109 protein-coding genes and 1 tRNA gene (2 of these 110 cut by a window edge) are annotated in these 113,993 nt (G+C 66.3%); 55 read left to right on the top strand and 55 right to left on the bottom strand.

Going from position 1 to position 113,993, the window contains the following annotated elements; all coding sequences use genetic code 11:
* From fsa to GQY20_RS05490, 3 genes are all read left to right on the top strand, one after another.
* Positions 1–380, top strand: partial view of a fructose-6-phosphate aldolase gene (gene fsa, locus GQY20_RS05500; RefSeq protein WP_157215978.1) — the 3' portion only. It extends 274 nt beyond the left edge of the window; the window shows 380 of its 654 coding nt (coding positions 275–654); the start codon falls outside the window, past its left edge; its stop codon occupies positions 378–380.
* Positions 381–723: 343 nt separating this feature from the next.
* Positions 724–1,251: a DUF484 family protein gene (locus GQY20_RS05495; RefSeq protein WP_232475892.1), complete on the top strand. Its 528-nt coding sequence runs from the start codon at positions 724–726 to the stop codon at positions 1,249–1,251.
* Positions 1,252–1,289: 38 nt separating this feature from the next.
* On the top strand, positions 1,290–2,171 hold the full coding sequence (locus GQY20_RS05490) for a tyrosine recombinase XerC (RefSeq protein ID WP_157216180.1): 882 nt from the start codon (positions 1,290–1,292) through the stop codon (positions 2,169–2,171).
* Positions 2,172–2,267: 96 nt separating this feature from the next.
* Here the strand turns inward: GQY20_RS05490 and GQY20_RS05485 are convergent, their stop codons facing one another.
* A complete protein-coding gene (locus GQY20_RS05485; RefSeq protein WP_157215976.1) occupies positions 2,268–2,642 on the bottom strand; it encodes a c-type cytochrome in 375 nt (124 codons plus the stop codon).
* Positions 2,643–2,925: 283 nt separating this feature from the next.
* Here GQY20_RS05485 and GQY20_RS05480 point away from each other — a divergent pair, with 283 nt between their 5' ends.
* The gene (locus GQY20_RS05480) at positions 2,926–3,204 is read left to right on the top strand and encodes an integration host factor subunit beta (RefSeq protein ID WP_157215975.1); all 279 of its coding nucleotides are present in this window, start codon (positions 2,926–2,928) and stop codon (positions 3,202–3,204) included.
* A gap of 539 nt (positions 3,205–3,743) precedes the next feature.
* Positions 3,744–4,919: an aminotransferase class V-fold PLP-dependent enzyme gene (locus GQY20_RS05475; RefSeq protein WP_157215974.1), complete on the top strand. Its 1,176-nt coding sequence runs from the start codon at positions 3,744–3,746 to the stop codon at positions 4,917–4,919.
* A 45-nt stretch (positions 4,920–4,964) separates the two neighbouring features.
* On the opposite strand, the gene GQY20_RS05470 is transcribed toward GQY20_RS05475, so the two are convergent.
* The 28 genes from GQY20_RS05470 to GQY20_RS05335 form a co-directional block, all read right to left on the bottom strand.
* Positions 4,965–6,143, bottom strand: a complete 1,179-nt coding sequence (locus tag GQY20_RS05470; RefSeq protein ID WP_232475891.1) for a deoxyguanosinetriphosphate triphosphohydrolase — start codon at positions 6,141–6,143, stop codon at positions 4,965–4,967.
* 227 nt (positions 6,144–6,370) lie between these two features.
* Positions 6,371–8,746: an SPOR domain-containing protein gene (locus tag GQY20_RS05465; protein ID WP_157215973.1), complete on the bottom strand. Its 2,376-nt coding sequence runs from the start codon at positions 8,744–8,746 to the stop codon at positions 6,371–6,373.
* A gap of 192 nt (positions 8,747–8,938) precedes the next feature.
* Positions 8,939–10,387, bottom strand: a complete 1,449-nt coding sequence (gene ftsZ / locus GQY20_RS05460; protein ID WP_157215972.1) for a cell division protein FtsZ — start codon at positions 10,385–10,387, stop codon at positions 8,939–8,941.
* A gap of 105 nt (positions 10,388–10,492) precedes the next feature.
* The gene (gene ftsA, locus GQY20_RS05455) at positions 10,493–11,752 is read right to left on the bottom strand and encodes a cell division protein FtsA (RefSeq protein ID WP_157215971.1); all 1,260 of its coding nucleotides are present in this window, start codon (positions 11,750–11,752) and stop codon (positions 10,493–10,495) included.
* A gap of 13 nt (positions 11,753–11,765) precedes the next feature.
* Positions 11,766–12,671 (bottom strand): cell division protein FtsQ/DivIB, encoded by a 906-nt coding sequence (locus GQY20_RS05450; RefSeq protein WP_157215970.1) that lies wholly within the window; start codon positions 12,669–12,671, stop codon positions 11,766–11,768.
* Positions 12,668–13,618: a D-alanine--D-alanine ligase gene (locus GQY20_RS05445; RefSeq protein WP_269769722.1), complete on the bottom strand. Its 951-nt coding sequence runs from the start codon at positions 13,616–13,618 to the stop codon at positions 12,668–12,670. Before GQY20_RS05445 ends, GQY20_RS05450 begins: the two co-directional genes overlap by 4 nt.
* The gene (murB, locus tag GQY20_RS05440) at positions 13,615–14,532 is read right to left on the bottom strand and encodes a UDP-N-acetylmuramate dehydrogenase (protein WP_157216178.1); all 918 of its coding nucleotides are present in this window, start codon (positions 14,530–14,532) and stop codon (positions 13,615–13,617) included. Before murB ends, GQY20_RS05445 begins: the two co-directional genes overlap by 4 nt.
* A 180-nt stretch (positions 14,533–14,712) precedes the next feature.
* Positions 14,713–14,910: a hypothetical protein gene (locus GQY20_RS05435; protein WP_157215968.1), complete on the bottom strand. Its 198-nt coding sequence runs from the start codon at positions 14,908–14,910 to the stop codon at positions 14,713–14,715.
* Entirely contained in the window at positions 14,907–16,319 is a 1,413-nt protein-coding gene (gene murC, locus GQY20_RS05430) for a UDP-N-acetylmuramate--L-alanine ligase (protein WP_157215967.1), read from the bottom strand. The genes GQY20_RS05435 and murC overlap by 4 nt, the downstream gene beginning before the upstream one ends.
* On the bottom strand, positions 16,316–17,485 hold the full coding sequence (gene murG / locus GQY20_RS05425) for an undecaprenyldiphospho-muramoylpentapeptide beta-N-acetylglucosaminyltransferase (RefSeq protein ID WP_157215966.1): 1,170 nt from the start codon (positions 17,483–17,485) through the stop codon (positions 16,316–16,318). Before murG ends, murC begins: the two co-directional genes overlap by 4 nt.
* Complete coding sequence (locus GQY20_RS05420; RefSeq protein ID WP_157215965.1) at positions 17,482–18,687, bottom strand: peptidoglycan glycosyltransferase FtsW; 1,206 nt, start codon at positions 18,685–18,687, stop codon at positions 17,482–17,484. Before GQY20_RS05420 ends, murG begins: the two co-directional genes overlap by 4 nt.
* Complete coding sequence (murD, locus tag GQY20_RS05415; RefSeq protein WP_157215964.1) at positions 18,684–20,126, bottom strand: UDP-N-acetylmuramoyl-L-alanine--D-glutamate ligase; 1,443 nt, start codon at positions 20,124–20,126, stop codon at positions 18,684–18,686. The genes GQY20_RS05420 and murD overlap by 4 nt, the downstream gene beginning before the upstream one ends.
* Positions 20,123–21,193, bottom strand: coding sequence for a phospho-N-acetylmuramoyl-pentapeptide-transferase (mraY, locus tag GQY20_RS05410; protein WP_157215963.1), 1,071 nt, complete (start codon positions 21,191–21,193; stop codon positions 20,123–20,125). The genes murD and mraY overlap by 4 nt, the downstream gene beginning before the upstream one ends.
* Complete coding sequence (locus tag GQY20_RS05405) at positions 21,181–22,641, bottom strand: UDP-N-acetylmuramoyl-tripeptide--D-alanyl-D-alanine ligase (RefSeq protein ID WP_157215962.1); 1,461 nt, start codon at positions 22,639–22,641, stop codon at positions 21,181–21,183. Before GQY20_RS05405 ends, mraY begins: the two co-directional genes overlap by 13 nt.
* A 181-nt stretch (positions 22,642–22,822) precedes the next feature.
* Positions 22,823–24,238 (bottom strand): UDP-N-acetylmuramoyl-L-alanyl-D-glutamate--2,6-diaminopimelate ligase, encoded by a 1,416-nt coding sequence (locus tag GQY20_RS05400; protein ID WP_157215961.1) that lies wholly within the window; start codon positions 24,236–24,238, stop codon positions 22,823–22,825.
* A 2-nt stretch (positions 24,239–24,240) separates the two neighbouring features.
* Positions 24,241–25,956: a peptidoglycan D,D-transpeptidase FtsI family protein gene (locus GQY20_RS05395; RefSeq protein WP_157215960.1), complete on the bottom strand. Its 1,716-nt coding sequence runs from the start codon at positions 25,954–25,956 to the stop codon at positions 24,241–24,243.
* Positions 25,953–26,519 (bottom strand): hypothetical protein, encoded by a 567-nt coding sequence (locus tag GQY20_RS05390; protein ID WP_157215959.1) that lies wholly within the window; start codon positions 26,517–26,519, stop codon positions 25,953–25,955. Before GQY20_RS05390 ends, GQY20_RS05395 begins: the two co-directional genes overlap by 4 nt.
* Entirely contained in the window at positions 26,516–27,487 is a 972-nt protein-coding gene (gene rsmH / locus GQY20_RS05385) for a 16S rRNA (cytosine(1402)-N(4))-methyltransferase RsmH (protein ID WP_269769721.1), read from the bottom strand. The genes GQY20_RS05390 and rsmH overlap by 4 nt, the downstream gene beginning before the upstream one ends.
* Positions 27,484–28,008 (bottom strand): division/cell wall cluster transcriptional repressor MraZ, encoded by a 525-nt coding sequence (locus GQY20_RS05380; protein ID WP_157215958.1) that lies wholly within the window; start codon positions 28,006–28,008, stop codon positions 27,484–27,486. Before GQY20_RS05380 ends, rsmH begins: the two co-directional genes overlap by 4 nt.
* A gap of 518 nt (positions 28,009–28,526) precedes the next feature.
* Positions 28,527–28,808, bottom strand: a complete 282-nt coding sequence (locus GQY20_RS05375; RefSeq protein WP_157215957.1) for a hypothetical protein — start codon at positions 28,806–28,808, stop codon at positions 28,527–28,529.
* Positions 28,809–28,902: 94 nt separating this feature from the next.
* A complete protein-coding gene (locus tag GQY20_RS05370) occupies positions 28,903–29,901 on the bottom strand; it encodes a cysteine synthase A (RefSeq protein ID WP_157215956.1) in 999 nt (332 codons plus the stop codon).
* 99 nt (positions 29,902–30,000) lie between these two features.
* A complete protein-coding gene (locus GQY20_RS05365) occupies positions 30,001–33,636 on the bottom strand; it encodes a beta strand repeat-containing protein (protein WP_157215955.1) in 3,636 nt (1,211 codons plus the stop codon).
* A 429-nt stretch (positions 33,637–34,065) separates the two neighbouring features.
* Positions 34,066–34,398, bottom strand: coding sequence for a GFA family protein (locus GQY20_RS05360; RefSeq protein ID WP_157215954.1), 333 nt, complete (start codon positions 34,396–34,398; stop codon positions 34,066–34,068).
* A gap of 93 nt (positions 34,399–34,491) precedes the next feature.
* Complete coding sequence (locus tag GQY20_RS05355) at positions 34,492–37,818, bottom strand: beta strand repeat-containing protein (RefSeq protein WP_157215953.1); 3,327 nt, start codon at positions 37,816–37,818, stop codon at positions 34,492–34,494.
* Between the two features lie 75 nt (positions 37,819–37,893).
* A complete protein-coding gene (locus GQY20_RS05350; RefSeq protein WP_157215952.1) occupies positions 37,894–43,572 on the bottom strand; it encodes a calcium-binding protein in 5,679 nt (1,892 codons plus the stop codon).
* A gap of 42 nt (positions 43,573–43,614) precedes the next feature.
* Entirely contained in the window at positions 43,615–46,851 is a 3,237-nt protein-coding gene (locus tag GQY20_RS32455) for a beta strand repeat-containing protein (RefSeq protein WP_269769720.1), read from the bottom strand.
* Positions 46,852–47,246: 395 nt separating this feature from the next.
* Positions 47,247–47,468 (bottom strand): hypothetical protein, encoded by a 222-nt coding sequence (locus GQY20_RS05340; protein WP_157215950.1) that lies wholly within the window; start codon positions 47,466–47,468, stop codon positions 47,247–47,249.
* A 38-nt stretch (positions 47,469–47,506) separates the two neighbouring features.
* On the bottom strand, positions 47,507–47,869 hold the full coding sequence (locus GQY20_RS05335; protein ID WP_157215949.1) for a hypothetical protein: 363 nt from the start codon (positions 47,867–47,869) through the stop codon (positions 47,507–47,509).
* A 164-nt stretch (positions 47,870–48,033) separates the two neighbouring features.
* Between GQY20_RS05335 and GQY20_RS05330 the strand changes: the two genes are divergently transcribed.
* Entirely contained in the window at positions 48,034–48,216 is a 183-nt protein-coding gene (locus tag GQY20_RS05330; RefSeq protein ID WP_157215948.1) for a hypothetical protein, read from the top strand.
* 170 nt (positions 48,217–48,386) lie between these two features.
* Here GQY20_RS05330 and GQY20_RS05325 read toward each other — a convergent pair whose 3' ends face one another.
* On the bottom strand, positions 48,387–48,953 hold the full coding sequence (locus GQY20_RS05325) for a LexA family protein (protein ID WP_232475890.1): 567 nt from the start codon (positions 48,951–48,953) through the stop codon (positions 48,387–48,389).
* Between the two features lie 124 nt (positions 48,954–49,077).
* Between GQY20_RS05325 and GQY20_RS05320 the strand changes: the two genes are divergently transcribed.
* The 7 genes from GQY20_RS05320 to GQY20_RS05290 all read left to right on the top strand — a co-directional run bounded on the left by GQY20_RS05320 (position 49,078) and on the right by GQY20_RS05290 (position 53,171).
* Positions 49,078–49,239 (top strand): hypothetical protein, encoded by a 162-nt coding sequence (locus GQY20_RS05320; protein ID WP_157215946.1) that lies wholly within the window; start codon positions 49,078–49,080, stop codon positions 49,237–49,239.
* Positions 49,236–50,231 (top strand): DUF1376 domain-containing protein, encoded by a 996-nt coding sequence (locus GQY20_RS05315; protein ID WP_157215945.1) that lies wholly within the window; start codon positions 49,236–49,238, stop codon positions 50,229–50,231. The genes GQY20_RS05320 and GQY20_RS05315 overlap by 4 nt, the downstream gene beginning before the upstream one ends.
* Positions 50,149–50,514 carry a hypothetical protein gene (locus tag GQY20_RS05310; protein WP_157215944.1) on the top strand — a complete coding sequence of 122 codons (366 nt, stop codon included), beginning with the start codon at positions 50,149–50,151 and terminating at the stop codon, positions 50,512–50,514. The genes GQY20_RS05315 and GQY20_RS05310 overlap by 83 nt, the downstream gene beginning before the upstream one ends.
* Entirely contained in the window at positions 50,511–51,038 is a 528-nt protein-coding gene (locus GQY20_RS05305) for a helix-turn-helix domain-containing protein (protein WP_157215943.1), read from the top strand. The genes GQY20_RS05310 and GQY20_RS05305 overlap by 4 nt, the downstream gene beginning before the upstream one ends.
* Before the next feature lie 315 nt (positions 51,039–51,353).
* Entirely contained in the window at positions 51,354–51,857 is a 504-nt protein-coding gene (locus GQY20_RS05300) for a sigma-70 family RNA polymerase sigma factor (RefSeq protein WP_157216175.1), read from the top strand.
* The gene (locus tag GQY20_RS05295) at positions 51,847–52,485 is read left to right on the top strand and encodes an NrsF family protein (protein WP_157216176.1); all 639 of its coding nucleotides are present in this window, start codon (positions 51,847–51,849) and stop codon (positions 52,483–52,485) included. The genes GQY20_RS05300 and GQY20_RS05295 overlap by 11 nt, the downstream gene beginning before the upstream one ends.
* A gap of 110 nt (positions 52,486–52,595) precedes the next feature.
* Positions 52,596–53,171: a DUF308 domain-containing protein gene (locus tag GQY20_RS05290; RefSeq protein WP_157215942.1), complete on the top strand. Its 576-nt coding sequence runs from the start codon at positions 52,596–52,598 to the stop codon at positions 53,169–53,171.
* Between the two features lie 262 nt (positions 53,172–53,433).
* Here the strand turns inward: GQY20_RS05290 and GQY20_RS05285 are convergent.
* From GQY20_RS05285 to GQY20_RS05275, 3 genes are all read right to left on the bottom strand, one after another.
* Positions 53,434–53,507, bottom strand: a tRNA-Gly gene (locus GQY20_RS05285).
* Between the two features lie 47 nt (positions 53,508–53,554).
* Positions 53,555–54,031 carry a hypothetical protein gene (locus GQY20_RS05280; protein ID WP_157215941.1) on the bottom strand — a complete coding sequence of 159 codons (477 nt, stop codon included), beginning with the start codon at positions 54,029–54,031 and terminating at the stop codon, positions 53,555–53,557.
* Positions 54,031–54,345: a hypothetical protein gene (locus tag GQY20_RS05275; RefSeq protein WP_157215940.1), complete on the bottom strand. Its 315-nt coding sequence runs from the start codon at positions 54,343–54,345 to the stop codon at positions 54,031–54,033. Before GQY20_RS05275 ends, GQY20_RS05280 begins: the two co-directional genes overlap by 1 nt.
* A gap of 65 nt (positions 54,346–54,410) precedes the next feature.
* On the opposite strand from GQY20_RS05275, the gene GQY20_RS05270 reads away from it, so the two are divergent.
* A complete protein-coding gene (locus GQY20_RS05270; protein ID WP_157215939.1) occupies positions 54,411–55,094 on the top strand; it encodes a class I SAM-dependent methyltransferase in 684 nt (227 codons plus the stop codon).
* Here the strand turns inward: GQY20_RS05270 and GQY20_RS05265 are convergent.
* A complete protein-coding gene (locus GQY20_RS05265; protein ID WP_157215938.1) occupies positions 55,087–55,863 on the bottom strand; it encodes a metallophosphoesterase family protein in 777 nt (258 codons plus the stop codon). The two genes, GQY20_RS05270 and GQY20_RS05265, sit on opposite strands and share 8 nt — an antisense overlap.
* A gap of 135 nt (positions 55,864–55,998) precedes the next feature.
* Here GQY20_RS05265 and GQY20_RS05260 point away from each other — a divergent pair, with 135 nt between their 5' ends.
* From GQY20_RS05260 to GQY20_RS05245, 4 genes are all read left to right on the top strand, one after another.
* Positions 55,999–56,394 carry a polyketide cyclase gene (locus tag GQY20_RS05260; RefSeq protein WP_157215937.1) on the top strand — a complete coding sequence of 132 codons (396 nt, stop codon included), beginning with the start codon at positions 55,999–56,001 and terminating at the stop codon, positions 56,392–56,394.
* A gap of 65 nt (positions 56,395–56,459) precedes the next feature.
* Entirely contained in the window at positions 56,460–56,708 is a 249-nt protein-coding gene (locus GQY20_RS05255; protein WP_157215936.1) for a hypothetical protein, read from the top strand.
* Positions 56,705–57,283: a hypothetical protein gene (locus GQY20_RS05250; protein WP_157215935.1), complete on the top strand. Its 579-nt coding sequence runs from the start codon at positions 56,705–56,707 to the stop codon at positions 57,281–57,283. Before GQY20_RS05255 ends, GQY20_RS05250 begins: the two co-directional genes overlap by 4 nt.
* Positions 57,284–57,491: 208 nt before the next feature.
* The gene (locus tag GQY20_RS05245) at positions 57,492–59,021 is read left to right on the top strand and encodes a terminase (RefSeq protein ID WP_232475889.1); all 1,530 of its coding nucleotides are present in this window, start codon (positions 57,492–57,494) and stop codon (positions 59,019–59,021) included.
* 26 nt (positions 59,022–59,047) lie between these two features.
* On the opposite strand, the gene GQY20_RS05240 is transcribed toward GQY20_RS05245, so the two are convergent.
* From GQY20_RS05240 to GQY20_RS05210, 7 genes are all read right to left on the bottom strand, one after another.
* A complete protein-coding gene (locus GQY20_RS05240; RefSeq protein ID WP_157215934.1) occupies positions 59,048–59,998 on the bottom strand; it encodes an Abi family protein in 951 nt (316 codons plus the stop codon).
* A 215-nt stretch (positions 59,999–60,213) separates the two neighbouring features.
* Positions 60,214–60,879 (bottom strand): hypothetical protein, encoded by a 666-nt coding sequence (locus GQY20_RS05235; protein ID WP_157215933.1) that lies wholly within the window; start codon positions 60,877–60,879, stop codon positions 60,214–60,216.
* The gene (locus GQY20_RS05230) at positions 60,876–61,274 is read right to left on the bottom strand and encodes a hypothetical protein (protein WP_157215932.1); all 399 of its coding nucleotides are present in this window, start codon (positions 61,272–61,274) and stop codon (positions 60,876–60,878) included. The genes GQY20_RS05235 and GQY20_RS05230 overlap by 4 nt, the downstream gene beginning before the upstream one ends.
* A 589-nt stretch (positions 61,275–61,863) precedes the next feature.
* A complete protein-coding gene (locus GQY20_RS05225) occupies positions 61,864–64,401 on the bottom strand; it encodes a GIY-YIG nuclease family protein (RefSeq protein WP_157215931.1) in 2,538 nt (845 codons plus the stop codon).
* Positions 64,394–66,013, bottom strand: coding sequence for an Eco57I restriction-modification methylase domain-containing protein (locus GQY20_RS05220; protein ID WP_157215930.1), 1,620 nt, complete (start codon positions 66,011–66,013; stop codon positions 64,394–64,396). The genes GQY20_RS05225 and GQY20_RS05220 overlap by 8 nt, the downstream gene beginning before the upstream one ends.
* On the bottom strand, positions 66,003–66,962 hold the full coding sequence (locus GQY20_RS05215) for a helix-turn-helix domain-containing protein (RefSeq protein WP_232475888.1): 960 nt from the start codon (positions 66,960–66,962) through the stop codon (positions 66,003–66,005). Before GQY20_RS05215 ends, GQY20_RS05220 begins: the two co-directional genes overlap by 11 nt.
* Before the next feature lie 297 nt (positions 66,963–67,259).
* Positions 67,260–68,180: a restriction endonuclease gene (locus GQY20_RS05210; protein ID WP_157215929.1), complete on the bottom strand. Its 921-nt coding sequence runs from the start codon at positions 68,178–68,180 to the stop codon at positions 67,260–67,262.
* A 204-nt stretch (positions 68,181–68,384) separates the two neighbouring features.
* Here GQY20_RS05210 and GQY20_RS05205 point away from each other — a divergent pair, with 204 nt between their 5' ends.
* The 5 genes from GQY20_RS05205 (at position 68,385) to GQY20_RS05185 (ending at position 75,016) form a co-directional block, all read left to right on the top strand.
* Complete coding sequence (locus tag GQY20_RS05205) at positions 68,385–70,775, top strand: heavy metal translocating P-type ATPase (protein ID WP_408641047.1); 2,391 nt, start codon at positions 68,385–68,387, stop codon at positions 70,773–70,775.
* 183 nt (positions 70,776–70,958) lie between these two features.
* A complete protein-coding gene (gene cueR / locus GQY20_RS05200; protein WP_157215928.1) occupies positions 70,959–71,345 on the top strand; it encodes a Cu(I)-responsive transcriptional regulator in 387 nt (128 codons plus the stop codon).
* A 76-nt stretch (positions 71,346–71,421) separates the two neighbouring features.
* Positions 71,422–73,932: a hypothetical protein gene (locus tag GQY20_RS05195; RefSeq protein ID WP_198350835.1), complete on the top strand. Its 2,511-nt coding sequence runs from the start codon at positions 71,422–71,424 to the stop codon at positions 73,930–73,932.
* A 1-nt stretch (position 73,933) separates the two neighbouring features.
* Complete coding sequence (locus tag GQY20_RS05190; RefSeq protein WP_157215926.1) at positions 73,934–74,299, top strand: SMI1/KNR4 family protein; 366 nt, start codon at positions 73,934–73,936, stop codon at positions 74,297–74,299.
* Positions 74,300–74,473: 174 nt separating this feature from the next.
* Positions 74,474–75,016: a hypothetical protein gene (locus tag GQY20_RS05185; RefSeq protein WP_157215925.1), complete on the top strand. Its 543-nt coding sequence runs from the start codon at positions 74,474–74,476 to the stop codon at positions 75,014–75,016.
* Between the two features lie 125 nt (positions 75,017–75,141).
* Here GQY20_RS05185 and GQY20_RS05180 read toward each other — a convergent pair whose 3' ends face one another.
* Positions 75,142–75,387 carry a hypothetical protein gene (locus GQY20_RS05180; protein WP_157215924.1) on the bottom strand — a complete coding sequence of 82 codons (246 nt, stop codon included), beginning with the start codon at positions 75,385–75,387 and terminating at the stop codon, positions 75,142–75,144.
* A gap of 323 nt (positions 75,388–75,710) precedes the next feature.
* Between GQY20_RS05180 and GQY20_RS33005 the strand changes: the two genes are divergently transcribed.
* A complete protein-coding gene (locus GQY20_RS33005) occupies positions 75,711–75,908 on the top strand; it encodes a polymorphic toxin type 43 domain-containing protein (protein WP_157215923.1) in 198 nt (65 codons plus the stop codon).
* A gap of 27 nt (positions 75,909–75,935) precedes the next feature.
* The gene (locus GQY20_RS05170; RefSeq protein WP_157215922.1) at positions 75,936–76,349 is read left to right on the top strand and encodes a hypothetical protein; all 414 of its coding nucleotides are present in this window, start codon (positions 75,936–75,938) and stop codon (positions 76,347–76,349) included.
* A 149-nt stretch (positions 76,350–76,498) separates the two neighbouring features.
* Here the strand turns inward: GQY20_RS05170 and GQY20_RS05165 are convergent, their stop codons facing one another.
* The gene (locus GQY20_RS05165; RefSeq protein ID WP_157215921.1) at positions 76,499–76,999 is read right to left on the bottom strand and encodes a hypothetical protein; all 501 of its coding nucleotides are present in this window, start codon (positions 76,997–76,999) and stop codon (positions 76,499–76,501) included.
* 175 nt (positions 77,000–77,174) lie between these two features.
* Positions 77,175–78,743: a DUF2272 domain-containing protein gene (locus tag GQY20_RS05160; protein ID WP_157215920.1), complete on the bottom strand. Its 1,569-nt coding sequence runs from the start codon at positions 78,741–78,743 to the stop codon at positions 77,175–77,177.
* Positions 78,744–79,055: 312 nt separating this feature from the next.
* Between GQY20_RS05160 and GQY20_RS05155 the strand changes: the two genes are divergently transcribed.
* Positions 79,056–81,101: a phage tail tip lysozyme gene (locus tag GQY20_RS05155; RefSeq protein WP_157215919.1), complete on the top strand. Its 2,046-nt coding sequence runs from the start codon at positions 79,056–79,058 to the stop codon at positions 81,099–81,101.
* Positions 81,102–81,128: 27 nt separating this feature from the next.
* On the opposite strand, the gene GQY20_RS05150 is transcribed toward GQY20_RS05155, so the two are convergent.
* Both GQY20_RS05150 and GQY20_RS05145 read right to left on the bottom strand, forming a co-directional pair.
* Entirely contained in the window at positions 81,129–81,590 is a 462-nt protein-coding gene (locus GQY20_RS05150; protein ID WP_157215918.1) for a hypothetical protein, read from the bottom strand.
* A gap of 211 nt (positions 81,591–81,801) precedes the next feature.
* Entirely contained in the window at positions 81,802–82,338 is a 537-nt protein-coding gene (locus tag GQY20_RS05145) for a GNAT family N-acetyltransferase (protein WP_232475887.1), read from the bottom strand.
* A gap of 98 nt (positions 82,339–82,436) precedes the next feature.
* Here GQY20_RS05145 and GQY20_RS05140 point away from each other — a divergent pair, with 98 nt between their 5' ends.
* The 4 genes from GQY20_RS05140 (at position 82,437) to GQY20_RS05125 (ending at position 84,831) form a co-directional block, all read left to right on the top strand.
* A complete protein-coding gene (locus tag GQY20_RS05140) occupies positions 82,437–82,778 on the top strand; it encodes a hypothetical protein (protein WP_157215917.1) in 342 nt (113 codons plus the stop codon).
* A 65-nt stretch (positions 82,779–82,843) separates the two neighbouring features.
* A complete protein-coding gene (locus GQY20_RS05135; RefSeq protein ID WP_157215916.1) occupies positions 82,844–83,302 on the top strand; it encodes a hypothetical protein in 459 nt (152 codons plus the stop codon).
* A 327-nt stretch (positions 83,303–83,629) separates the two neighbouring features.
* Positions 83,630–84,028: a hypothetical protein gene (locus GQY20_RS05130; RefSeq protein ID WP_157215915.1), complete on the top strand. Its 399-nt coding sequence runs from the start codon at positions 83,630–83,632 to the stop codon at positions 84,026–84,028.
* 131 nt (positions 84,029–84,159) lie between these two features.
* Positions 84,160–84,831 carry a pentapeptide repeat-containing protein gene (locus GQY20_RS05125; protein ID WP_157215914.1) on the top strand — a complete coding sequence of 224 codons (672 nt, stop codon included), beginning with the start codon at positions 84,160–84,162 and terminating at the stop codon, positions 84,829–84,831.
* A 3-nt stretch (positions 84,832–84,834) separates the two neighbouring features.
* Here the strand turns inward: GQY20_RS05125 and GQY20_RS05120 are convergent, their stop codons facing one another.
* Together GQY20_RS05120 and GQY20_RS05115 are read right to left on the bottom strand one after the other, a co-directional pair.
* Positions 84,835–85,224 carry a type II toxin-antitoxin system VapC family toxin gene (locus GQY20_RS05120; RefSeq protein WP_157215913.1) on the bottom strand — a complete coding sequence of 130 codons (390 nt, stop codon included), beginning with the start codon at positions 85,222–85,224 and terminating at the stop codon, positions 84,835–84,837.
* Positions 85,217–85,465, bottom strand: a complete 249-nt coding sequence (locus GQY20_RS05115; protein ID WP_157215912.1) for an AbrB/MazE/SpoVT family DNA-binding domain-containing protein — start codon at positions 85,463–85,465, stop codon at positions 85,217–85,219. Before GQY20_RS05115 ends, GQY20_RS05120 begins: the two co-directional genes overlap by 8 nt.
* A 293-nt stretch (positions 85,466–85,758) precedes the next feature.
* On the opposite strand from GQY20_RS05115, the gene GQY20_RS05110 reads away from it, so the two are divergent.
* The 7 genes from GQY20_RS05110 to GQY20_RS05080 all read left to right on the top strand — a co-directional run bounded on the left by GQY20_RS05110 (position 85,759) and on the right by GQY20_RS05080 (position 91,125).
* Positions 85,759–85,932, top strand: a complete 174-nt coding sequence (locus tag GQY20_RS05110; RefSeq protein ID WP_157216170.1) for a DUF465 domain-containing protein — start codon at positions 85,759–85,761, stop codon at positions 85,930–85,932.
* A 183-nt stretch (positions 85,933–86,115) separates the two neighbouring features.
* Positions 86,116–87,102: a TerC family protein gene (locus GQY20_RS05105; protein WP_157216169.1), complete on the top strand. Its 987-nt coding sequence runs from the start codon at positions 86,116–86,118 to the stop codon at positions 87,100–87,102.
* 178 nt (positions 87,103–87,280) lie between these two features.
* A complete protein-coding gene (locus tag GQY20_RS05100; protein ID WP_157215911.1) occupies positions 87,281–87,739 on the top strand; it encodes an ArsI/CadI family heavy metal resistance metalloenzyme in 459 nt (152 codons plus the stop codon).
* Positions 87,739–88,101: an ArsR/SmtB family transcription factor gene (locus GQY20_RS05095; protein ID WP_157215910.1), complete on the top strand. Its 363-nt coding sequence runs from the start codon at positions 87,739–87,741 to the stop codon at positions 88,099–88,101. The genes GQY20_RS05100 and GQY20_RS05095 overlap by 1 nt, the downstream gene beginning before the upstream one ends.
* Entirely contained in the window at positions 88,092–88,799 is a 708-nt protein-coding gene (locus GQY20_RS05090; protein ID WP_232475886.1) for an aquaporin, read from the top strand. The genes GQY20_RS05095 and GQY20_RS05090 overlap by 10 nt, the downstream gene beginning before the upstream one ends.
* Complete coding sequence (arsC, locus tag GQY20_RS05085; protein WP_157215908.1) at positions 88,796–89,215, top strand: arsenate reductase (glutaredoxin); 420 nt, start codon at positions 88,796–88,798, stop codon at positions 89,213–89,215. The genes GQY20_RS05090 and arsC overlap by 4 nt, the downstream gene beginning before the upstream one ends.
* A 431-nt stretch (positions 89,216–89,646) precedes the next feature.
* Complete coding sequence (locus GQY20_RS05080; protein ID WP_157215907.1) at positions 89,647–91,125, top strand: hypothetical protein; 1,479 nt, start codon at positions 89,647–89,649, stop codon at positions 91,123–91,125.
* Between the two features lie 31 nt (positions 91,126–91,156).
* Here the strand turns inward: GQY20_RS05080 and GQY20_RS05075 are convergent, their stop codons facing one another.
* A complete protein-coding gene (locus GQY20_RS05075; RefSeq protein WP_157215906.1) occupies positions 91,157–91,651 on the bottom strand; it encodes a YybH family protein in 495 nt (164 codons plus the stop codon).
* A gap of 184 nt (positions 91,652–91,835) precedes the next feature.
* On the opposite strand from GQY20_RS05075, the gene GQY20_RS05070 reads away from it, so the two are divergent.
* Positions 91,836–92,333, top strand: coding sequence for a lipocalin-like domain-containing protein (locus GQY20_RS05070; protein WP_157215905.1), 498 nt, complete (start codon positions 91,836–91,838; stop codon positions 92,331–92,333).
* Positions 92,334–92,409: 76 nt separating this feature from the next.
* Here GQY20_RS05070 and GQY20_RS05065 read toward each other — a convergent pair whose 3' ends face one another.
* Positions 92,410–93,174 carry an MliC family protein gene (locus GQY20_RS05065; protein ID WP_157215904.1) on the bottom strand — a complete coding sequence of 255 codons (765 nt, stop codon included), beginning with the start codon at positions 93,172–93,174 and terminating at the stop codon, positions 92,410–92,412.
* 272 nt (positions 93,175–93,446) lie between these two features.
* Here GQY20_RS05065 and GQY20_RS05060 point away from each other — a divergent pair, with 272 nt between their 5' ends.
* A complete protein-coding gene (locus GQY20_RS05060; protein ID WP_157215903.1) occupies positions 93,447–93,953 on the top strand; it encodes a hypothetical protein in 507 nt (168 codons plus the stop codon).
* Positions 93,954–93,977: 24 nt separating this feature from the next.
* Here the strand turns inward: GQY20_RS05060 and GQY20_RS05055 are convergent, their stop codons facing one another.
* Together GQY20_RS05055 and GQY20_RS05050 are read right to left on the bottom strand one after the other, a co-directional pair.
* Positions 93,978–94,757, bottom strand: coding sequence for a Crp/Fnr family transcriptional regulator (locus tag GQY20_RS05055; protein ID WP_157215902.1), 780 nt, complete (start codon positions 94,755–94,757; stop codon positions 93,978–93,980).
* 227 nt (positions 94,758–94,984) lie between these two features.
* The gene (locus GQY20_RS05050; RefSeq protein ID WP_157215901.1) at positions 94,985–95,992 is read right to left on the bottom strand and encodes a L,D-transpeptidase; all 1,008 of its coding nucleotides are present in this window, start codon (positions 95,990–95,992) and stop codon (positions 94,985–94,987) included.
* A gap of 148 nt (positions 95,993–96,140) precedes the next feature.
* On the opposite strand from GQY20_RS05050, the gene GQY20_RS05045 reads away from it, so the two are divergent.
* The 7 genes from GQY20_RS05045 to mddA all read left to right on the top strand — a co-directional run bounded on the left by GQY20_RS05045 (position 96,141) and on the right by mddA (position 101,694).
* On the top strand, positions 96,141–96,344 hold the full coding sequence (locus GQY20_RS05045; protein ID WP_157216168.1) for a hypothetical protein: 204 nt from the start codon (positions 96,141–96,143) through the stop codon (positions 96,342–96,344).
* The gene (locus GQY20_RS05040) at positions 96,337–98,037 is read left to right on the top strand and encodes a portal protein (RefSeq protein WP_232475885.1); all 1,701 of its coding nucleotides are present in this window, start codon (positions 96,337–96,339) and stop codon (positions 98,035–98,037) included. The genes GQY20_RS05045 and GQY20_RS05040 overlap by 8 nt, the downstream gene beginning before the upstream one ends.
* Positions 98,038–98,236: 199 nt before the next feature.
* Positions 98,237–98,602: a Bbp19 family protein gene (locus tag GQY20_RS05035; RefSeq protein ID WP_198350834.1), complete on the top strand. Its 366-nt coding sequence runs from the start codon at positions 98,237–98,239 to the stop codon at positions 98,600–98,602.
* On the top strand, positions 98,514–99,182 hold the full coding sequence (locus GQY20_RS05030; protein ID WP_198350833.1) for a hypothetical protein: 669 nt from the start codon (positions 98,514–98,516) through the stop codon (positions 99,180–99,182). Before GQY20_RS05035 ends, GQY20_RS05030 begins: the two co-directional genes overlap by 89 nt.
* A 92-nt stretch (positions 99,183–99,274) precedes the next feature.
* Positions 99,275–100,303 carry a major capsid protein gene (locus tag GQY20_RS05025; protein WP_157215898.1) on the top strand — a complete coding sequence of 343 codons (1,029 nt, stop codon included), beginning with the start codon at positions 99,275–99,277 and terminating at the stop codon, positions 100,301–100,303.
* 67 nt (positions 100,304–100,370) lie between these two features.
* Complete coding sequence (locus GQY20_RS05020; protein ID WP_157215897.1) at positions 100,371–100,790, top strand: Bbp16 family capsid cement protein; 420 nt, start codon at positions 100,371–100,373, stop codon at positions 100,788–100,790.
* Positions 100,791–100,947: 157 nt separating this feature from the next.
* Complete coding sequence (gene mddA / locus GQY20_RS05015) at positions 100,948–101,694, top strand: methanethiol S-methyltransferase (protein ID WP_157215896.1); 747 nt, start codon at positions 100,948–100,950, stop codon at positions 101,692–101,694.
* Positions 101,695–101,716: 22 nt separating this feature from the next.
* On the opposite strand, the gene GQY20_RS05010 is transcribed toward mddA, so the two are convergent.
* Positions 101,717–102,349 (bottom strand): TetR family transcriptional regulator, encoded by a 633-nt coding sequence (locus tag GQY20_RS05010; protein ID WP_157215895.1) that lies wholly within the window; start codon positions 102,347–102,349, stop codon positions 101,717–101,719.
* A 95-nt stretch (positions 102,350–102,444) separates the two neighbouring features.
* On the opposite strand from GQY20_RS05010, the gene GQY20_RS05005 reads away from it, so the two are divergent.
* Positions 102,445–103,110 (top strand): O-methyltransferase, encoded by a 666-nt coding sequence (locus GQY20_RS05005; RefSeq protein WP_157216167.1) that lies wholly within the window; start codon positions 102,445–102,447, stop codon positions 103,108–103,110.
* A 54-nt stretch (positions 103,111–103,164) separates the two neighbouring features.
* Here the strand turns inward: GQY20_RS05005 and GQY20_RS05000 are convergent, their stop codons facing one another.
* The gene (locus GQY20_RS05000) at positions 103,165–104,106 is read right to left on the bottom strand and encodes a GlxA family transcriptional regulator (RefSeq protein WP_157215894.1); all 942 of its coding nucleotides are present in this window, start codon (positions 104,104–104,106) and stop codon (positions 103,165–103,167) included.
* A gap of 116 nt (positions 104,107–104,222) precedes the next feature.
* Between GQY20_RS05000 and GQY20_RS04995 the strand changes: the two genes are divergently transcribed.
* On the top strand, positions 104,223–105,026 hold the full coding sequence (locus GQY20_RS04995; RefSeq protein WP_157215893.1) for an SDR family NAD(P)-dependent oxidoreductase: 804 nt from the start codon (positions 104,223–104,225) through the stop codon (positions 105,024–105,026).
* A gap of 193 nt (positions 105,027–105,219) precedes the next feature.
* Entirely contained in the window at positions 105,220–106,605 is a 1,386-nt protein-coding gene (locus GQY20_RS04990) for an RNB domain-containing ribonuclease (RefSeq protein WP_157215892.1), read from the top strand.
* Positions 106,606–106,613: 8 nt separating this feature from the next.
* On the opposite strand, the gene GQY20_RS04985 is transcribed toward GQY20_RS04990, so the two are convergent.
* Positions 106,614–107,231: a TetR/AcrR family transcriptional regulator gene (locus tag GQY20_RS04985; RefSeq protein WP_157215891.1), complete on the bottom strand. Its 618-nt coding sequence runs from the start codon at positions 107,229–107,231 to the stop codon at positions 106,614–106,616.
* 117 nt (positions 107,232–107,348) lie between these two features.
* On the opposite strand from GQY20_RS04985, the gene GQY20_RS04980 reads away from it, so the two are divergent.
* The 6 genes from GQY20_RS04980 to GQY20_RS04955 all read left to right on the top strand — a co-directional run.
* Entirely contained in the window at positions 107,349–108,512 is a 1,164-nt protein-coding gene (locus GQY20_RS04980) for a Rieske 2Fe-2S domain-containing protein (protein ID WP_157215890.1), read from the top strand.
* Positions 108,513–108,740: 228 nt separating this feature from the next.
* The gene (locus GQY20_RS04975) at positions 108,741–110,324 is read left to right on the top strand and encodes an FAD-binding protein (RefSeq protein ID WP_157215889.1); all 1,584 of its coding nucleotides are present in this window, start codon (positions 108,741–108,743) and stop codon (positions 110,322–110,324) included.
* 75 nt (positions 110,325–110,399) lie between these two features.
* Complete coding sequence (treF, locus tag GQY20_RS04970) at positions 110,400–111,956, top strand: alpha,alpha-trehalase TreF (protein ID WP_157215888.1); 1,557 nt, start codon at positions 110,400–110,402, stop codon at positions 111,954–111,956.
* A gap of 78 nt (positions 111,957–112,034) precedes the next feature.
* Positions 112,035–112,232, top strand: a complete 198-nt coding sequence (locus tag GQY20_RS04965; RefSeq protein ID WP_157215887.1) for a hypothetical protein — start codon at positions 112,035–112,037, stop codon at positions 112,230–112,232.
* Between the two features lie 215 nt (positions 112,233–112,447).
* Positions 112,448–112,867, top strand: coding sequence for a rubrerythrin family protein (locus tag GQY20_RS04960; protein WP_157215886.1), 420 nt, complete (start codon positions 112,448–112,450; stop codon positions 112,865–112,867).
* 29 nt (positions 112,868–112,896) lie between these two features.
* A protein-coding gene (locus GQY20_RS04955) for a heterodisulfide reductase-related iron-sulfur binding cluster (RefSeq protein ID WP_157215885.1) crosses the window boundary here: on the top strand, positions 112,897–113,993 show its 5' portion. Its footprint extends 271 nt past the window's final position; the window shows 1,097 of its 1,368 coding nt (coding positions 1–1,097); the start codon lies at positions 112,897–112,899; the stop codon falls past the right edge of the window.

The raw sequence follows: 113,993 nt of genomic DNA, 5'->3' as shown, positions 1-113,993 counted from the left end.
AGACCTGCAAGGCGCTGACCGGCGACGGCGCCATGGTGAACGTCACGCTCTGCTTCTCGGCCAACCAGGCGCTGCTCGCCGCCAAGGCCGGCGCCACCTTCATCTCGCCCTTCGTCGGCCGCCACGACGATGTCGGCTTCGACGGCATGGAGCTGATCTCCGACATCCGCCTGATCTATGACAATTACGGTTTCGATACCGAGATCCTCGTCGCCAGCGTCCGCCATCCGATCCATGTGCTGCAGAGCGCGAAGATCGGTGCCGACGTAATGACCGCCCCGCCGGCGGTGATCCGCCAGCTTTTCAAGCATCCGCTGACCGACAACGGCATCGCCGCCTTCCTCGCCGACTGGCAGAAGACCGGCCAGGCCATCGGCTGAGAGGACCGTCCCGGCTCCCCGCCCGCGATACTCTGTCGGATTCACGCTTCGGTTCGGTCGCGCTTTCCTCCTTTGGGTCATGCCAGCGGAAGCTGGCATCACTCTCGGCAGGCGGCCGGACGACAGTGGAGAGCGACCCCGGCTTCCGCTGGGTGACGAAGCACAAAACTTCCTATCGACGATGCGTCAATGCCGCGGCCCTGCGAGGAGGGGAGACGAACCCGTCCCCCCTTCCCGAGGCGACCGCGCCCGCCTCGAAATTTTGCGCTGCGCCATGGCATTTTAACCATCCTGCGCTACACTTCCGTCCATGGGCAAGGTGATCGACTTCGAGGACCGGGCGATGGCGTCGCTGCGTCGGCGCGTTGCCGAGGTCGAGGAAGCGAATCAGGATCTGATCGCTTTCGCCCGCGGCCATAGCGGCGCCGTCTCGGCGATCCATGAGGCGGTGATAGCGGCGGTGGATGCCGAGGGGCTGGATCATCTCATCCACATCATCACCCATCACTGGCCGGACGTGCTCGGCGTGGATGCGGTCGCGCTCGCCCTCTTCGTCGGAGACAAGGGGATCCGCGCGGACATGTCCGGCCTCCAGTTCGTCGAGAGCCGGATGATCGAACGGGCGATCGCCGGGATAGAGGGGGTGGTGCTGCGCGGCGTCGAGCGCGGCCATCCGCTGTTCGGCCCCGCATCCGAGCTGATTCGCACCGAGGCGCTCATCCGCCTCGATGGCGAGGCGCCCCTGCCCTCCGGCCTGCTCGCGCTCGGCCAGCGCCGCGCCCAGGGGTTCGAAACCCGGCACGGATCGGAGCTGCTGCTCTTCCTTGGCCGCGTAACGACGCGGATGATGGGGCGGTGGCTGCTTCCCTGACCCCCGCCCGACCCTCGCTCGACGATCATCCCGCGCGCCTGATCGTCATACGGTGGGACAAGCATCTGCGCCATGATCGCCGCCGGTCGGATCATACCGCGCGCGCCTATGTCGCCACCGCGCACCGGTTGATCGGCTTTCTCGGCCGCCACCGCGGCGCGGCGGTGGACGCGGCGATGCTCGCCGCCGTCGAGCCCGCGGATCTGCGCGCCTATCTCGCCGAGCGGCGCGGAGACGGCATCGGCAACACGTCCGCCGCGCGCGAGCTGTCGGCGGTGCGCGGCTTCCTCGCCTTCGCGCTGGGCGAAGGACAATCCCTGCCCCGGCTCAAGGGCCCCCGCGTGAAACGCGGCGTGCCGCGCCCGGTATCGCCCGACGAAGCCGTCGCGCTGGCCGAGGACGCGGCCGAATCCGCCTCCGCGCCATGGATCGCCGCGCGCGACCTGGCGGTGCTGCTGCTGCTCTATGGCGCGGGCTTACGCGTCGGGGAGGCGATGGGTCTCACAGGGGAGATATTACCGCTGGGCGAGTCGATGCGCGTCACCGGCAAGCGCGCCAAGACGCGCATCGTGCCGCTGCTGGCGCCGGTGCGCGCCGCGATCGACGATTATGTGCGGCAATGCCCCTGGCCGATGGAACGCGGCGCCCCCTTGTTCCGCGGCGCGCGCGGCGGCCCGCTTTCGGCCGATCTGGTGCGCCGCGCGGTACGGGGCGCCAGGGCGCGGCTGGGCCTGTCCGAAAGAACTACTCCGCACGCCCTGCGCCACAGCTTCGCGACGCACCTGCTCGGCCGTGGGGCGGACCTGCGCTCGCTGCAGGAACTGCTGGGCCATGCCAGCCTGTCCTCCACGCAGATCTACACGGCCGTCGACGCCGCGCACCTGCTCGACGTATATCGCAACGCCCATCCGCGCGCGTGATACCGCCGCTCGTCCCGCAGAGCAGGGTGATCGCATAGCATCGCGGCAGGCGTCTCCCCTTCCGCGGGCGGGAGGGGAAGGCGCGCTCGCGATCGCTTATTTCTTGAGCGAAAGCAGATAGTCGGCGATCGCAGCGGCCTGCTTCGGATCCTTCTGGCCGGCATAAGCCATTTTCGTGCCCGGAACGACGCCGCGCGGATCGCTGATGAAGGCGATCAGCTTGTCCCGCGTCCAGCTTATGCCCGCCTTCTGCATGGCCGGCGAATAGCTGTAGCCTGCCACCGTGCCCGCCTTACGGTCGCCGATGCCCCACAGATTCGGCCCGACGCCATTGGGCGCGCCTTCGTCCACCTTGTGGCAGACGCCGCACATCGCAAAGCTGCCCGGCTTGGCGACGGGCGCGGCATTCGCGGACCCGGCGAATCCGGCGGCCAACAGTGCGGCACTCGTCACCAAAAGAAAGCGGCCCATTCGATTCTCCGAACATTTACGTATGTGTTTCTGAGCGTTGATCGCTGAACAGCTATTGAATGGGGCGGTCCGGCGCAAGCGCCGCCTCAAAACGGCTATACGACTGTTGCGTTATGGACCCGTAACGTGAGATTGATTTATGTAAAGAGCAGCTGAGAGGGCAGCTGATATAACGGTCGCATGAAAACCTAAGAGCGAAGGGAGGAGACGGAAACTCCAGCTTCGGCTGTCTGTCTCATCGAGCAACCAAGCGGTCGTGTGTCGGACTGACGAAGGGGAAGCCATGATCCGTTCCGAATTGGTAGCAATGCTGGCGAAGCAGAATCCCGACCTTTCGTTGAAAGAGGTCGAGAGGGTGGTGAGCACGTTCTTCGAGGCGATCAACGCGCAGCTGGCCGAGGGGGGCCGGGTCGAGCTGCGCGGCTTCGGCGCGTTCTCGACGCGTTCGCGCACGGCGCGAACGGGCCGCAATCCACGTACCGGCGATCCCGTCGAGGTCGACGCCAAGAGCGTGCCATATTTCAAGCCCGGCAAGGAAATGCGGGCGCGCCTCAACGTCTGAAAGCCGGTTCGACGCGCGCAGCTTCCGATCGATGCTTGGCGGTGCCATCGCAGCGCTCTATAGCCCTGCCTCGGCCGTGCGGGCGTGGCGAAATCGGTAGACGCAACGGACTTAGGCCGAACACTGAGTGCCCGTGGGGAAACCCGCGGTGCAGAACTGCTCAAAGTCGGGGAACCCTTCCTCTGGGAATCCCGAGCCAAGCCCGGCAACGGGAAGGTGTAGAGACTAGACGGGCAGCACCTAAACGCCGGCACCCCGGCGCATGGTGAAGGGATAGTCCAGACCCCAAACGCTTCGGATTTCGGGGCGGCGGCGAAAGCCGTAGCAGGTAAGAAAATCCGTAAGGCGAAAGCCTGTGGGGGTTCGAGTCCCCCCGCCCGCACCATTTTTCGTCTTGCCTCAGGCGCCGGCGGCGACATCCGTCGCCCTGGTTATCCTCGCAGGTTCGGGGATGTCGTTTTTCATCCTCCCCCTGTGGCGAGGATGACGCCATAGAAACCCTTCGAACCTCGCAATCCGCCTACAACGGGAGACACCTCATGATCGACATCGAGCGCCTCCGTTCGGAGACGCCCGGCTGCGGGCCGCGTGCCTATCTGCACAATGCCGGCGCCGCGCTGATGCCCCGGCCGGTGATCGACGCGGTGAAGGCCCATATCGATCTGGAGGCGCAGATCGGCGGCTATGCCGCTGCGGCGCGGGTCGCGGATCGTATCGAGGGGCTTTATCGCTCCGTCGCCGCACTGCTGAACGCGGCGCCGGACGAGATCGCCCTGGCCGAAAGCGCGACCGTCGCCTGGCAGCGCGCCTTCTACAGCCTGCCCTTCGGCCCCGGCGACCGCATCCTCACCGCCGAGGCCGAATATGGCGCCAACTACGTCGCCTTCCTGCAGGTCGCCAGGCGCACCGGCGCGGTGATCGACGTCATCCCCAGCGATGCGGACGGCGCGCTCGACGTCGCCGCGCTGGAGGCGATGATCGACGATCGCGTGAAGCTGATCGCGATCACTTGGGTTCCGACCAACGGCGGGCTGGTCAATCCCGCCGCCGCCGTCGGCCGGATCGCGCAGGCGCAAGGCATCCCCTATCTTCTCGACGCCTGTCAGGCGGTCGGCCAGATGCCGGTGGACGTCGAGGCGATCGGCTGCGACATGCTGACCGCCACCGGCCGCAAATTCCTGCGCGGGCCGCGCGGCACCGGCTTCCTCTACATGCGCCGTGCCCTGCTCGATCGCACCGAGCCGGCGATGATCGACCATGCCGGTGCGCCCTGGGTGACGCACGACAGCTACCGGCTGCGCGACGATGCCCGCCGCTTCGAGCCGTGGGAAAGCAACATCGCCGATCGGCTCGGCCTCGCCGCCGCGATCGACTATGCCCGCGCCATCGGCCTGGAGGCGATCGCCGATCGCTGCGCCCTGCTCTCCGATCGGCTGCGCGCGGGGCTCGCCGCGATCCCGGGCGTACGGCTGCGCGATCTCGGCACTCACCCCTGCGCGATCGTCAGCTTCACCATCGATGGCGTCGACGCCGACGCCGCGGTGCGCGCCGCGGACGCCGCCGGCATCACCATCGGCGTCTCCGATCCCGCCAGCACCCGCCTCGACGCCGAGGCCCGACGCCTGCCCACCCTGATCCGCGCCTCGCCGCATTATTATAACGAGGAGGCGGAGATCGACCGGCTGGTGGCGCTGTGCGGAGGGTTGGCACGATAGCCCGCCTTCATCCTCCCCGGAACGGGGAGGATGAAAGGAGTCCCCCTAAGCCGCGCCGAGATCGATCGGGCCGATAATCTCGCGATAGCGTGCAATGGCGTAGCGGTCGGTCATGCCCGCGATGAAATCGGCGATGTGGCGGGCGCGCGCCGGTTGGTCCTCGGGCAGACGTAGGCGCCAGTCTTCGGGCATCAGCGCGGGATCGGCGCGATAGGCCTCGGCCAGCGCCGCAATCACGCGATGCGCCTTCTCCCCGGCGGCGAGCTGCGCCGGGTGATGATAGAGGCGGGCATACATGAAGCGGGTGAATTCCTTCTCCTCCGCCTCGATCTGCGGCGAGAAGCCGGCCAGCGGGCGCCCCGCGGCACGCACCTCGTCCACGCTGGCGACGCCCGATTCCACGATGCGGCGGCGGGTTTCCTCCAGCACGTCGTTGACCATCCGGCCGATCTGCTCGCGGATCAGCTCGGGCACCAGCCGCGTGCGATCGAGATCGGGATAGCGCGCCCGCGCCGTCGCCCAGCCCGGCGCGATCAACGGCAGCTCCAGCACCTCGTCCAGATCGATCAGCCCGGCGCGCAGGCCGTCATCGATATCGTGATTGTCATAGGCGATGTCGTCCGACACCGCGGCGATCTGCGCCTCGAGCGACGGCCAGTTGTCGAGATCCAGCGGAAAGGCCGCATCCACCTCGCGCAGCGCCCAGCCCGGCGCCGCGACCGGGCCGTTATGCTTGGCCAATCCCTCCAGCATCTCCCAGCTCAGATTGAGTCCTTGCCAACGCGGATAGGGCGATTCCAGGTGGGTCAGGATACGCAGCGTATGGGCATTGTGATCGAAACCGCCGGCATCGGCCATCGCCGCGCTCAGCGCCTCCTCGCCCGAATGGCCGAAGGGCGGATGGCCGAAATCATGCGCGAGGCACAGCGCCTCGGTGAGATCCTCGTTGAGCGCCAGCGCACGCGCCATGGTGCGGCCGATCTGCGCCACCTCCAGGCTGTGCGTCAGCCGAACCCGGAAATGATCGCCGCCTGGCGCGACGAACACTTGCGTCTTGTGGCGCAGCCGGCGGAAGGCGATGGAATGGATGATGCGATCGCGATCCCGCTGAAAGGCATCGCGCGGCCCCCGCGTCTCACCGCCAGGCTCGACATGCAAACGCCCCCGGCTGCGAGCGGGATCGGCGGCGTAGGGCGCGAGCATATGCGGCATGGCCGGCGCCATGCCTGCTCATGATGGCGGTTTCAAGCACGCGGCGAATTTCAAGGCGTCAAACACGCATGCTCCGCGGCAGAGCCTGGAACATCGGCGGTAAAATCTGAACCGTCATGCCAGCGGAAGCTGGCATCGCTCTCGGCGGGCAACCGGATGACTGTTGCGAGCGACCCCAGCTTCCGCTGGGGTGACGAAGAAGAAAAAACTCCAAATCGCGAGTGGCGAGACTCCTCCCCTCACTTCGTGGAGATCTTCTCCACCGTCGATCCCTTGCGGCTGGTGAACTGGATGCCCGACACGCCCTGCTTGGCGAGCTTGTTCACGAAATCCTGCGCTTCCTCGTCGGTCTTGAACGGGCCGACCAGGATGCGGTTCGATCCCTTCCAGGGCGTGGAGGACGGCGTCCGGCCTTGCAGCAGGCGGCTCTTGCTCTTCACCTGATCCCAGGCCTTGCCGAGATTGGCCTTGTTCGATCCGCTCGCCACCTGCACCCAGAAACGGTCGCCTGCCGACTTGCCATCCTTCGCGGAGGCATCGTCGCCCTTGTCGGAAGCACCCTTGCCGCCGGCCTTGCCCTTGGCGTCCTTGGCATCCTTTGCGGACTTGTCGTCCTTCGCGGCCAGCGCGAGGCATTTGGCGCTCTGCCTGGCACTGCGGCCATGGGTCCGGCCCTTGGCAGCCGTGGCGCATTCTTCCTCGGCAGCGGTCTTGCCGGCGGCCTTGCCCTTGGCGTCGGTCTTGGCCTCCGCCTCGCGCACCTTGCCGTCGCCCGCGGCGCACTTGGCGCTCGGCGCTGCGCCACGGCGATGGGCACTGTGCGCCGTGCGGCCCGCGGTCGCCGGCGTGCAGTCCTCATCCCTGGTCTTGACGGTGGCGCTCTTGTCCTTGCCGCCGTCCTCGTCCCTGGCGGCCGACTTCGTCTTGTCCGGCGCCCTTGCCTTTTCGACCGGCCTGGTCGCGGCAGAGGCGGGTTTGAGATCGACCGGATCGATCGCGGCAAGATTGGCCGGCTTCGGCGCGGCCGGGCGCGGAGCAGGCTTCGCCGTTCCGGGGTCTGCCGGCGCACCATAGGTCGCGCGCGGCGGCATGGCCGTAGCTTGGGCCGCAGGCGCGGGTACGGTCTGCGGGACGGGGGCGCGCTGGCCCGGCGTGTCCGAACCGTCGGCTGGCGGACCATAGACCTGGCGGACCGGCATCGGATCGGCCCTGACGGGCATTGCCGTGGCCGGAGGTTCGGAACTGGCCGCCTGCCGCGCCCCGGCTGACGCAGCCGCCAGAGCAGAAGCAGGCGATACCGCCGGCCGGCTGGCCGGCGCGACCGGTCCGGCGGTCGCGCGGTCGGCGGCGTCGGCGAGGCGCATCTCGACGCTCGGCGCGGGTGGCTTCGGCGATGCAGCGGTCGGCGAGGTGGCTCGGCCCGTGGAGTCAGCCAGCTTCGTCTCCACCGAGGTGGCTCCGGCCGGCGGGCGCTCCGCAGCGCCGATGCGCGACACATCGGGCGCGATCACGAATTCCTGCGAGGGACGGCTGGCCTGCCGCTGCTGCTGCTGCTGCTGGGCGCGCGCGTTCCGCGACGGCTGGATCGGCTGCACGGGCTGGACCGGCTGAGTGGAGGGTGTCGCATCGCCCTCGTCGCCGTCCGCAGCCTCGGCAGTACGGCCGAGCGGCTTGCCGGTGGGGATCAGCGCCCGATCGGGCCGATCCGCCGATGCCGCCGATGCCGCCGGAGCTGGCGGCAGGCCGCCGCCAAATTGTGAGGCGGAGGAGAGCACGTCCTGCGCGCTCGCCAGCTGCGTGCGGCTCTTCGCATCGGTCTCGGCATCCGCCGGAATCTGACCGAAATTGACCGCCATCGCCTTCTGCGCCGGCTTCAGCGTGCCGATCTTGGAAAGGAACGGCGCGATCGCGGCCGCCTGGTTGGATGGCATCAGCAGCTTGGCGGTATCGCTCGCCGCCTGCGGGTCGCCGGTCAGCGCATAGATGAAGGCGCGTGCGCGCCAGGCTGCCTTGTCCTGCTTGCGCAACAGCGGATCGAGCACCGTCATCGCGCCCGTGCGATCCCCACCGATCGCCATCGACAGCGCCATGCGGCGCGTCGTCTCATCGTTCGGACCCTTGCTGAGCGCCAGCGCATAATCGCGCTGCGCTCGCTTCGGATCGCCGCGCAGATCCCAGGCGAGGCCGCGATCGGCCGCGATGCTGGCGTCGGGAACGCCGAGCGACACGGCCTGGTCGAACAGCTTCAGTGCGGCGCGCGGTTGGCCGATCTGGACGAGCGCGGAGGCGAGCCCCGCCTTCACCTTGCCATCCGTCGGCGCCACCTGCTCGGCACGCGCGAAGAAGCCGATCGCCGCATTGCCGTCGCCAATGTCCAGCGCTGCGCGCCCGGCGCCCGTCAATGCGGTCAGATCCCGCGGGCGGGCGGCCAGCACGCGCAGGTAACGCGCCAGCGCCTCAGCCGGATCAGCCCGCGCCTCGGCGGCGCGGGCATCCAGCACCGGATCGTCGGGGACGGCGGGCGTGTCATCCTGCGCGCGCAGGGCGCCCGACCAGGCGATTGTAAAAAGCGAGGCCGCGAGCAACGCCGCGGGGCGGGTGAGTCGGATTTTCATGATATGAGCCGCATAAAAGCGGACCCACTGATGGCCGCAAGCTGAACGTGAGTCCAGACGCGGCAAGCCGGTCCCACCCGAAGATGAACGGGCAGAGGCGTCGCGCGGCAAAGAAACGGCCGGCGAGGCACTGAGCCCCACCGGCCGCAAATCCGTCCCTGCCCCCTCCCGTCTCGGGAGGGGAACGGAACCTTACTGGTTGTTCTGGCGGTTGAGGAACCGGGGGATTTCCAGCGGATCGCGCGTGCGCGGCGCCGGGGTTTCCTCTTCCACCTGCGCCTTGGCGGCGCCGCGAGCGATGTTGGACATACGCTCGAACAGCGTGCCGCCTTCACGAGCCGCGGCGGCAGCAGGAGCCGGCCGGGCATTATCGCCTTCCACCGTCAGCCAGCGGCGCGTGCCTGCGGACGAGCCCGGTTCCTCGGCGCGCGGCGGCAGCGGATTGCTGTTGACGACCGGGGAAAGCACGTCCTCCTCGCCCAGCACCAGCTCGTCACCGCCCTTCTCGGTCTCGGCAGCCTGCGGCGCCGCGGCCTGTTCAGCCACGGGCGGCTCGGCCGGCGGCGGAACCGGAGCCGGCTCTGCCGCGCGGGCCGGAGCGGCCGGGGCCGGCTCGGCCGGCTTGCGCGCCGGCGGGAAGCTGAACAGCTTGGCCGGCTCGGGCATATTGGATGCGTCGGCCTCGATGCCGGTCGCAACGACCGACACGCGGATCTTGCCCTCCAGATCGTTGTTGAACGCCGAACCCCAGATGATGTTCGCGTCCGGATCGACCAGTTCCTTGATATGGTTGGCGGCCTCGTCGACCTCCATCAGGCGCATGTCCTCGCCGCCGGTGATCGAGATGATCACGCCCTTGGCGCCGCGCATCGACACGCCGTCGAGCAGCGGATTGGCGATCGCCTTTTCCGCCGCCTCGATCGCGCGATTGTCGCCCGAGCTCTCGCCCGTGCCCATCATCGCCTTGCCCATCTCGCCCATCACCGAGCGGACGTCGGCAAAGTCGAGGTTGATGAGGCCGGGCATGACCATCAGGTCGGTGATGCCGCGCACGCCCTGCTGCAGCACCTCGTCCGCCATCTGAAACGCCTCCTTGAAGGTGGTGTTCGGATTGGCGACCAGGAACAGATTCTGGTTCGGGATGACGATCAGCGTGTCGACATGCTTCTGCAGCTCGTCGATGCCGGCATCGGCCGAACGCGAGCGGCGCGCGCCCTCGAAGCTGAACGGCTTAGTGACGACGCCGACGGTCAGGATGCCGCGGTCACGCGCCGCCTTGGCGATCACAGGGGCGGCGCCGGTGCCGGTGCCGCCGCCCATGCCGGCGGCGATGAAGCACATGTGCGCGCCGTCGAGCGCCTTTTCGACCTGCTCCAGCGTCTCCTCGGCCGCGGCGCGGCCGATCTCCGGCCGCGAACCCGCGCCCAGCCCCTGCGTGATGCGCAGCCCGAGCTGAATGCGCTGCGCCGCCGGCGAAGCGTTGAGCGCCTGCGCGTCGGTGTTCGCAACGATGAAGTCTACACCCTGGACCTCCGAGGCGATCATGTTGGCGATGGCGTTGCCGCCCGCGCCGCCTACGCCGATCACGCTGATTCTCGGCCGCAATTCATCCACTTCCGGACGAATGAACTCGATCGTCATTTGCAATCTCCCCGATACACGGCCAGCGCAACGCGCCCCCTTGAGTGATTATGAATCAAGCGATTCGCCGACGCACGCAAAAAGTTAACATCCACCATGATTTTCTCAGTAACCGCTCTTGAACGCGGTGATCAGCCGCTGAACCATGTTCACCGCCGAGGGGCGATGGACGATCTGGCTGTCCGGAACCGCCGCGCGCAGATCCACCGGATCGGACGCGGCGAACTGTGCCAGCCCCGCCAGGGTGGCGAAAGCCGGGCCTGAGTGCGCATCGGGCAGACCGGCCAGCCCGCGCGGCCGGCCGATGCGAACCGCCCGGCCGAGCACGCCCTGCATATAGTCCGCGACGCCCTTCAGCTCCGCGCCGCCGCCGGTCAGCACCACCTGCCGACCGACCGGGCCGGCGAAGCCGAGCTCTTTCAACGCGGTAGCGATCTCGCCGGTGAGATGTTCCAGCCGCTGGCGGATCACTGCGATCATCTGCGCACGGGTGATCCGCGCCGGCTCGGCACCCTCCTCGCTCGACAGCGGCGCCACCTCGATCATGTCGTGATTGTCGCGCGGGCTCATCGTCGCCGAGCCGTGGAAGCACTTCATCCGCTCCGCCTGCGCGCGGCGCGTGCCGAATGCCGAGGCGATGTCGTCGGTGATGTCCGCAGCGCCATAGGGGATCGAACTGAGGCCGACCAGCATGCCGCCCGCGAACAGCGAGACGTTGGTGACGCCCGCGCCGAGCTCGACCAGCGCGACGCCGAGCTCGCGCTCCTCCTCGCTCAGGCAGGACATGCCGGTCGCCACCGGCGAGGCGACGATCGACTTCACCTCCAGATGCGCGCTGCGCACGCACAGGTCGAGATTGCGCACCGGCGAGGCGTCCGCCTTCACCACATGGATGTCGACGCCCAGCCGGTCGGCATGGAGGCCGAGCGGCTTCTTGACGCCGGTCAGCCCGTCGAGCGTGTAGAGCGTCGGCTGCGCATGCAGCACCATCCGGCCGTCCGGATCGATCGAACCGCGGCCCGCCGCCAGCAGTTCGTCGATATCCTCCTGCTCGACCCGGTGCCCGCCCAGCTCCACCTCCACGGAGGCGATGTCGCTCACCAGTCCGCCCGCCGAGAAGCTGACCCAGACATCCTCGATATTGGTGCCCGCGATCCGCTCCGCCTGCTCCACCGCTTCGCGGATGGCCGCCTCGGTGCGTTCCATGTCGGCGATGTAGCCGCGCTTCACGCCCTTGCTCTCGCGTTGGCCGGTACCGAGGATCTGCAGTTCTCCCCCCTCGCCTTCCTGGGCGATGAGCGCGCAGATCTTCGACGATCCGATGTCGAGGGCGGTGATGAGGTTTTCGCTGCGCGGCTGGGCCATGGGCTGTTGCTCCTCAGGTGACGGTCTTGGCGGGATTGTCGGGGGCGAGTTCCTTGCCCGGCTCCTTGGAGACGCGCACGACGAACCGGTCGGGCAGGCGCATGTCGAAGCGCACGAATCCCTGGCCGAGCAGCCGGGCGTTCGCGTCCATGCGGGTGAACTTGACGAGCGCGGCCTTGGCGGCGTCCTGTCCCTCCGGCAGCGCCAGCGTCTCGCCGGACTGGAAGCGCAGGTCCCACCGCCGGCCGCCGACCCAGGTCGCGCCGGTCAGCATCGGCTTGATCTGCGGCGCCGCGGCGATCAGATCGGCGAGCGCGCCGGACTGGAGATTGGCCGCCGGCCCGATCAGCAGCGGGAGGTCCGGCATCTGCGTCGGATCGACCGGGGCGAGCACATGGCCCTGGGCGTCGACCAGAGCCAGCTTCTGGTTGAACTGCCAGATCGCCGCCGGCTTGCGCTCGACGATGTCGACCACCAGCGTATCCGGCAGCCGGCGAGAGACGCGCGCATCCTGCACCCAGCCGAACTGCATCAGCCGATCGCGGATCTCGCCGAGATCGACCAGCGGCATCGCCATCGATTTCTGGTCGAGCGCCACCGAATAGACGGGCAACCGGTCCATCTTGTCGATGCCCGTGATCTCCACCCGCTTCACCGAGAAGCCCATGTCGCCGATCGCCTCGCCGACTTCGAGGCCGACCATCTGGGGCAGCTTGATCGCCACCACGCCAGCAATCAGGGCGATGCCGGCCAGGCCGAGCAGCAGATAATTGCCCGCCTGCCGCAGCGTCTCGGCTGGCACGGGGATGAGGGCGAGCGCGCGGCTCGCCGCCGAGGGCTTGCGAGACGCGCGGCCCTTGGCGACCACGCGCTTGCGTTTCGGCGCCGCGCCGCGGCGGATCGTGGCCGTGGCGGTCATCGCGCCGCTTCCCCCCCTTCCAGGGCATCCTCGAGAATATGCTCGACGAGCCGTTCATAGCTGAGGCCGACATGGCGCGCCTGCTCCGGTACGAGGCTGAGCGGCGTCATTCCCGGCTGGGTGTTGACCTCCAACAGATAGAGCCCCTCCACCCCCTTCTCGTCGTCCCAGCGGAAATCCGAGCGCGAGGTACCCTTGCAGCCGAGCAGCCGGTGGGCGAGCGCGGCCAGTTCCATCGCCGCGGCGGCGACGTCCGCCGGGATCTGCGCCGGACAGATATGGGTGGTGAGCCCATCGGTATATTTGGCGTCGTAATCGTAAAAGCCGCTCTTGGGCTTGAGCTCGGTCACCGCCAGCGGCTTGTCGCGCAGCACGGCGACGGTCAGCTCGCGCCCGCGGATGAAGGGCTCGGCGAGCAGCTCGTCGAATTCCTGCCACGGCCCTTTGGCATCGCGTGCGATCGGGCGGCCGTAATTGCCCTCATCGGTGACGATCGCGACGCCGACCGAGGACCCCTCGTTGACCGGCTTCAGCACGAAGGGCCGGGGCAGCGGATCGTCCGCATAGAGGCTCTCGCTCGCCACGACGAAGCCGCCCGGCATGCGCACCCCATGCGGCACCAGCGCCTGCTTGGTCAGCTGCTTATCGATCGCGATCACCGAGGTGGCGAGGCCCGAATGGGTATATTTGAGGCCCATCAGGTCCAGCATGCCCTGCACCGTGCCGTCCTCGCCGGGCGTGCCGTGCAGCGCGTTGAATACGATATCGGGTTTGGTTTCATGCAGACGCAGGGCGACGTCGCGGTCCATATCGATCCGCGTCACGCGGTGGCCGAGCGCTTCCAGCGCCTTGGCCACGCCCTCGCCCGAGGTGAGCGACACCTCCCGTTCGGACGACCAGCCGCCCATCAACACCGCGACGTGAAGGGATTTGACCGCCGCGCTCACGCCCTCACCCCCACTCGCTGTATCTCCCATTCCAGATCGATGCCCGACTGCGCCTTCACCCGTGCGCGCACCTCCTCGCCCAGCGCCTCGATATCCGCGGCACTCGCCGCGCCGAGGTTGAGCAGGAAGTTGCAATGTTTCTCGGACACCTGCGCATCGCCGCGGCGCAGCCCACGGCAGCCCGCCGCGTCGACTAGCGCCCACGCCTTGTGCCCGTCCGGATTTTTGAAGGTCGATCCACCGGTGCGCGAGCGCAGCGGCTGGCTGGCCTCGCGCTCGGCGGCGATACGGTCCATCTCCGCGCCGATCGCGGCCGGCTCGCCTTGTGTGCCCGCGAACAGCGCCTCGACCACCACCGCGCCCTGCGGCAGCTCCGAATGGCGATAGGTGTAGCCGAGCCGGCCGGCCGGCCAGGTCTCGACCGTGCCATCGCGCAGCACCAGCGTCGCCTCGATCAGGATATCGGCCGCCTCGCGGCCATAAGCGCCGGCATTCATGCGCACGGCGCCGCCCACGGTGCCGGGAATGCCGCGGAGAAATTCAAGGCCGGCGATGCCCGCATCGCGCGCGGCGCTGGCAACGGTGATGCCCATCGCCGCAGCGCCCGCGCGCACCCGCTGACCCGGCTCGATCGCCACCTTGGCGAAGCTCTTGGGCAGGCGCACGGTGACGCCCGGCAGGCCGCCGTCGCGCACGATCAGGTTCGATCCGACCCCGACCGGGAACAGCGGCACGACCGGATCGAGCGCCGCCAGGAATTCCGACAGATCCGCCACATCGGCGGGCCGGACAAGCCATTCGGCCGGCCCGCCGGTGCGGAACCAGATGAAATCCGCCAGCGACCCGCGCGCGATCGCCTCGCCCCGCAGAGGGGGCAAGGTGTCGATCGCGAGAGTCGAGGCGGCGGTCGTCATCTGCACTTGCTCTTCCTCATCCTCCCCGGAACGGGGAGGGGACCATGCGAAGCATGGTGGAGGGGTTCCCGACCGACTTAAAGCGCGACGAAGAGAATGACGCGCGCGGGAACCCCTCCACCGCGCTACGCGCGGTCCCCCTCCCCCTTTGGGGGAGGATGAGAAGGCGGCCAGCTCCCGTCACTTCTTCACGCCCCACAGCGCCATCCAGCTTTCCCACGCCTGGACATTGGCATCGGCGACCTTCTTGGCGGCTTCGAGCGCGCCGTCGAAATTTTCGCCCATGCCCATCAGCTTGGTCGCGGCCTCGACCTGCGCGCGCTGCACCGCCAGCAGGCGGTCCTGGAGCAGCTTCCAACCGGTGAAGTTGTCGATCATGCGGTGATCCTTTCCTTCTCGATGGCGCCGGCGAGGCCAGCGGCCCATTTGGTGATATCCCCCGCTCCGAGACAGATAACCATGTCGCCCGGCCGAACGACAGGGGCCAGTTCGCGCGCCAGCGCGTCCGCCCCCTCGATCTCCTGCGCCGCGCGATGCCCGCGCGTCTTCAGCCCGGCCACCAGCGCGGCCGCGTCGACGCCCGCGATCGGCGCCTCGCCGGCCGGATAGACCGGCGCGACATAGACCATGTCGGCGTCGTTGAAGGCGGACTGGAACTCCGCCATCAGGTCACGCAGCCGCGTGAACCGATGCGGCTGGACCACCGCAATTACCCGCCCCTCCGCGCTCTCCCGCGCCGCGGCGAGCACCGCGCGGATCTCGACCGGATGGTGGCCATAATCGTCGATCACGATCGCGCCGCCCACCTCGCCCACCTTGGTGAAGCGTCGCTTGACCCCGCCGAACTTGGCGAAGCCGGTGCGGATCACGTCGTCGGCGATGCCGAGCTCCAGCGCCACCCCGATCGCGCCGAGCGCGTTCTGCACATTGTGCCGGCCGGGCATGGGCAGCTCGATACCCGCAATGGTGCGCACCACGCCGTCGCGGCTGCGAATCATCGCGTCGAAGCGGTTGCCGCCTGGGAAAGGCGTCACATTCTCACCCCGGATGTCGGCCTGGGCGGAAAAGCCGTAGGTTACGATCCGCCGGTCGCGCACGCGCGGCAGGATCGCCTGCACCTCGGGATGATCGAGGCAGAGCAAAGCCGCGCCGTAGAAGGGAACATTCTCGACGAACTCGACGAAGGCGTCCTTCACCTTGTCGAACGAACCGTAATGATCGAGATGCTCGGGATCGATGTTGGTGACGATCGCAAAGGTGCCGTCCAGGCGCAGGAAGCTGCCGTCGCTTTCGTCGGCCTCCACCACCATCCAGTCGGACGCGCCGAGCCGGGCGTTGGAACCATAGCTGTTGATGATGCCGCCGTTGATCACCGTGGGATCGACGCCGCCCGCGTCGAGCAGGGCCGCGACCATCGAGGTGGTCGTCGTCTTGCCGTGCGTGCCGGCCACCGCGACGGTGGACTTCAGCCGCATCAGCTCGGCCAGCATCTCGGCGCGGCGGACGACGGGGATGCGCTTCTCCAGCGCCAGCTCCACTTCGGGGTTGCCACGCTTGATCGCGGTGGAGGTCACCACCACCGCGGCATCGCCCAGATTCTCCGCCTTGTGGCCGATCGCGACAGCGATGCCCTTCTTGCGTAGCCCCTCGATCACATAGCCCTCGGCGACGTCCGAGCCCTGCACCTTGTAGCCGAGATTGTGCATCACCTCGGCGATGCCGGACATGCCGATGCCGCCGATGCCGATGAAATGGATGGTGCCGATGTCGATCGCGACACCCTTCATGCGTAAGCTCCTTTGGGGAACGGGGCGGGATCGTCCGAGACCGGCTGCGCCGCCACGCCGTCCTGCACGGGCTTGCGGCCCAGCCCTTCGACCAGGTCGGCGAGGTCCTGAGCGGCATGGGGCCGGCCGCACGCCTTGGCGCGCTTGGCGGCGTTAATCAGCGCGCCGGGCTCCAGCGCGAGCTTCTGCATCTGCTTGGCAATCTCCACCGCGGTGAATCGCGGCTGCGGGATCATCCGCGCGCCGCCGGTCTCCGCCAGCTCGCGGGCGTTGAATGTCTGGTGGTCGTCCGCCGCCGAGGGATAGGGAATCAGGATCGCCGGACGCCCCGCCGCGGTCAGTTCCGCGATGGTCGACGCGCCGGCGCGGCCGATCACGAGATGCGCCCAGCCCAGCCGCTCCGGCAGGTCGGGCAGATAGGTGGCGAGGTCCGCGGGAATGCCAAGCTCGGCATATTTGACACGGACATGCTCGATATCCGCATCGCGGCACTGCTGCGTTACCTGCAAGCGGCGGCGGAAGTTGAGCGGCAGCAGGCCGAGCCCGTCGGGCACCACCTGCGAAAGTATGCTCGCGCCCTGGCTGCCGCCGGTGACGAGGATGCGGAACACGCCGTCCGGGCTCAGCGCCGGGAACGGCTCGTCGCGCAGCCGCAGCACCTCCTCGCGCACCGGATTGCCGACCAGATGCGCCTTGGCGGCCTGCCGTCGGGTGAGGCGCTGCACCTTGGGATAGGCCGTGGCGACGGCGTCCACCTTGCGCGCGACCAGCCGGTTGACGCGGCCGAGCACGGCATTCTGCTCATGAATCGCGGTCGGGATCTTGTCCTTGAACGCGGCGAGCAGCGCCGGCAGCGCCGGATAGCCGCCGAAACCGATCACCGCCGAGGGCTGGAACACCTCGTAGAGCCGCCGCGCCATGGCCCGCCCGGCCAGGATGTCCTTGCCGGCGCGAAGCCAGCCGGCCGGCCCGCCCGCCACGCGGCCGGCGGGCATGACGTGCACCTGCGCGCCCGCGAACAGGCCGGGATATTGGGCGCCGCGCTCATCGGTGATCAGCGCGACATGATGGCCGCGCTTCATCAGTTCCTCGGCCAGCGCATGCGCCGGAATCATGTGGCCGCCAGTGCCGCCGGCGGCGAGGACGAAATGGCGGGTGACGCTCATCGCGTGTTCCACTTCACGATATAGGGCGAGCGGGTGAGGAACGGATTGCGCCGCGTGAAGGCGAGCAACAGGCCGAACCCGATCGACAACGCGATCATCGAGGAGCCGCCATAGCTGATGAACGGCAGGGTCATGCCCTTGGACGGCGCGATCTGCGTGTTCACCGCCATGTTGATCACCGCCTGCAGGCCGAACTCGGTCACCAGCCCGGCGGCGGCGAGGAGGGTGAAGCTATCCTCCTCGTGCAGCAGCTTCACGAACACACGCATCACGATGAAGAGGTAGAGCAGGGCGATGGCCAGGCAAGCCAGCAGGCCGAATTCCTCGCCGATCACCGAGAAGATATAGTCGGTATGCGCCTCCGGCAGGCGGAACTTCATCGTGCCGGCACCCGGCCCCATGCCGAGCAGGCCACCATTGGTGATCGTCGCATGCGCCATGTCGGTCTGGTAGGTATCGCCGCCGCCATGCAGGAAAGCGTCGATCCGCGCGGTCGCCACCGGATAGAAGAAATAGGCGGCGATCACCGCGCCGACGCCGGCTGCGCCGAGCCAGGCCATGTAGCGCATCGGCACGCCGCTGAGCATCAGCAGCGCCAGCCACATCGATCCGAAGATGATCGTCTGCCCGAAATCCGGCTGCTTCATCAGGATCGCGGCGATGCAGCCGGTGATCAGTCCGGTGAGCGGGAAGACCGGCAGGGTACGATCCTGCGCACGCAGCGAGAGCAGCCAGGCCAGAGTCACGACGAAGAGCGGCTTGAGGAATTCGGACGGCTGGAACTGCAGGCCGCCCGCGCCGATCCAGCGCCGCGCGCCATTCACCTCGACGCCGATCACCGGCACGAGCGCGAGCGCCAGGGTGAAGATCGCGGCGCCCGCGATCGACAGGCGCCGCGCCAGATCCTTGGGCAGCATCGAGACGGCGAACATCACCGGAATGCCCATCGCCAGCCAGATCAGCTGGCGCCAGAAATAATAAAGCGGGGCGACATGCACGTTGCCGCCCGAATAGCGCACCGCCGCGGACGGAGATGCGGCGGCGACCGCGATCAGGCCGCAGCTGATCAGCGCCGTCACCAGCATCAGCAGGACGAGGTCGATCTCCCAGAACCAGGTGCCCAGCGGCGAGCGGTCGGCACGCCCGAGACGAGGCCCGCTGTGCCGGTTGCGGCGTGTGACGGTCGTGACCTTGGTCGTCATGCCAGTGCCCCCACCAGCGCGCGGAACGCCTCGCCCCGCGCTTCATAGTCCTTGAACTGATCGAAGCTCGCGCAGGCGGGCGAGAGCAGCACCACCTCGCCCGGCTTAGCGGCCTGCGCCGCGGCGCCCACCGCCCGCTCGAGCGTGCCGGCACGCGAGACGGGCATGTGCGGGGCCAGCAGCGCGGCGAACATCTCGCCGGCATCGCCGATCGTATAGGCCGCGCGGACATGGCCGAAATGCGGCGCGCAGGCATCGAGATCGCCGGTCTTGGCAAGGCCGCCGAGGATCCAGTGGATCGCCGGATAGGCGGCGAGCGCCGGGGCCGTGGAGGTCGCGTTGGTCGCCTTGCTGTCGTTGACGTAGAGCACGCCCTGCTTCTCGGCCACGCGCTCCATGCGGTGCGGCAGGCCGGGATAGGTGGCAAGCCCTTCCGTGATCGCCGCCTCGCCGATGCCGAGCGCCCGCGCCACAGCGATGGCGATGGCGGCGTTCTGCGCATTGTGCGGCCCCTGCAGCGCGGGCCAGGCGGATTGATCGGCGATATCGGTGGAGGCGACCCGGATGAGATCGGGATGCCCTCTGCCCCGCTCACCTTGAGCCCGAGCGGAAGTGAGGGTATCCGCGATGGCGCGCGAGGGATCGTCCTCGGTGGCGATCACCGCGACATGGCATTCGCTTTGCATCGCGAACAGCCGCGCCTTGGAGGCGGCATAGCCGGCAAAGCCGTCATAGCGATCGAGATGGTCGGGCGTGACGTTGGTCAGCACCGCCACGTCGCAATCGAGGCCGTAGGTGAGGTCGATCTGGTAGCTCGACAGCTCGAGCACATAGACGCCTCCCTCGGGCAGCGGATCGCGCCCGAGGATGGGCAGGCCGATATTGCCGCCCATCAGGGTCGGGATGCCCGCCGTCTCGACGATATGGGTGATCAGCGCGGTGGTGGTCGACTTGCCATTGGTGCCGGTGATGCCGACCACCCGATGCGCCGGCAGCGACGCCCGCGCCTGCGCGAACAGCTCGATATCGCCGATGATCGGCACGCCGGCCGCCCGCGCCTTCGCTGCGATCGGATGCCGGTTGAGCGGCACGCCCGGGGAGACGACGACGCCGTCGAGGCCGGTAAGATCGATCTCGAGCGGGTCGGCGAAACTCAAATCCTCCCCCAACGGGGGAGGGGGACCATCCGCAGGATGGTGGAGGGGCAAGCCGCCTGCAGCAATTGCTGCGCGTGCGTTTAGCGGCAGCCCCTCCACCACACTTCGTGTGGTCCCCCTCCCCGTTCCGGGGAGGATGAGGGCGTCCCGTTTTGCCGCATCCGAATCCCACGCGATCACTTTGGCCCCGCTCGCCAGCAGCGCCTCCACCGTCGCGACACCGGAGCGTGCGAGGCCGAGGACGGCATAGCGTTTGCCGCGGAAGGCGGGGCTGACGATCACCGGAGCTTGAGCGTCGACAGGCCCGCCAGCGCGAGCACGAAGCTGATGATCCAGAAGCGGATCACGACGGTCGATTCCGCCCAGCCGAGCTGTTCGAAATGATGGTGGATCGGCGCCATCTTGAAGACGCGTTTGCCGGTCCGCTTGTAGAAGAACACCTGGATGATGACGGACAGCGCCTCCAGCACGAACAGGCCGCCGACCACGCCCAGCACGATCTCGTGATGCGTCACCACGGCCAGCGTGCCGAGCGCGCCGCCGAGCGCGAGGCTGCCGGTATCGCCCATGAACACCGCCGCGGGCGGCGCGTTGAACCACAGGAAGGCGAGGCCCGCGCCGATCATCGCGGCGCACATGATGGTGAGGTCGCCCGCACCCGGCACGTGCGGAATGCCGAGATAATTGGCGAATTTCACGTTGCCGACCAGATAGGCGATGACGAAGAAGGTCAGCGCGGTGATGATCACCGGCATAGTCGCCAGCCCGTCGAGCCCGTCCGTCAGGTTCACCGCATTGCCGAAGCCGACGACGACGAACGCCGCGAACAGCACATAGGCGAGGTGCAGATCGATGATCGGCCCCTTGATGAACGGCAGGTAGAGCGCGGTGCCGTTGCCACGGGTGATCATCCAGCAGGCCACGCCGGCGATCGCGAACTCCGCGATCAGCCGCATCTTGCCGGAAACGCCCGCCGTGCTGCGCTTCTTCACCTTGTCATAATCGTCGAGGAAGCCGACCAGGCCGAAGCCGAGCGTGACGAACAGGCACGCCCAGACATAGCGGTTCGAAAGCTCCATCCACAGCAGCATCGAAACGCTGAGCGAGGTGAGGATCATCAGCCCGCCCATGGTGGGCGTGCCGCGCTTGGCGAGATGGGTCTTCGGGCCGTCCTCGCGAATCGGCTGGCCCTTGCCCTGCCGCACGCGCAGCCAGCCGATGAACTTCGGGCCGATGATCAGGCCGATCAGCAGCGCCGTGATCGCGGCGGCGCCGGCACGGAAGGTAATGTAGCGGATGAGGTTGAGAACCCCGGGAAATCCAAGGTGCTCGGCGATCAGATAGAGCATGTCGTCTTTCCGCCCGCCAGCGCCCCGGAAGCGAGATGCTCCACGAGACGGGCGAGCCCGATGGCGTTGGACCCTTTTATCAGCACCGCGTCGCCTGCTTCGATCAGGCCTGGAAGGCGTTCGAGCGCGGCAGCGGCGTCGGGCACATGCGCGAAATCGATGCGGCCCTCAAGCGCATTCGCGAGCGCCCGCATTTCGCTGCCGACAAGCAGTGCATAATCGACGTCCGCCGCAAGGATCGGCTCGGCGAGGCCGGCATGATAACGGGCCGACTGCTCGCCCAGCTCACGCATCTCGCCGAGGATGGCGATGCGCCGGCCGACGCCCCGCTCCTCGCCGAGCGACTTGAGCGTCGCCGCCATCGAGGCGGGATTGGCGTTGTAGCTCTCGTCGATGACCAGCGCCTCGCCGTCCGCCAGCGGCGCCACGCGGCGCTGGCCGCGGCCCGGCAGCCCGGCCATATCGGCAAGCGCGAGCCCGGCCGCTGCGAGATCGCCGCCCGCAGCGTCCACCGCCGCCAGCACCGCCAGCGCGTTCGACACCCAATGCTCGCCCGGCAGGCCGATGGTGAAGGTCAGCTCCGCATCCGGCAGCACGGCGGACACCAGCGTGCCGCCATGCGGCGCGCGCACCGCCTCGCGGGCGCGCACGTCGGCGCCGGCATCGCTGCCGAAGGTCAGGATGCGGCCTGCCCAGGGACGCGCCGCCTCGATCAGCCGGTCGCGGTGCGGGCTGTCGAACGGGACGATCGCGGTACCGCCCGGCTCCAGCCCCTCGAAAATCTCGCCCTTGGCGTCGGCAATCGCCTCCTCGCTGGGGAAGAAGGCGCTGTGCGCCGGCGCGATCGCGGTCACGATGGCGATGTGCGGGCGTACCAGCCGGGTCAGCGCGGCGAGCTCGCCGGCGTGGTTCATCCCCATCTCGAACACGCCATAGCGCGTCTCGGCCGGCATGCGCGACAGGCTCAGCGGCACGCCGGTGTGATTGTTGTAGCTCTTCACCGAACGGTGCGCGAAGCCCGGCGCGGTCCGCTCCAGCGCTGCGAACAGGGCCTCCTTGGTGCCGGTCTTGCCGACCGATCCGGTGACGCCGATGATCCGCGCCTCGCTGCGCGCCCGCGCCGCGCGGCCGAGCGCGTTCAGGCCCGCATAGCTGTCCTGCACCTGTACATAGGGCCGCCCGATCCGGTCGGACGGGATCTCGTCCTCCTGCACCAGCACATGCGGCTGGGCGATCGGCTCGCTCACCAGCGCACCCGCCGCCCCCCGCTCGAACGCGGCGTCGACGAAACGGTGGCCGTTGGTGGTCTCGCCCTTCAGCGCGACGAACAGGTCCCCCGGCCCCACCTCGCGCGAATCGAACGCGACGCCCGAGGCGGCGAAGCTGCCATAGACCTCGCCGTCAGTGGCGGCGGCAATCTCGAACGCGGTCCACAGGGGGCGGGTCATTGCAAGCGGCTCCCCTTCTTACATCCTCCCCCGCAGGGGGAGGGGGACCGTTCGCGCAGCGAATGGTGGAGGGGTTCCCGCTCGAAACGGCGCCACGTCGCGCGAGTCGCGAGCGTGAACCCCTCCATCACACTTCGTGTGGTCCCCCTCCCCGTTCCGGGGAGGATGAGATGATCCGACCTCATGCCGCACACTCCCGCGCTACCGTCACGTCGTCGAAGGGCAGCACCCGATCGCCGATGATCTGGCCCTGCTCATGGCCCTTGCCGGCGAGCAGGACGATGTCGTCCGCGCCCGCCTGCGCGATCGCCGCCGCAATGGCCTCGCGGCGGCCGCCGATCTCGGTCGCGCCGGGCGCGCCGGCCATCACGTCGCGGCGGATGGCGGCGGGATCCTCGCTGCGCGGATTATCGTCGGTCACGATCACATGGTCGGCGAGCTTCACCGCCACCGCGCCCATTTGCGGACGCTTGCCGGTGTCGCGGTCGCCGCCGGCGCCGAACAGCACGATCAGCCGCCCCTTCGCATGGGGCTTCAGCGCGTCGATCGCGGCCTGGAGCCCGTCCGGCGTGTGCGCATAATCGACATAGACGGGCGCTCCGGCCTTGCTGATCACCGCGCGTTCCAGCCGGCCGCGCACCGGCTGCACCCGCGCCAGATGCTCGAGCGTGCGGGCAAGATCGCCGCCGGTGGCGAGCACGAGGCCAGCCGCAGTCAGCGCATTGGCCGCCTGATAGGCGCCGATCAGCGGCAGCTTGACCGTCCAGCGGCGGCCCTCCGCCTCGATCTCCAGGGTCTGGCCAAGCTGGGTGGGCGTGCGCGTGACGAGACGCAGGGTCTCGCCGCGCACACCCACCGTCAGCCTCCGGAGCCCCCGCTCCAAAGCCAGTTCATCGACCCGCGCGGATGCCGGATCGTCCGCCCAGATCACCGCCGCGCCGTCCGCATCCACCACCTCGGTGAAGAGACGCAGCTTGGCCTCGAGATAGGCCTCCATCGTGCCGTGATAATCGAGATGGTCGCGGCTGAGGTTGGTGAAGGCCGCGGCGCGCACCGGCAGGCCCTCGGTGCGGAACTGCGAGAGGCCGTGGCTCGACGCCTCGAACGCGGCATGGCTCACGCCCTCGCGGCGCAGCCCCGCCATGTTGGAGAGAAATGTGACGATGTCGGGCGTGGTCAGCCCGGTCGAGACCTGGTCGTCCGCTGTGGTGACGCCCAGCGTGCCGATCGAGGCGGCGCTATGGCCCGCCATGCGCCAGAGCTGGCGGGTAAGCTCCACCGTCGAGGTCTTGCCGTTGGTGCCGGTGACGGCGACGGTCGTGTCCGGGAAAGGCGCGAAGAATTGCGCGGCAAGCCGAGCGAAGGCGCGCCGCGGCTCAGCGTCTGCGATGTGGATGGCCCCGGAAACGGCCGCCTCGGGCCGCGCCACGATCGCCACGGCACCGGCCGCCACCGCCGCCTCGATGAAATCCTCGCCGTTGAAGCGCGCGCCCTTGAAGGCGCCGAACACGGTGCCGGGCGCCACCTTGCGGTGATCGATCGCGAAGCCCGTCACCTGGCCTGCCGCGTCCGTGCCGATGAGGGAGCCGAGCCGCATCCTCAATGCCCCTCTTCGCGCACATAGGGGAGAACCTGGGAGAGATCGACCTCCCGGCTTTCGTCCGGAACCACGCCGAGCAGCGGCCCGATGCGACGCACCACGCCCTGGATCACCGGCGCCACGTTCCAGCCCGCGGTGTGGAAGCCATAGGTGTCCTTGGTCGCCTTCGGCTCGTCCAGCATGGCGATCACCACGTAGCGCGGATCGTCCATCGGGAAGACGCCGGCGAAGGAGGTGACGACCGCGCCATGGGTGTAGCGGCCGTTCAGGATCTTCTCGGCGGTGCCGGTCTTGCCGCCAATGCGGAAGCCGGGAGCATCGGCCTTCTTGCCGGTGCCCTTCAGCACCACGAGGCGCAGTAGCGGGCGCATCTTCAGCGAAGTCTGCTCGGTGAAGACGCGGTGACCCGCGGGCAGCGGATGGCCAGGACCGATCTTGAACAGGGTCGCCGGGCGCCAGATGCCGCCGTTGAACAGCGTGGCATAGCCGGTGGCGAGATGCAGCGGCGTCACCGCGATGCCGTGGCCATAGCCCACCGTCATCGTCGCGATCTGGCCCCAATTGTTGCCCGGCGTCAGCGTGCGGCCGCGCTCGGCCAGCTCCACCTGGACCCGGTCGAGGAAGCCGAGCCGCTGCAGGAAGGCGCGCTGGCGCTGCGCGCCCACCTGCTCGGCGATCTGCGCCGTGCCGATGTTGCTCGATTCCTTCATGATCTCGGCAACGCTGCAGCGGCGGCCGAACGGATGGGTATCGGTGATGGTGAAGCGACCGGCATGCAGCGCCTTGGGGCAATCATACATCTGGCCGAAGCTGGTCACGATGCCGCTGTCCATCGCCATGCCGACGGTGAAGGGCTTGAAGGTCGAGCCCAGCTCATAGACGCCCTCGGTCGCGCGGTTGAAGCGCACCGTCACCTGGCCCGGCTCCGGCATCGGGATGTGGCCGGGCGCGTTGGGATTGAAGCTGGGCAGCGAGGTGAGCGCCAGCACCTCGCTCGTGCGCACGTCCAGCACGACGCCGGCCGCGCCGATCGCCGAGAATTTGGCCATGGCGGCGGAGAGCTCGCTCTCCATCGCGGCTTGCACGCGCGTGTCGATCGACAGCGTCACCGGCGCGCCGCGCTGCGCCGGATCGATCAGACGGCTCTGCAGCACGCGCTCCATGCCGGACGCGCCCTTGCCGTCGATGTCCGTCCAGCCGAGCACGTGCGAGGCGAGGCTGGCCTGCGGATAGAGGCGCTCGGGCTCGCGCTGATAGTCGATCGCCGGCTCGCCGATCGCATTGATCTGCTGCACCAGCTCGGGCAGCGCGCGGCGGCGCAGATAGACGAAGCGCCTGCCCGACTTCAGCACCTTCAGATATTGCTCATAGCTATGCTCGGGCATCAGCCGGGCGAACTGGCGCGCCAGCACCTCGGGCGGATTCAGCAGCCGATCGGCATGGATGCCGATCGACCAGGCGTTGATCGTGCTCGCCATCACCACGCCGTTGCGATCGACGATCTCGCCGCGCGCCGGCAGCAGCGCGTCGGAGGGATCATAGGCGGCGGACGGACGGTTGAATGCCCACAGGCAGAGGATACGGATCGAGATCGCGCCGATCGCCGCCACGAACAGCAGCAGCACCATCATCAGGCGCACGTGCGAGAGGGCGATGCTTTCCTGGCGGCGATCGGCCTGCCGCGCCCGCTCCGGGCGCACGACGATCGCGGTCATTGCTGGGCCTTGCGCGTTCCCGCCTTCTCGCCCGCCGCGGTGTGACGCAGCTCGCCGAGGAGACCGTCATCCAGCAATGCCACTTTCTGCACATGATCCACCACCCGGTCCCCCGCAGGACGGATGTAGGTAGCCGAGCGCAGGATCGGCTGATCGGGGCTCGCACTCGCCGGTGCCGGCGCAGGCGCCGGATAGCTGACCGGGATCACCTTGGTTCCGACCGGCGTCTGGTCCTTCGGCTCGCCCACCCGATCCTGGACCGTATCCGCCGGCGACATGTTGAGGCTGGCGAGCTGCATCTCGCCCTTCAGGAACTGGCCGGCCTTCGGCGCCGTGAGCGACAGGACGCTGATGTTCCACTTCTCGATCTGGTTGAGCCCGCCGCGCGTCGCGATCTCGATCCTGAGATCCTGGATGTTGCGCCGCGTGTCGAGGATCGCGCTGTCCAGCGCTTCCACCTTGTTGCGCTCGGATGCGACGCGCAGCGACACGAGGTAGCAGCCGAGCGCCGCGGTGGCGACGGCAGCGACCCAGCCGACGGATCGGAAGCGGGTGGCGATCATGACGGGGAACCTTCTGCGGGGGTGGACCAGGGGGCGGATGCGGTGCGGCGGGCGACGCGCAGCGTGGCGGAGCGCGCCCGCGGATTGCGGGCCAGTTCGTCGGCGCCGGCGCGGACGGGTTTGGCCACGTCCTCGAAGCTCGGCACCGGGCCGGTGGCGCCCGGCATGTCGGGGCGGTGCCGCGAGCCGGCGGGCGTGGCGCCGCTGCGCTGGCGCAGGAAACGCTTCACGATCCGGTCCTCGAGGCTCTGGAACGTGACGACGGCCAGCCTCCCCCCAGGCTTCAGCACGCGTTCGGCAGCCGCCAGGCCATCCTCGAGCTCCCCCAGCTCGCGGTTCAGATGCGCGCGCACCGCCTGGAAGGTGCGCGTCGCCGGATCCTTCTTCTCGTGCGGCTTGTGGCCGGTGGCCCGGCGCACGATGGCCGCGAGTTCCCCGGTGCGGGCGATCGGCCGCGCGGCGACGATCGCCCGCGCGATCCGCCGTGCCTTGGGTTCCTCCCCCAATTCATATATGACGTCGGCAATCTCCGCCTCGTCCGCGCGGTTGAGCCAGTCCGCAGCGCTTTCGCCGGTCTGCTCCATCCGCATGTCGAGCGGCCCGTCGGCCTGGAAGCTGAAACCCCGCTCCGCCCGGTCGAGCTGCATCGAGGAGACGCCGATGTCCAGCGTCACCCCGTCCACCGCGCGGACGCCGCGCGCGGCCAGCGCCTCGTCCATGCGGGAGAAGCGGTCCGGCACCAGGATCAGCCGCCCGCCGCTTTCGGCGACCATCGGCGCGCCCTCGGCGATCGCATCGGGATCGCGATCGAAGGCGTAGACGATCGCGCCGGCGGCCACCATCGCGCGGCTGTACCCACCGGCGCCGAAGGTGCCGTCGACATGGGTCTCGCCCGGCGCGATGGCCAGCGCATCCATCACCTCCCCGATCAGCACGGGCAGATGCCGCTGGGCGACGGGGGCGCTCACAGCGTGATCCCCTTCTCGGTCAGCGCGGACTGGAGCGCGGCGATGACGCGCGGGCTGTTCGCCCGCTCCTCCATCAGGCGGCGCGGATCCCAGATCTGGATGCTGAGGCCGCCGCCCATGAAGAAGGCGAGATCGGTGATCTGGGCAGACTGGCGCAGGCCCGCGGAGAGCACCATCCGCCCGGCATCGTCATAGGTCACTTCGCTGGTGGCGCCGAGCGCGTCGAAGCGCAGATCCTCCAGCATCTCATATTTGTCGACATCGTCGGGCATCGCCGCGACCCGCGCGTCGATTTCCTTGAGGCGCTGCACCATGTAGGTGTCGTCATACGCCTCCAGCGCGGTATAGCGCTCGTGCTTGGCGACCCGCAGCAACTTGGGATTTTCGATTTCGTTGCCGGCAAGGGCCGCCTTCTTGGCGCGCGCGGCGATCCGGCTGCGGAACTGCGAAGGAAGCGAAACCCGTCCCTTCGCGTCGACCGCGTTCAGAAATCCGCCTGAGAAGAGATCGGTGATCTCCAAGCTGCCCCGCCTCCAGGCAGCAGACCCTCCGTGCGGCACCGCGACTGCGGCACTCGAGATTTACGCAACGCGGAAAGGCCCACTGCCCCCAAATGACAAAGGCTGGCGTATCAGGGGATAACATGGATTTCAATACCACCACATACCACCGCTGTGCACTAAATGGTCTGCGTTGGATTTCGGCCACACAGAAAAAGGGCGTAAAAGCGCGGTTGTTCTTCTTTTGTACGTATCTCCAAGCCTGTGGATAACTATGTTGACTTCTTCCGTGGGCGCTGTGCGCCGGCGGTTGGCAACTGCGCCGCGTTAACCTTCTAGCGCAGTGGGGAATCGCCGATAAGCGCCGAATTCCACGATTCGACGGCGGTAGCGGGCGGTCCGTGAGTTAATGATGGGATTTTATCCCCAGCTTTAAATCCGGACGCGATTCCGCCTCATCCGGACGCAGTTCCCCTGAGTGGGATGAAAAACCATGGCCATCCCGATCATGCGCCAAAGGGCGCATTGCCAAGCGCCGCTCAGTGAGCGGCCGGCTTCGGCTGTCCGGGCGAAGGGGGCGGGGTCGTCTTTCCGGGGGCGTTGCCGGGTGCGACGCCGAGCTCGGCCAGCGGATCGTTGGGCACGCTGGCGCCGTTGGTATAAGGTTCGCCGTTCAGCGTGACGATGTCATCGTTGACGACCAGATCCGGCTTCAGCGTCGGCTCCGCCTCCGGCTTGAACGCGCCGAAGATCGCGGCCGCGAGAATCACCAGCAGGAAGACGCAGGCCAGACCAGTCAGACCGACGCGTACCCTTTGCATGCGCTCCCTTCCACGTTCCGGCGGCCCGACAGACGCATCACGAACGTCCGAGGCTAGACCAGAGCAATCCGATTGTCGAACGCGTTTACCACGATCAGGCGAGCCAGGGCGGAACCGCGAGCCCCTTCGCGACCAGCCATTCGCGGTTGAACAGCGTGGAGAGATAGCGCAACCCGCTGTCGCACAGGATGGTCACGATCGTCTTGCCCGGGCCGAGATCCCTGGCCAGGCGGATGGCGCCGGCGATATTGATGCCGGTGGACAGGCCGACGCAGAGCCCCTGTGTGGCGAGCAGCGCATGCACCTGCTCCAACCCCTCCTCGTCCGAAATCCGATATTGGGCATCGATCGGCGCGCCTTCGAGATTGGCGGTGATCCGGCCCTGGCCGATGCCCTCGGCGACGGAGCTGCCCTCCGCCTTCAATTCGCCGCAGGCGTAATAATTATAGAGAGCGGCGCCGTGCGGATCGCTGAGCGCCACGGTGATGCTCTCGTCATAGGCCTTCAGGCCGAGCCCGGTGCCGGCCAGCGTGCCGCCGGTGCCGACCGCACAGGTGAACCCGTCGATGCGGCCGCCGGTCTGCTCCCAGATCTCCGGCGCGGTGCCGCGGATATGCGCCATGCGGTTGGCGATATTGTCGAACTGGTTGGCCCACAGCGCATTCTCCGTCTCCTCCGCGATGCGGCGCGAGGTGTGGACGAAATGGGCGGGGTTGGAATAGGCGGCGGCCGGCACGAGCACGAGCTCGGCGCCGAGCGCGCGCAGCGTATCCATCTTCTCCCGGCTCTGCGTCTCGGGCATGACGATGATCGTCTTGTAGCCCTTGGCATTGGCAACGAGCGCGAGGCCGATGCCGGTATTGCCGGCGGTGCCCTCCACGATCACCCCGCCGGGACGCAGCGTGCCGTTCTGCTCGGCATCCTCGACGATGTAGAGCGCGGCGCGATCCTTCACCGATCCGCCCGGATTCATGAACTCGCACTTGCCGTATATCTCGCAGCCGATGGCCTCGCTCGGGCCGTTCAGACGGACGAGAGGCGTGTTGCCGATGAGGGCGAGCGTATCGGCGGCGGGCGGGACAGGTGCTGGCATCGCGGCGGGATAGCCCGTTCGCGGTCCCAACGGCAAGGGAGCAACTCTTGTGCCCGCAAAAGCACGGATGTGCCCTGCCCCGGCCGTCGCAAGACGGCTTCAGAGCAGCCAGCTTCCGGTCAGGGCCGTTACGTCGCCGGTGAACAGGATCGCCATGTCCGCATTGCCGTCGCCATCGGCATCGAACGAAGCGGTGGTGGTGTCCGTGCCCGCATCGAAGGTGACGGTGAACTCGCCCGCGCTGTGGGTGAAAGTGCCGACCCGGTGGAAGGCCTGGTCGCCGCTCGCGCTGCTGTCGGCATCGATCGCGGAGAGATCGAGCATGTCGCCCGCGGTGAAGTCGGTGATCCGGTCGCTCGCCGCCACCGTGCTGTCGCTCAGCGTGGAATAGACGAACCGATCCGCCTGCGCGCCGCCGGTCAGCGTGTCCGCGCCGGATCCCCCGACCAGCGTGTCGCGGCCGACGCCGCCGAGGAGGATGTCGGCGCCGCCCGCGCCCGACAGCAGGTCGTCGCCATAGCCGCCGTCGATCCGGTTGGCCTGTGCCGATCCGCTGAGCGTGTCGGCATGGGCGGAGCCGATCAGATTCTCGATCGACGAGAAGCTGTCGATCCCCGCCCCGCCGGTATTCTGCGCAATGACCAGCGCCAGGCTCGCCGTGATGCCGTCCGCCGCGCCGGCATAGCTCGCCGTATCGCTGCCCGCGCCGCCGATGAGCGTATCGTTGCCGAGGCCGCCGATGAGGATGTCGTTGCCGGCATTGCCGGTCAGCACATTGTTGCCCGCATCGCCGGTCAGCTGGTCGTCATGCGCGCTGCCGGTGAGATTCTCGATGCCGGCCAGCGTGTCGGTGCCCGCCGAAAGCGTCGACTGGGCCGTGGCGATCGCCAGGCTGACGCGGACGGCGCCCGTTGCCGTGGCGTAGCTCGCCGTATCCACGCCGTCGCCGCCATACAGGCTGTCATTGCCGAGGCCGCCGGTCAGCACATCGTCTCCCGCGCCGCCGTCGAGCATATTGCCCCATTCGCTGCCGGTGAGCGTGTCGGCATAGGCCGAGCCGACGACATTCTCGACATTGCGGACCGCGTCGCTGCCGGCGCCGCCGGTATCCTGATAGCTGCCGGTCGCGAGGGTGAGCGTGATGCCGGCGCCCGCCTCCGCAAAGCTCAGCGTGTCGATGCCAGCCCCGCCGTCGATCAGGTCGTCGCCCAGCCCGCCGACGAGGCTGTCGTTGCCCGCGCCGCCATAGAGGCTGTTCGCGCCCGCATCTCCGGTCAGCGTATCGGCATCGGACGAGCCGATCAGCCCCTCGATGCCGATCAGCATGTCCGATCCCGCGCCGCCCGTCGCGGAGCCGTCCACGAGGCTCGCTATCACGCCCGCCGTCGCCGCGGCGTAGCTGGCGATGTCATGGCCCGCGCCGCCGTCGAGCGTGTCGTCGCCGAGGCCGCCGGCCAACACGTCATTGCCATCGCCACCGGCCAGCAGGTTCGTGCCGGCATCGCCGGTCAGCATGTCGTCATGCGCCGAGCCGGTGATATTCTCGAAACCCGACAGCGTGTCGTTGCCCGCACCGGTCGCCTGCGCCGCCTTCACGGCGAGGCTGGCGCGCACCCCAACCAGCGAGCTCGCATAGCTCAGCGTATCGATGCCGGCGCCGCCATAGAGATAGTCGGTACCCGCCGCCGCACCGCCATCGATCAGGTCGTCGCCGTCGCCGCCGGTCAGGACGTTGGTGCCGCCGCTGCCGGTGATCCTATCGTCGAGCGCGGTGCCGATCACATTCTCGATGCTCGCCAGCGTATCGCTGCCCGCGCCGCCCGTCGCCGTGCCTGCCGCCAGATCGACAGTCTCGCCCGACGACGCGGCGGAATAATCCACCGTGTCGTTGCCCGCGCCGCCATCGAGCACATCGTCGCCGAGCCCGCCGTCCAGCGTGTCGGCACCGCCCTCGCCCGACAACAGGTTGGCGCCGCCGTCACCGGTCAAGCTGTCGCCGGAGTTGGAGCCCTCAATATTCTCGATGCCGGACAGCGTGTCATTGCCTGCCCCGCCGCTCGCCATGCCGGTCGCAAGGCTCACCGTCACGCCGCCGGCGGCACCCGCATAGTTCGCCGTGTCCGTCCCGGCGCCGCCGACGAGGCTGTCGCCGCCCGCGCCGCCGCTCAGCCAGTCGTCGCCCGCATCGCCGGAGAGGCTATCGCTGTCCGCCCCGCCCTGAATCCGGTCATCGCCGTCGCCGCCGGCCAGAGCGTCGTCCCCACCATAGCCGAAGACGAGATCGTTGCCGCCGCCGGCCAGGACGGCCTCGCTGCCGCTGCCGCCATAGATATGATCCTCATAGGCCGATCCGGTCACCCGCTCGATCGAGACCAGCGTGTCGACGCCCGCGCTGCCCGTTCCCGTGCTCGTCGCGAACTCGACCACCACGCCAGACGCCGCGCCGCTATAGTCCACCGTGTCGAAACCCGCCCCGCCGTCGAGCAGATTGTCACCATCGCCGCCGGAGAGCGTGTCGTCACCGTCGCCGCCCGCGAGGCTGTCATTGCCCGCGCCGCCATACAGGCTGTTCGAACCCGCATCGCCGGTCAGCTGGTCGTCATAGGCCGAGCCCAGCACATTCTCGATCGAGACCAGCGTGTCGCTGCCCGCGCCGCCCGTCGCCGTGCCCGCCACCAGATCGACGACCACCGCCGAGGCGGCGGCGGAATAATCCGCCGTGTCGGCACCCGCGCCGCCATCGAGCGTGTCGTTGCCGAGGCCGGCGTCGATCGCGTCGTTGCCATCGGCGCCCTGGATGAGGTTCGCGCCGTCATCGCCGATCAGTAGATCGTCGAAGGCCGAACCGGCAATATTCTCGAATCCGTTCAGAATGTCGCTGCCGGCGCCGCCGCTCGACACACCCGCCGCCAGGCTCACCGTCACCGCGGCAGCGGCGCCGGCATAGCTCGCCGTGTCGTTGCCGCCGCCGCCAGCGAGAATATCGTCGCCCGCGCCGCCTTCGAGCGTGTCGTTGCTGCCTGCACCGGTGAGTATGTCGTCGAATGCCGAGCCGACCAGCCGCTCGATGCCGGACAGTGTATCGCCCTCCGCGTCGCCGCCGCTACCGGTGCCAGTGGTGAGATTGACGATCACCGGATCGGCCGAGGCGGAATAATCCGCCGTGTCGTTGGCGCCCGCCCCACCCTGCAGCGAATCGGCCCCGCCGCCGCCGATCAGCACGTCGTCGCCCGCGCCGCCCAGCAATATGTCGTTGCCGCCATTGCCGGCGAGCCGATCGTCGCCGCCCTGGCCGTTGATGGTGTTGGCGGCGGCGCTGCCGGACAGCATGTCGCCACCGGTGTTCGATCCGATCAGGTTGACGATGCCGACGAGGAAATCGCCCTGCGCATCGCCGCCGAAGCCCTGCGTCGCGCCGTTGAGCTGCAGGTTGATGCCCAGCATCGGCAAGGTGAGGCTGACGATCGCCGACAGATCGACGATCACGCCGTCCACCGAGGTGGTGTAATCGGCGGCATCGATGCCGGAGAGGGTGACGATGCCGGCCGCGTTGAGCAGGCCGCCGATGATCACGTCCGCGCCGGCGCCACCGCGGATCACGTCGTCGCCGGACCAGCCGATCGCGATATCGTCGCCGCCGAGCGCATCGACGAAATCGTTGCCGATGCCCTGGATGGGGCCGATGATCAGATCGGGTATGATTTCGGCGCCGTTGCTGCCGGTGAAAGTCGCCATGATAGCCCCCGTGCGCTAACGCCGCCGACATATGTGGCGACACGGAAAAACAGCCGCGTTTTTCCTACCAACCCCTTGATCGGTAAGATGATGCGGTGCGCGCAAAGTCGGTCCGGCGGCTTGTCCGCTTCTTTCCGGACATGGTTAAGATTTCGATTTCGATCCGGAATGGAGGATGGCTTTGCACGCCGAGGAAGCGCCTGAAATCATGCGCGGACGGCAGAGTTGAAGCGGAATGACGTCAGCCCATCCCGCTGCAGCGAAGTCTTTACGGTCGCATCCTTCCCGCGGAGTATCGATTCCCCCTTTCCGCAGGATACTCCAGAGCGGCTTGCGATCCGATTGCATCGGATCAGCCGCTCTCACTCTGTCTGATATCGCGATTTCCGAGCCAGCAGGTGAGACCACCTGCTTCGAAATCGCCCTAGTCTAATCCGCGTTGTCGACCTTTCTCACCTCGACGAGCCTCTCGTCGAACGTATCGAGCAAGCGGGCATTGATGCCCATTTTACCGAAGTCTTCCCCGAGGGTCTGCCAGTGCGTACCGCAACCGCAGATCGGGCAGTGGTGAATGCCGATCATGCGATCGCCCCAGACATAGGCCGTAGTCTTGCCCGAGATGGTCACCTGTTCCGGCGGGAAATAAGCGACGCGCCACGACAGCCGCCGACAGAGCGAGCAATTGCAGTCGGCCACCCATTGCGGCTCGGTCGGCAACTCAATCTGCACATTGCCGCAGTGACAGCTTCCCCGCACGCTCATCGCGATTCTCTACCGCGATTTTTGAGCATGCACTACAGGCGAAAGCGGGCAGAGCCGTACCGCCGCCCGCTCGCCGCGGCAGAGCTCCCGGGCCTAGAGCAGCCAGGTGCTCGTTAGCGCCGTCACATCGCCGGTAAACAGGATCGCCATGTCGGCATTGGCATCGCCATTGGTGTCGAACAGGGCGGTGGTAGTGTTCGCACCCGCATCGTAGCTGAGCGTGAACTCGCCCGCCGTATGGGTGAAGGCCGATGCTTGTACGAAAGCCTGGTTGCCCGAAACCGCGCTGCTGGCATCGATCGCAGAGACGTCGAGGATGTCGCCCGACGCGAAGTCAGTGATCCGGTCCGCCGTCGCCACGATGCTCTCGCCGACCGCGGTATAGACGAAGCGGTCGCTCTGCGTGCCGCCGGTCAACGTATCCGCGCCGCCACCGCCGATCAGCGTATCCGTGCCGACATTGCCGATGAGGATGTCGTCGCCGCCCGCGCCCCTGAGGACGTCGTTGCCATAGCCGCCGTCGACCGTGTCGTTCGAAGAGCCAGCGTCGATCGTGTCGCTGCCGTTGCCGCCGGAGATGACGTTCGCCTGCGCCGAACCGGTGATCACATCGTCATAGGCCGATCCGGTGATGTTTTCGATCGACAGGAATGTGTCGATGCCGGCACCGCCGGTATCCTGCGCGGTGGTGAGGAGCAGGCTCAAGGTCACGCCGCTCGTCGCATTGGCATAGCTCGCCGTATCGATGGCCGCGCCGCCATACAGCATGTCGTTCCCAGCGCCGCCGATCAGCAGGTCGTTGCCGGCATTGCCGGTGAGGATGTTGTTACCGGCGTCTCCGGTGAGCTGATCGTCATAGGCACCGCCCGTGAGGTTCTCGATCCCCGACAGAGTGTCGGAACCAGCCGAGATGGTCGATTGCGCCGTGGCGATCGTCAGGTTCACGCGGATGGCGCCAGCGGCCGTCGCATAGCTCGCCGTGTCGATCCCGTCGCCACCATAGAGGCTATCGTTGCCGAGGCCGCCGATGAGCACGTCGTCGGCCGCCCCGCCGGTCAGGACATTGGCGAATTCATTGCCGGTCAGCGTGTCGTTATACGCCGAGCCGATCACATTCTCGACGGTCTGGACGATGTCAGTGCCGGCTCCGCCGGTATTCTGCGAACTGGCGCTGACGAGGGTCAGCGAGATGCCCGCCGCAGCATCCTCATAGCTCACCGTATCGATGCCGCTGCCGCCGTAGAGCTTGTCGTTGCCCGCGCCGCCATAGAGCAGATCGTTGCCGAGGCCGCCAGTCAGCACGTCGTTGCCCGCGCCGCCATAAAGGCTGTTGGCGTCGCCATCGCCTGTCAGCACATCGTCGAAACCAGTCCCGATCACTCCCTCTATCGCCGAGAAGGTGGCGGTGCCGGTGCTACCCGAAAAGACACCGGTCGACAGATCGACAATCACCGACGATCCGAAATCGGCGAAGCTGGCGATGTCCACGCCGGCGCCACCATAGAGGCCGTCATCGCCCGCACCGCCCGCGAGTATGTCGTCGCCATCACCACCATAGAGGCTGTCGTCGCCGTCGCCGCCGACGAGCCGATTTGCCAGCGCGTCTCCAGTCAGCGTGTCGCCGAAGCCGGATCCGACCAGATTCTCGATGGCGACAAGGCTGTCGGTATCGACGCCCACGGTCGCGGCACCGCTCACCAAGCTGGCGGCGACCGCGGCCGCCGCGGTGGCATAAGATGCCGTATCGATCCCCGCGCCGCCATCGAGAATGTCGCTGCCGGTGCCGCCGTCAAGACCATCGTTGCCATCGCCGCCCAGCAGCAAATCGTCGCCGTCATCGCCGCTGAGCTCATCGTCGCCGGTATAGCCGTCGATGCCGTCATCGCCGGCGCCGCCGTGGATCCCGTCATCGCCGCCAAGGCCATAGAGCAGGTTGGCGGCCGCGTTGCCGCTGAGTTGATCGTCGAATGCCGAGCCGGCGAGATCCTCGATCCCGGCCAAGGTGTCGGTGCCGGCTCCACCCGTATTCTGCGCCCCGGCCAGGCCGAGATCAACGGTCACCGCCGCCGTCGCTTCGTCATAATTGACCAGGTCGAAGCCGGCACCACCGTCCATAAGATCATTGCCGGCGCCGCCCTTCAGCATGTCGTCGCCGCCACCACCGTAAAGGCCGTCATTCCCGTTTCCTCCATAGAGGAAATTGGCGCCGCCACTGCCACGGAGCACATCGTTGAAGGCGGACCCGATAATGTCTTCCATACCCGCCAGCGTGTCGGTTCCCGCTCCCCCCGTGTTCTGCGCAGTGGCGAGGCCGAGGTCGACCGATACTCCAGCGGTGGCGTTGCCGTAGTTTGCGACGTCAAATCCATTGCCGCCGTCCAGCATATCGTTGCCGGCTCCGCCTTCGAGCACATCGTCACCGTCGAGGCCATAGAGCGCGTTGTCACCATTGCTGCCGCGCAGCGTATCGTCATAAAGCGATCCCGCCAGTATTTCGACATTGATCAATGTGTCGATGCCTGCGCCGAGCGTATCCTGCGCAGTCGTCAGACCGAGATCGATCGAAACCGCTGAAGTCGCATCGAAGTAGGTCGCGGTATCCGATCCAGCACCGCCATCCAATACATCATTGCCGGCGCCTCCATGCATCAGATCGTTCCCGAATCCCCCTGTAATGGTATCGTCCGCGGCACCTCCGTCGATCTGGTCGTCTCCATCCCACCCGTAGAGCGTGTTGGTGCCGCCATCCCCGATTAAAACGTCGCCATAGGCTGAGCCCGTGAGGTTTTCGATGTCGCTCAACGTATCTAAGCCGGCACCGATCGTATTCTGCGCGGTCGAAAGGCTGAGGTCGACGAATACCGCCGCCGTCGCCAGATCGTAGCTCGCCGTATCGGAGCCCTCTTCACCTTTAAGTATATCGTTTCCGGCCCCGCCTTCGAGCAGATCGTCCCCCAGACCTCCCCGGAGAATATCATTCCCGTTTCCGCCAAATATGAAGTCACGGCCACCGAGTCCTGCGATATTATTGTCGCCTGCGCTGCCATAGAAGAGGTCGTCATATGACGATCCTTCAAGATCTTCGATATTGATAAGCTGGTCCACGCCCGCCGCAAACGTATCCTGAGACCCCGAAAGGGAAAGGTCGACCCTCACTGCTCCGGTTGCAGAGGCATAACTTGCGACATCTTCGCCACCCTGTCCGTCGAGGGTGTCGTTACCGGCACCACCATAGAGATAGTCCGTATCGTTTCCACCGACGAGAAGGTCGTCGCCATCATCTCCCGAGAGGAAGTCGCTCCCGCCGCCGCCGTAGAGTGAATCGGCCCCCGCGCCGCCATAGATGAAGTCCGCGATGGCAAAGCCACCTTGATCGCCGTAGATCGTGTCCTTGCCTGGCGTTCCATAATAGGTTGGCATGATCGTCTTCCTCTTAGCAGCTCCCCGAGCCGATATCTGTTGGCGATTCGGAACACTTCACCGAAGACGAGCGCCTCACAGCACCCAGTTCGATGTCAGCGTCGTGACATTGCCGGCGAAGAGGATCGCCATGTCGGCCACTGCATCGCCGTCGGTATCGAACAGCGCGGTCGTCTGGTCGGCAGCGGCGCTGTAGCTCAGCGTGACTTCACCCGCGATGTGGGTGAAGGCCTTCGCGAAGTGAAACGCGTCGTCCGTGCCGGCGGTATTGGTATTTGCGTCGATAGCCGAGACGTCGACACGATCGCTGAGCGTAAAGTCGGCAATGAAATCCTTCTCGGCCACGGTGCTGTCCAGGGTCGAACGGAAAACGAACGTGTCGGAACCAGCGCCGCCCTGCAATGCATTGCCCCCGCGGCCGGCGATGAGCACGTCGTTGAAATTCGATCCGGTGGCGCCTTCGATGCCGATCAGCGTATCCGTGCCGGTAAAATAGCCGGTCGCCTGTGCCACTGGCAGGCTGAAATCCACGGTGACCGCAGAGTCCGCATTCCAGAACTGCACGAAATCGAAGCCATCGCCGCCGTAGAGTGTGTCATTGCCATAACCGCCGGTCAGAAGATCGGTGCCGTCGCCGCCGTAAAGCGTGTCGTCTCCCTGGCCGCCGCCGAGGATATCGATTCCGCCCTGGCCATAAAGAGTGTCGTCGCCATCGCCACCGGACAGGCTGTTATCGCCTTCCGAACCGGTAATCCTGTCATTGAAGCGAGACCCAGAAACACTTTCGATCGAGATCAGCGTGTCGATGCCCGCCCCATGGGTATCCTGGGAGCCGGAGATGCCGAGATTCACGAAGACCGCCGCGGTCGCCGTCGAATAATCGGCGACGTCGCCGTCCGAGCCCCCGTCGAGAACGTCGTTGCCGCGGCCGCCGTTAAGCACGTCGGCACCGGCGCCGCCCATGAGGATATTGTCGCTACCGTTGCCGATCAGCACGTCCGAATATTCCGTTCCGATCAGATTCTCCACGCCCTTGATCGTGATGTTCTGATATAGGGTCGGCTGGATCTGCTGAATGCCGGTGATTGTCATATCGACATAGACGGCGCCTTTGGCATTGGCGAAGCTGACCGTGTCGATGCCGGTGCCGCCATCCAACCGGGTGATGCCGGGATAGGTTCCCGGGCCGTAGATGAGCATGTCATCGCCGCCGCCGCCGTTGAGCGTCATGTCCACGCCGATGAGGGTCAGGCCGTTAGGCACGCCGCCGATCAGCGTGTCGTCGAACGCCGATCCAATGACGCCTTCGATGCCGATCAGCGTATCGATGCCGCCACCGCCGGTGTTCTGCGCCGTGATGAGCGTCAGATCGACGGTGACGGCCGATGTCGCATCGGTATAGCTGGCGATGTCGCTATCCATGCCGCCATCGAGGATGTCGTTGCCGGCACCGCCCTGCAGAACGTCGTCGCCCGCGCCGCCGGACAAGCGATTGTCCACCCCATTGCCCGTCAAGACGTCGTTGTAGCCGGACCCGGCGAGCGCTTCGATGCCGACCAACGTATCGATGCCGACACCGGTGCTCTGCGCAGTGCCGGCCAGCAGCAGGCTGACGGCCACGCCCCGCGTCGCCGAAGCGAACGAGGCTGTGTCGAAGCCGGCACCGCCCTCGATCCAGTCGTCGCCGACGCCGCCTTCGATCAAATCATCGCCGGCTCCGCCCTCGATCCGGTTGGCACCGCGATCGCCGATCAGCGTGTCGGCATAAGCCGATCCGATCAGATTCTCGAAGCCGCTGAGACTGTCCGCGCCCACGGACGCGTTGATGAGATCCGCCAGCACGCCGCCGCTCGCAGTGGCATAGGTGACCGTATCCACCCCGACGCCGCCGATCAGTACGTCCTTGCCGCCGACACCGCCCGAGATGATGTCGTCGCCCGCGCCGCCGTCGATGCGGTTGACGCCGCCATCTCCGCCGAGCACATCATTATAGGCGCTACCGATCAGATTCTCGATGGCGATCAGCGTATCGACACCGCCGCCGCCGGTGGATTGCGGCCCAGCGAGCGATAAATTGACCCGCACGGCAGCCGCCACATCGGCATAGGTGGCCGTGTCGATGCCCGCACTGCCATCGAGCGTGTCGTTGCCGAGCCCGCCGTTGAGCAGATCATCGCCGCCGCCGCCGTTCAGGACGTTGGCGAAGGCGTTGCCGATCAGAGTGTCGTTGCCGTTGCCACCCGTGACATTCTCGACCTGGCTCAGAATGTCCATGCCGCCGGCCTCGAACTTGGCGGTGCCGGCGGTCAGATCGGCGACGATCCACCGCCATTGGCCGGCATAGCTGACCGTATCCACGCCCGATCCACCGATCACCGTGCCGCGGCCATAGGCCCGGATCTCATCGTTGCCGGCGCCCCCGTCGATGCGATAGTTGGTGCCGCCGGCGATCAGCACGTCGTCATGGGCCGATCCGATCAGGCCCTCCATGTCGATCAGAATATCCTTGCCTTCACTGCCGGAGATCTGCGCCACCCCCGGGGCCAGGCTGACGGTGACACCAGCATCGGCATGGGCATAGCTAGCGATGTCGAAACCGGCACCGCCAGACAGCGTGTCGTCGCCCTTGCCGCCCTCCAATATGTCGTCGCCGGCCCCGCCATAGAGACGATTGGCACCGTCATCTCCGGTCAGCTTGTCCGCAAAACTCGATCCGATCAGCCATTCGATGCCGGCGAGCGTGTCCGCGCCGGCGCCGCCCGACGCCTTGCCCGTGGCTAGGCTGGCGACGACGGCGGCCGCGGCCCCCGCATAGCTGGCCGTATCGATGCCATCCCCGCCCTCGAGTCGGTCATTGCCGAGCCCGCCGATCAGCACGTCATTGCCGGCACCGCCCGAGAGAATGTTCGCGCCCGCATTGCCTGTAAGCGTGTCGTTGAACGCGGAGCCGGAGAGGTTCTCGATCGCGACCAGAGTGTCGCTACCCGCGCTGCCCGTCGCCTGCGCAGTCGCGACGGCAAGGCTAACATGCACACCCCCGAAGGCCGAGGCATAGCTTGCGGTGTCATTGCCACCCCCGCCGTCGAGCCGGTCGTTGCCGGCACCGCCGTCGAGAATGTTTGCACCGGCATCACCCGTGAGCATGTCGTTGAATGCGGAACCCACCAGATTCTCGAAACTGGACAGCATGTCCGATCCCGCGCCGCCGGACACCTGGCCGGCAGCGAGGTTTACCGTCACCGCGGCCGCGGCGCCGGCGTAGGAGGCGGTATCGATGCCGGTGCCGCCGTCCAGCACATCGTTCCCGGCACCGCCTTCGATGCGATCGTCTCCACCGCCGCCACTGAGCCGGTTGACACCGGCGTCACCGGTCAGGACGTCAGCAAAGGCCGATCCGACGAGATTTTCGATCCCGATCAGCGTATCCGATCCAGCGCCGCCGCTGACCACACCGAGCGCGAGATCGGCGATCACCGCGGCCGGCGCGGAAGAATAGTCGGCCGCATCGCTACCCGCACCACCATCTAGCACATCGTCGCCGCCGCCGCCGACCAAAAGGTCATCCCCCGCACCGCCCGACAGTCGGTTGTTGCCCGTATCGCCGGTCAGAATATCGGCGAAGGCCGAGCCCTGCAGATTCTCGATCTGCAAGAGAGCGTCCATGCCAGCGCTGCCGGTATTCTGCGGGGCCGTGAGCGCCAAATTCGCGGTGACGCCGGCACCCGCGTTGACATAGCTCGCCGTGTCGATGCCGGCACCACCATCGAGCGTGTCGTTGCCAAGGCCGCCGTCCAGCACATTGTTGCCATCGTCGCCGGTAAGCACATCCGCGAATGCGGATCCGACGATGTTTTCAAACTCACCGAGCCGATCCGCTCCTGCCGCGCCGGAAGCCAAGGAGGTCTGTAGAGAGACGGTGACGCCGCCCGTTGCGGCAGCGTAGCTGACCGTATCGACCCCGCCGCCGCCGTAAAGCGCATCGCTGCCGGCGCTGCCAGCAATCACATCGTCCGCTGCGCCTCCATATACCGAGGTACCTCGGCTCGTGATGCCGGCCAAGTTCAGCGTGTTTCCGGCCGCGCTCAGATTGATCCGGTTCACATAAACGGCGGCGCCGCTGAAATCGATCGCACCACCGCTTTTGATATCGAGGGTGCTGGACTTGATCTCTGTGAGCGCATCCGCCTGCGCGGCCGTCAGGCCGACGCTATAGCCGCTATAGTCATTGACGATCTGCTCGATGCTCGTGAGCGCCGCACCGGAAAGATCGATCGACGCATCAAAGTTCAGATACAGCCGATCGGTGCCCGCGCCGCCATCGATGATTTCTCCGGCCGCCAGATCGGACGGCAGATCGAGCCCTATGTGATCGTCTCCGTCGCCGCCGTAGATCGCGTCGGCTCCCGCGCCACCGATCAGGCCATCGGCGCCGGCGCCTCCCTCCAATATGTCATTGCCGGCTTCCCCTTCCAGAAGGTCGATCCCGTCACCGCCGTGCAGAATATCATTTCCGACGCCGCCGGCGATTTGGTCGTTGCCCGCTTCACCGTTGAGGTTATCATCACCGCCGCCGCCATAGAGATAGTCGGTGCCACCGCCGCCATTGAGTGCATCCGCACCCCCATTTCCTTCGATCGTGTCGTCGGAAGCCGAGCCGAAGACCGTATCGGCCGAACCGCTGCCAACTATGCTGAACGTATAGTAGAGAGTATGCGTATTCGTGAGTATGACGGTGTTTCCACCGGCGTTCAAAGTGAGGGTCGTGCCCTGCATGGTCACGCCGGAAAAATCGGCGATGCCTGCTGTGGTCAATCTGAACTCAGTCATGTTGTCATAGGAAAAGCGGCCGACCTCAGCCGCAGCTACCCCCAGAGAGCCAGTATAGCTGATCGCCTCGATGTCCGGGTTGATCGCCGCCGCCGATAGGTTGAGATGCCCCACATCTCCAAAGATCGAGAGCGTGTCATAGCCGTCACCACCCGAATAGACTTTTCCCGCAGCAAAAGGATTGCCTGAATCGCTGATATCAATTTGGTCGTCGCCCTGCCCACCGTAGAGCGCGTCAATCCCGCTGCCCGCGCTCAGATAATCGTTGCCGCCACCTCCGTAGAGCGTGTCGTTGCCGTCTCCGCCGTCGAGCGCATCGCGGGTGTCCGATCCGGTCAGCCTATCATTGCCGCCGCCGCCATAGACGAACATTACACCGTTTTGCAGCGCCGACGCGGGCAGCACTTGGGCGAGATTGAGCGCGTCGTCTCCGGCACCGCCGTAGAAGGAGCCGGAAATCCCCTCGAAGCCCGTGATCGTCAGGTCTGGGGAAGGCGCGTGGAAAGTGACGCCGAAAACGAGGCTGTCCGTACCGTCGCCGCCGATAATCGTGCCGCCCTCATCGAGATTGCCATGCAGTTCGACACGGTCATTTCCGGTCCCGGCATCAATGATCCCAGCGCCGCCACCATAGATTTGATCGTCGCCCGCCCCGCCGTACAGGAGATCGACGCCCTGATTGTCACCATAGACGACGTCGTTGCCGTCTTCGCCATAAAGTGAATCGTCTCCAGAGCCGGCGTAGAGAAAGTCGCGGCCCGTGCCGCCGTAAAGCATATCGTTGCCGTCACCGCCCGACAACGTATCCGAGCTTGCGCCGCCTCTCAGTATATCATTGCCCTGCAGCCCATAGATGGTGTCATCGGCGACGCCGGACTTGTCGCCGTTGATGGTGTCATTGCCGGATGTGCCGTTATAGATGGGCATGATGAGAGTCCTTGGTGAATTAAGCGGGCGAGAAAATTTGGCTCAGAGTAACCAACTCGACGTCAGCGTCGTGACATCACCGGTAAACAGGATCGCCATGTCTGCGTTGGCATCGCCATTAATATCGAACAAAGCGGTGGTGGTGTTCGTGCCCGCATCATAAGCGAGCGTGAACTCGCCGGCGCTATGGGTGAACGCCGATGCCTGCACGAAAGCTTGATTCCCAGCGACCTTCGTGCTGGCGTCGATTGCCGAGACGTCGAGTATGTCGCCCTTGGCGAAATCCGTAATCCGGTCCGTTGCGGCCAGCGTGCTGTCGCCGACCGCGAGATAGACGAACCTGTCATTCTGCGTCCCGCCGGTCAGCACGTCCGCTCCCGCCCCGCCATAGAGCGTATCGAGCCCGACGCCGCCGATCAGGCTGTCGTCGCCCGCCGCGCCCTTGAGGATATCGTTGCCATAGCCGCCATCGACCGTGTCGTTGGACGAGCCGGCGTCGATCGTATCGTTGCCGTTGCCGCCAGAGATGCTGTTCACCTGCGCGGAGCCGGTGATCACGTCGTCATAAGAGGAGCCGACGATGTTCTCGATCGACAGGAACGTATCGATCCCAGCGCCATACGTGTCCTGCGCCGTCGTCAGCGCCAGGCTGATCGTCACGCCGGAGGTCGCATTGGCGTAGGACGCCGTATCGCTGCCCGCGCCGCCGTTCAGCACCTCGTCGCCAAGGCCGCCGATCAATATGTCGTTGCCGGCATTGCCGGTGAGCACGTTGTTGCCGCCATCGCCGGTGAGCTGGTCGTCATAGGCGCTGCCGGTCAGGTTCTCGATGCCAGACAGCGTGTCGGTGCCGTAGCCGGTCGACTGGGCCGCCGTGAGGCCGAGGTTCACCTTTACCGCATTGGCCGCACGCGCATAGGTGGCGGTGTCGATGCCATCGCCGCCGATCATCATATCGTTGCCGAGGCCGCCGTCCAGCACGTCGTCCCCCGCCCCGCCGGTCAGCACATTGGCGAACTGGTTGCCGGTCAGCGTATCCGCAAAGGCCGAGCCGATCACATTCTCGACATTGCGCACGACGTCCGTGCCTGCGCCGCCGGTGTTCTGATAGGTCGTGCTCACCAGATTCAGCGCGATACCTGCTGCCGCATCGGCATAGCTTACCGTGTCGAACCCCGAGCCCCCGTCGATCATGTCGTTGCCGAGACCGCCCGCCAGCGTGTCGTTGCCGAGGCCGCCGTTCAGCGTGTCATTGCCCGCGCCGCCGTAAAGCAGATTGTCGCCGCCATCCCCGGTCACAGTATCGTCAGATCCGCTTCCGATCACGCCCTCAATGCCTGACAGAAAATCCAAGTCCCCCTGGACGGCGTACATGACATTCATGACGAAGCCGGTCTGCAGGTTGACGATCAGGCCCACCGGCAGATCGCTGAAATCGGCCATGTCGACGCCATCGCCGCCAAACAGCATGTCGTTGCCGGTGCCGCCGCGCAATATATCGTCGCCCGCTCCGCCGTCGAGAATGTCGTTCCCCATATCACCGTCGAGGATGTTGGCAGAGCCATCTCCGGTCAGCGTGTCGTCAAAGGCGGAACCGATCAGATTTTCGATACTAACAAACGTATCGACGTCGCCGCCGACCCTACCGATATCCGCTGCAAGATCGGCCATGACCGCGGCCGTGGCAGACCTGTAGCTCGCCGTGTCCATCCCGGCGCCGCCGTCCAACGTGTCGCTACCGGCAACGCCGTCGAGAATGTCATTGCCATCACCGCCAGACAGCAAATTGGCTCCCGCGCTGCCGAACAGCGTATCGCTGAAGGCGGAGCCGAGGAGATTTTCAAACTGGGAAAGCGTGTCGGTACCGGCGCCGCCGGTATCCTGCGCCGCGCTTGTTCCCAGGCCGACCCTGACTCCGGCCGTCGCACCAGCATAGCTGGCCGTATCGATGCCGGCTCCGCCGTTTAGCGCGTCGTTGCCGGCACCGCCTTCGATGACATTGGCATTCGCATCGCCGGTCAGAGTGTCGTTAAATGCCGAACCGATCACCCTCTCGAAACCCGCTAGCGTATCGCTGCCCTCGCCGCTGCCCGTGCCTGTCGCGAGGCTGACGGCTACGCCGTTTGCCGCAGCCGCATAGGTCACCGTGTCGACGCCGGTGCCACCGTTCATCTGATCATTGCCGGTTCCGCCGGAGATGGTGTCGTCTCCGGCTCCGCCATATAGCAGGTCGGCGCCGGCCCCGCCGCTCAGCACATCATTGTCGGCCTCACCGTCGAGTTCGTCATTGCCAGCACCGCCGTAGAGCGTATCGGCACCGGCCTCGCCGGCGAGATAATCCAGGCCCTGGCTGCCGAAGAGGATATCTGCACCGGCTCCGCCGCCCACGCCGTCAAAACCGCTCAATGCCGAACTGAGATCGAGCGTGTCGTCGCCCGCGCTTCCCTCGAGATAGCCAGCGAGCATTTCGAATCCGACGAAAGTGACGGCACCCTCAAAATGCGCCTGCATGTCTGCCCTGAATGTGTCCGTGCCGGCGCCGCCGTCCACGATGCCGATCAGGGTCGTATCCTCGTTGATGTAGACGAAATCGTTTCCGGCACCGCCATAGAGCGTGACGCGGCCGCCGCCCGAGAATCTGTCATTGCCATCTCCGCCGTAGAGCGCGTTGGTGCCAGTTTCGCTGGCGCCTTCCCCATAACCGGAAAGCGTGTCGTCGCCCGCGCCGCCGTAGAGGGTGTCGTCACCCGTGCCACCTCGAATGTCATCCTTCTCCGCACCACCGATGATGATGTCATTCCCAAGACCACCCCAGATGATCAGCGAACCGGTGATGCCAGACAGGCCGCTGAGATCGAGAACGTCGTCACCCGTGCCGCCAAAGAGACTGCCGCTGACCGTCTCGAATCCGGAAAAGGCCACGCCGGCCGTGCCCGTGTCGAATTTGGCGGAATTGAAAGCGAGGCTGTCAGTTCCGGCACCGCCGTCGATAGGCCCACCAACGATCGCCGCGTTTGCGAAGATAACGCTGTCATTTCCATCGCCGCCGCTGATCGTGTCGCCGATGCCCGAACTAGTGATCTTGTCGTCGCCCGCACCGCCAGTCAGCATATTGGTGCCCGCGCCGCCGTCGATCGTATCCGCGCCATCTCCGCCGTCGATCGTGTCGTTGCCGCCTAGGCCGTTCAATATGTCATTGCCCGCAAGCCCGTTGATGACGTCGGCGCCGCTGCCGCCATTGATCGTGTCGTTGCCGGACGTGCCGTTATAGGTGGGCATGCTCATCATCTCCGATGGGGAGGGCTGCGGCGCGCGTCGGTGCGCCGGCGAAGGGAGGAAGCGGGAAGGGCCTGGGTCAGGGACGGGGCGGCAGGATGTCCGCTGGTGCCGCGCGGCACCGATGCTGGTCGGACGCGCCCCCGCGTCCGGATCGAAACGAATCCGTCACATCGAAACCCCTATATGCCCCATTAAAACTAAGACAGGATTCGATGACGACTTCAAGGCTTTCAAAAGAACCGAAATGGTTGCGACATCCCGGAACGGCGGGGATCGATCGACAGGGGTCGATAACGAAGCGGGAATGACGGAGAGGATGGTTTTCCTTCCCCCCTGCCCCGTTCCTCACGCACCGGCCGCATGACAGGATATTCAGCTCGCCCGCGCACCGGGCCTCACAACGCGTTCAGAAACGCGTCGGCCGGCACCGCGCCGAGCCAGGCCTGCAGCCGCTCGGCGAGCTCCGCCGAAACGGCGAGGCCGCGGGCGTCGGCCTCATGGGCCGCTCGATCGTCGCCGGCCTCGGAGAGCAGGGTGACCTGGCCGGCAAGCTCGGCATGGTGATGCACCAGCGCGGGGACGGACATGGCGGAGAGCGGGCGCCAGCCAGGCTGCATCGGTCGATCCTTTCGAAGGGGGAGGGGCAGATCCGGCATCAGGCGGCGCTTCGCAGCGGCGGGGCCGGACGGCGGCCGCGCCGTTCCTCCCCATCGTCGAGGCGCAGGCGCGCGGCATCCTCGCCCCGGCGAAGCGCCGCGAGCAGGCGCCGGGCGATGCCCGCCCCGGCCGCGATGCTGTCGGCATGCGCGCCGGCATAGTCGGCCGGGCAGATGCCGAACGCGCGCTCGCCCGCCGAGGGCGGCAGCGCCGCGCCTTCGGCCGCCAGGAAGGCGCCGAGATGCTGGAGCGCGAACGGCATGCCATGCGGCCCGCCCGCTTGGGCGACGGCACGCGCGGCCGCCCGATCGATGCGGTCGACATGGGCACGGCGCAGGGCCGCGATTTCGATGGCGGTCAAAACAGGCCCTTTCCTGCCCGAATCTGCGACACTAATATGCGATTATCGCATAATATGAGTCAAGATGCGATCTTCGATGATCGCATATCGATTCGCGCTTGCCCCGATGTTCCTGAAATGTTCCAATGGGTCCGGGACGACTCGTGGTCAGCAGGGAGAGGGCATTGCGGCAGCGTATCTGGTACAGGGTGTCGGTGCTGGGCGCAGCGCGCGGCCCCTGGCGGGACCGTCTCGAGACTGCCCGGCACGACGCCATTCAGCTCGGCCTCGGCGCCTGGCATGGCGAGCGATTCTATCTGAGCGTGCCGGCGGATATCGAGCGGCGCGAGGGGGCAGAGGGAGCGTAAGCGGCGGCCTCCTACGGGTCCGTTGCGCGCTTCGCCGTCATGCCGACTTCGCGGCAGGCGGGGCTATGCCGAGCCCGGTCGACGGATCGGGATGACGCAATGCTGCCGCGCCGCGCTTCGGCTTTGCACGGCGGTCGCCGCGCCGAAGACGATGGAACGAACGCCTGCCGTTACAGCCGTCGGCGGGGCAGATCGCGGAAGGAGTAGGAGAAGACGCGGCCGATGATCGTGATCGGCTCGGCCCCCAGCACGATCTCCTTATGCGCGGGATTGCTGGAGCAGGGCACCAGCCGCGCCGGACCCTCCTGATATTCCTTGAAAGTGGTGTCGCCGTCCGCCGTCTGCACGACGTAGCGCCAGCCGGGCCAGAGCGCCTTGTCGTCCGGATCGATCACCACGATCGTCCCCTCCGGCGCGATCAGGTCCATCGAATCGCCGCTGACGACGAGCGCGAAGGCGTGCGGCGGCGTGTCCGGATCGGCGATGGCATGGCGCCGCCCGCTCTCGGGCACCGCCTCACGAAAGCCGCCCGCCGGCACCGCGCCAAGCAACGGGATGGAACGCAGCGCCGGCGCCGCCGGCTCGCCGCCGCCTCCACCCGAGAGCACCGCCTCGATCGCCGCCATCTCCGGCACGGTGATCCGCCGCCCGGCCTTGCCGAGCGACTTGGAAAGCTTGTTCTCGTCGATGCCGGTCGCGGCCGCGAGCTCACGCAAGGTGAGGTCGAGCTCGGTCATGCGCTGGCGAATCTCGGCGGGTGTCATGGCCGGACGAGGATCGCAGATCGACGCAGAACAGCAAGTGCGATTTTCGCATATTTTCGCTTGCGCCATGTATGCGATTGTAGCAGATAATCACCCCATGACGAATCACCCTCCCCAGCATCGCTGCCCCGCCTGCACCGCGCTCACGGTCAGTATCGAGGCGATCCACTGCACTCTTCCCGGCTGCCCGCTGCGCGACGGCGGCCGGGGCCGCCGCGCCCGGCTGCGCCTCAGGCTCGGCGAAAAGGATGCGGCATGAGCACGCCTGCGCCGCTGACTCCGGCGGACAGCGATCTGCGCAGCTTCCCCTTCATGCCCCTGCAGGTGGCGCGGCTGCGCGACAGCGGCATGGCCGCGGAGATCGCGCCGGAGGCGTGCTGGTATGCGGTGCTGCTGTGGGCCGCGGCCTGGCATCAGCTGCCGGCGGGCAGCCTGCCGGACAATGACGCCGCGCTGATGCGGCTGGCGGGGCTGGGGCGCGACGCGCGCACCTGGCGCCGGCACCGCGACGCGGCGCTGCGCGGCTTCCTCCTGTGCAGCGACGGGCGGCTCTACCATCCGGTGATCGCCGAGCAGGTGCACGCCGCATGGGCGGAGAAATGCGCCTATCGCACCCGCAAGGAGAAGCGCAGCGCGATCGCGCGCAAGGCCGCAGCAGTGCGCTGGGCGGGCCATGCGCCGTCCGCGGACGATGCGTCCGCCATGCCCGATGCACTGCCGAAAGAGACAGGGACAGAGACAGAGACAGGGAGACTCGCTGCCGATGAAGCGGCGTGCGCGGGCGAGGATCCGATCGCGCTGGCGGCCGAGCTCTGCCGGATAGCAGGCGTCCGCCATGTAGAGCCCGCGGCGATCCTGCGGGCGCAAGGCGTGGTGCGGCAATGGCTGGCCGAGGGCTTCGATCCCGTCGGGGAGATCACCCCGGCGATCCGCGGCGCCGTCTCCGCCGCCCGCGCCGAACGCATTTCCTCGCTGGCCTATTTCGACGGGCCTCTCCGCCAACTGCGCGCCCGCAAGGAGGCCCGCGACCATGGACATCGAAACACGCCCGCCGCGCTGCGCGGCCCCCGCCCCGATCCCGCGCTCGATATGTGGCGCGACGCCCAGCGGCGGCTCGCCGCGGACGCAGACGAAGCCGGCGACGCCGGCGACGCCGGCGGGCCGGACGGTGCCGCCGCGGATCCAGGCGCTGATCTCGGAACTGGGGCTGCGCTACCGCCCTACCTCGCAGACCGACATCGAGGCGCATAGCGCGACGCTGGCGCTGCTGGCGCGCGATCTCGCCGAGATGCCGCCCGCGCTGCTCGATGCCGCGATCGGCCGCTGGGCGACGGCCAAGCCCTTTCTGCCCAAGGCGTGCGAGCTGATCGCGCTGGCCCGCGAGCTGATGCCCGCCCCGGCCCGCGGCGCGACCGCCCGGCCGCTTTCGGAAACCTACAACGACCGCATCGCCGCCGAAGCCGGAGGCCGCCCGGCCCCGCGCTGGCGCGAGGATGCGCACGGCAACCTCTTTCTTACCGGAGACGACGCATGAGCAATGCCATCCTCGCCAGCCTCAGCCCGCGCGAACGGGCGGTCTACGATCTCGTCGCCGCCGCGGCCGACCGCGGCGAGCCCGCGCCCACCAATCGCGCGATCATGACGCTGCTGCGCGGCGCCACCCCATCGATCGGTCCACGCACCCTCGCCCGGCTGGAACGCAAGGGCGCGATCCGGGTGGAAGCCTTCTCCTGCGGGCGGATCATCACCATTATGCGCACCGGCCGCTCCACCCGCGCGCCCGAAAGCCGCCAGCCGCACTGGCGCCAGCTGAAGGCCGCGGCGGCGCGCATCGCGGCCCCGCAGGCCATCGGCGCCCCGCCCCGCCCGGTGCTCGACGGCGCGGCCCCCGCACCTTCCTTCGGCATCGTGCGCGACGATTATGGCGCGCTCGCCGAGGAGATCCAGCGCGAAGCCTTCCGGCGCGACCAGGCCTTGAGCGCCTTCCTGTCGCGCCTGGTGGGCCTTGGCTGGCACGAATATGCGCGGGGACGCACGGGCGACGCCGCGAAGGCGTGAGAGCGTGTTTGGAAATGCGCGAACGAGCGCATTCGAGGCGGCGGCGGCGCCTGTACGGAAGGATGCGTTGAATCCGTCTAAATATTTGTACAGATGGAATTGCCAATTCCGTCTGTATGCCGGCTGAATTGCAGCCCCCGATATTTCCCGCCTGACCGTCATAGGCGGAAAAAAGTTTCGCCGGGATGTAACCGATCGGGCCGCCGCGCCGAATAGGAGGTCATGAGCCTTCGCCCTCTCTCGATGCTGCTGTCGCGTTCGCCGTCGCGACCTGCTGCGCCCGATGTGACGGCGCAGGATGCGTGGGGCGGACTGATGGCCGCCGCGCAGGATGGCAATGGCGGCGCCTATCGGCGGCTGCTGGGCGAGGTTTCGGGCTGGCTGCGGCGCTATTTCCAGCGGCGCCTGCCTCCCGCGGAGATCGACGATGCGGTGCAGGAGACGCTGATGGCGATCCATCGGCGGCGGCACAGCTATGATCCCCGCCTGCCTTTCGCGCCCTGGCTGGCGGCGATCGCCCGGCGGAAATGGATCGACCAGTTGCGCGGCCTCGCGCGGCGGCCGGACGAGATGCCGGCCGACGAGATCGCGGTGGCGGATCATGAGGCGGCAGTGACGAGCGCGTCGGTTCTGGCCAGCCTGATCCGGCGGCTCCGCCCGGCCGAGGCCGAGGCGATCAGGCTGGTGAAGCTCCAAGGATACAGCATCGAGGAGGCATCGCGCGAGACCGGCCAGTCCCCCTCCGCCGTCAAGGTCAACGTCCATCGCGGCCTCGCGCGGCTGACCGCATTCATCGAGAAGAACCATGATGTCGAATGACGCCCTGATCCTCGATCTTTCCGCCCGTCTCGATCCCGTCCGGCGGCGCAGCGCGCGGCGCGAGGCGGCATTGCTGCTGGCGCTCGGCGCGATCGAGCTTGCGCTTTTCCTCGGCCTGGGGCTGATGCGGCCCGACATGGGGCGGATGATCGGCTCGCCCTATATGTTGTGGAAGCTGGGCGGCCTTGCCGGCTTCGTCCTGCTGAGCGGGGCGACCGCGCTCCGATCCTTCTCGCCGCCCGCCTCGCCGCGCCGGGGCCTGGGCCTCGCCATCGGTTTTGCGGGCGCGGCGATGGTCGCCGGCCTGCCGCTCGGCTCCTCTTTCGCGAACGATACGCTGTGGGAGCGGCTGTCCCCCGTGCACGGCCTGCTCTGCAGCCTGTGCATCGTCATCCTCTCCCTGCCGATGATGGGCATGATGGCGGTGCTGCTGCGGCGGGGTGCGCCGGCGCATCCGGGCGGCAGCGCCCTGGCGGCCGGGCTGGCGGCGGGCGGCTGGGGGGCGCTCGTCTTCGCCTTCTGCTGTCCGGCCAACGATCCGCTCTACGTCGTCACCTGGTATTTCGCCGGATGCGCTGCCGTGGCCGCCCTGGCTCGGTGGATCCTGCCCAGGGGCTTCCGCCTCTAATATCCGGCAGCACGGCTGCCTGCCCGCTCCATCGCCGGGCGCCTCCCCCGAGCCTCCGGGGTCGGGCGCGCCGGCCCCGTCCTGCCATTTCGCAGAAAGAGGATATCGATATGACCCATCCGCATCAGCATCGGGCCGCGGCGGCCGACAAGGGCTGGCTGAAATCCTATTATGCCGTCCGCGCGCTGTTCTCGCTTCTCTGGGTGGCGCTGGCCTTCACGATCGGCAGGAACGTGCCGGCCATCGGCACCGGCCTGCTGCTGCTCTATCCGGCGTGGGACAGCCTCGCCAACCTGTATGACGCGCGGCGCAGCGGCGGGCTGCGCGCCAATCCCAGCCAGGCGGTCAACATGGTGGCGAGCGCCCTCGTGACGCTGGCGATCGCGGCCGCCCTGATCGCCACGCGCGATCTGCATGCCGCGATCGGCGTGATCGGCCTGTGGGCGATCCTCGCCGGCCTCCTCCAGCTCGCGACTGCGCTGCGCCGCCGGGGTGGCGTCGGCGCGCAGTGGCCGATGATGCTGAGCGGCGCGCAATCCTGTCTGGCGGGCGGCCATTTCGCCAAGATGGCCGCCGATGCATCGGCCCATCCGGGCGTCGCCGACGTCGCGCCCTACGCAGCCTTCGGTGCCTTTTATTTCGCAATCTCGGCGGCGGTGCTCGCCTGGCGGGCGCGGCGGGACTGATCCGTATCGCAAGCCCGGCCGCAATCTGCTTCGCACGGCAGATTGCGGCCGGGCGGGCTGGCGGCGAGCCCGTCGTGGCGGCTGGCGATGCGTCCGAAATCGTCGGGGTGACAGACCACGCGTTCGCCTCGACCCCATCCCCACGAATCGATCATCGACGAGATCGAGAAGCTGGCGCCGGGAGCATTCTACCGCACTCTCACCGCAAACCGCGGATCGCCCCCCGTGCTGAAAGGTTGGGAAAAAAGGCTGATTTCCGAGATGGAGCGGGTAGCGGGAATCGAACCCGCGTCACAAGCTTGGAAGGCTAGTGCTCTACCATTGAGCTATACCCGCGCCCGAATGCCAGTGCCACCGATGCCCGATGCCGTCAACGGGGGTCGTCAGCGCGCGAAGGTCAGTTGCGTGCGCGGGAGCGTGGTCGGGCAGCGGCCTTCTGGAAGCGGCGACGAATGGAGGCGGGCCGCAGCGATGCCGACGAGCGTGGCAGGTGCGGCGCCTGCACTCTTGCGGGCCAGCATGCCGGCTTCGGCGCAATCGCCGATCGTGGTGGATGCATGCCCATAGGCGTTGGCGATCGTCGTGGCGAACCGGTCATAGGCACCGGGTGCCGCGCCGGTCACGATGAAATGGCGGCGGATGACGATGTTGGCGGAATCGAGCGTGCGGCGATGCGCGACGACAAAGGCGTTATATTCGTCGCTAATGTCCATGCCGGCGCTGCGGCAACGCAGCGTGGCGACCATCAGCATCGTCTGCATCTCCCGCAGGCCGGCGGCTGCGGCCTCGCGCTCCTGCCAGCAGCCCGCCGCCGCGGGCAGAGGCGCCAGGAGCAAAACCGCGGCGCCTGCCGCGGCCATTACCGATCCGACATGTCGAAAGCTGCGCCCTCTGCCCTGCATGGCGCAATGCTGACACGACCGAGGTTACCCATTCGATAACCGGCCGCCGAAAGCGTGCATTTTGCGCGGCCGGAAAATGGCTTGCCGCCTATCTCCGTCTCACGCAACCGGAAGCAAAGGTTGCGGGACCATGTCTTGTGGATGACGGGTTTGCGTCGATTGGACGCAATGTCGAACAAATATTTAAATGACAGTAATGTTATTATCGTGACAGCACACATCCATTCGGCACCTGCAATATGGGCGGGCAGTATTTCGACGATTTCGGCCACGAACTTCGCTATTGTCGAGCGATAACCGAGCCGAATCGACGTGGCTCTTGCGAGGGAGCGGGATTATGGTGACCATTGCATCGGTTGCGCGCCGGGTTACGCGCGCGGTCCGCTTCGGCCGTTATGGTCATAAGAAGGTCTTCGAACATATTTTCGACAGCCGCTATTGGGGCGACAAGGAAAGCGTCAGCGGCATGGGATCCAGCCTGGAGCAGACCGCGGACATTCGCCGCGAACTTCCGCTCCTGATGCAGCGGCACGATATCAGGACGCTGTTCGATGCGCCTTGCGGCGACCTGCACTGGATGCGCCACATATTGAGCGAGACCGATATCGATTATATCGGCGGCGACGTCGTGGCGGGTGTCGTCGAGACGGCCAAGGCAAAGTTCGAGGGAGAAAACGCGCATTTCCGCGTGTTCGATATCATCGAGGACGATTTTCCCGATGCCGACATGTGGCTGTGCCGCGACGTACTCTTTCATTTCTCCTACAAGAACATCAATGAAGCGCTGCGTAATTTCGCGCGCTCCACCGTGAAATACATATTGGTCACGACGCATACGAGCCCGCACGTGATCAATCGCAATATCGTGACCGGCGATTTCCGGCAGGTGGATCTGTTCAAGCCGCCATTCAACTTTCCGCCCAGCATCGTGATCGATCGTTTCAAGGACTATGCGCCTCCCGCCAATCCGCGCGACATGGTGATGATCAGCCGCGAGGATATCGCCACGCTCGTCAAATAGGCGCGCCTCCGGCCGCGGCGGGCGTCAGCGGCTCGTCTTCCTCGCCGAGCTTGCGGGCGTTCACGGCGATGTGGCCGCCCTCGATGCGGATCTCGTTGAACGAGGGCGGTGCGGCGCGGACGCGCTGCGAAAGCGTGCCGGCGCCGATCAGGCGGATGGTGCGGCCCGCCGCCTCGACCGGCAGGTCGAACGGATCGTGGACATGGCCGGTGAGCACCGCATGCGCCCCCGCCCCGGCCAGCGCCGCCAGCGCCTCCGCCCCGCCGCGGGTACGGGCGTGGCTGCGCGTGCCGGGCTCGACGAGGGGATGATGCGCGGCGACCAGGATCGCCTGCTCGCCCTGGGCCGCTTCGACCTGTGCAAGCGCGCGGCGCAGCGCCCCGGCGCTGACATGGCCCTTCGACCAGTTGAGCCGCAACTGGAAGCGCGCCGTGGTCTTGAGCGGCACCACCGCCACCCCCTTCACCTCCAGCGGCGTCTCGATCATCGCCTCGAGCGCGCGGGTGCGGCGATAGGGGGCGAGGAAGCGGGCGGCGAGATCGAAATAGGGAAGATCGTGATTGCCCGCCTCCACCGTCACCGGCCGGCCGAGCCCCTTCAGCCATTCGGCCGCCGCGGCGAACTCGCGGGAGCGCGCGCGCATGGTGAGATCGCCGGTCATGATCACCGCGTCGGGCCGCTCGGCATCGGTGCGGCGCTTGAACCAGGCGAGCGCCTCGCGATCCTCGCAGCCGAAATGCAGGTCGCTGACATGGAACAGGCGGATCATCGAGGCTCCTTCCCGCGCCCTCGCCGGCGCATGAGCGCCCAACGCACGAACCCGCATCGGGATCGGCGAAGGCGCATGACAGGCCGGCCGCCATACGGTAGCAGCCGCTTTCCCGCCCCAGCCCCGGACCATGCCATGCTGCCTGCCCGCACCTTCAGCGTCTCGATCCGCCGCGAATGGCGCGCCGTCTACGAACGCATCTGGCGCCCCGAATATTTCGCGCGCTGGGCCTCGGGCCTCGCCCAATCGGAATTGCGGGAAGCGGACGGATATTGGCTGGCGGACGGCGCGGAGGGGCCGGTGCGCATCCGTTTCACGCCGCATAACGACTATGGCGTGATGGACCATTTCATCGAGACGGACGACGGGCAGGCCATCCATGTGCCGCTGCGCGTGGTGCAGAATGGCGATGGCGCGGAAGTGATGCTGACGCTGTTCCGCCAGCCGGGCATGGACGAGGAGCGCTTTTCCGCGGACATAAAGTGGGTCAATCGCGACCTGAAGGCGCTGAAGGCGCTGATCGAGCGGTAGCCGCTCGCTCCTCCCATCCGCGCTGGCGGCAATCCCCGCCCGCGGCGCAGTGTGGCGGCATGCAAGTGAGCGACCATGCCATCCGCCGCTATCGCGAGCGCGTCTCCCCCGTCGACGACGACACCGCACGCGCCGCGATGATGGCGCATGAGCCGGCGGTGCGGATCGCGGCCGATTTCGGCTGCGAGACGGTGAAGCTCGGCAATGGCGTGCGGCTGAAGCTGAAAGGGGATGTGGTGACGACGGTATTCGGCAATGGCAAGCAGGCGGGGCGCGGCGCCCCGATTCCGCCCTTCGCGGAGGCGTGGCGATGAGCGGGGAGGAGAAGGCGGGCAAGCGCCGCGGCCGGCCGCCGGGCACCGCGAAAAACGCGCCGAAATGGCGCGCCAGCTATGTCGGGCAGGCGCGGCGGCTGGCCGCGATCGGGCTGACCGACGCGGAGATGGCGGCCTTCTTCGGCGTATCGGTGCGCAGCATCCATCACTGGAAGCAACGCCATGCCGCCTTCGCCGAGGCGCTGACCATCGGCAAGGAAGCCGCCGACGCGCGCGTGGAGCAGGCGCTGTACCACCGCGCGGTCGGCTATGCGCACGATGCGGTGAAGATCCACACCATCGCCGGCAAGGTGGTGGAGACGGCCTATGTCGAACGCTATCCGCCGGACGTGACCGCCGCGATGTTCTGGCTGAAGAACCGGCGGCCGGACCTGTGGCGCGAACGCAGCGAGATGAACCTCGTCGCCGACCTCGCGCAGAGGATCGCCGCCGGGCGGGCGCGGCTGATCGAGGGGGAGCGCGGCGAACCCGCGACGCCTGCCCTCGAGGCGCCGCTTTCGAACAGCCACCCCAGCCTCTTCGAACCTCCCGCGCAGGGCGGGGAAGAGGAGTGAGGGGCATGGTCTCATGCCGTCGGGGCTATCGGATCCGCACGTCGCCACTCTTCATCCTCCCCCGCAGGGGGAGGGGGACCGGCGAAGCCGGTGGAGGGGCCCCGCGCACGACAAGCGGCACCTCTGAGGTGAGCAGGAACCCCACCACCGCCTTCGGCGGTCCCCCTCCCCGTTCCGGGGAGGATGAGAAGGGGAGGATGAGGACGATATGAGCGCCCCCTCCCCTGCCGCCACGCCGGCCGCGTCGCTGATGGACATCGTCGCCGGCTTCTCCTTCTCGCCGCTCGATCATGCGCTGTTCGCCTATCCCTGGGGCGAGGGCGTGCTGAAGGGCGCGCCCGGGCCGCGCCGATGGCAGCGCGACGTGATGGAGGCGATCGGGCGGCACCTCGCCAATCCGGCCACGCGGCACACGCCGATGCGCATCGCGGTCGCCTCCGGCCACGGCATCGGCAAGTCCGCGCTGATCGCGATGATCGTCAACTGGGCGCTGGATACGTGCGAGGACACGCGCATCCTGATCACCGCCAACACCGAGGCGCAGCTGCGCACCAAGACCGCGCCGGAGATCGCCAAGTGGCGCCGCCTGGCGCTGACCGAAAGCTGGTTCCGCCCCACCGCCACCGCGCTGATCAGCGCCGCGAAGGGCCATGAGCAGGCCTGGCGCGCGGACCTCGTCACCTGGTCCGCCCAGAATACCGAGGCGTTCGCCGGCCTGCACAACCAGGGCCGGCGCATCGTCGTGATCTATGACGAGGCGAGCGGCATCGCCGACAAGGTGTGGGAGGTGACGCTCGGCGCGCTGACCGACGCGGCGACCGAGATACTCTGGATCGCGTTCGGCAACCCGACGCAGAACAAGGGCGCGTTCCGCGAATGCTTCGGCCGGCACCGGCGGCTGTGGCACAAGGCGCAGATCGACAGCCGCAGCGTGGAGGGCACCAACCGCGCCTATCTGGACGAGCTCGCCGCCACATATGGCGAGGAGAGCGACATCGTGAAGGTGCGCGTGCGCGGGCAGTTCCCCGCCGCCTCCTCGCTGCAGTTCATCTCCGCCGCGGGCGCGGGGGCGGCGCGGGCGCGGGGCGTGGAGAGCCTGCCGAGCGATCCGCTGATCTACGGCGTCGACATCGCCCGCTTCGGCGATGACCATTCGACCCTCGCCAAGCGCTGCGGCCGCGATGCGCGCAGCCGGCCGTGGAAGCGCTGGCACGGCGCGGACACGATGCAGGTGGCGGGCGACATCGCGCTGGAGGCGGCGCAGGAGCGGCCCGACGCGATCTTCGTCGACGCGGGCGCGATGGGCGCGGGCGTGGTCGATCGCCTGCGCCAGCTCGGCCTCATGAACGTGCACGAGGTGCATTTCGGCGGGCGCGGCCGCGAGGCGATCTGGGCCGGCGCCACCCGCGTGCGCACCGCCAACAAGCGCGCCGAGATGTGGACCAACCTGCGCGCCTGGCTGGACGGCGGCGCCATCCCCGACGAGCAGGCGATCGAGGACGACCTGACCGGCGTGGAATATGGCTATGACGCGAACCAGGCGATCATGCTGGAGAAGAAGGCGCACATGAAGGCGCGCGGGCTGGCATCGCCGGACGACGGCGACGCGCTGGCGCTGACCTTCGCCGAGCCGGTGATGCCAAGGGAGACGCCGGGGTGGCTGAGCCCGGGGCGATGGGGGCGCCAGGAGGCGGGGGTTTATGATCGCTATGCGGAGTTGAAGAGGGAGTGGGATTGAGGGAAAAGTGCTGAATTTCCAGCCCGCTACAATGGCCGCCCGACCGCGGCAGCCCAACAGGGGCGACCTGCCCAATCCTGTGGAAACCCCATCGCCCGCCTCTGATGATCCGGACGCGTTGCCACCAGCGCGGCGACGCGGGCGGGGAAGCTCGTATCGCCGCTTTGATGGCGGACCATATGGGCCAGCGCCACCAACGCGTTATAGATGAAATTCGCGGGCTGATGCTGGACGCCCTGATCGGTCTCGACCCGCGAGATGACGAGATCCTGCCTGAAGCGCTTGATGAGCGGCAAACGCTTGACGGTCTGCCGATTCCACAGGCGGCCATGATGAGCGCAGATATTGCGGATGTAGGAGAAAAGCTGAAGTGTTCCCTCCAGCACCTCGCGATTGGGCAGGCCGAGATCTTTGGCCACCGCGGCCTTGACCTTCAGATCGCGCGTCGCCTGAAGCCACCGAGACAATTCACCGAAGGTCATCAGTTCCGTCACCACCCAGAGGGGCGGCATGAATGGCTCCTCATATTTCCTGCGATAATGCTCGACGAAGACCTCCTTGCTTTCCCTGGCCCGAATTGCCAGCGCAGACAGCAAGGCGAGATGATCATATCCGGATTGGAATACCGTGACGTCGAGATGGGCGTGGGATCCGTGAGCCAGAGTGAGGCGATTGGTCCAGCGCGATCGCAGCGCAATCTCGATCCGCTCGATCGCCTCCGTGACGAGCAGCCGAAGCTTCCTATCGAACACATAGATATCGACGATGGATTCGAAATTAGTGCCGTCCGGGAACAGCTTCGTTCTCGTGGCATCGGCCTGCGCCGGCAGTTCGAAGGGCAGCCAATAGGCGCTCAACCGATAATAGCCGACCGTTTCGAGCCAGCGGCGCATCAACGCCTCGTCCCCCTGCATCCCGCGCGCCCTCAGCAGCGCAATCTGTTCGTCAATCGTGGTGGCGGGCTTGTCATAAAGCATGAGGCCTCCCCGGTTACCCGAGGAGGCCCCAAAAGTAACCCCCCGGTATTGGGCAAGCCGAAGCTCTAGGCCTGGGGGGTGTTGTTGAGCGCTATGTAGGCATGGCAACGACAACGGTCAATGAGGGGGTCGGTTCATCGCTCATCGGCCGAGAAGCACGAATGCCACAAGCACCGCCGGCCCCGAACCGAAGGCAGCCGCATTGCGAACGGGCCTTATCCGATCGGAAAGGAGGCTGCCAGCCTTTGCCATTGCGCGCGGTGCGAGCCCTCGTGGTTCGCCATGCCAAAGCGGGTGAGATAGCCGCTCGCTTTCCAGGCGCCCTCCTCTTTCCAGCCGGCATAGCTATGGATGGCGCGCACCGGATTTTCGCGCCAGTTGATGTTGAAGGCCCAGTTGGTCGGGAAGAATTGCAGCTCGGAATAAGGCAGGTGATCGTGGATCCACCAGGCGAGCGCCGTCCAGTCGCCATCGTTCGGAAAGGCATCAACGAATTCGGGAAGGACGATGCAGGCGGTGGCGCCCATATGGCCGTCCGCATCGCGGCGATCCCAGATGTGGCCGGCATAATTCCTTTCGTTCGACGCGCAATTATAGCCTTTGCGGCCCGCCTTCTGCATGGCGTTACCGAGGCCGTTGACCTCTGCCGAGCGATAGGCGGAGCGGATGGCGATGCGGCCGAAGACGCGCTGCAGCGGCTCCAGCAGGTCCGTGCAGAGGCGCGTGCCGGCGGCGATGGCGAGATCGGGATCGTCCGGCACATTGGCGAGGCCATGGATCGCCGCAATGTCCGAAAAGAGGAAATCGCGCATATAGAAATGCTGTGACAGGCGGACGCGGCCGAAATCGCTGAGCGCGGCGACGGTGGTGGGGGATTTCATGGGCATCGCGCGGCCATCTCGGGTTCGCCTGCTGGTGCTGTGTTCGGCTCCGTTCCGCGCGCCTTGCGCAGCGCCTTGCGCTCCGCATGCAATCGCTTCGCCAACTTCCGCAACGAGGCGTTCGGGGGATAGGCCGTGAAGACCTTGTTGCGGCCAGCGACTATGAAGATGAGCTCGGCCGTGCTTTTCACTCTCCACTGGTAGAGTGCTCTTCCCTTGCCCTTTTCCCGGATCAGCAGGGCCTTGCCGGAACGCAGCCCGTCCATCATGTTCGAAAAATCCCCCGGCCCCAGCACGACTCCGTAGCGATCGAGAAGCCGGCGATGGAAGTGCCAGTGCTCTGCGGGAATTGCGACGCCGTTCCACCGCTCGTCATAAGAGAAATGCCGCGTCAATCCCGCTCCCCCCCAGCGATCGCCTTCCCCGACAACGACCTGCGACGACTATTGCCGTGACATTCAGCGACCGTCCATGCTCGTTCGAACGATCGAGCGCCGCGACCATGTTGGAGAAGAAGACCCATATGAAGGCGCGAGGGCTGGCATAGCCGGACGACGGCGACGCGCTGGCGCTGACCTTCGCCGAGCCGGTGACGCCGCGGGAGACGCCGGGGTGGCTGAGCCCGGGGCGGTGGGGGCGCCAGGAGGCGGGGGTTTATGATCGCTATGCGGAGCTGAAGCGGGAGTGGGATTGAGGGGGCGGCGGCGGCAGGGATGGGCTCAATCTCGTTCGTTTCAACGATCCGCCCCAATCCCTAAACGGCCATCCCCGTCAAGGAGTTGGATGTAGATTGGCAATCACGCGCTCAATAGCGCCCGTTTGCCCGATTTATCGGCCACCCCAAGCTGCCTCTTGTTGATCGCGCTCGCGGGGCATGCGTGAACGCCATCGTAAGGGCAACCGCGATGTTAAGTTTCTGAGAAATCTGATTGTGACCCGTTTTGCCGGATGGGGTTACCGAGACTAACACGGTGTTGAGGCTCGCTAACCCTCCCTCGCAACCACGGTGTCGTACAGGCCGTATCTGGTGAGCCCCTCGTGGCTATCAAGGCCGGTGTACCGCAAGGAGGCGTCCTCGTATCGACGGAAAGCGAAGACTGCCTCGTTCATGCGCTCGGTGTTGAACACCTTAAGTCGTACCAGCAAGTGGAAGTCGGCCACCGATAGGCCCGTTACTGACTGGAACAGCTCCGGCTCCAGCTTTGTGATAACATCCTGGAGCGTGTTCTCGCGAAAGTCGGTAAGGTACATAAAGGCAGGAATGCGAGTAGCGAACTTGATCAGCTTCTCCTGCACCAGCTTGCGCTTCGATTTATACTCCTTCTCCTCCTCGGTGAGCTCCCGCTTCTCGGCCGTGCTAAGGTCCTTTCCCTTCGCCTTGGCCTTGAGATCCTTTACCTTCTCGCTCTTGTTGATGATCGTCTCGATGATGTTGTCACCGAGGTTTCGCCAGCCTTCGATCCGCTCGACCGCCGCCAAGGCCTCCGGGTTGTCGAGCACCCGCCGCAACGTCTCGTTGTCCACGTTGACCAGCATCGCCGATTCCCACTTGCGCGCGAGCAGGGTGGCGGAAGTGCCGGCCATGGCAATGTCGAGGATGCCACCCGCATCGATTTGCGTCATGTTCGCCCCGTCATAGGCGAGCACAGGCAAGAAGGAGACGAGATCACGGACGGCGCTTTCGGGATTAGGCTCACCCGGCGAGAGGCCGATGCCGTATTCGGAGAGCTGCCGCAGGGCGCGCGTGGGGGCGAAGTCGAATACGAAGCACGCCGGCTTGAGGATTTCCTCCTCGTTCGGATTATCGCCGTTGGGATTCTTAATTGACCATGGCGACTGCACGCGGAAGGCAGCCTGAAAGTAGGTCTCAGGCGATTTCAGATTGCGCAGCATCAGGATCGACGACCATTGCGGCACCGTCACACCGGTAGTCAGCTTGCCGCACGACAGGGTGATCGTCTTGGTGTCATACCCGCCGCCGATCGCATCGCGCACCGGGCCGAGCGCGTCCAAACCGATACCTGCTGAAGTGCCTGCCGCGACCACGACCTTGTAGTCGGACCACCAAGTATTCTGCGGCTCGGCCAGCAGGTTAGCCATCGCACGACATGCCGCCACATTCGGCAGGAACCAGAAACTGTGCTGGAGATACGGCAACAGCCGCACGTCCGAGTAGGGGAAGGGCGGCTTGGTCCCAGTCTTTAGCGCCTCGACCGTCTGTGGCGCATAAGCTCCCCGAATGATGCTGAGCCATTTCTGCACCTCGTCCTTGTGGACGAACTGCGCCAACACGCCCGCCCCGCTCGCCCGGAAAAACTCGTTGAGATCGAACTCGTCGAACTCACCCGCGCTGGCGATCTGAAGCAGTTCGTCAGGCATCTGATAGGTGAGCAGCCGCATCTGGGGCAGCGCGCCATAGGGGTTCCGCATGCTGGGATGGGCCGCGGCGAACTCGGCCTTCGCCCTCTGCTCGTCGGTGTAGGTCCAGTTGAAAATCTGCTCTTCGATGAACTCGCCGGTGGCAAGCGCCTTGAACGGCGTGCCGGAGAGATAGAGGTAAGCGCGCGTGGTGATCGGCAGGAACTCCGCCTCTTTGGCGGACAGCATTTCGAGGTCCTCGTTCACCGCATCGAGATCGGCTTCCAGCTTGGCCGCAGCCTTGATCACCGGCGCTTCCTCGCCCTCGAACAACTCCTTGGCAGTGTCGCGCCACGCCCCGAAATGATACTCGTCAAAGATCACGAGGTCCCAGTTGATCGCGTGAATCCACTCGTTCCGCGGCTTGATGTTGCCTGCAGCATCACGCCCGAGCAGGTCCTGGAACGAACCGAAATAGACGACCGGCTTATCCGCCGCGATCTGGCGCGGGTCGCGGCCTGATGAACGCGACAGGTACTGCCAACCGTCGAAATCGACATGGCTTTCGAGATCGGTCCGCCACGCATCCTCGACCGCCGGCTTGAACGTGACGACCAGCACCCGCTTTGCCGCGAGCTCCTTGGCGAGCTGATAGCTGGTGAATGTCTTCCCGAAGCGCATCTTGGCGTTCCACAGGAAGCGCGGAACGGCGCGCATGTCCTGCTGCCAACGCGAATGGAAATAGGCGTAGGTCTGATCGACGGCCGCCGCCTGCTCCTTCCGCATCGGGAATGTCTCCTGGTGCGAGCCGGTGAACTGCTGGCCCAAGCGCAGCTCCGCCAGCACGGTCTTCACATCGGCGACGGTGCAGCGCATCCATTCGAGCTGCGGGTTGGCAAAGCCTTTCTGTTTCAGCCGCTCGCGGACGGCATGGTCGGTGATGATCCCACCGTCGTCGCGCTCGCCACTCTCATCGAGTTCGATCGTATAGTTTGCGATGGCGGCCGTCTTCAGCTGCTCTGCCACGCGCTGCCTTACGTCGCGCGTGGTTTGACCCACCTTGAGGAGGCCGGCGTGGGCGGCGTCGGCTATGGTGTAGGCGTAGATGCGCGGGCGGGACTCTGGCTTGGGGGTAAGGATTTCATCGATACCTGGCTTAGACAACGCCAGCCTCCCAAAGTCGGATCGTTGACGTAATCAGCTCGATCTCCTCCGGAGTAAGGCCATATTTGTCGAAGAGATCGTCATCCGACCAAGGTCGAGAAAAATCCTGAAGAGGGACGAAAGAGTAGGCTACCCGAGGAAGGTCTTGAGCCGACGCGCGCGCCGCAACCAGAAACCGGAAGAACCGTGTCGTCACATAAGAAAAGCAGTTTCTAGCGCTGTCTTCATCATCATATGTCCCAAGTAGGACATAGGTCTCGGTCAGCACCGATGCTGGTGGCAAAACGCCCGAGAGCGATAGCACCTTTCGCATGCCGTTCCGGTCTACCTGTCCAGCGTGCTCAGCCGAGGACTTCGATGTAAAGACCTTCCACCTATCGATCAGGTGCGTGTTCTCGACAATCTCGGTACGCGCTGCCCAAGCGCGCCCACCGCTCTGAAGAACCACCAAATCGTCCAAGTTCACTTTGGCTGGCGTCCCACGGTAGAATGTTCGCAATCCGAAGGGTTTCTGCCCGCTAACCTGCTGATCGAACCGCAGCTCCCTAGGAAGGACTACTCCCTCTTTGCCGGTCTCCTTCCTAACGATCTTTCTCAAGATCGAGATGTGGTCGTTGTTGCGGATGAATATGTCACATCCCGGCTCCAGCAGGGGCCGAATGCTCTCACTCTCGTGCCCACCGAAGCCGTGGCTTACGACACGGCAATCACCTTGTTTGTCACGGTCCCACAGAAAGTAGCAAATACCGCCCGCAACATCGACATTAGGGAAGCACTGTCGGCTGTCTGGGAAATCAACGATCTGCTGAATGTGGCGATCCTCCAGCATATCCTTCCGGAAGGAGTCCAGGCCACGCCCACCGAAGAACCAGCGCGCCGGAATAACCATTGATAGAAACCTGGGTTGTAGAGCCTTCGCCTGCTCCACAAACTTGTTGTATATGGGGATCGCACTCGCACCCTGCCCCCCGTCGGAGAGTTGATAGGGCGGATTGCCGATAACCACGTCGAACTGCATGTCGGCTCCAAACAGCTCGCCCATGCGAGCCTTGATGTCGTTGGTGTGGATGAACGCATAGGCGTGATTATCGAGCGGGGCGGGCCGATTGAACACCTCGCGCGGCGCGCCGCAGAAGGTGCATCGTGCTTCGCTCCAACGATGCTCAGTCCGCTCGAACCATATATTGCCCGCTTCAGTTGTGAAGCTCTTCGCGACTGAGTGCTCGCCGTTGGCGAACTTTGAGCAGTAAAGGCTGCGCCGCGCGAGGAGCGCGGTCAGCGTCGTGATGCCGATGCCGAACACCTGCTTGGTCAGGATGTGATCGACCCGCTCCTGTAGGTCGGGTTTCCAACCGGCGAGCCCGGCGATCAGCCGCGTCGTGATCTCGCGCAGGAACACGCCTGATTTGGTGAACGGGTCGAGGAACCGCACGGTCGGGTCCGCCCAGATACTCGCGCCGTCGTTCCCCTTCGCCCACGCCTCCGCAAGCGTGTCGAGCATCCGGTTGGCGAACTCGGGCGGGGTGAACACCTCGTCGTTCGACAGGTTGGCGATGCAGGTCAGAACGTCGGGGTTGCGCCCCCGCAGCGTGAAACTAGCCTTATCGAGCATCCGCCTCCATCCCCCCGTCCGCCGCCGCCAGTTCCCGCACCGTCATCGGCGGATAGTCCTTCACCGGCGTAAACACCTCGTGCCGACCGAGCCCCCCGAACAGCGAAGCCTGCTCTCGCAAACTCGACTGCCGAAGCTCGCCCGCGCGGGTGAGCGAATCAAGCCGAAAGTCGCGCCGGTTAAACTTCCCCCTGCCGACCGATGACCATTCGGTGACTCGGATCGGCTGACCGTCCGCCGCCACCATCTTCATCGCGTCGCCGTGGATCAGGTTGAGCGATAGGACATGGCTGGCCGCCCGGTACAGCTCGTCCGACTCGTCGATGCCGAGGTATCCCGCAAACACCTCCAGCATGTTCGCTCGGCACTCGGCGATGTTGTCCGCCAGCAGCTCGATCCCGTACAGGCTGGTGAGCGCGAGCAGCGCATAGTGCCGCTTCTCGAAATCCGACCTGCCATACTTCGCCTCGACGGCGGCTAGCTTGCGCTGGAGGATCGGCACGAGGAAGTTCCCGCTACCGCAGGCCGGCTCCAGAAAGCGGGAGTCGATCCGCTCGGTCTCGCCCTGCACTAGATTGAGCATCTTCTCGACCAGCCACGGCGGCGTGAACACTTCGCCGTGATCCGAGACGCGCTTCTTGGATTTGATCAGGGAGGCGCTGGACAGAACGGGACTTTCGCTCAGGCGGTCAGGACGACTTTGTTTTGTGCGAGATTGGGGGCCCATACTCACCATCGATTGAGAGCCCCCGGGCGTGACGCCAGCACCGTTGCCAGGCTCCGTCGTCGGTTTGAAACGCGTCAGCACGTCAAGAGCGCGGCAGACGTACTGAGGAGCGCGAGCGCTGCCGCTTTCCCATCCAGCCACCTCGGCAACGCTCACGCCGAACTGTGACGCAACCTCCTCCACGGTGAGCCCGGCATCGGTCCTGAGGGCGGAAAAAGACATGGAACTTCCTAAGAACAAATGGCGGGCGGGAGCAAGTACGTCCGGTCGAGGAATCGCTAACGGCCAGGGCTATCAATCCACCGTCAATTCCGTGAGCCTTCGGATTGTCCGCACACCGTGTTCCTCGCGCGGCTCGGCGCGCCGGTGGCCGATCGTTCGGTCCAACCTAACGTCGCATTCTGGTCGATAGCGATCGCTCCTCATCAGCGGTCGGAAATGCCAGACGAAATGGGCTGCCGGAAACCTGCAGTTTTTAGGACGGCTAGATGCAGCCAGTCCACAGATCCCGATCGTTCCTCACTCTTCCGCAAAGAAATCCTCATCGATCCGCTTCACCAGGATGCTCCGGCTCGTCCGCACGCCGACGCCATGCTCGACCATCAGCTCCGTCAGCCGCGCGCCGCCGATCAGGATCACGCGCTGCGGCAGGTGGCGGACATAGTCGGTGGCGCCGCTGGAGAAGGTGGAGGTGGTGACGAAGACGCCCTTCGTCGCGCCGAAGCCGACGAGGCTGCCGACGAAGCCCTGCACCTCGGGCCGGCCGACCGGGACATGGGCGGCGTAGCGCTTGGCCTGGACGTAGATGCGGTCGAGACCGAGGCGGTCTTCGTCGATCACGCCGTCCACGCCGTTGTCGCCCGATTTGCCGAGGCGGAGGGCGGCGTTTTCGTGGGAGCCGCCATAGCCCATGGCGACAAGCAGGTCGACGATCACGCCTTCGAAGAAGGCCGGGCTCTGGGCGAGGATGCGGTCGAGGAGATCGGCCTTGAGCTTGGCGTGGAGGACGGCGTGGGCGGCGTCGATCTGTTCTTCCGGGGTGGCGGAGGCCGTTGCGGCGGCTTTGGCGGCGGGCTCTTCGTCGGGGCTGGTTGATGCGGAGGGCGTGTAGAAGGCAACGAAGGCGGGATAGGCCTTCAGCGTTTCGACAGTGATCGTCGCGGGATTGGTGGCGAGCAGTGCCCTGCCCGCCTCGCTCGCAGCGAACAGGCCATGGCCGAGGCTGTCGATCAGACCGGCCTTGGACAGATAGAATTTCGCCCAATGGAGACGGTTATGCAGGATGCGCTGCTTTCCGCTAGCCAGCTTCTCCTCGCGCTCGGCCTCGGTGAGGCCGTACTGGTCGGCGATGAGGTCGGCAGCTTTGGGTACGCGGGTGGGGCCTTGCGCGGCGAGCCGCAGAACGGGCAGCATCAGGCTTTGATAATCCGGTATCGCCATCCTCTTCCCCTCGCGCTCCGTGGCGGTCTGTGCGCGATGGGCGGCGGCGGATCAACCGGTGATGGGTCGAATTCGGTCTGGATCTCCCTCGTTCGCCGGTGCCCCCTCCCTAACCCTCTCCCCATCGGGGAGAGGAAATGAGGGGGTTGACCTTGACATGGTGTCAGGCCCCATATCGGGCGGCGTCAGCAAGGAGACGGCCGCGTGGCGCAGGAGCATCATCATTCCCCTTCCCCGGCCGCACCGGCCCAGGGCCATGGCTGTTGCGGCGGAAACGGCGGCGGCGGGGGTGGCGGCGGCGCGGCGGCGACGGTGACGGATCCGGTGTGCGGGATGAGCGTCGATCCGGCCAGGACCGCGCATCATGCCGAGCATGACGGGGCAAGCTATCATTTCTGCTCCGCCGGGTGCCGGGCGAAGTTCGTCGCGGATCCTGGGCGCTATCTGGGGGAGCCGCGCGCGGCCGAGCCGGTGCCGGAGGGGGCGATGTGGACGTGCCCGATGCATCCGGAGATCCGCCAGGACCATCCCGGCGCCTGCCCGATCTGCGGCATGGCGCTGGAGCCCGAGGCGCCGAGCCTGGATGCGGGGCCGAATGAAGAGCTGATCGACATGGGGCGGCGCTTCCGGATCGGCCTGGCGCTCGCGCTGCCGGTGTTCGTGCTGGAGATGGGCGGGCATATGGTGCCGGCGCTGCATCATCTCGTGAGCCCGCGCCTCTCCGGCTGGATCCAGATGGTGCTGGCGAGCCCGGTCGTGCTGTGGGCGGGCTGGCCCTTCCTGGTGCGCGGCTGGGCCTCGGTGACGAGCCGCAACCTCAACATGTTCACGCTGATCGCGATGGGGACGCTCGTCGCCTGGGGCTATTCGATGGTCGCGGTGCTGGCGCCGGGGCTGTTCCCGCCGGCGATGCGGGGCATGGACGGCAGCGTGCCCGGCTATTTCGAGGCGGCGGCGGTGATCACCGTGCTGGTGCTGCTCGGCCAGCTGCTCGAGCTCAGCGCGCGGGAGCGGACGTCGGGCGCGCTCAAGGCGCTGCTCGGCCTCGCGCCCCGCACGGCGCGGCGGATCGCGGCGGACGGCGGCGATGAGGAGGTGCCGGTCGATACGATAGCGGTCGGCGATCGGCTGCGCGTGCGGCCGGGCGAGGCGGTGCCGGTGGACGGCGTGGTGGAGGACGGGCGCTCGGCGATCGACGAGGCGATGGTGACGGGCGAATCCCTGCCCGTATCCAAGGGGCCGGGCGACGCGGTGATCGGCGGCACGATCAACCGCAGCGGCGCGCTCGTCATCCGCGCCGAGAAGGTGGGGCGCGAGACGATGCTGGCGCGCATCGTGCAGATGGTGGCCGAGGCGCAGCGATCGCGCGCGCCGATCCAGCGGCTGGCGGACCGGGTGGCGGGCTGGTTCGTGCCTGCCGTGCTGGCGGTGGCGGCGACGGCCTTTGCCGGGTGGATGCTGTGGGGGCCGGAGCCGCGCTTCGCCCATGCGCTGATCGCCGCCGTCTCCGTGCTGATCATCGCCTGCCCCTGCGCGCTCGGCCTCGCGACGCCGATGTCGATCATGGTCGGCATCGGGCGCGGCGCGGGATCGGGCGTGCTGATCAGGAACGCCGAGGCGCTGGAGCGGATGGAGGCGATCGACACGATCGTGGTCGACAAGACCGGCACCTTGACCGAGGGGCGGCCGGCGGTGACGCGGATCGTCGTCGCGGAAGGATGGGACGAGGAGGAGTTGCTGCGGCTGGCGGCGAGCGTGGAGCGCGCGTCCGAGCATCCGCTGGCCGACGCGATCGTGGCGGAAGCGGCGGCGCGCGGCATCGCGCCGGCGGCGGCGACGGACTTCGCCTCGCCGAGCGGCAAGGGCGCGGAGGCGATCGTCGAGGGGCGGCGCGTGCGGATCGGCAATGCGGCGTGGCTGGCGGAATGCGGCATCGATGTGGGCGCGCTGGCCGGCGAGGCCGATGCGCTGCGTGCCGACGGGGCGAGCGCGGTATTCGTGGCGGTGGATGCGGCGGTGGCCGGCGTGATCGCCATCGCCGATCCGGTGAAGGCGACGACGCCGGACGCGCTGGCGGCGCTCCGGGCCGAGGGCGTGCGCGTGGTGATGCTGACCGGCGACAATCGCGTGACGGCCGAGGCGGTGGCGCGGCGGCTGGGCATCGCCGAGGTGGAGGCGGAGGTGCTGCCCGAGGCGAAGAGCGCGGTGGTCGAGCGGCTGCGCGCCGAGGGGCGGCGCGTCGCGATGGCGGGCGACGGCGTCAACGACGCGCCGGCGCTGGCCGCGGCGGATGTCGGCATCGCGATGGGCACGGGCACCGACGTCGCGATCGAGAGCGCGGGCGTGACGCTGCTGAAGGGCGACCTGACCGGCATCGCGCGGGCGCGGCGGCTGAGCCGGGCGACGATGCGCAACATAAGGCAGAATCTGCTCTTCGCCTTCGTCTACAATGCGGCGGGCGTGCCGATCGCGGCGGGGCTGCTCTATCCGGTGGCGGGGATCACCCTCTCGCCGGTGATCGCGGCGGCGGCGATGGCGCTGTCCTCGGTGAGCGTGGTGGGCAATGCGCTCAGGCTGAATCGGGTGGATGTTTGAGGGATTCATTCTCCCCTTCTCATCCTCCCCGGAACGGGGAGGGGGACCATGCGAAGCATGGTGGAGGGGCTTCGGCCGGCAACAGGCCGCGTGCATGAGGTGAGCGGAACCCCTCCACCGTCCTTCGGACGGTCCCCCTCCCCCTTCGGGGGAGGATGAGAAGGGGACGAAAAGGAGATTCGCATGAACATCGGGCAGGCGGCGGAGGCGAGCGGGGTCTCGCAGCGGATGATCCGCCATTATGAGACGATCGGGCTGATCCCGGCGCCGGCGCGGCGGGAGAGCGGCTATCGCGATTATGCCGAGGCGGACGTGCATCGCCTGCGCTTCATCGCCAATGCCCGCGATCTCGGCTTTCCGATCGGGGAGATAGGCGAGCTGCTCTCGCTCTGGTCCGATCGCGGGCGGGCGAGCGCGGATGTGAAGGCGCTCGCGCTGGCGCGGGCCGAGATGCTGGGGCGCAAGGCCGCGCAACTCGAGGCGATGCGGGCGACCTTGATCGACCTCGCCGAGCGGTGCCGCGGCGATGCGCGGCCGGATTGCCCGATCCTCGCGCGGCTGGAGGGATAGCGCCGCAGCGCTGAGCGGACGCCTCTCCCGCCCTCCCTTTCGGCATTCCCCGACATGATGAGACGGCTGGGGGATGATGAGAGTCCCGCTCCCCGATTCCGATTATCCGGTCGTCTGGGCCGATCCGCCCGGCGCGGCGGATGGCCCTTCCCTCCTCAGCGGCGCGACGCCGCCGGACGATGACGATCCGCTGCAGCTGCATCGCGACGAAGTGCGGGTGCGCCAGGCGGATGCGGATCTGGTGTCCGGCTGGAAGGCGGTGTCCGCGCCCTGGTTCGCCTCGCAGGGCGAGACGGCGGCGCGGCGCTGGCAGGATATCCGGCAGGCGCTGGACGAGACGCTCAGCCGGCCGCTGGCCTCGCTGGAGAATGACCGGCAGCGGCGCCTGTATGGCGAGATCGCGGCGCTGCGCCGCGGCGCCTGGCAGAATGAAGCGAGCGCCCATGCGACGCGCGCGGCGCAGGCGTTCAACGAGGCGGAGTCGCAGCGCCGGCAGGATCTGGCGCAGGGTGCGATCGTTCGCGGCGCGCGGCTGGGCGATGCGCGCGCGGTGGCGGAAGGCGAGCAGCGGCTGATCGGCGAGATCCGTGGGCGCGGCCGTCGCCTGGGGCTCGATGCCGACGCGGCGGGGACGGCCGAGGCCGAGGCGCTGAACAAGGCGCGCGCCGACGCCGCGAACCATCTCGTCGCGCATGATCCGCAGCGCGCGCGAAGCTGGGTCGACTGGCATCGCGGCCTGTTCGATCCGGCGACGACGGAGCGGCTCGACGGCTGGCTGCGGCCCTATGCGGCGGAGCAGGACGCAGGCCCCCTCGCCTTGTCCGGCCGGCCCGATGCGACCGCTGCGGCGGCGCCCGATGCGGAGACCCGGGCGGTCATCGACCGGTCCTGGGCGAAAGTGCTCGATCCGAGCGCCGTCTCGCTGCGCGCCATCCCGCCGGCGGACCATGTGCGGCTGCCGCCGGAGCATCAGGCCGGGATCGGCGCGGCGATCGCGGCGAACCGGCGCGGCCGCGATCCCGACCCCGATCCGGCACTGTTCCGGAGCCTGGCGGACAAGGCGCGGCAGGGCAGGCTCGATGTCGCCGACGTGCGGCAGGCGTGGGGCAAGCTGCCGCTGCGGGACTGGCGGCAGGTGGATGGCTGGCAACGAGGCGGGTGGCGCGATGCATCGGCCGATGCCGCAAGGCCGGCGGTCCTGGCGACGGGGCCGATCGCGCTGACGCCCGACATGATCGCGAGGAGGAATGCCGCTCTCGCCGCCTTGTCGGCGCAAGGCATAGCCGCCGCGCAAGGCGCTCTCCATCCCGATCCCGGCGCTCGGCCCACCGATCCTCAGAAGCCCACGGGCGGACAGATTTCCAACGGCGGGATCACGACGCGCAGCGCTGGCCCGGGTGAAAAGCCCACGCCCTTCACCGCCTTGTTCAAAAGCATAGCGGAGGAGCAGCCAAAGCTGGCACCCGACCTGCCCGGCTATGCCCAGAAGGCGATCGAGGCGTTGGGCGGCGTGGATCCGTTCACCCGGCAGATCGAGAATGAGCTGTCGGGATCCTTCTTCGACACCGGCGTCGACAAGACCAAGGCCATTCTCCAGATTCGCGCGTTCGGCAAGGCCAGGGATCCCGCGACCGGAGAGCTGCAATGCCCCGATTGCGCGGCGGTCGGCGACAAGCTGCTCGACTATCTGTCCGATTACAATGCTGCGCATCCCGTCGAAGCGGGAATGGTGGGATTTGGCCGTTTCAGCACGGGCGCCGTGGGGACCGTAACCGAGCTTCCATATCGGGCGGCCGGCAATCTGGTCCTCGGCACGATCAACGATGTGAACGGCGACGCAAATCGTATCGGCGATTTCAGCCTGCACAACCTCTATGATCCGCTGGTCGCGGCCAATAATTACTATGAACGCACGCAGATGGGGCAGGCCGACGTCCTCGGCGATACCCTGTCACTCGCGAAGCGCACCGGCCGCGCGATCGCGGACCAACATCACGACACGAAGGACATACTCGATAAGCACGGCGTGCTTGCGACCCTGGACGCACGCAGCCAAGGCATCGGCGAAGCGGCCGGAACGATCGCCGGCTTAGCCACCGGCTATGGCGAGTATCGCGTTGCCCGTGAATTGAAAAACTGGTCCTCGGAGAAAATGTGGGTCCAATCATTGGACCCCACGACGATAAGCTTCACTCAAAGCTCAGTATCATTCCAAAAGATGGGTGCAGATTATAACCTAAATAGCTTGGTTAAAAGCATGCGAAAGAGCGGGTGGACCGGCAAACCGATCGACGTTGTATCCATGCCCGATGGAACACTCGCAACGATTGACAACACTCGCGTTCTAGCTGCCAGGATATCCGGAATTAATGTTCAAGCGAATGTTCGAGGTTTTCATAATCCTATCACCGACCCGATCAGGCAAGCCTCCTTGATGGAGAAAGGAATCGTTCCGGAGACATGGGGTGAGGCTGCCCTATTGCGCATCAACAAACCAATTCAGAATGCGACCTATCCGGATATGAATCCGGAATGGTCTACACGATATCCCTATGGATCACTCTATGACCCGGTGGTAAGGTATTGACATGAAAAATAGTGCTTTTAAACTCTATGAGTCGGATCAATTGCCTACGGGCTTTATTTATCCGAAACGGCTCAAACATATATCAGAGTCTGGCGATTATCCCAATATCGCCCCTTGGTGGTTCATAGACGCAATCTCAAATGCGGGACGATTGGTTTACACTATCCGCAAACACGATGGAAGAAACCTGGTACCTTTTGCCAAGATTGACGACGGCAGCGGAGACATAGCCTGCCTGGATGGCGACGACAAAGGGGGAAATCCGGCGGTATTAATGCTCATATTAGACGATTCTGGTCGCAGATATTCGTACAAAGATTTTGAAGACTGGATAAATTCCGCAATATCAGAATCAAAACGTTTTTAATATATAGAAACGCGAGATCTGTCATTATAGTATAATATTGCGGCGACGTGCGCAAATTTATAAATCATTAAGATGCTCGGCAGAAGTGATTTAGATACGAGCGAAATAGGAAGAATGATTAGGGAAATCGAGTCGGAATGATATGGCTTAGCCAACGAAGCGCCGCTGAGCGAGATGGCCCGCCAGCCTTCGTGGAAGTTGATGGCGCCGGTGCGCCTCGCCCAACATCGCGCACGTGATTCACAGGTGAATGCCATGCAACCGGATGCAAAAACAACCCTTGAACGGCGCCAGGATCAGTTCGAGAATTTCTATAATGAACTCATGCCCTCTTTAGTTTATTTTTTGAAAAGGCTCGGGATCGAACCAGCTCATGAAGTTCTTAATCACGCAAGCGCCTTTAAGGAACCGATCGCCGCAGCCCTCCAAAATCTTGTCGCAGAGGATGACGCGGATCGCATTTGGCTCATCAGCAGGGTCGGCTATTTTATCGGAGAGTATTTCGCCCAGAAGTTCAGCGGCCATTGGTTCGTAAACGATGTCGAGGGCTCTAAATTTTTCGCGCGATACGTCGTCGGCCGGTTCACGGCCCCAGTGCGGTCAAATGCGATGATAGATCCTTTCGATGCGGCGCAAGCCTATGTGGACAGCCCCGTCCCCCGACGTTTAGACAAAGTCCTGAACGAGATCGAACACGATCTGTCTCCATCACAATAAAACCCAAGCAGAATTGATGAACGCCGACGCTGTCAACCCGGCTTCTGCAAAGCCAGCGGCCCGCGCAACGGCGCTTCCTGCCGCGTAATCCAGTAGGCAGCGGCGAGCGGCCGGCCAGCGCAAAGCTATGCCTCGATCTCCTTGACCACTAGCTCGCCGTCGGAGCCGAGATCACCCGCCGCTAGGCCGTGACGCAACATCTGGCGCCGGTTCCGCACATGCGCCCCGAGCGCTCCGACGTCGGTCAGCGGGTCGTCCGCAACGCTCCTCCCCGCCAGAGGACTGCGCGCGCTCGACCAGCGCCATTCGTACGCCATGTCGACCAATCGTGCCGCAACCAGATTCAATTCAACGTAGCTCACCGCGTTCATAAGATGGGCGTCATCCAAGGGTTAGCTCGCAAAACGCCCCTGAAAGGGTTGGCCGCACGAGCCTTCGCGGAAATTGATAGCGCGCGTATAGCGCCGGTGCGCCTCCCCCCGCATCGCGCGTCGTCCATCAGGCACCAGACGAGGCAGTGCGTGCCGCTGGCTTTGGCCGCATCGGCCAGCACCCCGAGATAAACGACCCTGCCCTCGTCCGAAAAGAACACCGGCAACCGTCGACTGCAGCGTCGCGTCACATGATGGCCAGTACCGGGTATGGCGATCCGTGACAGTCTGGCCGTTCGCCGTCGAGCGGGTGAGGCGACGAAGTGTCAATTATATATACCGTCCCTGGATTACATGCGGCCGCCATCAACGCTAACAAGAATCGAGTGGTCGGCGGCATATTTAGTCGGCGCGAGGATGGAACCATGGTAACGAATGAAGGGAGCGGCCACTTCTGGCAAAATTGGACACCGGAAATACGTCGCCAGTTTTCCGAAATGATGCGGGTCCCGCGGGTTTAATCACATTCACCTCGAAGGAATGTAAAAGTGATAAAACATCGTTTAGATAGCCTAGATATAGGCGCAAATATCAATATTTCTATTACCAATGCAGGAAAATGGACGGTTTCATCCGGAAAAAATAGCTTCCCTCTTGATAATATCAAGGACTTTTTCAGAATTTGGCGAATCCTCGAAAAACCTTTTTCCGAATCTCAAATTGCGCTCACAGAGCTCGCTAAAAACGGGCCGGTCTCCAGCCCTTTTCCCTATTGGAAGCTAATCGCATCTACTTTCTCAGCAGAATCACGGCAATGGGCAGAGCATTCTTTGGGATGGATACCACATTTATCTATCGATGATAAAATACTTCTAAAGCCATTTTTGACTGAAGCCAGTCGGAGTGAGTGGATTTCTCAGCCCATGGCAAAAACGCTCAATAAATATATACAGGATATCTAGACAGGCAAGGACAGTCGCTCGGAAATGCCCGCGCTGGGCCGCGAGCCCGCGCAGGGGATGCGCGCGACCTTGGTCCGCCTTGCCAAGAGTGTCAGCAACGACGGCTGGCCGGATGACCCGATCCCCGCGCGGCCAGAGGGAGAGCGCCGCTATTTCTTCGCGCGCGCGGCCGTGCCCTTCTTGCTCTTGCCCTTGGTCTGATCCTGGCCGAGCGCGGAGGCCGCGAGCGACTTGATCTGATCGAGGGTCGGCACGATGCGATCGGCGAGAATGTCCGAGGCGAGCGAGGAGATCGCGTCGGAGGTCTGCTTCGCGAGCGCGGCGACGCTGGGCAACCCCGATTTCGCCGATCTGGCCGGCGCCTTGGGCTTTGCCGCCGCAGCCGTCTTCTTCGGCGCGGCCGGAGCAGCTTTGGGTGCCGCAGCCTTGGGTGCCGCGGCTTTGGCAGCGGGCTTGGCCGCTACCGGCTTTTTCGCGGCGGCGGGCTTGGCGGCGTTTTTCGCCGGCGCCGGTTTCGCGGCGGGCGGCTTCGCTGCCACGGGTGCCTTGGCGGCGGCGGACGGCGCGGCCGTGCTGGTGCTGGTGCTGGTCTTCGATGACGCCTTGGCGGGCGTGGCGGGCTTGCCTGTCTTGGTGGTCGTCTTGGCCATTGGTGGATCCCCATCCCGGCTGGCCCGTCGCACCGAGCGCGGGCCCGGCAAAGGGACGAAGCTCCGCCGGATTTGTTCCGCGTCCGTCCGGCAGAGCGGCCGCACCGCCCGCCAGGCCGGTTCGGAGTCTGTTTGGAAATGCGCGGAAGCGCGCATTTCGAGGCGGCAGCGGCCCTCAGCCTCCCGTGCGGTTCTTCAGGAGGGCGATGATCTTCTGGCCCGGCTTCAGGAAGCCATTGGCGTCCAGCTCATATTCCTGGTCCGCAGTGCCCAGCGCGACGGTATTGCCGACATTGCCGCCGATCACGCGCACCACATCCGGCGTCACCTCCACGACGATGTCCGAATGGCTGACATATTGGCTGTGGTTCTCGGCATAGGAGAAGGAGAAGGCGTTGCCGGCGCGGTTGCGCTGGATGATGTCGCCGAGGGCGGGCTTCTGCTCGTCGATGCGATAGCCCCAATAGGGCTTGTCGGTGCGGCCGGTGACGCGCGCCTTGATCGCATTGTTGACGAAGACGGAATGGCTCGCCGCGAACTGGAAGTTCGCATAGGCCGGCCCGCCCTTGCGCACCACCCAGGAGATGAACGCGGCGGACCAGGGCACGTCCTCGCCATTGGCATAGGTGCTGCGCCCGTCATAGGGCTCGCCGATCGCGGCCCACATCGCGCGCACATAGCCGCACCAGGGATCGGCCTTCTCGCTGCCCGTGCCCTTGCCGAAGCGGAGCCATTCGTCGATCGCGGCACGGATCAGCGCCTCCACCTCCGGCCGATCGGGCGCGCGCAGATATTTGCCGAAGACGACGCCGTCGTCCGCCCCCGCCCGCACCTTGCGCCAGCCCTCGACGGTGGACGGGCCGAGATCGGCGACCGGATCGGCGATGGTGAGATCGCGCAGGATCGTGCCGCTCGGCGCATCGCGCAGGCGCAGCCCCTCCGTGCTCACATAGCGGTTGGCACCAAGCGGGACGGGCGCGGGCGCGGGCACCGGCGGATCGACCGCACCGCCGCCGCCACCCAATACGGCATCGTCCGGCCCGCCCCAGGCCAGCCGGCCGGTACCGTCCTCGTCCACCTGGAAGGCGCCGAGCTCGGCACGCGGCACGCGCACGACATCGCGATCATAGCCGATGCCGGTAGCGGGATGGGCGACCTCCGGCGGCACCTGCCGCATCGCCCATTTGTTGGAATAGAAATATTGCTCGGTGCCGAGGAAGGCGCGCGACATCGAGATCCAGGGGAGCTGGATCAGCCCTTCCGCCTGCAGCTTGGAAAGCAGTGCGCCGCTGCCATAGGCGCCGATCCGGTAATCGCCCGCGATCGCATCGCGCACCGCCTTGAAATAAGCGAGGATCGGGCCGTCGATCTGCGCCCCGGTGTAATCGGCATCGACCGCGAACAGGATGGTGCTGCCGACGCCCCGGGGCTGGCCGACGCGCCTCGCGAAATCCATCGCGCTCTTCGCATTGGCGGTGCCGATCGCGGCAGAGAAGTGGGAAATGTCGCGGCTGCTGTCCTGGAAGATAGGCAGGATGGCGAAGCCTTCCTTCGACAGATATTTCGCTTCCTCCGGCGTCAGCGTCTTGGGCCGCGCGCTGCTGGCATAATAGCGGACCAGCGTGTCCACTCCGCTCTGCCGCAGGAAGGCGAGGAAGCGCCCGCCATTGGCCGTGTTGAGCCTGAGACTCACATCCGCGACGGACCAGCCGTCCGCCCGCTGAAAATCGTCCTTGTACGCCATCGTTCGCGCCTCCCAGCGAATCGTGGGCGCTCCCAGGCGGAGACACCCTTCCGTTCGCGACCCGGACGCGGGATCGGCTTGCGCAGGCGGAGGGGAACAGGCGGATCGACCCGAAAGTCATCCCGTCCCCCACGAACAGGCTGCCGATTCGTTGGCTGTACTGTGACACAGACGCGCGGTTCCCGAAACCATCTTGATGATGGCCGATGAAGTAGGAGGATCGTCTTCGCCTTTATTTGACAGGCTTGAAGACGAACGCGCGCATGCGCTTTCCGCTTTCGGCAATCCCCGGCTCGATGGGACGGCTTGGTCATGCCAAGAGTCCCACACCCCGATCCGCTCTATCCCGTCGTCTGGGCCGATGCGCCCACCGTACCGGATAGCCCCGCAACCCCCGCCATATCCGGCCTGCCGGACGATGACGACCCGATCCAGCTGCACCTCGACGAGGCGCTGGTGCGCAAGGCCGACAACGACACGGTGGACCGCTGGAAGACGCTGTCCGGCCCGTGGTTTGCCGCGCGCGGCGGGGATGCCGCGTCGCGCTGGAAGGATATCGAGCAGTCGCTGAACGAGATCGTGCGCCGGCCGCTGGGCGAGCTGGATACGGTGCGGCAGCGGAACATGTATCGCGACATCATGGCACCGCGCCTTTCGGCCTGGGGCGACGAGGCGCGCGCTCATGCGGAGCGCGAGACGCAGGCGTTCAACGATGCGGAGTCGCAGAGGCGTCAGGATATCGCGCTGGAAGCGATGCGCCGCGGCGCGCGGCTGGGCGATATGCGCGCGGTGGCAGAAGGCGAGCGGCGCCTCGTCGGCGAGGTGCGCGGGCGCAGCCGGCGGCAGGGCCTCGATCCCGATGCGGCGAGCGCGGCGGAAACGGATGCACGAGCTGCGGCGCATGCGGATGTGGTGGAGCATCTGGCGCAGCACGATCCACGCCAAGCGCAAGACTGGCTGAACGCGCGCGCCGCGACGATCGGCGATGCGGCGAAGGTGGATCGGCTGCACGGCATGCTGCAGCCCTATGTGGCGGAGCAGCAGCAGGAAGGGCTTGCCGGCCTGATCCGCGACGAGGGCGGCGACCTGCCGGCCCAGCATGCCGCGGTGGACGCGATGGGGCTCGATCCGGCCATCGCGGACGGGCTCAAGCAGCGCCTCGCAGACATGGCGGAAGGCGACCGCAGGGCTGTGGAGAAGGAGCAGGATGCGGCCTTCTCGCGCGTTATGACCTCGGTGCTCGATCCGGAAACGCAAGCGCTGCGCGGCATACCGCTGGCGGATTATTACGCGCTGACGCCGGAAAGGCTGGATACGATCCGCGCGATCATGGCGGCGAATCTCCGTGGCCAAGTCCCCGCAGCCAATCCGGAATTGGATCGAAACCCGGCGGACAAGGTCGCGCAGGGATCCTTTTCCCTGGACGACATGCATCAGGTTCCGGTCGATTCATCGACGCCACCGACGGACGAGATCGACGGCGCAGAGCACGGAAACGACCCCACCGGCGCATCCCTCATGTTGGCGGCCTACACACCGGCTACCCCCGCTACCCCACCGTCCGCCAGAGCCCGCCAGACTGCGCTGGCCGAGAAGTGGCAAAGATTGAGCCCTTCCCAACGTTTGCGGGATCCGGACCTCGCAGACGCTGCCCGAGCGGTCGAAGCGAGCAAGAAGCTGCTCCAGCAAGATGACAAAAGTCTGTACGCCAATCTCGGCCCAACTCTGGCACCGGGAGGGGACTATACTAAGAATCAAGTGATCAAATATCTTGATCTAGTGGTCGCCCAATCAATCGCCAACGGCGGTACTTTCAAAGTTCCTCCGGACAATGAACTGGCATCCGGCGGAAAACACGCCATGTATCTTTTTAAGGACATTAGAAAGGCGAGCTTTCTTGCGCTCCGGGAGCGACAAATCCAAGCATTGGCTTTCCTCACAAGCCCTTCAGGCGGGGGTTGGTCCCGGGAACAGGCCGCGGGTATTGTTGCCAATCTTACTATCGAAAGCTTTCTCGATCCCCAGAAAAAACAGAAACCTGGAAAAGGGTACGGCCTTGCACAATGGGATATCAATGGACCAAGAGCCAAAAATTTCAGCAAATTATTCCCTAAGCAAAACCTCGTAGGATCGTCGATTACACAACAGCTTGCATTCATAACTTATGAACTGAAATACGGAGCCTATAGAAAAGTCGGATCCATGCTCAGTTTGGCAAAAACTCCGGACGAATCCTCCCGAATCATTACAAATAGCTATGAAAAACCCAGCCGGTTCGCCAAGAACGGTCCAAATGAAAGAGCCATTGAGTCGCAAAATATATATAACAGTTTCTTTTCATCTAAAAAATACCATTGAATCAAATTCACAATATGCAAGCCAGTTCTATTTCTTCCACAGGCAGATTTTGACAAATCTGCCTTGTGGATCATCTTGCGCAAAATAGCATGCGCCCTGCTTCCTAAGTTTCCAGGGATATTCCCCGTGAGTGCTTAACTTATCAGGAGTTGCGCTGCCGATCCAACCCTTGCCGTCCCTGTAGATAACAGCAGAGTAGTCTCTTGACTGCACTCCCGCATATATTTCCTGCTCCGGATAGTCTATCCCATCATAAATCTGGCGCGGCCCATGTATTTCAAATGTTCCTCCCTCAGAAATTTGATAGGCACACTTCCCTTTGATCCTCGTTTGCGCTCCGACAACAAGCAGGCAGCGCCCCCATCTGAAACCATCAGGCAGACGATGCCTCCGCTCCGCCTGAGAAGGCGTGACGAAAAAGGCGGAGCTCATAGTCAGGAAGGTGAGCAGGACACAGAAGCGCTGCAGAGTACGGCGAACGGGCTTCATGCGCTTCTCCTATCCTATATATTCCGGCTGCGAGACTCGAATAGCGACCGATATGTTCGACAAATGTTCTAGTCCTGAGCGTTGGCCCCGACAATAGCCTCTGGCCAGCTTGCAGATGAGCAGCCCCGCGAGAGTTATCGCAGCCACGGGCGGGGGCAGCGGCATGGGTGAGAGCCGGCTCGGCCGATCGAGACCCTAACCGCCGCCGGCATCAGGGCAGATCGCACTCCATCGCATAATTGTGGATGGCGACGCCCGCGATCTCGAAATCGCGGCGGCGCACGACGCGAAAGCCCTTGCGGGCGAAGAGCGAGCGGGCGAGCTCGCTGGCCTCCACATGGAGGCGCGGCATGGCTTCTGCCGCGGCATGGGCGAGCAGCGCGTCGAGCAGGCGGGCGGCGAGGCCGGTGCCGGCGGCATCGGGGTGGCAATAGAGATGGTCGATATGCCCGTCCGCCTCCAGATCGCCATAGGCGAGGAGCGCGCCGGCCGGATCGACCGCCACCAGCGTCAGCCTGCCATCGGTGGCACGGGCATGGAAGCGGGCGGGGTCGGCGGGCGCCGGCGCCCAGGCGGCCACTTGGGCGGCGGCGTAGCGGCGCGGGCCGAGCGTGCGCGCGGATTCGAAGTAAAGCCGCGCCATGGCCGGCGCATCACCCTCGGCATAGGGGCGGATGGCGATCGGTTCGGACTGGCGCATCGCAGCGCCATAAAGCGGCCCGCCGATTTCCGCAAAGACGCGCTCCATCCCACCCCGGCTCTCCGCATTGTAATCTTCCGGTCGGCTTCGCGGACAGGCGCGCCGCGATAGGCACGGGGGATTATTGCCCCGGGATGGAGCCATCGATGATTGTCCTGATCGCGGCCGCGACGCTGGCGGCGACCGATACGGCGCCGGCCGCGGATCCGCTGGTCCGCTGTTCGGCCGCGGTGCATGCCGGCTTCCTGGATGCCGAGACCGCCTGCCTGCGGCCGAAGGAGACGAATCCGATCTGGGGCGACGGCGCGCTGAGCTTCGCCTGCGCGGACGCGCTGGACTTCGCCCGCGGGCTGGCGAAATCGGCGCGCGGCCTGCCCGTGCAGACGCTGGCGGCGCTGATCAAGGGATATGACGAGCGGGCCGCGATCTGCCACGGCGTGGTGGAGCCGCCAGACGATCACCGCAAGGGCGCGACGCCCTGGAACTGACCGCCGGCCATCCCCCCCGCCCTCGGCGCCTCCCGCCCGCGCCCCTTCCGAAAGGCACGCCTTCGATGCGTCACGCAGCATATCGGATCGCTATCGCCGGCCTTTGCGCGTGCGCCGTCGCCTGTTCCGGGCCGCCAAAGTTCAAGGAGGCCGCGCAGCTTCAGGAGGATGCCCAGAGCTATTCGGGGCATTGGATCGTCATCGGCCGCGACAGCCTGGGCCATCCCATCTATGTCGACAAGGGCTCGATCGGTTCGGCCGGGGCCGGGCGCAAGACGGCATCGGTCGCGCTGGTGGACGAAACCGGGCGGATGGTCGAGAAAGTGACGTTCGATTGCCAGTCCCGCGCGGTATCGGTCGGATCGCAGATCGGATCGGTGACCAACTCCACCGCGGATCTGGTGGGCGACCTGCTCGGCGAGGACCGGTCCCAGGGCAGCGCGCTCGACTATGTCTGCTCCGGCAAGCTCTCCGCCACGGACGGGGACGATCATCCCATCCCGGTCGTGCCGCCCCACGTCTGAACGGGCGCGGCCGCATGTCGCGCCGGCCGCGCAAGAGACTGTCCGGCGTGGTCGAAGCATCGAACAAAGAGTGCGGCGTTATAGAGATTTTCTGATTTAGTATATCCAATGATCATTTGAAATGGAAACCGGATTGCTTCATCCTCGATGACTTGAGGCATCAGGCGCAAGACGAGATCCGTTCATCCTGGGTAGCGACCAAATCTGCTCGGCTTCCCGAAAGTATAAGGGAATCGGCCGCGGCACACTCCTTCTGGCTACTCCGAATGTAGGAATTCAATGCGTGAGGCTTCGGCAACGGCTTCTCATGGGGAGGGAGAGAGCCATATGATCGCCTGCAGGATATGGGCGGTTGCGATCGCGGTGGGGGCGGTGGGCCTGTCGCACGGCGGACGCGCGATCGCGCTCGCACCGACCTTCAATGTCATCGAAGATTATCGGATCGCGCTGTGGAACCGGCATGAGGCGTTTCGGTGCGTACGAGCCGGCGCGCTCACCCTCATCCGGGACAAGCAGGCGCTGGACCGGCGGCTGCTGCGCATCCGCGACCGGCTGGTCACCCTGCGCGGATCATCCGCCGTCGAGGCGATCGAACGGCGTTTCGGCGAGCAGCGGCGCGAGGTGATTTCGATCGGATGCAGCACAGTCGATCATCAATCCCGCGCGCAGGCCCGCTATCGCAACCAGGTGAAGTTCCTGGAGCGGCAGACGGGCCTCAGGCAGTGAGCCGGCCCTGAGCCGGTTTGGAAAGGCGCGGAAGAGCGCGGCGCCGGGAGCCCATGGCGTCTCGCAGAGATGGACCGGACCCGATCCCGACGCCATTGGCTTGGCCGCCCCTCCCCGCTACGGAGCGCGCCATGACGGAGATCAGCGAACAGGCGGTGGGACGGGCGCAGATCGAGGCGCTGGCGCGCAGCGGGCCGGCGCATCTCGTCGATTGCGATCTCGAGGGGGCGAGCCTCGCGCAGCCGGATCTCGCCGGCTGGACGTTCGAACGCTGCAACCTGCGCCGTGCCGATCTGTCGGGATGCAAGCTGGAGGGTACGCGCTGGCAGTCCTGCCGCGGCCCCTTCGCCGGCTTCGTCGGGGCCGATCTGTCGGAAGCGCGCTTCGCCGGCTGCGATCTCAACAATGCGGTGCTGCGGCGCGCGAACCTCTATGCCGCGGCGTTTCGCAGCTGCAAGCTGACCGGCGCCGACCTGGCGGAGGCGCGGCCAGTCGACCTGCTGTTCGAGGAGACGCTGCTGGTCAACGCCAAGCTGCCCGGCTTCTCCTTCCGCAAGCAGATGCTCCGCCGGGTGGATTTCAGCGATGCGGACCTGCGCAAATGCGATTTTCGCGCGACCGAGTTCGAGGCGTGCAGCCTGCGCGGCGCCGATCTGCGCGGCGCGCGCTTCGAGGGGGCGGACCTGCGCAGCGCGGATCTGGGCGGCCTCAAGCTTGCCGACGCGGTGCTGTTCCGCGGGGCGATCGTCTCGCGCGCGCAGGCGGCGGACCTGCTCGGCGAGCTGGGGATCAGCGTGCTCTGAGGATCAGCGGATCAGGACCAACTCGGCCCCCACGTCGAGAACGCCCCAGCCCACATCCGCCGTCACCGCCGGAATGCCGTTTTCCAACGCGAGGGCCAGGCAAGCGCGATCGCCCAGCGAGAGGCCGGCCTTGCGGGTCGCCGCGCGCAGGAAACCGGCACGCACCGCCTGAGCCGAATCGAACGGGACGACGTCCAGATCGAGATCGGCGAGGCTTTCCCGAATCGCATCGTCCGGAACGCCCCGTTCCTGCAGCTTGGCGATCACCTCCGACAGATTGACTGCGCCGATGCGCGCTTCGGGCAAGAGCCGCGCGACCTCCTCCGCCCCCGGCTCCCCCAGCATGGCCGCAAGCAATGCAGATGCGTCCAGCACATAGCCGCGCTCATTCATCCTCGGCGCTCCGTCGCCGATCGGCGATGAGCGCGTCGGAAAGCCTTTCCTCATCCGATACATAAGGCCTGAGCCGCGCCTGAACGCGGGCCAGCGCCGCGCGGATCGGGCGGACATGGAGCTCGCCGTCGACGACCCGCATCATGACCGGATCGCCATCCTCGAGCCCGAGCGCGCGGCGTATATCGGCAGGAACCTGCAGCCGGCCACCGCTCACCAGTCTGCCACGCTGCGCGTTCATTGTATCAGGAACCTCGATCTGTATGAATGGACTAGCTCATACAGACGCGGTGTGATTGCGGCAAGGAGGCGGGTTGCTTGCGCATCCTGGCAGCTGCCTCTTGATATTCGCGCGCCGGGCCTTATTCTGTGTGGCGCGGACCGGGCCCCTCTGGCGCGCCTCAGCCCTTGGCGAAAGCGCGTGATGTCGGACCGCATCGGATGATCCGATGCCATGAGCCCGGCGCTGTTTCAGCCCTCACGCCACGGTTCGGATCTCCGATCGACCCCTTTGGTCTTGAAGAGGAGATTATGATGACCATGCGCCTGTTTCGCCTGATGGAACTGCATCAGCGGATCGACGAAGCGTTGCGCCGGGAACGGCATCGCCGCAAGCCCGACCCCCTGACCCTGGCCGCGCTGAAGACGCGCAAGATCCGGATCAAGGACAGGATGCGGCAGGCCTTCGGCACGCTCGCTCCCGCCTGATCGGCGGCTGTCGGGCGGCGCCTCATCCTCCCCGGAACTGGAGGGGACCGCACATAGCGCGGTGGCGGCGCCGCCGCTCACAACCGACGACGCGCGCGCAGCAAGCCCGGAACCCCGCCACTGCCTGCGGGGAAGGATGAAGCTGCGCTGCCCTCTTTCCCTCACGACGGGGCTTTCGTCATGATCGAATTTCTCGCTGCCGACTGGCTCGGCACGCCGGCCTGGTTCTGGCTGGCATTCGGCGCCATCGTCGCCGCGCTCACCGTCTTCGATCTCGGCATCCTCCACAAGGAGGATCGCGAGATGGGGGTCGCGGAGAGCCTGAAGCTCTCCGCCTTCTACATCGGCGTCGCCTTGCTGTTCGGCGCCTGGATCTGGGCCGAGCGGGGCGCGGATCTCGGCCTCAAATATTATACCGGCTTCTTCATCGAGAAGGCGCTGTCGATCGACAACGTCTTCGTGATCAGCCTGATCTTCGGCTATTTCGCGATTCCGCGCAAATATCAGTATCGAGCGCTCCTGTGGGGCATCCTCGCCGTCGTGCTGCTGCGCGGGCTGATGATCGCCGGCGGCGCCGCGCTGGTCGCCGAGGCGCATTGGGTGCTGTATCTCTTCGCCGCGTTCCTGATCGTCACCGGCATCCGCATGCTGCTGTCGCGCGAGGAAACCACGGACATCGGGCAGAATCCCGTGCTGCGCTTCATCGCCAAGCATATGCGGGTGACGCCGCAGCTGCACGGGGCCCGCTTCCTCGTCCGCGTGGCGGATGCGAAGAGCGGCCGGAGGGTGCTGGCAGCGACGCCGCTGCTGCTCGCGCTCGTCGTGATCAACATCGCCGACATCGTGTTCGCGATCGACAGCGTGCCGGCGATCTTCGCGATCACCACCGACAATTTCGTGGTCTACACCTCGAACATCATGGCGATCCTCGGCCTTCGCGCGCTCTATTTCGCGCTGGAGGCGATGGTGCACCGCTTCCACTATCTCAAATATGCGATGGCGGCGGTGCTGATCTTCATCGGATCGAAGATCTTCATCTCGGATTTCCTGCTGGGCGGCGCGAAGTTCCCGCCTCTCGCCAGCCTGACGATCACCGCCGCGCTGATCGGTTCGGGCGTGCTCTACTCGCTCTGGAAGACCCGGGGCGAGAGGGTGCCGACGGTGCATTGAGGGTGGTTCGGCGGCAGTGATCGGGCTGCGGGAAACGCTGGGTATCCGGTCTCGGCCGTCGGATCGAAAACATAGCCGGCGAACGATCGCACGGCGGCCCAGCCGCAGGATCAATGCGGGTTGATCCGATTCGATAATTCGATAATAGTGGAAATATCGAATCGATAGAGAGGCTATCATGAAGCGCCTGCACCTCCACCTCAGCGTCCCGGCGATCGAGCCGGCCATCCGTTTCTATTCCACATTGTTCGATGCCCCGCCGAGCATCGCGAAGGACGATTATGCAAAGTGGATGCTGGAAGATCCGCGGGTGAACTTCGCGATCTCGACCCGCGGGCGGGCGGCAGGCGTGGATCATGTCGGCATCGAAGTAGACAGCGCCGAGGCGCTGGGGCTGATCGCGGGCCGGCTGAAAGAAGCCGGCGCCTCGACCTTCGACCAGGAGGCGACCACCTGCTGCTATGCCCGGTCCGACAAGAGTTGGGTAACGGATCCGGCCGGCATGCGCTGGGAGAGCTTCTTCACCCATGGCACGGCCACCGACTATGGCGAAGATGCCGAAATCCCCGAACCCGCGTCCACCAGCGCCTGCTGCGCCGCCGCCCCGACCGATGCCGCCGGCAGGGCGTGCGGCTGATGCAGATTCCCGCGGCAGTCGAGGCGCTCTCCGCCCTCGCCCATCCGAGCCGCCTCGGCGCCTTCCGCATGCTCATACGCGCAGGCGAAGCGGGCGTGCCGGCCGGGGAGATCGCGCGGGAGATCGGCGCGGTGCCGAGCACGCTTTCCACCCATCTCACCATCCTGACGCATGCCGGGCTGATCCGCTCCCGGCGCGAAGGACGTTCGATCATCTATCTCGCCGATTATGACGGCATGCGCGACCTGCTGGCTTTCCTGATGGCGGATTGCTGCGCGGGCCGCCCGGAAATCTGCGCGCCGCTGAGCGATATCGCGCAAGCCGCGGCCTGCTGCGCCGCGCTCGAAACACCATGCGGATGAGCGCGGCCGCGCCTGATGGTCCGCTCCAGAGGATTCGGTACGAGCGCAGGCTGGCCGCCGAGGCGCTGGGCACGGCATTGCTGCTCGCCATAGTCGTCGGGTCGGGGATCATGGGTGAGCGGCTGGCGGGCGGCAATGTCGCGATCGCGCTGCTCGTCAACGCGATCGCGACCGGCGCCGGACTGGTGGTGCTGATCGAAAGCCTCGGCCCGATATCGGGCGCGCATCTCAATCCGGCGGTCACGCTGGTCGCCTGGCTGCGGCGCGACATCGATGGACGCGCTGCCATCGCTTATGCGGCGGCGCAGACTGCCGGCGCAATCGCTGGCACGATCACGGCGCATCTGATGTTCGCGCGCCCGCCGATCGAATTTTCCGCCACGCATCGCGATGGGCCGGCGATGGCCCTTTCCGAGTTCGTCGCGACCTTCGGGCTGATCGGCACCATCCTCGGCGTGTCCCGCGCTCGGCCCGGATTCGTCTCCATTGCAGTCGGCTTCTACATCGTGGCGGCCTATTGGTTCACCGCCTCGACCGCCTTCGCCAATCCGGCGGTGACGGTGGCACGCTGCCTCACCGCGACATTTTCCGGCATTGCTCCGGCCAGCGCGCCGGCGTTCATCGCGGCGCAGATTGCCGGTGCCCTGGCCGGCTGGACCCTATTCACCTGGCTCTACAGAGAGGCGCGTCCGGCATGAGCGACTTTCCCGTCACCATCTATCACAACCCGGCCTGCGGCACGTCGCGCAACGCCCTCGCGATGATCGAGGCGGCGGGATACCGGCCGACGGTGATCGACTATCTGCAGACGGGCTGGACGCGCGCGCTACTGGAGGAACTGCTCGCGGCCATGGGCGCCCGGCCGCGCGACATACTGCGCGAGAAGGGCACGCCGGCAGCCGAGTTGGGGCTCACCGATCCGGCGGCGGACGATGGAGCGATCCTCGACGCGATGCTGGCGCACCCGATCCTGGTCAACCGGCCGATCGTGCGGACACCCAGGGGGGCCCGGCTGTGCCGTCCGTCCGAAAGGGTGTTCGATCTTCTGGAGCGGGTGCCGGACGCCTTCGTGAAGGAGGATGGCGAGGTGGTGGACATGTCCCCATGGCGATGAGCCGGCCGCAGGTCGCTTCGCCACTTTCGCTCGCCGACATAAGCGGTTAGCCTCATGCTCGACAGGCCTATGGGATGCACATGACGATTTCTTTCCCGTCATCCTGGCGAACGTCAGGATCAGCGGAGCGGACGTCTCGCTGAGCCGGGATGACGATATCTGGCGCGGCGCGGCGGGCAGCTGTCCGATGCCGGCGAGCTGACCGCACGCAGCGAAGCTCGGCAGCGAGGCCGGCGGCCGGATCAGGGAAAAGGCGCGGATCGACCTCGCGCCGCGCAAAGCGGAACGCTGACGTGGTGCTACGGGCGCAAACCCGAAGACACCGACAACCGAAATCCGCCAAATCGAAAGAAAAAGCTGTTTCGAATCAGTACCTGCCACAGACATAGTGGGCACGGGCTCTGCACGCATAGAGAAGGGGGATATCTTCTATGCCGATTCGGACGATCCTGCAGACACTTGATAGTTCGCGCTTCCAAAATGACCGGCCACTCGATCGCTCGGTGGATACCGCACATGCCCGAAGCGAGACACTTATCGCGCTCCTGTTCGGTTACGATATCATCGTTCCTGCAAATGATCTGGCTGATTCTCCCGCATTTCAAAGCCTCATAAGCGAGATACATCTCGGCGCGAGACAGCCGCTGGAGACATATCGGAAAATCAACGGCGTCCCGTTGCAACTCTTCAAAGTCGGGCTGGAGGATCAGTACCGGAGGCGGAACGGCTTTCGGGGATATAGCGCGTTCGTCGATGCCTATCGCAGTTCCGTCCTCAAGGAAAAGCAGGAAGGCCTGCCGCCGCGGGAATTGGTACAGATCAGCGAGAGCGCTGACGCCGGCAGCAGCTCCACGGACATGATAAAAGGCATGGCTGCCGTATATCTGGGAGATGATGAGGCGGCCGCAAAGGCTCTGGAAAAATCCAACCCGCGAATCTTCCAGTTCACACAAATGATGCGATCCTACTTCGAGCCGCGCGTCAATACGGCTGTCGAGTTCGTTTATCTCGAAACGAATATGTTATCGCAGGATTATTCACTTATCTTCTCAAGATATATCAGCATGGCCTTGGATCGCGCAATGCGCCGCGGAGCCAATGACGAAAAGATTCAATCAATTCGTAGCTCTCTTGAGGAATTCATGAACTCCGATCTGCCGAAGTCACGAAGATCTCACTGGATGAGGCGCAGAGATATCTTTAGAGAACATGCAGATATTATTCGTGATTGGATGGATTTCTGCGTTTACGGCATGCTCTTCAACGCCTTCGATGCACGCATATCTTCCTATTTCACTCAGGAATGCAGCTTCGACAAGGAAGCCAATGATATCCGTATGGGGGCACTCTCCAACCGAGCATTCAGCGTCTATCGCGACGCAAGCCACAGTTCTTTGCTGCCGCAAGCCGACCGCATTGCCTGGGACGAGATCGTTACCCTGATTACCAGTAAACCGATGGCGGACGCGGTCAGACGATTTCACGTTAATATCGCAGCCGCCAAGGCCTTGAACGGCGAACGGCGGGAGATTGCGCTTGAGGACGCGAAAAACCGCCATATCGATTTTCTGCGCAACCATGAGAAGGGCATCTACGTCGAACGGTACCTTGATGGAGCCGACCAGGAACGCATCGAGATCCGCGCGCATATGCCGACCAGCGAGCGCTGGGCCGAAAAGATCAAGTTCGGCCTGCGAACTGCTGCAAGCTTCGCTTCAATAAAGCTGAAGCCCCACATGGGAGGAGCATCCGACCTCACGTCACCCGCGCTCAAGGAGATGACGGATCGCATTGTCGGCCCGATCGGCAAGGCAGTAGACTATCTCCTCCGACCGTCTCAAATCTCGATCGAAGAGGGCAAGGCGATGGTCTCAAGCGAGATGGAACGGCTCAATTTCTGGATCCGTTAACAAGCAGCGCGCCAACACCATCCCCCTGCATTCAATAAATGACGCCCTTCGCAGCCAGACGCGCGTGGAGGGCCGGATCGACGGCGTCCTCATGCGCCTTGCGGATCTGGATCAGCGAAGCGAGCGGCGCCTCGATATAGTGGATCGCCTTCCAGCCGCCGGGCTTGCGGCGCAGCACCATGCTGATCCGCACCGGGCCGCCGAACGGCTTGGGATAGAGGCGGTTGCCGGGCAGATAGGTGCTCCAGTTGCAATGGAAGAAGGCGATGGCGACGTCCGCGCCGGCCTGGATCGCGGTGAGATCCCGCCAGGTGAGCAGCCGTTCCGCCCGCGTGCGATCGACGCCCCAATAGCCGTTGATCGCGTCCCAGCCGATATGCGGTTCGCACTCCTCGGCCAGATAGATGGCCTGGTCCTCGTCCGTGTCCCACAACGCCCGCATGCGATCCGCATCATAGACGTTCCAGGCATCGAAATAGGCGTCGAGGAAATCGGTGATCTCGCCGTGCAGATCCTTCATCGTCATGAAGCCAGTGCTCCCCCTCAGGTTCAATTGTACTATCTATAGATGTATTTTGGCGGCGTAAATGGCGAAGGGACGAGATACGCACCGTGCGCTCGCTCTCCTCTTTCTCCCGAGAGGTCAGCCGGGATTGCGGCGGGCGCGATGGGCGGGCAGGATGGGGCAGCCCCTGCGAAAGGACATCGCCATGAAGATCGCCGCTCCCTTTCTCGCCATCGGCCTGATCGCCGCCGCCGGGAGCGCCGGCGCAGCGCCGCAAGGAAGCGATGCGGGATCGCCGCTGGTCGGCACCTGGCGACTGGTGGCCTATTCCGACACGCCCGCAGGCGGATCGCCGGTCTATCCGTTCGGCCAGAACCCGTCCGGCATCTTCCAGTTCGGGCCGGAGGGCATCGCCTCGATCAACATCATGCGCAATCCGCCGAACCCGACCGGCCCGACGGTCAGCACCGGGCTGGATGCCTGCCAGCCCGCCTGGTATTGCTCGTATTACGGCCATTACACGGTGGATCCGGCGCGGGGACGCTGGACCATGCATGTCGAGGGCGGCAACGTGCCCACCTATCTCAACACCGATCAGACGCGCGGCTTCCGCGTGGAAGGGGACCGGCTGATCATGTCCTCCAGCTACGAGGTGAATGGCGGCACGGTGACGGCGGAACGCGTGCTGCAGCGCGTGCGCTAGGACGGTTTCCGATCGTTCGCGCCCCCCCTCTGAAGGGGACGGGCTTCAGATCGCAAACCGCCCCAAAAGCCGCCGATCAGGACGCGGGCGTTTCGGGTTCCATCGTGCACGACACGGCCTTCTCGCGCGGCCGGGTAAACTGTGCAGAGCTGCCCTTCGTCCAGAAGACATAGTCGCCGGCGCTGCCCTTGCCCGTGTAGCGCACACCGGAAGCAGCGGGCTCCTGCGTCATGATCAGCGCATCCTGATCCCAGCGCAGCCGCACCAGATCGGGATCCACATTCACGAAGACGGCGTGGATCGGCTCGGTCATGCCCTTGCACTTGACCGTGAAAGGTCCGCTGGACGCCGGACGCGGCGGCGTACCGTCCGCTTCGCCCGTGCCGTCGTCAGCCGCGGCCGGATCGGGGGCGGCGCGGGCATCGGCATAATTGCTGCGCAGATCGTCGATGCGGCCGACATAGCTCGCCACCAGACAGTTTTTCGCGACATCTCCGGTGCCGCAGCGATCGCGCTCGAGCGTCCAGTTACGCTGGGCCTGATCGAGCGCCGGCACCATGTCCGGCGTCACCGACGGGCCGGAACGGACGAGGCCGAACAGGCGCGCGACCTCCTTGTCCATGCGCGCCAGCGCAGGATCGGCGCAGACCGTCGCCGCGACGCCGATCTGGCTGGCGCAGGCGGAATCCACGGGCGCCGAAGCGAGCAAGGCGTTGGAAGCGGCGGCGACATCGTTCGACAGGGCGGATTCGGCCGGCTGTGCGGCATCCTTGCCCACCTGCCGATCCGAGCAGCCGGCAAGCCCGAGCACCAGCCCCGCCAGCACCATTCCCCTTCGCATAATCCACTCCCGTGCTTGATAGCCAGCGAACGGGAGACAGGGCAGCGGGGTTCCGCCGGCCGTCTCCCCACCGCCGGCGGAGGATCGGCTTCGCACCGCAGCGCGATAGCCGCCCCTTTAGGAAAGCGTTGACAACCTCGGATGAACGATCAGGGGCGGGGCACGCCACAGGCACTGCCCCCAAAGAGGCGCGCACCGCTCATGCGAGCCGTTGTCAGCCGCGAAGCGGCGTGCGACCCCCGTTCCCGTGCGATTCGGCCAAGGGGGCGGCAGTGCGCGACGGAGCGATTGCGACGCTGATCCTGCTCGCCATGCTGGGCGGATGCGGAAGCGGCGATGCATCCAGCGGGCCGGGCGCGGATCTGCCGAAGCTTTCCATCCGTCTGGATCCGCCCGCCAATGCCGCCGACGATCTGGCTGCGCAGGACGGGGACGGCGAGGCAGTCGGAAACGGCACCGCGATTCCGGGACGCCGCTTCAGCGCGATCACATGGCTGCCCTGCGCAGGCGCCGACGGCCGGCCGGTGCGCAACTGCCCGGCCGGCGTGGTGCGCAAGCCCGGCGGCGGCGCGGACGTCACCGTGATCTGGCCGGATTCCCGCACCCGCACAGTGTTTTTCGATGCCAGCGGGATCGTCCTCGGTGCGGACGTGAACCGGGCTGACGGATCCAGCGACTATCTCGTCCGCGGCGTTCGCAAGGAACCGGACATCACGGTGGTGACGATCGGGCCCGAACGCTACGAGATACCGGACGCATTCGTGCGAGGGCCGGGCTGACGGATCGGCTCGGGCGCGGGATACTCAGCGGCCCGGGCGCGACGGCCTGGACGGAGGAAGCCAGGAGAGATTGCGTCGCACGGTGCGCGGCGGCAGGGCGGCCAGCCGCTTCAGATCGTCATAGCGCAATATCTCAATATGCCCGCGTTCGCGCTTCAGATATCCCTCCGCATCGAGGCTGCGCAGCGTGCGATTGACGTGCACCGCGGTCAGCCCGAGCAGATCGCCGAGCTGTTCCTGCGTCAGCGGCAGATCGAAGGCGGCCCCCATTCCGCTCGCCACGAGCCGCAGCCGTTCGTGCAGATGGACGAACAGCCAGGCGATACGGTGCCGCGCATCGAGCCGCCCCATGCCGGTGAGCCGATCCATCAGCAGCACCCGTTCCTCCTGCGCGCTCAGGAAGAACAAGGCGCCGAGGCGAGGATGCTGCACGAAGATCTCCCCCAGCGCCTCCAGCGAAACCTGGGCGACACTCACGTCCGTCAGCGCGATCAGCGTTTCCGCAGCGCGCGACAGCGGCAGGCTGGGCGCGCCCATGAGATCGCCGGGCACATGCAGCTTGAGCAGTTGTCGGCTGCCGTCGGCCAGGGTGACGCTGCTCACCGCCCAGCCTTCGAGCAGAAAGAAGAGGCCCGGCGGCATCTCGCCTTCCTGGCGGATGATCGCGTGTCGGGCGTGCGTCGCGAACCGATCCGCCAGGCCACGGAGCGCTGCCATCTCCGTCGTGCTGAGGTCCGCCAGTTCCGTTATGCGGATCGGCAGCAAGCCATCCGCACCGGCCGGCGGCTCCGAAGCCTTGTTCATATGCTGCCCCCTCGGTTTATTCCTTTCTTCTTCCGGACGATCCTTAACAGCCTTGAAGAGACTATTAATCGATCTGGATCAATCCGTTTCTAAGGATGAACCTCACCCGCTCCCTAATGCAGCGATGACCATGCGGATGGGTTAATCCATCCGAGGTCCGTTTCCAAAGAGGTAGAGAGACCGCGTCGGAGCAGAGCATGCGCCGAAGACGCATGCCCAAACGCCGTTCAGGGACGCGGATTGACGGCGTCGAGAATGGTCAGCTGCTCTCCCATATTGCCCTCGCCCACGCTGGACATGGTGACGAGGATCGTGGTTCCCGGACGCAGCTCCGCCTTCACCGCATCGTAGAAGGCACGCGGCATCAGCACGCGGTTGATCGCGGCCTCGTCCAGCTCGCGTCCTACATCTCCGTCATGGCCGGGCAGGCCGACATAGATCCAGTGCGGCTTGCCGTCCTTGCCGAGCGCCAGGTTGATGACATGGCTGCCCGGATCGTCGTCGTTGATCCGCGCCACGCTGCGCCCGATCTCGACGCCATTGCGCAGCACGACGATCGCCTGATCGGATTTGGAGATGATGATGGTGAGTGGCCCCGTCGGTGCCTTTTCTGGCTGCCAGCGATATTCCGCGCGGTCGAGGCTCTGCTGTGCCGTCGCATCGGCGCCGCCGAGCGTGGGCGGGACGAGCAGGCTGGCGTCGGTCGTCGTAACGTGGTTGACGGCGTTGCCCTCCACAACGACGGTCGCGCCCAGCGAGGTAATCCCGAACAGCGCCTTGGCGAACGCCATCGGCAGGTGCACGCAGCCATGGCTTTCGGGATAGCCGGGCAGGCCACCGGCGTGGAGCGCGACGCCGTCCCATGTCAGCCGCTGGGTGAAGGGCATGGGCGCGCTGTTATATTTGCTCGATCGGTGATCGGCATCCTTCTGCAGGATGGTGAAGACACCGGTGGGTGTCTCATAGCCCTGCTTGCCACTGGAAACGGTGCTGACGCCGATGCGCACGCCGTTGCGATAGACGGTCGCCCGCTGGCGCGAGAGATCGACATAGACGAGCACCGGGCCGGACGGCGCGATGCCCGGCGCCCAGATCCATTCGCCGGGCTTCAGCGCATCGGTCTTGCGGGCGAGCTCCGGCAAGGAGCTAACCGTCGCGCCCTGGCCGAATGCGGACGCCGCGACCAGCGCCTGCGCCGCGAGCGCGGCCGTCCATAGCGTCGCGGTCTTCGTCATCGGCCTTCCCTCCCCGTCCGTCTCGCGGCGACGCTGGCACAGGCGCGGCGCGCACGCCAGTTCTCGGCGCAGTTCCTGCTTCGGCGATTCGCGGCAATCCCCGGAGCAATCCTAGCGTCAGCTCGTGATCTTCGACGGAGACGAGCCGATGTGCACGGGCACGCCCGATATCCCTACCATGCCGGAACGGCAGGCTGTGAAGCTGCCGGACGGCGGCGATCTGACCCAGCGCAGCGCCGACCAGCGCCGGCGCCGCCTGGCCTATGCGGCCGCGATCGGGACGAGCCCGATCGGCACGCTCGGCAATCCCGCCACCACGGCCGGCGCCGGGGGCGCGACCACCCTTGGCTGAGGATCTGATCCGCGAGCAATGCGAGAAACGGCTCGCCGGCCTCAAAGCCTCGCGCCAGCCCTATGAATCGGACTGGGAGGAGATCGCGCAGCTCGCCGCGCCAGCCCGCTCCCGCTTCCTGGGCAGCCGCGGCCACCGCCGCCGATCGAACCGCGCGCTGTTCGACGGGCATGCGCGGCGATCCTTCCGCACGCTGGCCAGCGGCATGACCTCGGGCCTCTCCTCCCGCTCGCGCCCCTGGTTCCGCATCACCCTACCCGATGCCGACCTTGCCAGCCGCGGCCCGGTGGCGGCGTGGCTCGGCACCGTCGAGGAGACGATCTACCGCTTCCTCGGGCGCACCAACTTCTACACCGCGGCCCAGGCCGGCTATCAGGAGATCGGCCTGTTCGGCACCGAAGCGACGGTGATGATCGAGCATGCCCTGGCGGGCGCGGTCTGCCACAGCCTCAGCGCCGGCGAATATTGGATCGCGCAATCGGACGCGCTGACCGCCGACACCCTCTATCGCTGCGTTCCGATGTCCACGCTGCAATGCGTGCAGGCGTTCGGGCTGGAAGCGGTGAGCCCATCGGTGCGCGATCGCTACGACCGCTCCAGCTATGACGACATCGTCAGCGTCTTCCACGCGATCGAGCCCAACATGGACCGGGACGGCGGGCGGCGCGACCTCAAGGGCAAGCGGTTCCGATCGGTCTGGTGGGACGAGGGCGAGAGCGACCGGCGCCGGCTGCTGCGCGTCGCGGGCTATGACGAGCAGCCCTTCTGGGCGCCGCGCTGGGAGACGCTGGGCGGCGAGGTCTACGGCACCTCGCCCGGCTTCGACGCGCTGGCCGACATGCGCGAGCTGCAGATGCAGGCGCGGCGCAAGTCCGAAGCCGTGGACATGCACATCAAGCCCGAGATCATCGTGCCGCCGCAGATCCAGCTGCGCCGCGTGCCGGGCAGCGTCGTCGCCGCGGCGGGCATCGATGCCGAAGGGATCAAGATACCCTATCAGGTGCCCTACCAGACGATCGGCGTGATTGGCGAGGACATCACCCGCTGCCAGCAGGCGATCGACGTCGCCACCTATGCCGACCTGTTCATGGCGATCACCAACATGCCCGGCGTGCAGCCGCGCAACATGGAGGAGATCGCCAGCCGCAACGAGGAGAAGCTGACCCAGCTCGGCCCGGTGATCGAGCGGGTGGAGAATGAGAAGCTGCAGGTCGCGATCGATCGCACCTTCGCGATCCTGCTGCGTGGCGGCTTCCTGCCGCCGCCGCCCAAGGAGCTTGCCGGGCAGGAGCTGAAGATCGAGTTCGTCTCGATCCTCGCCCAGATGCAGCGGATGGTGGGCCTTGGCCAGATCGAGCGCACGCTGGGCTTCGCCGGCAGCCTGGCGGGGAGCCATCCCGAGATCATGGACCTGATCGATGCCGACGCGGTGCTGCGCGAATATGCCGACCGCGCGGGCACGCCGCCCCGGCTGCTGCGCGATGCGGCGAGCGTGGCGCAGCTGCGCGCGGGGCGCCAGCAGGCCCAGGCGATGCAGCAGGCGATGGCAGCGGTGCCGGCGATGAAGGGCGGCGCGGATGCACTCAAGACGCTGTCCGAGACCGACGGCGGCGGCGGGGAATCGATGCTCGGCAAGATCATGGCCGGAATGGGCGGGATGGCCGGCGGCGACGCGCAAGGCGGTCAGGGATGAGGGGCCGGAGCGGCTTGCTGCCCTCATCCTCCCCAGCTCCGCTGGGGAGGGGGACCGTGCGAAGCATGGTGGAGGGGAAATACCGGACAAGAGCAAAGGAAGCGCTCCTTTCTTCGGTCCCGCAATTCCCCTCCACCACCCTACGGGTGGTCCCCCTCCCCATCTTCGATGGGGAGGATGAGGGTGGGAGGCCCGCCCGATGAGCGCTAGCCTCGAAGCCAAGGAGATGGCGCAGCTGCTCGCGCTCCCGGCCTTTCGCCGCTTCCTGTGGCGCGCGGTGCGGGCGGCAGGGCTGCTGCACCCGGCCTACGGCACCGATGGGCGCGATCTCGCCTATCGCGAAGGGCGGCGCAGCCTGGCGCTGGACCTGCTGCGCATGGCCGAGGCCGGCCAGCCCTTCCCCCACCCCGAGGCGCTTTCGACCTGGGCGAGCCTGCTCGGCGAGGAACTGCAATTCACGACGGAGAAGACGACCGATGATCGACGAGACGAATGGGATGGAGGGGCTGGACGCAGCCGGCGGCGCGACCCCGCAGGAGACGACGGCGAGCGTTTCGCCGGCTGACGCGGGCGCCGGCACGCGCGAGGGCGGACAGGGCGGCGAAGCCGGCTCCGCTTTCGACGCCGACACGGTGCTCGGCGGTCCACCCCGCGCACCCGACAGCTATCGTCTCGAGGCGCCGGAGGGGCTGAGCCTGGACGATGCCGCGGTGGCGATGGCGACGCCGGCCTTCCAGGCGCTGAACCTCAGCAACGAGCAGGCGCAAAGCCTGATGCCCGTTGCCGCCGAATGGGCGAAGAGCCTGCAGGAGCGCGGCCAGCAGCAGCTGATGGAACAGGTGGCTGCGCAACGGCGCGAATGGTTCGAGGCCGCGCGTGGCGATCGCGAGATCGGCGGCGGCAATTGGGACGCGAGCACGGCCCGCGCCGCCCGCGCGCTCGACATGCTCGGCTTTCCCAAGGGTTCGGCATTCCGCGCGCTGCTCGACGAAAGCGGGCTCGGCAACCACCCCGAAATGATCCGCGCCTTCGCCCGCGTCGGCCGTGCCGTCTCCGAGGACGGTTTCGAGCGGCCGGGCACGCCGAGCGCGGGGCGCAAGACCGACGAGGAGCTTTTCTATCCCGGAATGACCCGAACCGCCTGACCGACGGCAGGCTTCAACTTTTGTCGCGATTTTCGAGCCGTCGGGCCTGCGCGCCCAACTCGCAATCGCTTGTTTCACGAGGAGAATAGACGATGGCGGCACAGGGCAACACAGTCGCGACGCTGGTGGACGTCGCGCGGCAGCTCGATCCCGATGGCAAGATCGCCCGGGTGGCGGAACTGCTCAACCAGACCAATGCGGTGCTCGACGATATCGTGTGGAAGGAAGGCAATCTGCCGACCGGCGATCGCACCACGGTGCGTACCGGCCTGCCGGGCGTGTCCTTCCGCGCGCTCAACGAAGGCGTGCCGCGCAGCAAGTCGACGGTCAGCCAGTTCGACGAAGGTGCGGCGATGCTGGAAGGTTTCAGCGAGGTCGACCGCAAGGAGGCAATCCTTTCGGGCAATGTCGCGCGATATCGGCTGAACGAGCAGCTCGCCTTCTTCGAATCGATGAACCAGACAATGTCGAGCTATCTCTTCTACGGCAATGCCGCGACCACGCCGAAAGCGTTCACCGGACTTGCACCGCGCTATGCGTCGCTGACCGGCACGACCAAGGACCAGTTGCTCGACTGCGGCGGCACGGGCAGCGACAATTGCTCGATCTGGCTTGTGGTGTGGGGCGAGAACTCGATCCGCGGCATCTATCCGAAGGGCAGCAAGGCCGGGCTGTTCCACGAGGATGTGAGCGACGTGACGACGGCGAGCGACGGCTTCCCCACCGGCACCGTGCTCTACGATGCGAACGGCAATCCCTATATGGGCTATCGCGACCATTATGAGTGGAATTGCGGGCTCAGCGTGAAGGACTGGCGCTTCGCGGCGCGCGCCTGCAACATCAGCCGCGCGGCGCTGACCAAGGACATCTCCACCGGTGCCGACCTGCAGGACGTGTTCATCCAGCTGTCCGAGCGCGTGCAGAGCCTGGAGATGGGCGGCACCAAGGCGGCCTTCTACGCGCCGCGCGTGGTGAACACGATGCTGCGCCGGCAGCTCGTCAACAAGAAGAACGGCTTCCTCTCCTGGGAGGAGATTGGCGGGCGCAAGGTGATGGCGTTCGACGGCATCCCGATCCGCCGGGTCGACGCGCTCAACGTCAGCGAAGCGCGAGTGGTCTGATCCTCCCATCCTCCCCGGCCCCGCCGGGGAGGACGGCAAACCTCGCCCAATTCCAAGGAGTTCTTCCATGATTACCGACGCACAGACCCGACTTTCCAACGTGCAGGCGCTGACCAGCGGCACGGTGGCCTCGACCAACAGCTACGATCTCGGCAAGGCGCGCGACATTGGCCGCGGCCATCCGCTGCGCGTGATCGTGACGGTGGATACCGCCTTCGGCGGCGGCACCAGCGTGACCCCCAACATCATCGAATCCGATAATGCGGATCTTTCCTCTCCCAGCCAGATCAGCCTCGGCGAAACCACGCTGGAAGCCAGCCTGACCGCGGGCGCGAAGATCATGGACCGCGTACTGCCCAAGACGAGCAAGCGCTACATCGGCGTGCAATATGTGAATTCGGGTACTCACAGCGCGGGCGCGGTGAGCGCGCATATCGTGATCGACGCCGACAGCAGCACGCAGTTTCAGGCGAATACCGGCCTCTGACCGGCTCTCCCCGCCTGCCGGAGCGGTTCGCGTCATGCGGGCCGCTCCGGTTCTTTCCATCGGCGGCGGGAAAATCCCACCCTTTTGGAGTTCGTTTATTATCGCCACAAATCATGATAGATTGGCCGGCCTCATATAAAGCAAGGGGAGACCGGCCATGGCGCGTTCGTCTTACCTTCTTTTCGGCGTCACTGCCTATTTTGTCTTTTTCGCGACTTTTCTTTATCTTATCGGTTTCATTGCAGATGCTCCCGGACTGCCCCGCACCATCGACGGGCCTGAACCGGAACTGCATTCGTTGCAAGGCCGGTTCGCGATCGATGCCGGGCTGATCCTGCTGTTCGGCCTGCAGCATAGCGTCATGGCGCGGCGCGGCTTCAAGGCATGGTGGACACGGATCGTGCCCGAACCGATCGAGCGCAGCATCTACGTGCTCGTCTCGAGCATCGTGCTGATCGTCCTCATGCGCTTCTGGCAACCATTGCCTCACGCCCTGTGGGACCTGCGCGGCGGCGTGGCGGCTCCGCTGCTCTGGATCCTGTTCGCGCTCGGCTGGACGATCGTGCTCGTCAGCACCTTCCTGATCAGCCATTTCGAGCTGTTCGGCCTCAAGCAGGTCTGGGCCAATCTGCGCGGTGCCCACGGCGTCGCGCCGACCTTGCGGCAGCCGCTCTTCTACCGCTTCGTGCGCCACCCGCTCTACAGCGGCTTCCTGATCGCCTTCTGGGCGACGCCGCACATGACGCTCGGCCACCTGCTGCTGGCGGCGGGCCTGTCGCTCTACATATTGGTGGCGATCGAACTGGAGGAGCGCGATCTGCTGCACATGTTCGGCGCGGATTATGCGCGCTACCGGCAGCGTGTCGGCAAGCTGGTGCCGCGGCTACGGCGGGGCGGCGACTGAGATGCTGTGTGGGGCTGCGCCCTCACCGCACGCGCAGCCCTTCCAGATAGCCGCACAGCATGTCCGCCAGCGCGGCGGCATAAGGCTCCGCCGCTTCCGGTGCGCGGTGGCGTTCGGAGATCGCCTTGCCGACGTCGCCGAGCGTCATCATCACCAGCTCGGCTGCAAGCGTGCGCGTGGCATCCGGCGCACCGGGCAGCGCCTCGGCCATGAAGGCTTGGAGGGTGCGCGTGCCGGCCAGACGCGGCTCCTGTGCCTCCGGGGCATCGCGATAGAGGGGGGCCGCATCGTCGAGCGCACCGCGCATGGCGGCTTCCTCGCACTCGGAACGGACGAAGGCGTGCACGGCGGTTCGCAGGCGATCGAGCGGCGGGCGAGACGGGTCCGCGAGCAGATCGCGCAGCAGCGCGCCGGTCTCGCGCCATTCGTCCGCCTGGAGGCGGAACAGGATCGCCGCCTTGTTGGGAAAATATTGGTAGAGCGAGCCGACGCTGACCCCCGCCCGTTCGGCGACGCGCGCGGTGGTGAAGCGCTGTGCCCCTTCCTTCTCCAAAACCTGAACGGCGGCGGCCAATATGTCCGCCACCAGCTGCGCGGAGCGAGCCTGCTTCGGGCCTTTCCGGGCAGAAATCCGCGGAATTGGTCGATCGGTCACATCGGGCTCCGGAATGCGAATAGCGAAACGCGAATGATTAATCGTATTTTTCGGGACGACGCAAGGCCACCGCCTTGCCGCACCGGAGACCCATGATGTCCAGCCTGACCACCGCCCCCATCGCGCCGCTGCTCGATCGCCTGTTCGCCGAAGCCGAGGCGTCCTTCGCAGCCATTCCGCCTGCCTTCGCCAGCATGACCGAAGAAGAGCGCACCCGCCTGCTGACCAGCCGGACCGGATATCGCGATGTCTACATGGGAATGAAGGACGCCGCCCTCGCCGTCTCACGCGAGACGGGGACCCTGCTCTACATGCTGGCGCGATCGATCGCCGCACGGTCGATCGTCGAGTTCGGCACCTCCTTCGGCCTTTCGACGCTGCATCTCGCCGCGGCGCTGCGCGACAATGGCGGCGGGCGGCTGATCACGAGCGAGTTCGAGCCGTCCAAGGTGACCAGGGCACGCGCGAATCTGGTGGCCGGCGGGGTGAGCGACCTCGTCGAGATCCGCGAGGGCGACGCGCTGGAGACGCTGGGCCGCGACCTGCCCGAGACGATCGACCTGTTGCTGCTGGACGGCGCCAAGGCGCTCTACCCCGACATTCTCGACCGGGTGGAGAGCCGGCTGCGCCCCGGCGCGCTGATCGTCGCCGACAATGCGGACTGGAGCCAGGACTATCTCGCCCGCGTGCGTTCGGCGGAGCGTGCCTATGTGTCGGTGCCGTTCGCGGCGGACGTCGAGCTCTCGATGCGGATGGGGTGAGGTCGCTCGCCCCTGAGCCTTCTGTCGCAAGCGGGAGAAGGCTCAAAAGGGATCCTATGCCGCCACCGCCAGCCCGCGCGCGTTGCGGCGGATCACCTGGGGCGGCTGGCCATAGGCGCGCAGGAAGGCGCGGCGCATGCGATCGCGATCGGCAAAGCCGGTTTGCTGAGCGACGACGTCGATCGGGTGGTTGCTGTCCTCCATCATCGCGCGCGCCGCCTCCAGCCGGAGATGCTCGATCGCCTTGGCCGGCGACTGCCCGGTCTCGGCCTGGAAGGCGCGGCTGAACTGGCGGGGCGAGAGATGGGCGACCTCGGCCAGCTCCTCGACACTGAGCCGGCTCGTCAGGTTGCGGCGTGCGTAGGTGAGCACCTTCTGCATCCGGTCCGTCTTCGGCTCGAGTTCGAGCAGCGAGGAGAATTGGGACTGGCCGCCCGCCCGGCGGTGATAGAGCACCATCTTGCGCGCGACGGCGCGCGACAGTTCCAGCCCCAGATCCTCCTCGATCAGCGCAAGGGCAAGGTCGATGCCCGCCGTCATGCCGGCCGACGTCCAGACATTGCCGTCGGCGATGAAGATGCGGTCCTCCTCGACCCGGATCTCGGGATAGCGCTGCCGCAATTCCTGCGCGCGCGCCCAATGGGTGGTCGCGCGCCGCCCGTCGAGCAAACCCGCCTCGGCCAGCACGAAGGCAGCGAGGCAGGTGGCGGCGATGCGGCGGCAATGGGCCGGCGCCTCGCGCACGAAGGCCACCGTATCGGGCGAGGCATCCTCCATCCCCCCGCCGACGATCAGCAGATCATAGGATTCGCGCGAGAACCGCTCGGTCATCACCGAAAAGCCCTGCGACGTACGGATCAGGCCGCCATGCTGGGAGATCATGCGGATATCATAGGCCGGCTCGTCCCGCTCGAGATTGGCCATTTCGAACGCGGTGCTGACCGCGAAGCCGATCGGCGAATAGCCGGGATAGATTATGAAGCCGACCTTGCGCATCGCGCTTTCCCATCAAATGTCCTGATTTGCCGTTTATACGACATTCAGGACATGAAGCAAGCGGCCTACATGTCTCGCATCGCCCCGACCTCGGGGCAGCGAGAAGGAGACCATCCATGACCCAGACTGCGAAGGGCACCGCCCTGATCACCGGCGCATCGAGCGGCATCGGCGCCATCTATGCCGACCGGCTGGCGCGGCGCGGCTACGACCTCGTCCTGGTGGCGCGCAGCACCGACCGGCTGCAGGAGGCGGCGCGCCGCATCACCGACGCCACCGGCCGATCGGTGAATGCGATCACAGCGGATCTCGGCAAGGCCGCGGACCTGCGCCGCGTCGAGGCGGTGCTACGCGACAATGCGGCCATCACCATGCTGGTCAACAATGCCGGCTTCGGAGCCGCGACGCCACTGCTCGCCAGCGATCCGGACGCGATGGAGGCGATGATCGACCTCAACGTGACCGCGCTGACCCGGCTCACCTACGCCGCCGCGCCGCGCTTTGCCGAGCGGGGCGAGGGCACCATCGTCAACATCGCCTCGATCGTCGCGATCGCGCCGGAGATCCTCAATGGCGTCTATGGCGCCAGCAAGGCGTTCGTCCTGGCGCTGACCCATTCGCTGCAGCACGAACTGGCCGACAAGGGCGTGCGCGTGCAGGCGGTGCTGCCGGGCGCGACCGCCACCGAATTCTGGAACATCGCCGGCATCGGCAGCCACGACAATCTGCCGCGCGAATGGGTGATGAGCGCCGAGGACATGGTCGACGCCGCGCTGGTCGGACTCGATGCGGGCGAGGTGGTGACCATCCCGCCGCTGCAGGACGGCGCGGAATGGACCGCCTATGAAGCCGCACGCCGCGCGATGAGCGACCATCTGAGCGCCGCCCGGCCCGCGCCGCGCTATCGGATCGCGGCGTGATGGCACCTTCGTCCTCGCAGAGGGGGAGGGAGCGCCGAAGACGGTGGAAGGCGTTCTCGCCTGCGTCGTTCTCGACGTCGCGCCCTGAACGACCCGGAACCCTTCCACCATGCTGCGCATGGTCCCCCTCCCCGTTGGGGGGATGAAGGGAGGTTGAAGTTCCCTTTGCACCCGGATCGCTTAAGACGGCGCCATGAAAGCGCTCGTCGATCCCGAACATCGTCTCGCGTCCGGCCTGGAGGCGATCCGCAACCAGTATCAGGTGCCCGGCCCCTTCCCGCCCGACGTACTGGCGGCGGCCGAGGCGGCGGCGAAGCGTGCGCCCGTCGAGCATGCGGATCGCACGGCCACCCGGTTCGTCACGCTCGATCCGGCGACCTCCACCGATCTCGACCAGGCCTTTGCGATCGAGCCGAGCGGCGGGGATCTCCTCCTTCATTATGCGATCGCGGACGTCGCCTGGTTCGTGGAGGACGGATCTCCGATCGACGCGGAGGCCTGGCGGCGCGGGGAGACGCTCTATCTGCCCGACGGCAAAGCCGGCCTCTATCCGCCCGTGCTGAGCGAAGGCGCGGCGAGCCTGCTGCCGGACGGGCCACGCCCGGCAGTGATCTTCACCGTGCGGATCGCGCCGGACGGCGCGGTGACGCTGGACGGCGCCGAACGCGCCATCGTCCGAAGCGCCGCGAAGCTTGCCTATGACAGCGTGCGGGATGCCGATCTGCCGCCGGGCTTTGCAGAGCTCGCCGCGCGCATGCAGGCGAACGAGGATCGCCGCGGCGCCGCCCGCGTCGATCCGCCCGAGCAGGAGGTAAGCAAGGTGGAGGAGGACGGCTTCACCCTCACCTTCCGCGCGCGGCTCCTCTCGGAGGACCGCAACGCGATGCTCTCGCTCGCCACCAATCTCGCCATCGCGGACGCGCTGCACGCGCATCGTACCGGCCTGTTCCGGGTGATGGCGCCGCCCGATGCGCACGCCGTCGGCCGGCTGCGACACACCGCCGTCGCCTTCGGCCTCGACTGGCCGGCCTATGCGACGCTGGAGCAGTTCGAGCGGACGCTGGACGCGCGCGATCCGCGCGAAGCCGCGTTCATGCTGGCGATCCGCCGCGCGGGCAATGGCGCGAGCTACGAGCCTTGGCGCGAGGGGGTGACGCCCTGGCATGCCGCGATGGCCGCGACCTACGCCCAGGCGACGGCGCCGCTGCGCCGGCTGGCCGACCGCTATGTGGTGCGCGCGACGCTGGCGATCGCGAATGGCGACGCCGTGCCGGAGGTGGTGACCGACGCCTTCGGACGCCTGCCCGCGGTGATGGCGCGCGCCGACGCCAAGAGCGGCCAGGTGGAACGCGCGGTGATCGACCTGGCCGAGGCGGTGATGCTGAGCGGTCGCGAAGGCGAGATATTTCCTGCCGTCGTCACCGACGTGGACGATCGCGGCGCGCGCATGCAGCTGCGCGACCTGCCCGTCGTCACCCGCGTCACCGCCGACGGATCGCGCCCCGGCGACGATCTGTGCGTCAAGCTGACGACCGCGGATCCGGGGCGGCGACTGGTAGCGTTCGAACGGGTGGGATGAGGGCGGGCTCAGGAAGCGCCTGCCCGCAACCCAGCGACGACGATCTCCAGCAACGGCCGGAACTGCCCTGCAGACAACCGCTCGCGATCGAGGAAGGAGCGCTGGACGAGCAACGCCATGACGATCTCGTTCGCCTGATCGAGATCGAGGCCGGGCGGCAGCTCGCCGCGGACGACGGCGCGGGCCAGTGCCTCCCGCCCCGGCCGGCGGCGTTCGGCGACGGTGGCGGCAAGCTTTGCGGCAAGGGCGGGATTGCGCGCGGATTCGGCGACGAGCCCGGGCAGCACGCTTGCCAACGGCGTCGCATGGAGCAGGCGGGCATATTGGCCAAACAGGTCGAGCAGTTCCTCGATCAGATCGCCGCGGTCCGCCAGAACGAGGCGGGGCAGCCGGTCGAAGGCGGCCATCACCAGCTCCTCCTTGGTCGGCCAGCGGCGATAGAGGGTTGCCTTGCTGACATGCGCACGCGCCACGATCTCGCCCACCGTCAGGCCGGCAAAGCCGCGCTCGGCGAGGATATCGAGCGTTACCGCCAGGATCGCGTCGCCCCGTTCGGGATCAGGCGGGCGGCCCGCGCGCGGCCGAACCGCCGCCTGCTCCCCTGCCGCCGCAGCGCTCAGCGCCATGTCCGATATCGCGTCATCGCCAGTCCCTTTTCGCGTCGCCCGGATTGACTGTAGCGGCGCCTGCCGTAAAACGAAACCATCGGTACCGTATCTATCAAAAAGGATCGGAGAGGAGCCATGGCCGAAGCTGACGCCCGCCCGCAGGCGCGCCCCGTGCGCATGATCGAGAGCAGCCCGCTGCCGGAGCGCTTCGCGCGCGGCTGGCACTGTCTCGGCCCGGCCTCACTGTTCAAGGACGGCAAGCCGCATGCGATCGAGGCGTTCGGCACGAAGCTGGTCGTCTTCCAGGGCGCGGACGGCACGCTGAACGTGCTCGATGCCTATTGCCGCCACATGGGGGGCGATCTGTCCGACGGCACGATCGTGGGCGACACGATCGCCTGCCCTTTCCACGACTGGCGCTGGGCGGGCGACGGGCGCTGCACCGCGGTACCCTATGCCCGCAAGATCCCCTATGGCGCCGTCACCCGATCCTGGATCGCGCACGAGGCGAACAAGCATCTGGTGATCTGGCACGATCCCGAAGGCGCGCCGCCGGACGTCGATCTGCCGCATATCGCCGGCACGGAAGGCGACGACTGGAGCGAGGATTGGGCGTGGTGCGAGGAGATCGTGGAGAACCATCCGCGCGAGCTGATCGACAATCTCGCCGACATGGCGCATTTCTTCTATGTCCATGGCGAGCGCAAGGGCGGCCAGCCCGGCTATTTCAAATGCGTGTTCGACGGGCAGGTCGCCACCCAATATCTGGAATCCGGATCGGACGACGCCACGCCGAGCTACCCGCGCGACGCCCCCTATCTGGGCGATCCGGAGCGGATCGACGGCTATCTACGCTCGGAATCGAGCTGGCACGGGCCGGCCTATTCGGTCGACTATCTGTGGTGGCGCTTTCCGGAGATCGGCGTGCTCCATTCGGTGCTGTTCCTCAGCATCCTGCCGATCACGCCGGGCAGGTTCCGCCTCGGCATGGGCGTTCTGACCCGCAAGCACCCCGATCTCGATGCCGAGGCCAATCATCGGCGGCATCTCGACAATTACGAGATGTTGCGCGGCGCGACCTTTCAGGACGTGCGCATCTGGCAGCGCAAGGCGCGGATCGACAATCCGCTGCTCTGCGAGGCGGACGGGCCGGTCTACCGGCTGCGCGCCTGGTACGACCAATATTATGTCGATCGCGCGAACGTGCGGCGCCAGTCGGTCGAGCGTTTCGAGAAGCAGGTAGATACGGACTACGCCAACCAGGTGTGGGCGGAGGAATTGGCGGGCGCGGCAGAGTGAGGGGCCTCTCCCCTTGGGGCTACGGCATTCACACATCGGTTCCATAGAGTTTCTTCCCCGTCATGCCAGCGGACGCTGGCATCGCTCTCGACCGGCAGCCGGGGGACTGTGGAGAGCGACCCCAGCTTCCGCTGGGGTAACGAAGAGGAAAAAGCTCTAAATCAACGATGTGCGCATGTCGCAGGCCCGCATGAGAGGGAGGAACCAGCGGAAAAGGATCATCAGATCATGTGGGACGGGGAGTATGACGCGATCGTGGTGGGCGGCGGCGCGGGCGCGTTGACCGGGGCGTTCGTCGCCGCATCGGAGGGGCTTTCCACCCTGCTCGTCGAGAGCACCGACAAGTTCGGCGGCACCACCTGCTATTCGGGCGGCGCGGTGTGGCTGCCGGGCAGCGTCGCCGCCGAGCGCGCGGGGCTGGACGACAGCAACGACATGGCGCTCGACTATGTCCGGCGCGTGGTCGGCGATCGCACCCCGGCCGCGCTGCAGACCGCCTTCGTGCGCGGTGGACCGAAGGTGGTCGCCTATCTCGAGCGCAGCCCGCATATCCGCTTCAGCTGGTTCGCCTTTCCCGATTATTTCGGCGACATCGGCTGCCCACCGGCCCACCCGCGCGGGCGCGACGTGCTGGTCGATCCGCTGCCGATGGCCGATCTCGGCCCGTTCGAGGGCAAGCTCCGCCTCTCCATGGCGGCGGACATTGCCGGGCGCGAAGAGCCTGATCCGCTCGGCGGCGGTCGTGCGCTGGTCGGCCGGCTGCTGCTCGCCGTGGCGGGCACCGGCCGGGCCGAGCTGAGAACCGAAACCGAGATGGACGCGCTGATCGTCGAGGACAGCCGTGTCATCGGGATCGAGGCGGTCTCCGGCGGGCGGCGGCTGCGCCTCCGGGCGCGGCGGGGCGTGCTGCTCGCCGCCGGCGGGTTCGAGCGGAACCAGGCGATGCGGGACGAGCATGGCGTCGCGGGATCGGCTTCATGGTCGGCCGGCGCGCCGGGCGGCACCGGCAAGGCGATCCGCGCGGGGCTGGCGATCGGGGCGGCGAGCGATCTGCTCTCCGAATGCTGGTTCATGCCCGGCCTCGTCCAGCCCAACGGCCGCACCGGCTTCATCGCCGCGGTGAACGGCGGAATCATCGTCAACGGCGCGGGCGAGCGGTTCGGCAACGAGACCGGACCCTATGACCGCTTCGGCCGGCGGATGCGCGCGGGCGACGCAACCGGCGTCAGCCATGTTCCCGCCTGGTGGATCTGGGACGCGCGCTTCGGCCCCACCCTCCCCTCCGTCTACAATTCGATGCCGATCCTCGATTTCGAGACTTATGAGGCCGCCGGATTGTGGAAACGCAGCGACACGCTCGCGGGGCTGGCCGGCGAGATCGGCGTGCCGGCCGATGCGCTGGCCGCGACCGTCACGCGCTTCAACCATTTCGCCGAGACCGGCATCGATGCGGATTTCCACCGTGGCGAGACGCCCTATGACATCTATATCGCCACCGAGCTGCCGGAGATGTTCGGCCTCGCCGCGACCACCCAGGTGGGATCGCCCAATCCCTGCCTGATCCCGATCACCGACGGCCCCTTCTACGCCGCGCAAGTGGGGCTCGGCGATCTGGGCACCAAGGGCGGCCTGCGCACGGACGCGGACGCGCGCGTGCTGCGCGCGGACGGATCGATCATCCCGGGCCTCTACGCCGCCGGCGACACCATGGCCGCGCCCTCGGGCGAAGCCTATCCCGCGCCAGGCACGCCGATCGGGACCTCGATGGTGTTTTCCTATTACGCTGCGATGGACATGACCGGCGGGAAGTGATCTTTCTCATCCTGCACCTCGGGGGAGGAAGCGGGCGGACTTGCCTCCCGCGCCGACTGGCGCCACATCGTCCTCATGCAGATGCGTATCCTTCTGCTCATCGCCGCGTCGGCATTCGCCATTCCGGCGGCCGCGCGCGATGCGGGGCCGCCCGCCTCCCCGGCGGAGCGGTTCGGCGATCTGTTCGCGGCGGTGCAGATGGCGCGGCTGTTTCCCGACGGGAAAAGCTTCGCCGATGCCACCGCACGGCGGCCCGATGCGGACATCCTGGCGGGCTGGCGACGCGAGCGGCCGGAGGGCGAGACTGCGCTCAAGGCCTTCGTCGCCGCGAACTTCATCGTGCCCGACGCGCCGGCCGCGGGCCTGGCCGAAGCGCGGACGCCGGGCGCCGGCACCGCCCGCCCGCCGGTGCGCGCACATATCCGCATGCTCTGGCCCGAGCTCACCCGTCCGCCCGCGCCGGCCGATCCGCGCGGCAGCGCGCTGGCCCTGCCGCGCCCCTATGTCGTGCCGGGCGGCCGCTTCCGCGAGCTTTATTATTGGGACAGCTATTTCACGATGCTGGGTCTGGCGCGCGACGGGCGCGACGATCTCGTCGAGGACATGATCGACGATTTCGGATCGCTGATCGATCGCTACGGCCACATTCCGAACGGCACCCGCAGCTATTATCTCAGCCGATCTCAGCCGCCCGTCTTCTGGCTGATGATCGGGCTTTCGCGCGTCACCACGCCGGCGGTACGGCAGCGGCGCCTGGCCGAGCTGCGGCGCGAGCATGACTATTGGATGCGCGGCGGCCGCGTCGTGCGCCTGCCGGACGGCAACCGGCTCAACCGCTACTGGGACGATCGCGCCACCCCGCGCGACGAAAGCTGGCGCGAGGATGTGCTGACAGCGCAGGCGGCACCGAAGCGGCCGGCGGCGGAGGTCTATCGCGATCTGCGCGCGGGCGCGGAGAGCGGCTGGGATTATAGCGCGCGCTGGCTGGCCGACGGCCGCACCCTGGCGACAATCCGGACGACCGCGATCGCGCCGGTCGATCTCAACGCCCTGCTCTACGGCATGGAGCGGGCGATCGCGGCCGCCTGCCGCCAGCAACGCGATCGCGGCTGCGTGGCGGATTATGAACGCGAGGCGCGGCTGCGGCGGGCGACGATGCGGCGCTGGATGTGGCGCCCGGTGGAGGGACGCTTCGCCGATATCCTCTGGTCGAACGGGGCGGCGACATCGATCCTGTCGGGCGCGACGCTCGCCCCGCTGTTCACCGGCCTCGCCACGCCGGCCGAGGCGAAGGCGGTGGCGGCGACGGTGCGCGCCCGATTGCTCGCGCCGGGCGGCCTGCGCACCACCACCGTCATGACCGGCCAGCAATGGGACAAGCCGAATGGCTGGGCGCCGTTGCAGTGGATCGCGGTGGCCGGGCTGCGCCGCTATGGCGAGCGGAAGACCGCCGACACCCTCTCGGCCCGCTTCATCGCCACCGCAGAGCGCGAATATCGCGCGAGCGGGCGCATGCTGGAGAAATATGACGTCGAGGAGACGAAACCCGGCGGCGGGGGCGAATATCCGCTGCAGGACGGCTTCGGCTGGACCAATGGCGTCGTGGCGGAATTGATCGATGAGGGACCCTGAGGGTCCGAAGCCGGCCGGAACCATTCGGCCATCCGTGGCTTGTTCGCGCGTGGGCGGGGCTATGGAGAGGACCGTGCCATGAGCGTGGACAAGAAGGATATGGGCGAAGGCAATTACAAGGCCGCCCGCGAATTCGACAAGGACGAAGCCGCCTTTGCCTCGGAAAAGGATCGTGTCGCCAAGGCCGCGCGCGATGCCGAACAGGCGCTGGACGGCGACGAGGCTGCCGATCTCCAGGCGGCCGAAGCGGAAGGCAAATCGCACGCCAAGCATTGATCGCGCGCAACCGCGCCTTTCTTCATTTGGGCCGGGCTCCGATTGCCGTCCCGGCCCAACTAGTTTTTGCTGCGATCGTCTCGTCCGACTTACGAAGCCACTCACTCACTGGCATCGAAGCTTTCGATTGGACGGCCCGGATTCGTCTCCCTAGGATAGACGCCGGAAGGCCGCCTGAGCTCTTCGCCGGAGCGGCCCCGTAAGGAGAGTCCCTCATGTCCCTCGCGAACAGCAAGACGCTCGAGAATCTGAAAGCCGCCTTCGCCGGAGAGAGCCAGGCAAACCGCCGCTACCTCTATTTCGCGCAGAAAGCCGACGTCGAAGGTTATAATGACGTCGCCGCCGTATTTCGCTCCACCGCGGAGGGCGAGACCGGCCATGCGCATGGCCATCTCGAATTCATGGAATCGGTCGGCGATCCCGCCACCGGCCTGCCGATCGGCGAGACCTCCAAGAATCTCCAGGCCGCGATCGCCGGCGAGACCCATGAATATACCGACATGTATCCCGGCATGGCCCGCACCGCGCGTGACGAGGGCCATGAGGAGATAGCCGACTGGTTCGAGACGCTGGCCAAGGCCGAGCGTTCGCATGCGGGCCGCTTCCAGCGTGCCCTCGACGGTCTCGACGCCTGATGGGCCGGCCGCTGCGGCGGCGCTGAGCCATGGCCGCCGACAAGCCGCCCGCGGCGGGTTCGCGGGAGGGTAGCCTCGATGCTCCCTTCCGCCATCCCATCGCCTGGCAGGATCCGGATTTCTACGACCTCGCGTCCGTGGAAAAGGAGCTGGAGCGCGTATTCGACATCTGCCACGGATGCCGGCGCTGCTTCAACCTGTGCGACTCCTTCCCGCGGCTGTTCGACATGGTCGACGAAGGGCCGACGGGCGAGGTCGACGGCATTCCCAAGGAGGATTACGCCAAGGTCACCGAGGCCTGCACGCTCTGCGACATGTGCTTCATGACGAAGTGCCCCTATGTTCCGCCGCACGAGTGGAACGTCGATTTCCCGCACCTGATGCTCCGCCACCGTGCGGCGATGCGCAAGGCGGAGGGCGGCGAATTCGTGCGCGAGCAGCTCGGCAGGACGGATCGCAACGGACGCCTCGCCAAGCCCGTCGCCGGCCTCGCCAACTGGCTGAGCGACGTCGACAACAAGCCGGCGCGCGCGGCGATCGAGAAGGCCACCGGGATCGACCGCGAGGCGATCCTGCCCAAATTCCACCGCAAGACGGCCGAGGACCGGCTGAAGAAACCGCCCGCACCCGATCCCGCGGGGCCGGCCTTCGGCAAGCGCAAGGTGGCGCTCTATGCGACCTGCTTTGCCGACTATAACACGCCCGACGTCGCAGTCGCGGCGGTCTCGGTGCTCGCCAGGCAGGGCGTCGAGAGCCGCTTCGCCTATCCCGCCTGCTGCGGCATGCCGCAGCTCGAGGCCGGGGACATAGCGGCGGTGGCGAAACGCGCCGGGGAGGTGACCGCCGAACTTCTGCCGCTCGTCGAGCAGGGCTATGACATCGTCGCGCTGACCGCGAGCTGCGGGCTGATGCTCAAATTCGAATGGCCGCTGATCCTGCCCCGCAACGAAGCGGTGAAGCGCATCGCCGCGGCCACGCGCGACATCAGCGAATATGTCGTCGAGCTGTCGCGCGACCATGGCCTGGCACCCGGCCTCCAGTCGCTGCCCGCGACGGTGACGCTGCATCATGCCTGCCACGCGCGGGCTCAGAATATGGGCGCGAAATCGGCCCAGATGCTGCGCCT

Origin of the sequence: Flavisphingomonas formosensis (genome assembly GCF_009755815.1) — a bacterium.
GTDB lineage: Bacteria > Pseudomonadota > Alphaproteobacteria > Sphingomonadales > Sphingomonadaceae > Flavisphingomonas > Flavisphingomonas formosensis.
Note: the sequence above shows the minus strand (reverse complement) of the source record. Positions and strands in the feature narration are given on the sequence as shown.

Bases quoted from the DNA above. Each gene is read 5' to 3' on its own strand.
- GQY20_RS05495 (WP_232475892.1), top strand. From the start codon at position 724: ATGGCGTCGCTGCGTCGGCGCGTTGCCGAGGTCGAGGAAGCGAATCAG.
- GQY20_RS05485 (WP_157215976.1), bottom strand. From the start codon at position 2,642: ATGGGCCGCTTTCTTTTGGTGACGAGTGCCGCACTGTTGGCCGCCGGA.
- GQY20_RS05480 (WP_157215975.1), top strand. From the start codon at position 2,926: ATGATCCGTTCCGAATTGGTAGCAATGCTGGCGAAGCAGAATCCCGAC.
- GQY20_RS05475 (WP_157215974.1), top strand. From the start codon at position 3,744: ATGATCGACATCGAGCGCCTCCGTTCGGAGACGCCCGGCTGCGGGCCG.
- GQY20_RS05470 (WP_232475891.1), bottom strand. From the start codon at position 6,143: ATGGCGCCGGCCATGCCGCATATGCTCGCGCCCTACGCCGCCGATCCC.
- GQY20_RS05465 (WP_157215973.1), bottom strand. From the start codon at position 8,746: ATGAAAATCCGACTCACCCGCCCCGCGGCGTTGCTCGCGGCCTCGCTT.
- ftsZ (WP_157215972.1), bottom strand. From the start codon at position 10,387: ATGACGATCGAGTTCATTCGTCCGGAAGTGGATGAATTGCGGCCGAGA.
- ftsA (WP_157215971.1), bottom strand. From the start codon at position 11,752: ATGGCCCAGCCGCGCAGCGAAAACCTCATCACCGCCCTCGACATCGGA.
- GQY20_RS05450 (WP_157215970.1), bottom strand. From the start codon at position 12,671: ATGACCGCCACGGCCACGATCCGCCGCGGCGCGGCGCCGAAACGCAAG.
- murB (WP_157216178.1), bottom strand. From the start codon at position 14,532: ATGACGACCGCCGCCTCGACTCTCGCGATCGACACCTTGCCCCCTCTG.
- GQY20_RS05435 (WP_157215968.1), bottom strand. From the start codon at position 14,910: ATGATCGACAACTTCACCGGTTGGAAGCTGCTCCAGGACCGCCTGCTG.
- murC (WP_157215967.1), bottom strand. From the start codon at position 16,319: ATGAAGGGTGTCGCGATCGACATCGGCACCATCCATTTCATCGGCATC.
- murG (WP_157215966.1), bottom strand. From the start codon at position 17,485: ATGAGCGTCACCCGCCATTTCGTCCTCGCCGCCGGCGGCACTGGCGGC.
- GQY20_RS05420 (WP_157215965.1), bottom strand. From the start codon at position 18,687: ATGACGACCAAGGTCACGACCGTCACACGCCGCAACCGGCACAGCGGG.
- mraY (WP_157215963.1), bottom strand. From the start codon at position 21,193: ATGCTCTATCTGATCGCCGAGCACCTTGGATTTCCCGGGGTTCTCAAC.
- GQY20_RS05405 (WP_157215962.1), bottom strand. From the start codon at position 22,641: ATGACCCGCCCCCTGTGGACCGCGTTCGAGATTGCCGCCGCCACTGAC.
- GQY20_RS05400 (WP_157215961.1), bottom strand. From the start codon at position 24,238: ATGCGGCTCGGCTCCCTCATCGGCACGGACGCGGCAGGCCAGGTGACG.
- GQY20_RS05395 (WP_157215960.1), bottom strand. From the start codon at position 25,956: ATGACCGCGATCGTCGTGCGCCCGGAGCGGGCGCGGCAGGCCGATCGC.
- GQY20_RS05390 (WP_157215959.1), bottom strand. From the start codon at position 26,519: ATGATCGCCACCCGCTTCCGATCCGTCGGCTGGGTCGCTGCCGTCGCC.
- GQY20_RS05375 (WP_157215957.1), bottom strand. From the start codon at position 28,808: ATGCAAAGGGTACGCGTCGGTCTGACTGGTCTGGCCTGCGTCTTCCTG.
- GQY20_RS05370 (WP_157215956.1), bottom strand. From the start codon at position 29,901: ATGCCAGCACCTGTCCCGCCCGCCGCCGATACGCTCGCCCTCATCGGC.
- GQY20_RS05365 (WP_157215955.1), bottom strand. From the start codon at position 33,636: ATGGCGACTTTCACCGGCAGCAACGGCGCCGAAATCATACCCGATCTG.
- GQY20_RS05360 (WP_157215954.1), bottom strand. From the start codon at position 34,398: ATGAGCGTGCGGGGAAGCTGTCACTGCGGCAATGTGCAGATTGAGTTG.
- GQY20_RS05355 (WP_157215953.1), bottom strand. From the start codon at position 37,818: ATGCCAACCTATTATGGAACGCCAGGCAAGGACACGATCTACGGCGAT.
- GQY20_RS05350 (WP_157215952.1), bottom strand. From the start codon at position 43,572: ATGCCCATCTATAACGGCACATCCGGCAATGACACCATCAACGGCGAC.
- GQY20_RS32455 (WP_269769720.1), bottom strand. From the start codon at position 46,851: ATGCCCACCTATAACGGCACGTCCGGCAACGACACGATCAATGGCGGC.
- GQY20_RS05340 (WP_157215950.1), bottom strand. From the start codon at position 47,468: ATGCAGCCTGGCTGGCGCCCGCTCTCCGCCATGTCCGTCCCCGCGCTG.
- GQY20_RS05325 (WP_232475890.1), bottom strand. From the start codon at position 48,953: ATGACCGAGCTCGACCTCACCTTGCGTGAGCTCGCGGCCGCGACCGGC.
- GQY20_RS05320 (WP_157215946.1), top strand. From the start codon at position 49,078: ATGACGAATCACCCTCCCCAGCATCGCTGCCCCGCCTGCACCGCGCTC.
- GQY20_RS05315 (WP_157215945.1), top strand. From the start codon at position 49,236: ATGAGCACGCCTGCGCCGCTGACTCCGGCGGACAGCGATCTGCGCAGC.
- GQY20_RS05305 (WP_157215943.1), top strand. From the start codon at position 50,511: ATGAGCAATGCCATCCTCGCCAGCCTCAGCCCGCGCGAACGGGCGGTC.
- GQY20_RS05300 (WP_157216175.1), top strand. From the start codon at position 51,354: ATGGCCGCCGCGCAGGATGGCAATGGCGGCGCCTATCGGCGGCTGCTG.
- GQY20_RS05295 (WP_157216176.1), top strand. From the start codon at position 51,847: ATGTCGAATGACGCCCTGATCCTCGATCTTTCCGCCCGTCTCGATCCC.
- GQY20_RS05290 (WP_157215942.1), top strand. From the start codon at position 52,596: ATGACCCATCCGCATCAGCATCGGGCCGCGGCGGCCGACAAGGGCTGG.
- GQY20_RS05280 (WP_157215941.1), bottom strand. From the start codon at position 54,031: ATGGCCGCGGCAGGCGCCGCGGTTTTGCTCCTGGCGCCTCTGCCCGCG.
- GQY20_RS05270 (WP_157215939.1), top strand. From the start codon at position 54,411: ATGGTGACCATTGCATCGGTTGCGCGCCGGGTTACGCGCGCGGTCCGC.
- GQY20_RS05265 (WP_157215938.1), bottom strand. From the start codon at position 55,863: ATGATCCGCCTGTTCCATGTCAGCGACCTGCATTTCGGCTGCGAGGAT.
- GQY20_RS05260 (WP_157215937.1), top strand. From the start codon at position 55,999: ATGCTGCCTGCCCGCACCTTCAGCGTCTCGATCCGCCGCGAATGGCGC.
- GQY20_RS05250 (WP_157215935.1), top strand. From the start codon at position 56,705: ATGAGCGGGGAGGAGAAGGCGGGCAAGCGCCGCGGCCGGCCGCCGGGC.
- GQY20_RS05245 (WP_232475889.1), top strand. From the start codon at position 57,492: ATGAGCGCCCCCTCCCCTGCCGCCACGCCGGCCGCGTCGCTGATGGAC.
- GQY20_RS05240 (WP_157215934.1), bottom strand. From the start codon at position 59,998: ATGCTTTATGACAAGCCCGCCACCACGATTGACGAACAGATTGCGCTG.
- GQY20_RS05235 (WP_157215933.1), bottom strand. From the start codon at position 60,879: ATGAAATCCCCCACCACCGTCGCCGCGCTCAGCGATTTCGGCCGCGTC.
- GQY20_RS05220 (WP_157215930.1), bottom strand. From the start codon at position 66,013: ATGCTCGATAAGGCTAGTTTCACGCTGCGGGGGCGCAACCCCGACGTT.
- GQY20_RS05215 (WP_232475888.1), bottom strand. From the start codon at position 66,962: ATGTCTTTTTCCGCCCTCAGGACCGATGCCGGGCTCACCGTGGAGGAG.
- GQY20_RS05210 (WP_157215929.1), bottom strand. From the start codon at position 68,180: ATGGCGATACCGGATTATCAAAGCCTGATGCTGCCCGTTCTGCGGCTC.
- cueR (WP_157215928.1), top strand. From the start codon at position 70,959: ATGAACATCGGGCAGGCGGCGGAGGCGAGCGGGGTCTCGCAGCGGATG.
- GQY20_RS05195 (WP_198350835.1), top strand. From the start codon at position 71,422: ATGAGAGTCCCGCTCCCCGATTCCGATTATCCGGTCGTCTGGGCCGAT.
- GQY20_RS05190 (WP_157215926.1), top strand. From the start codon at position 73,934: ATGAAAAATAGTGCTTTTAAACTCTATGAGTCGGATCAATTGCCTACG.
- GQY20_RS05185 (WP_157215925.1), top strand. From the start codon at position 74,474: ATGGCCCGCCAGCCTTCGTGGAAGTTGATGGCGCCGGTGCGCCTCGCC.
- GQY20_RS05180 (WP_157215924.1), bottom strand. From the start codon at position 75,387: ATGAACGCGGTGAGCTACGTTGAATTGAATCTGGTTGCGGCACGATTG.
- GQY20_RS05165 (WP_157215921.1), bottom strand. From the start codon at position 76,999: ATGGCCAAGACGACCACCAAGACAGGCAAGCCCGCCACGCCCGCCAAG.
- GQY20_RS05160 (WP_157215920.1), bottom strand. From the start codon at position 78,743: ATGGCGTACAAGGACGATTTTCAGCGGGCGGACGGCTGGTCCGTCGCG.
- GQY20_RS05155 (WP_157215919.1), top strand. From the start codon at position 79,056: ATGCCAAGAGTCCCACACCCCGATCCGCTCTATCCCGTCGTCTGGGCC.
- GQY20_RS05150 (WP_157215918.1), bottom strand. From the start codon at position 81,590: ATGAAGCCCGTTCGCCGTACTCTGCAGCGCTTCTGTGTCCTGCTCACC.
- GQY20_RS05145 (WP_232475887.1), bottom strand. From the start codon at position 82,338: ATGGAGCGCGTCTTTGCGGAAATCGGCGGGCCGCTTTATGGCGCTGCG.
- GQY20_RS05140 (WP_157215917.1), top strand. From the start codon at position 82,437: ATGATTGTCCTGATCGCGGCCGCGACGCTGGCGGCGACCGATACGGCG.
- GQY20_RS05135 (WP_157215916.1), top strand. From the start codon at position 82,844: ATGCGTCACGCAGCATATCGGATCGCTATCGCCGGCCTTTGCGCGTGC.
- GQY20_RS05130 (WP_157215915.1), top strand. From the start codon at position 83,630: ATGATCGCCTGCAGGATATGGGCGGTTGCGATCGCGGTGGGGGCGGTG.
- GQY20_RS05125 (WP_157215914.1), top strand. From the start codon at position 84,160: ATGACGGAGATCAGCGAACAGGCGGTGGGACGGGCGCAGATCGAGGCG.
- GQY20_RS05120 (WP_157215913.1), bottom strand. From the start codon at position 85,224: ATGAATGAGCGCGGCTATGTGCTGGACGCATCTGCATTGCTTGCGGCC.
- GQY20_RS05115 (WP_157215912.1), bottom strand. From the start codon at position 85,465: ATGAACGCGCAGCGTGGCAGACTGGTGAGCGGTGGCCGGCTGCAGGTT.
- GQY20_RS05110 (WP_157216170.1), top strand. From the start codon at position 85,759: ATGACCATGCGCCTGTTTCGCCTGATGGAACTGCATCAGCGGATCGAC.
- GQY20_RS05100 (WP_157215911.1), top strand. From the start codon at position 87,281: ATGAAGCGCCTGCACCTCCACCTCAGCGTCCCGGCGATCGAGCCGGCC.
- GQY20_RS05095 (WP_157215910.1), top strand. From the start codon at position 87,739: ATGCAGATTCCCGCGGCAGTCGAGGCGCTCTCCGCCCTCGCCCATCCG.
- GQY20_RS05090 (WP_232475886.1), top strand. From the start codon at position 88,092: ATGCGGATGAGCGCGGCCGCGCCTGATGGTCCGCTCCAGAGGATTCGG.
- arsC (WP_157215908.1), top strand. From the start codon at position 88,796: ATGAGCGACTTTCCCGTCACCATCTATCACAACCCGGCCTGCGGCACG.
- GQY20_RS05080 (WP_157215907.1), top strand. From the start codon at position 89,647: ATGCCGATTCGGACGATCCTGCAGACACTTGATAGTTCGCGCTTCCAA.
- GQY20_RS05075 (WP_157215906.1), bottom strand. From the start codon at position 91,651: ATGACGATGAAGGATCTGCACGGCGAGATCACCGATTTCCTCGACGCC.
- GQY20_RS05070 (WP_157215905.1), top strand. From the start codon at position 91,836: ATGAAGATCGCCGCTCCCTTTCTCGCCATCGGCCTGATCGCCGCCGCC.
- GQY20_RS05065 (WP_157215904.1), bottom strand. From the start codon at position 93,174: ATGCGAAGGGGAATGGTGCTGGCGGGGCTGGTGCTCGGGCTTGCCGGC.
- GQY20_RS05055 (WP_157215902.1), bottom strand. From the start codon at position 94,757: ATGAACAAGGCTTCGGAGCCGCCGGCCGGTGCGGATGGCTTGCTGCCG.
- GQY20_RS05050 (WP_157215901.1), bottom strand. From the start codon at position 95,992: ATGACGAAGACCGCGACGCTATGGACGGCCGCGCTCGCGGCGCAGGCG.
- GQY20_RS05045 (WP_157216168.1), top strand. From the start codon at position 96,141: ATGTGCACGGGCACGCCCGATATCCCTACCATGCCGGAACGGCAGGCT.
- GQY20_RS05035 (WP_198350834.1), top strand. From the start codon at position 98,237: ATGAGCGCTAGCCTCGAAGCCAAGGAGATGGCGCAGCTGCTCGCGCTC.
- GQY20_RS05030 (WP_198350833.1), top strand. From the start codon at position 98,514: ATGATCGACGAGACGAATGGGATGGAGGGGCTGGACGCAGCCGGCGGC.
- GQY20_RS05025 (WP_157215898.1), top strand. From the start codon at position 99,275: ATGGCGGCACAGGGCAACACAGTCGCGACGCTGGTGGACGTCGCGCGG.
- GQY20_RS05020 (WP_157215897.1), top strand. From the start codon at position 100,371: ATGATTACCGACGCACAGACCCGACTTTCCAACGTGCAGGCGCTGACC.
- mddA (WP_157215896.1), top strand. From the start codon at position 100,948: ATGGCGCGTTCGTCTTACCTTCTTTTCGGCGTCACTGCCTATTTTGTC.
- GQY20_RS05005 (WP_157216167.1), top strand. From the start codon at position 102,445: ATGTCCAGCCTGACCACCGCCCCCATCGCGCCGCTGCTCGATCGCCTG.
- GQY20_RS05000 (WP_157215894.1), bottom strand. From the start codon at position 104,106: ATGCGCAAGGTCGGCTTCATAATCTATCCCGGCTATTCGCCGATCGGC.
- GQY20_RS04995 (WP_157215893.1), top strand. From the start codon at position 104,223: ATGACCCAGACTGCGAAGGGCACCGCCCTGATCACCGGCGCATCGAGC.
- GQY20_RS04990 (WP_157215892.1), top strand. From the start codon at position 105,220: ATGAAAGCGCTCGTCGATCCCGAACATCGTCTCGCGTCCGGCCTGGAG.
- GQY20_RS04985 (WP_157215891.1), bottom strand. From the start codon at position 107,231: ATGGCGCTGAGCGCTGCGGCGGCAGGGGAGCAGGCGGCGGTTCGGCCG.
- GQY20_RS04980 (WP_157215890.1), top strand. From the start codon at position 107,349: ATGGCCGAAGCTGACGCCCGCCCGCAGGCGCGCCCCGTGCGCATGATC.
- GQY20_RS04975 (WP_157215889.1), top strand. From the start codon at position 108,741: ATGTGGGACGGGGAGTATGACGCGATCGTGGTGGGCGGCGGCGCGGGC.
- treF (WP_157215888.1), top strand. From the start codon at position 110,400: ATGCAGATGCGTATCCTTCTGCTCATCGCCGCGTCGGCATTCGCCATT.
- GQY20_RS04965 (WP_157215887.1), top strand. From the start codon at position 112,035: ATGAGCGTGGACAAGAAGGATATGGGCGAAGGCAATTACAAGGCCGCC.
- GQY20_RS04960 (WP_157215886.1), top strand. From the start codon at position 112,448: ATGTCCCTCGCGAACAGCAAGACGCTCGAGAATCTGAAAGCCGCCTTC.